This is a genomic window from Paenibacillus silvestris (assembly GCF_009882985.1).
Lineage (GTDB): Bacteria > Bacillota > Bacilli > Paenibacillales > NBRC-103111 > Paenibacillus_E > Paenibacillus_E silvestris.
This window is the reverse complement of sequence record NZ_WTUZ01000020.1, coordinates 228,656-343,998: the sequence shown is the minus strand read 5'-3', so window position 1 is coordinate 343,998 and position 115,343 is coordinate 228,656. Positions and strand designations below refer to the sequence as shown.

Here is a 115,343-nt window from a genome sequence, read left to right as displayed (position 1 = left end):
TTCAGCAGTTGGGTGTTCGTGAGGCCATCAACGAATAACAGAAGTGCTGGAATGTTCGGCTCAATTTCGAATTGGCGAACGACGACATCGGAGCAGTCCTGGAAAATTTCTTTGATGAAGGCATGATTATCATCAAGTAGCAGAGAGAGCGATGTTTTCTTCAACTCTTCGATGAATTGATAATCCAGTGAATCATCGAGTCCCTTTTGCTCGTCGCTGCCACTGGAATCCCCCTGCTTGTTTGAGGGGCGCTTGCGCAGGATGCTTTTCATCAATGGATTGGATGTTTTGACCATGCGAATGGCACCTCCTGCCAGAATGATCATAAGAATGCGTTTATTATTCTCTGCGAAATGAAGGATTTTATTACGAAAGTTGGAAAATTTTATTGTGTTGAGGACTTGAAGACAGATAAGTATAGAGAGGAAGCCCATGGCAAAAGCTAACGTGACAAGGAGATAGAAGGAAATTTTTCGCGCCAAGGAGAGGGGGGAAGCTCGTGATTTGGGTTGTTTGTGTATTGCTTCTTTTCATTTTTCAAACAGCGACCATATTAATCGGTGAGTACAAACGACCCTCCAAGACGGTGGCTTGGTTATTCGTTCTATTTATTTTTCCGATCATCGGCTTCCTCATGTACTATTTCTTAGCGAAGGAATACACCCAGCGCAAAACGGTTCGCCGCAAAGGGCGGCGTAGAAGTTCTGAAACCAGACACCAATGGTTAGGCATGGGCAGTCATAATCTGGAGAGAATGGAGGAGTCCCACTATCAACTCTTCGAGGATTCGCGTTTGTGCGGATTGCTTCACAATATTCCGGGCTCGGCTATTTCACCGAATAATCGGGTGGACGTGCTGCGAAATGCGGATATCACCTATGAATCGATGCTGGAGGCAATCGAGCGGGCAGAGAAGCATATTCATTTTGAATTTTATACTATTCGGCATGATGCAATAGGAAATAGATTTCAAGAGGCGCTCATTCGCAAAGCGATGCAGGGGGTGAAGGTGCGAGTCATTTATGACGGAATTGGTTCCTATTCGCTTTCGAACGCGTACATAAATAAATTCAAACAGGCGGGGATTGAGATCTATCCCTTTCTGAGACCACTGATTGCGTTTTTCGATAAACGAATAAATTACCGTAATCACCGCAAGATCATCGTTATCGATGGGCTGGTTGGATTTGTTGGAGGCATTAATATTGGGGATGAATATCTAGGGGGTGACCCCAAGCTTGGCTTCTGGCGGGATACGCATCTTAAGCTGCATGGCGACTCGGTGTATTATTTGCAGACGACTTTCATGACCGATTGGCTGTTCGTAAGCGGGGAGCGATTGACTGATAATTCGATGTTTCCTGAGCATCATGAATCGAAGACATCTTTGGTTCAGGTGATTTCAAGCGGCCCGGATGCCTACTGGGATGCGATTCAGGAAATGTTTTTTGCGGGGATTGTCGCGGCCAAGAAGCGGGTGTACATGACGACGCCCTATTTCATTCCCGATGCGAGCATTACGATGGCGCTCAAAACGGCCGTTCTCAGCGGTGTGGATGTCCGCATTATTCTTCCTTACAAAGCAGATTCCCGTATTGTCCAATATGCTTCCCGTTCCTATTTGCTGGAGCTTATGCAGGCTGGGGTTCAGTTCTACCTCTATCGCAAGGGATTCATGCATGCCAAGGTCATGATCGTCGATCATATGATGGCTACCGTAGGAACCGCAAATGTGGATATGCGCAGCTTCTTCAGCAATTTTGAATTGAATGCTGTTATGTTTAATCGGGACGTAATTGATCGGCTAGAAGCAGACTTTTGGACAGATTTAAAAGATAGCGAGGAACTGAAATTGACCGAATTTGAACAAAGATCAAGGCTGGAGAAGGGGAAAGAAGTGATTGCTCGGCTATTATCTCCCTTATTTTAAAGTAGCTCTATTTGGTACTACTAAATTAAACTAACTTAGCCGAGCTAAAATTGCGTCTAGATTTTGGAGGGGAACCCCTTCAATCAAGTCGCCGTATTTCCTTAATCGGTCAAGGACCGTATGTAAATTGAATTCACGAGGACTAGGACGCAGTTCAACCTCTTTCCATAACAGGGGAGTGGAGACGGATGCGTCTTTTTTGGCGCGGGGGGTATAGGGAGCGGATAGTGTTTTCCCATACCAATGCTGAAGGTAGTCGATGTAGATTTTATCCCCGCGGTTTTTCTTGAAGCGTTCGATCGTAAACAGATTCGGATAAATTTTAACGACATACGAAGCGATAAAATAACCGATTTTCCGCAGCTGCTCGAACGTGTAGCCAGGTTGAATTGGAATGTAAATTTGAACGCCTGTCGCGCCGGAGGTTTTGGCAATAGATTGAATATGCAGGGAGTCCAGCACTTCTCCGATGATGTGCGCGGCTTCCATAATGCGCGGCTCTTCCTCCAGAGTGGGGTCGATATCAATCAACCACTCTGCCGGCAGGGTATCCCCGATATGATGGAAAGAGGGATGGAACTCCAAGCAAGCAAGATTGCCCAGCCAAAGGAGTGTAGATAGGGAGTCCAAATTAACGTACTGAATGCCATCGAGGGGAGCCAGCTTCACGAAGCTAGGCACCGGATCGGGGGCGTTTTTCTGGTAAAAGGACTTTTGGTCATACCCGTTAGGGAAACGGATAGTTGTTAAATGCCGGTTGCTGCAGTAACGCAGCAGATAAGGAGCCAGCTCGGATAATTTGGAGAGATAATCTCCTTTGGTTATGCCTGCTTCAGGCCATAGAAGCTTATTGGGATTGGTGATTGTCAGCTCATGGCCTTCCACGAGCAGTGTCCCTTTGGTTGTGGCCGCCATGGGCATATCCCTCCTGCACTTTGTTTAGTCTGATTATTCCCTCTAGGACGAGTTCTCAAACTTTTAAGGTCATTTCGTGCTCAAAATGGTTGACAAAAGTCTATGAATAAATCATAATAATAAAAGTAAGTAACAAATAGTAAGTAACATATGAAGTGGAAGATAGTGCTAATTTGTTATTACATTGTTTTTTTGCAATCATACAAAACCACATGTAACGGAGGAGAATTTATATGAGTAACAACGCGGTAGGAAAAAGTGATGCTTTCTTGAAGGCTGTAAAAGACAGACGTACGTACTATGGACTAAGTAAAGATGCTGTCATTTCCAATGAGCGTATCCAAGAGATTGTAAATGAGGCTGTGAAATATACACCTTCGGCTTTTAACTCACAAAGTGCTAGAGTTGTTGTCTTGTTCGGTGATCAATCCGATAAGTTGTGGAGCATTACCAAAGAAACGTTGAGAAAAATTGTACCAGCAGGCAGCTTTGCGCCAACAGAAGAAAGAATTAACGGTTTCAGCAATGGTTCCGGCACGGTTCTATTCTTCGAGGATCAAACTGTTGTTGAAGGTCTTCAAGCTCAGTTCGCTGCTTATGCAGACAACTTCCCAATCTGGTCTAACCAATCTTCAGGCATGCTGCAGCACGTCATCTGGACGGCGCTTGAGCAAGAAGGTCTTGGAGCATCCTTACAGCATTACAACCCGCTGATTAACGACGAAGTTGCGCAAACATGGAATCTTCCAAGCGAGTGGAAGCTGATTGCGCAAATGCCATTCGGCAAACCAACCTTTGTTCCTGGTGACAAAGAGTTTCAACCTCTTGAAGATCGTGTGAAATTCTTCTAATCGCTAATCATTGCTAGATAGCCCCTTTCATTGTCAGATGACAGTGAAGGGGGTTTTTAAATTTTTTTTGAAAATAAGCAAACCGCCCTTGTCTATGCTTCGTTACCTTAAGTAGCAAAAATAAGGAGGAGTCATCGCGCATGGTTAATATGAAAAAAGTAATCGTATCATCCCTTGTATTATTGGGCTTAGCAGCAAGCGCTACGGCTTTATCAGCCGCGGCGGCGGAACCGCTGAACGTTAAATCCGAAACGGATATTGCGGGCGATTTGGGCATTCTGCAAGGAGACGGCAGCGGCTTGACCGCGGAATATTTGAATAAATCGACGACAAGACTGCAAGCGGCGGTTATGTCTTTAAGGTTAAAAGGTTTGGAATCCCAGGCGCTTGCCTTCAGTGGGACTGCGAACTTTAAAGATGCTAGCGGTGTTTCCAAGGAGAATCAAGCGGTTCTTGGCTATTTGAAAGCGAATCCAACTCTAGGCTGGCAGGGAACAGGTGTCGATACATTCGAACCTATGGCTAGCATCACAGCACAGCAGTATTACAAAGTTTTGCTGGAATCCCTGGGTTACGGGCAAGGCACTGATTTCCAGTATGATGATGTCCTTACTTTTGCAGCCAAAAACGGCTTGTCCAAGATTGCTAGCGTGAAGTCATTCAAGAACCTACATATTGCGACTGCTACTCTCGAGGCGTTAGAAACGCCAATCAAAGGGTCAACCAAAACGCTGGCGGCAGACCTAAGCGACAAAGGTAAAATTAGTGCGAGTAAGCTTAGTGTGCTCGAAACCCCGGCATTTAGCTTGAAGACGAGCGATGCTTTAGGCAGCTTTTTAACAGATACCAAAGGAATGACCTTATACTATTTTACCAAAGATGTAGCTGATGTTAATTCTTGCGTTGATGCTTGTTTGGCGAACTGGCCGATCGCAAATGCCAACAATTTCACAGTACCAGCGGAGTTCAGTGCGGCAGACTTCGGGGTTTTCACACGTGCTGACGGCAAAGATCAACTTACTTACAAAGGGTGGCCGCTGTACTACTTCACTAAGGATCAAAAAGCGGGCGACACGATTGGTGATAATGTGGGCAAGGTCTGGTTCGTTATTAAGCCTTCAAATGGCGGAATTGCCATTGGCACGAAGCCTGATCTTGGCAATTATTTGACAGACGCTAACGGCAAGGCTTTGTATTACTATGATAAAGACACGAAGGGCGTAAGCAATTGTTCAGGCAAATGCTTGGAGAAATGGCCGCTTTTCTACTCGAATGCGATTTCTGCTCCTACAGGTGTGAACTCAGCCGATTTCGGTACCTTGGTCCGCGCGGATGGCAGCCTGCAAACGACTTACAAAGGATTCCCGCTTTACTACTGGGTGGATGACAAGAAGATGGGCGATACAACAGGACAGGACGTTGGTCATGTCTGGTACGTGATTGATCCTGCGAAATTCAGTGGGACCAAAGCTGTGAATGCTTCTGTAAAAACAAGTAAATCCGAAGCGCTAGGTACCTACTTAGTCGATCAAAACGGTATGGCGCTGTACTTATTTACCAAAGATAAAGCTGACCCTAATTCCTGCGTAGGTCCTTGTTTGGTAAACTGGCCAATCTTCTACGACGAGAATCTGACGGTTTCGGCGGATCTTGCGGCAAGTGATTTCGGTGTGCTTACGCGAGCTGACGGCAAAAAGCAAAACACTTACAAAGGCTGGCCGCTTTACTACTGGGTGAAAGATCATCTCCCTGGTGAAACGACAGGACAAAATGTAGGCAAAGTCTGGTTCGTTCTGGATCCGGCCAAAACAGAAGCAAGATAACAAGACAGCTTTCATTCGAGATATCCCGCTCCGGCATGCTGGCAAGCTCAGCGCTGCCGGAGTTTTCTTTTTCTATAAATCTATTGCCAAGACAACATGACGGAGATAAGGTAGTAGTATTAACTTTATTTCGACTCGGAGTGTGCCGAATATGCGAAATCGAACGGATGCCGAACTCATGAAGTTGGTCTTGGGTAAGCACCATCCTGCGCTCGAAGAACTTTATGATCGTTATGCCAAACTTGTGTATTCCTTTGCGCTGAAATCTCTGAAGGAAGAACAGGCGGCTAGAGAAATTGTTCAGCTTGTTTTTACGCGTCTCTGGACGACGGAGAAGGGCTATGACGCAAGCAAAGGCGGATATGTAAATTGGATCATTACGGTTACGCGGAATATAACGATTGATTATTTAAGGAAGAAACGAAGACTTGAGCAAGTCGTCCAATTTGAACCTAGAGATTGGGAACAATCCCTTGTATCTGATGCGCCGGATCCCGAATCGGTTATCTCACGCAAATGGATTGGGGAGCAAATCCACGAGGCTTATGTACATTTGTCCGAGAGTCAGATTCAATTGATTGATATGATGTACTGGCAAGGCTATTCCTTAAGCGAGATTGCTACTCAAACAAACGAACCGGTTGGCACGATCAAGAGCCGTCTGCATCAATGTTTAAAAATACTTCGTAAACATCTGACATCACTAAGGGAGGGATGACGTTATGAAAGAACATGAAACTGTCGATTGCAGTTATTTGGTCAACTATTTGACTGGCGATTGCACAGAGCTAGAACGCGCGGCTTTCGAGCGGCATCTACGAACTTGTGCCAGCTGCCGCGAAGAATTAAGGGACCTGCAGGATGTTTGGCAGGCGTTGCCTTTTGAGATGGAAGAAGTGGAATTGCCGCCAGACTTGAAACAGCAAGTCATGCATGCCATCGTGCCTCCTAAGCTTAAGGCGATACAATACAAGAAGAAACGTTCGTTTAAGTGGATATATGGGTTGTCGGCCGCTATTATCTTAGGGCTGGCTGTAGGCATTTGGTGGAATAATCAACCGAAGAATTCGGCGCTTTCAGCGAATCCGGGTTTAAGTGAGCCTGCGGAAATCATGCATACGTTTCAATTAAAATCTGTGGAAAGTACAATGCCAGCAGCCTCAGGGACGGCATGGGTGCTTCAGAACGGCGATGTCCACAACGTGGTCATTAATTTGCAGGGTCTGCAGGAGACAAAAGGGGACACCGCGTACCAGGTTTGGTTCAATCGGAACGGAAAGCGGTATAACTGCGGAACGCTTCGCGTTGATGAGAAAGGCACTGGCGTGCTGACTTACAGCATTCCGGTGAAGGGCAAGGATTTCCAGATCGACTCCTTCGGCGTTACACTTGAACCCGATTCCAATGGGCTGACGCCTCGCGGGAAGAAGGTCTTGGGCACTTCCTAAACTGAACGAACACGCTGCGCAGTGAACTAGTCCACAGTGCAGCGTGTTCTTTTTTTGGTGCATGGGTGTCGAGGCCAAGGCCAGAGGGAACTATAGGGTGTTATTTCGCGGGAAATAACCCATTGAGCCAGAAGGGAGGATCTGTGGTCCCCTATTCTGCTATTTGGAACGGAATGAGGTCCTATTTCGCTGAAATAAGACCCTGTAGTTCATCTTCTGCCGCGGAATCTCCGTATTTGCACAAAATAGCGACCTGTAGTTCCGCTCCCTCTGCGCGGATACTCAGAATATCTTGACAAGAAGGGGCAAATTTCAGATGATGGCTTAAAATGCCAAGGTTAGCCTCAGCGGAATCTTCCCCAGTAAGGAGAATGAGATTATGTTGTTATCCATCTTCATATTTATTGTTGCAGGACTTGCTGAAATAGGCGGAGGCTATCTGGTCTGGCTGTGGCTGCGAGAGTCCAAGCCTATGTGGTACGGTATCGTAGGCAGTATCATCCTCATTGTATACGGAATCATTCCAACCTTGCAGAGCTTCCCCTCGTTCGGGCGGGTGTACGCAGCTTATGGCGGAGTATTCATCATCCTTGCTGTATTATGGGGATGGGTGATCGACAAAAAAACACCTGACCTTTACGACTGGACCGGAGCTGTCGTTTGTGTCATAGGTGTTTCTATCATGCTATGGGCACCTCGCGGTTAGTGTAGAGGAGGCGTTTGCCTGCATCAATGGACGAGCTTAGTTTTTCCAAGTTTGCGCTTCCAGCCCAGCAGCACCATCGCAATAAGTGCTCCTGCGAATCCGAGCCCCATATCTTTTTCGGCGTCATAAATATCTCCTTGTTTACCGACATACTCCTCGCCAGCTTGACCAGCCACATAGGCAGCCCCCATTTCTATGATTTCGAAAAAGGCACTGAACCCGAAAACGATCACCACCGGCATCGCATAGGACCACGAACCTTGCATCTTGCCTGCGCGGGTTAGCCATTCACGGGCAGGATAGGCCCAGAGCAGCCCGAACAGGAGATGCACAACCCGATCATAATAGCTTCGATGGGTATGGAAAGCAGTCTTCAGCCAAATGTCGAACGGGGTACCTTGATAGGTATAATGAGCGCCGTAAGTATGAAAGCACAAGAAGATAAAGATGAACATATAGGACAACTGAGAGAAACGAAATTTTTTATAGGTGAAAAAAAGGACAACTACGACAGAAATAAGCAGGATATTTTCCATCAGCCACTGCATGCGATCCGTTGGTCTGGCCGCCATAAACACCCAGTACACGGCAAATACGGCGATCATCACGTACAAAGGCCATTGCTTCTTACCCATAAAGTCCACATTCTCCTTTTTTACTACTCAAATAGCAGATAGGCTTATTCTTGTAGTGTGGACATAAATGCAAACGTCATGCGGTCACTAGGTAATAACCTTCAACCACAGATATAAACCAAGCAATGTAATGAGCAAAGTAGGGACTGTAAGGACGATGCCGATTCTAAAATAAGTGCCCCAAGTGATCGTTACTCCTTTTTTCGAAAGAACATGGAGCCAGAGCAGTGTCGCCAGCGATCCGATCGGTGTCATTTTCGGTCCCAAATCAGAGCCAATCACATTGGCATAAATGAGAGCTTCTCGGATCACACCGTCTGTCTCCGTGCCATGAATGGCTAGCGCGCCAATCAATACGGTCGGCAGATTATTCATAATCGAAGAGAGGATAGCTGACAGGAACCCCATGCCAATAGTGGCGGCCAACAGACCATGCCCCGAAATAACGTCAATTAATTCTCCCAACGCATCGGTTAATCCGGCGTTTTTTAAGCCATATACCACAACATACATGCCAATTGAAAAAATAACGATAGCCCACGGAGCGTCTTTGACGATCTGCTTCGTTTGGATGACTTTGCTGCTGCGGGCGAGCAGAATGAAAACGAGCGCAGCGATTCCTACAATGAAGGAAACGGGGATCTTAACGAATCCACTGGCCAAATAGGCGGCTAGCAGGACACCTAGAATGACCCAGGACAATCGGAAAAGCCGAAGATCTTTAATGGCGGCTGATGGCTGCTTGAGATGAGTCCCCTCATAATCCGTAGGAATATCTTTTCTGAAATACAAATACAGCACCAGCAGGCTTGCCCCTAATGAAAAAAGGCTAGTGACGAACATACGGCTTGCATAAGTAGTAAAGTCAATATTGAAAAAATCAGCCGAAACAATATTCACCAAGTTGCTGACAACGAATGGGATGGAAGTTGTATCCGCGATAAATCCGCTTGCCATGATGAAGGGGAGAATCATTTTATCCGGAAATTTCAAAGCCCGAACCATGGCGAGCACGATAGGCGTCAAGATGAGCGCAGCACCGTCATTGGCGAAGAAAGCCGATACGGCGGCTCCCAGCAGGATGACGTAGATGAACTTGCGTTTACCGTTGCCATTAGCCATACGCGCCATATGGAGGGCAGCCCATTCAAAGAACCCTATGTTATCTAGGATTAGGGAGATTAAGATAATGCCGACAAAAGCTAATGTTGCATTCCAAACGATCCCTGTTACAGTGGCAACATCCTGCAGGGAAACAACCTGAAAAAGCAGCGCCAATATAGCGCCTGCCGAAGCGGAGTATCCAATATTTAGGCCCCGCGGCTGCCAGATGACGAAGGTAATCGTAAGTAAAAAAATAAAGACGGCCAAATAAATCATGTGTTCCTCCCGACTCGGATTTCTTCAACATTTTCATAGTTCCTCTACGATTTGTCAATGCTTAAATCAAAGATTGGATAAAGGCTGACAAACCGTACCTTTCTATCGAAGTAGTGTGTTAAAATGATGTATCTTATTTCCGAGGTGCAGATGATGTCCAACGAACGATTACCTAAGGCAGTTTACGAGCAATTAGCTTTATTTCGATATCAGATCCGAAAGTTTATACATTTCAGTGAGTCAGCGGCAAGAGCGCATGGGCTGACACCCCAGAATCATCAGTTGATGCTAGCCATCATGGGGTTCCCAGGGCGGGATTACGCAACGCCGAAGGAGCTGGCTGAACGCTTGCAAGTTACGCCACACGCCTGTGTGGAGTTGATTAACCGCTGTGAACAGCTTCAATTGGTGTATCGGGTGCCGAATCCGGATGATGGCCGAAGCATATTTATTCGATTGTCGGAGTCCGGCATGCGGATATTGGAGGATCTTTCGGAGATTCATATGAATGAGTTAAAGAATATTGGGCTTTTGGAATTCCCTGAAGATGATGAATGATTTTATGTTATATAACATTACATTTAATTTTTATATAGTTTTATATTGTGAAAATTAGGCGTTTAAATGTTATGTAAATTAACATAAACACTTGATTTTTATCGCAGTACGATATATATTTTGTTATAAGTAAAGATAACTCGTTCGTGATCATGTCACTTTTCTTACATGTATACAAAATTTAACTCGTGCAACTTGCACGTTAGCGCTGGTGAACCAACATGACAACAAATAAAGTGAAAAGCGTCTGCCCCTATTGCGGTGTTGGCTGCGGAATAGTGCTTGAGGTGTCTGGCAACAAAGTGCTCAAAGTGACGGGTGATAAAGAACATCCGACCAATTATGGCCGTCTGTGCACCAAGGGCAACACATGCGCGCAAGCAATCGCAGAGTCAGGGCGGATGGAGTACGCATATAAACGTCTCGGGCGTAAGAAAGAGCCTGTCAAAGCTGGGATGGCTGACATCATCAAGGAAACAGCGAAGCGGTTGCGGTCTATTGTTGATAAGTACGGTCCGGACGCCATGTCTTTCTATGTGTCAGGCCAAATGTCGCTGGAAGCTCAATATTTGGTTAACAAGCTGGCCAAAGGCTATATCCGCACGAATAACATTGAATCCAACTCTCGCTTATGCATGGCTAGCGCAGGCAGCGGCTACAAGCTGTCGCTTGGAGCAGATGGCCCTCCTGGATCGTATCAGGATATGGAACGCGCGGATTTGTTTTTCGTTATTGGCGCCAATATGGCTGATTGCCATCCTATTCTTTTTCTTCGCATGATGGATCGGGTGAAAGCGGGAGCTAAGCTTATCGTGGTAGACCCCCGCCGTAACGCGACAGCAGATAAAGCGGGGCTTTATATGCAGATTAAGCCCGGGACAGATCTTGCGCTTTTGAACGGTCTTCTGCACTTGCTGGTTAAGAACGGCCATACGGATCCGGCTTTTATAGCGGAATTCACGTCTGGCTGGGAGAACATGCCGGCCTTCCTTGATGACTACACACCGGATAAAGTAGCTGAACTAACAGGCATCCCCGAAGCGGACATTCGCAAAGCCGCTTTATGGATTGGCGAGTCGCCGGAATGGATGACGTGCTGGACGATGGGGCTGAACCAGAGTACCCACGGAACTTGGCATACCAATGCGATCTGCAACCTGCATCTGGCAACAGGCGCAATATGCCGTCCAGGAAGCGGACCTTTCTCCCTTACGGGTCAACCCAATGCCATGGGGGGCCGGGAGATGGGATACATGGGACCTGGCTTGCCAGGGCAGCGATCTGTGCTGGCCCAGGCTGACAGGGACTTCATAGAAGACATGTGGGAAGTACCAAGGGGAACCTTAAGGACCGAAGTAGGCACAGGCACTGTGTCGATGTTCGAAAGCATGAAAGCCGGAGATATCAAAGCTTGCTGGATTATTTGTACGAATCCGGTGGCTACGGTACCTAACCGCAAGAAGGTGATTGCAGGCCTTGAGGCCGCCGAACTTGTCATCGCGCAGGATGCTTTCTATGAGACAGAGACGAATCCCTATGCGGACATCCTGCTTCCCGGCGCCTTATGGGCAGAGGCCGAGGGCGTTATGATCAACTCAGAGCGGAATTTGACGCTGATGGAGAAAGCTGTTGAGCCGCCCGGCGAAGCGATGCCAGATTGGCAAATCATCGCCAAGGTTGCATGCGAGATGGGGTATTCTGCTGCGTTCACGTACGCGTCCTCGGCGGAAGTGTATCAGGAGATTCAGCGAGCCTGGAATCCAAAGACCGGCTACGATATTCGGGGTGCCTCGTATGAGCGGCTGCGCCAAAAACCGATACAATGGCCGACCGCACCTGACAGTCAGAATGATCGCAACCCCATTCGTTATTTGAATGATGGAGTCAGCCAGCATCTGAAGGAACTTGAGGACGGGAAGCGTCCGCGTATTGTTTTTGCAACGGAGAGCGGCAAAGGGATTTTTCTGGCTCGTCCCTATCTGCCGCCTGCAGAAATGCCGGATGCCGATTTCAGTTTCGTATTGAATACAGGCCGCTTGCAGCATCAGTGGCACACCATGACGAAAACGGGGAAAGTCCCGACGCTGAATAAGCTCAATCCGGGTCCATTCATCGAAATTCATCCGGAGGATGCGGAGTTGCTTGGGGTCAAAGAGCAAGACAAAATTGAAATTCGCTCTCGTCGCGGATTTGCTATCCTGCCTGCGGTCATTACCGATCGGGTGAGGCCGGGGAATTGCTTCGCTCCTTTTCATTGGAATGATGTGTTCGGAGAGAAGCTCGCCATTAACGAGGTGACAAGCGATGCGGTTGATGGCATCTCTTATCAACCGGAACTGAAGTATTGCGCTGTTTCACTAGTTAAACAGAAGGAGGAAGTGAAAATGGCTACAATGGCACCTATAGATGCGCTCGCAACGATGCTCGGCATTCAATCATCCCCGGCAATGACGCTGGATAATCATGAGAAGATGTATCTTTCCGGATTCTTGACAAGTCTCCGAGCAGGAGATTCGCGTCCGGTGCCTGGTATTCCTGTTCTGCCTCCTACAGCGCCTTTGGAGGCATCCAAGCGATATTGGCTGGATGGCATGTTAGCTGGTATGTTCTCGCGCACGTATCTTCCTGAGACTGTGGCGTTACCCGATGTAGCACCGGAAACCCAGCATGAAACGAAGGTAGCTGAATCAACGCATTCTGATAAGGTGCCAGTGACGATACTGTGGGCTTCCCAAACCGGAAATGCAGAAGGTACTGCCATCCAATGCGCTCAACAATTGCAAGAAGCTGGCTACAACGTGCGTCTCATGAATATGAATGCCTACTCGATGGCTGATTTGAACGCGGAACGTTATGTATTCTTCCTGGTCAGCACATTCGGTGCTGGAGATCCGCCAGATAATGGCGAGAACTTCTGGAACGTGCTAAAGGGAGAGGCGATGACTCGTTTGCCTGAGCTGCGCTATTCTGTTCTGGCCTTCGGCGATTCCAATTATGATCTCTTTTGCGGTTTTGGGCGCAATTTGGATGCGCGACTGGAGCAATTGGGCGCTAAGCGCCTTAGCGGACGGGTTGATTGTGATACGGATTACGAAGAGCAAGCTGCTGCATGGATGAAAACCGTTGTGACGAAGTTAAGTGAGCCCATTACAGTTACCAAGGAATCTCAAGTTTCTTATGACCGCAATCATCCATTAACGACACGGATTGTTCTAAACCGGCTTTTGAACGGGGAGGGTTCCGAGAAAGAAACTCGCCACTATGTTTTTGATCTCACGGGCAGTGGGATGCCTTACGAAGCAGGAGATGCTCTGGGCGTATGGCCAACCAACGATCCTAAGATCGTCGCTGATATTTTGGAGGCCGTTAAGTTAGATCCATCGACACAGGTAACTGTCAAAGATAAAGGTCAGATGACAATAACCGAGGCGCTTCGCCGTCATTTTGAAATTGCCAGGGTCACTCCAGCCATCCTGGCGTTCATTCACGAGCGAGCGAATAACGAAGCGTTAGGCAGCTTGTTGACGAATAAAGCGGAATTGAAGACATGGCTTTGGGGTCGCCAATTGCTTGATGTGTTAGAAGTTTATCCGATAGTCAAAGCCGTCTCTGCGGAGGAGCTCCTACAAGTGTTGAAGCCACTGCAGCCCCGGCTGTATTCCATCTCCTCTAGTCCCAAAGCGGAACCTGATGAAGTTCACATCACGGTATCAACGGTTCGCTACGAAATGGAAGGCAAACCGCGGACTGGCGTTTGTTCAGGTTTCTTGGCAGATCGTGTCCAAGGTGAAGGGGAGGTTGGACTCTTTATCCAAAAGTCCCCTCACTTCAGACCGCCAGCCAATCCGGACGCTGGGATGATCATGATCGGACCGGGCACTGGCATCGGGCCTTTCCGGGGATTTCTTCAGGAGCGCCAAGCGACTGGGGCCAAAGGAAAGAACTGGCTCATTTTCGGAGAACAGCGCGCAGCGTGTGATTTCTACTTCAAAGAGGAGCTGGAGATCATGCTGCAAGAAGGAACGCTGCACCGGCTGGATACCGCTTTTTCCCGCGACCAAGAGGAGAAAATTTACGTCCAGCATCGTATGCTGGAGCACGGGGCAGAGTTGTGGGCATGGCTGAAAGACGGCGCGCACTTCTATATTTGCGGGGATGCCCTTTCCATGGCCAAAGAGGTTGATGCTACGCTGAAACAAATTATTCAGCAGCATAGCGGCATGAGTGCAAGTGAAACGGAGAGCTATGTGAAAGAAATGTCGTCTACGAAGCGATATGCGAAAGATGTCTATTAAGTTTCAAATAGAACGCGCCCTGTCTGGGATAGATTATATCCTTGGATGGGGCGTAGTTCGTTATGGAAAACCTCAGATTGCAGCACTTCTTTTACACTTTCAATCCATGCCAGATTCTCTGGTTTCTTCAGCATAACAAGATCAACGCGCTCCTGAATGAGCGGAATGAAGTCGACGCCACCGACCATGTAGGCCGCTTTCTCGATCCCCACACCAAAATCTCCTTCTCCGAGTGCCACTTTGCCTGCGACGCCCATATGATTCGATTCCTCATGCTCATAACCAATTAGATCCCGATAGGAAACGCCATGCAGACGAAGCTGTTCATCGAGCAAAACGCGGGCACCAGAACCCTTTTCACGATTAATCAGCCGAAGGCCCTTCTGTTTGAGGTCAGCCCAGCCGTGAATCTTACTGGGGTTTCCTTGCTGAACATAGAGACCTGCGGATCTTGAAACGAGATTGATGACAACATAAGAGGAGCCGATCAGTATTTTACGTACATAAGGAATGTTGTATTCTCCTGTATCGCCATCCAAGAGGTGTGTGCTTACGATATCAGTTTCCCCTCTATACATGGCGATTAAGCTTTCCAAGCTGCCGACATAAGATCGCAGAGGCCATTTGCCAGGGATTTTTCTCTCGATATGTTTGGCCAAAATGTCCAAGCTGACGTCCTGTCCGGTGATGACCAGCGTATTTTTGGATGCCGGAGATGAGGCTGTGGGTGTGGTCAGCGGCGGCAATTCCACGGTGTCCATTTTGTGGGTAGTGACCATATCGCCTTTGGCACGTGTTTTATAAGCTTCTAAGTCCGAGGCGTCTATACGCATTTGTTTTCCTACCCGATAGGCGGGGAGATCCCCTTTTTTAATGAGATCATAGACCGTTAGTTTCGAGATTTTTAAAAGTTTTGCGATTTCTTCCGTGGTATAGGAAATGTCGGCTGTCATGGTTACCCTCCGTGGCTCTCGGTTATTACGTTATCTTCTATCATAAGCGGATCTATGGTGGAAGACAATCGCAATCCCTTCTAGAAAAAAGAGTGATTATATAATAGAATAATACTAAACCATGCTATTTATATTTAAATAGATACATTAATTATAACGGAGGGGTTATTTTGTTCAAAAAAGGATTGTTTGGTTATGTTTTAATGTTTCTAATTATTGCTTCAATCGTGTTCACAGGTTGTGCCAGCAACAAAGAAACATCGACAGCAACACCAGCAGCGACTGCGCAAACAACGCAAGCTGCACCGTCAGCAACACCAGCATCAACACCGGCGGAGAAAGTGGAATTGACCATTTCTGCGGCTGCCAGTTTAACGGATGCCTTGAAAGAGATTCAAACCAGCTACGAAGGTAAAAACAAACAAATTAAACTTAACTTTAACTTTGGTGCTTCTGGGGCGCTTCAGCAGCAAATTGAGCAAGGGGCTCCAGCCGATGTATTCCTATCAGCGGCGACCAAAAATATGAAGGCACTTGTTGATAAACAGTTAATTGATGCTGCACAGCAAAAGAACCTGCTAATTAATGAATTGGTACTTGTCGTACCGGCTGATGGCAAAGTGGCTGTTCAGAAGGTAGAAGATTTAACAGCTGAGGGAATTAAACACGTTGCGATTGGTGAACCGCAAACAGTTCCGGCTGGAAGCTACGCCAAAGAGGCGCTTACGCAAACGAAGCTATGGGATGGGCTGCAAGCCAAAATCGTACAAGGCAAAGATGTTCGTCAAGTGCTGACCTATGTAGAATCAGGAAATGCAGAAGCTGGTTTCGTCTACAAGACAGATGCACTGACTTCCCAAAAAGTGAAAGTAGCTCTAAGTGTCGATTCCAAAACCTACACGCCAATCGAGTATCCGGCAGGTATTGTCAAAGCAACCAAGCACAGCAAAGAGGCTGCTGACTTCTATGCTTACCTTCAGACGAAAGAAGCGCAGGATGTCTTTGTGAAATACGGTTTCACGATTCCGAAATGATCGATTCTATCACTTGGCGTGAATTCCTCGATCCAATCCTGCTTTCTCTGAAAGTAGCGGCGGTTTCCAGTGTATTCGTCCTTCTCCTAGGCGGCCTGGCGGCCTGGAGAATGTCGCGGCGAAGCTTCCCTGGGAAGTCCTTCGTCGAAACGGCCATTCTGCTGCCATTGGTGCTGCCGCCGACCGTTGTCGGCTTCATCTTGCTGGTCGTTCTCGGCAAAAAGAGTTGGATCGGCGCAGGGATGGAAATGCTGTTTAATCAGTCCATTATTTTTACATGGGGCGCTGCCGTTATCGCTTCGATCGTGGTAGCTTTCCCTCTCGTGTATCAAACGATGAAAACAGGGTTTGCCTCTGTTAGCAGAGACATTGAGGATGCAGGAAGGTCATCGGGTGCGAAGGAGTGGCAAGTGCTGCGTTACATCACCCTGCCGCTTGCGTGGCGCTCGATAACCGCCGCTTATATCTTAGGTTTTGCCCGGGGGTTGGGCGAATTCGGCGCAACCCTCATGATTGCGGGGAACATACCGCATAAGACGCAGACGCTGCCTACCGCCATCTATATTGCGGTGGAATCAGGGAACCAGACGCTTGCGTGGTGCTGGGCGGGGGCGATCATTGTGATCTCATTTGGTTTAGTTTTGTTCGTTAATCGCAAAAGTGCTAATTAAAGAAGCTATAGATCGCTATCTCGTCAAATTTGCCGAAATAGTGCTCTATAGTTTCTTTTTTTAAGTCGTCTTAGGTGGTAGGAAACCTAGCGCCCGCAGTGGGCCATGATACATAATAGTACACATATATTTGGCTAGCTCGGCCGGGGTTTGTTGTCGGCCATGTCGGATCCATTCCAAGATGAAGCCGAAATGGGCGGAAGACACGTAGCCGATCAAGATGTCGGCAGGCACAAGCAGAACGTTTTGGACTTGAGACTCAATCAGCTTGTGGTACATGTGGGAATGGATGGTTTCCTTCATTAATACGGAGAAGGACAAATCCCCATTCTGGCCGAGCATAACCTCGAAGAAATCCGCCTGCGAATCAAAATATTCGTATAGGCGAATAAGGCCATCGTATACTTTCCCCTCTAAAGCTTGGTTAAACATATCCCTTGGCTCCAAATGTGCGACGATGCGCAGCAGTCCTTCCTGGACTTCAGCTTTGAAGTGCTCACGCAAATCTAGCACGTCTCTATAGTGTAAATAAAATGTGCCACGGTTAATATTTGCTTTGCGTGTTAGATCGCTGACCGTAATAGTTTCAAGCCCCTTTTCTTTAATAAGCGCCACAAAGGCTTCGCGAAGAGCTTGTTTAGTCTTTGCTTTTCTTCTGTCTATCTTCTCGGTCATGCCCGAATCTCCCCCTCGAAACCAATTATTCTTCACGATAATCGACACTGTTTTCCGAAGCTGTTCATTACACGACATTTCATTGAAGTATTGCGTATTGAACGTTTCTTAAACCTGATTATAATCAACATAGTGGTTATTATTCAACAAGCTGTTGATTATAAATTAGGAGGTCATTCCCATGTCTTTTTTCAAAATGAAGACTGCACGTATAGGTTTCGTGGTCGTTTTCGTCGTTATCATGGTATTTGGGCTTGCTTTAATGGGTTCTGTGCTAAGCGCTAAACCTCAAAATCTGCCCGTGGCACTCGTCGTCCTCGATCAGCCAGCTAAACTGCCTGATGGCAGCACATTAGCGGTCGGCGAGATGGTGAAAGAGAAGTTGAAGGGCATCGCTGAACTGCCGGTAAAATGGGTGGAGGTCAGCTCGGAAGCGGATCTTGCGGCCCAGCTTGACGAGCAGAAGGTGTACGGCGCTTTGGTGCTTCCAGCCGACTTAAGCTCGGGGATCGCTTCGTTGCAATCGCCGTCTCCGAAGCCAGCGACTGTCCGCATCGTGTTGAACGAAGGGACCAATACGCAGGCTGTGTCGGCTGTCCGGATGATTCTGCAGCAGGCAACGAACACGCTAAGCTCGCAGCTGGCGGGACAATTGCTTGGCCAGATCGGAGAGCGCACGCAGCAGATGCCAGTGTCCGCGGCAAGCGCACTCTTGCATCCGTTTCAAGTGACGGAGCAAGTCGTGCATCCTTCTGGCTCGAATAATGCGAATGGCGGCGCGCCGAATTTGCTTGTACAAATTTTGTGGCTGGCCTGCATGGTGACATCCGCGTTCATGTTCCTTACCGCTCGGGAACATGGCAAAGATAGACGCAGTCTTACTGGCACAATCACCTCTCAGCTGACAGCTGGTGTGGTGATCGTTACAATCGCCTCGGCGTTCATGTTATGGATGGCCCATGCCTGGTATGGCATGGCATTCGCCGAGCTTGGTTCAACCTGGCTGTACCTCTGGCTCATGGCGGCGACATTTTTCTTCGTGCAGACAGCGCTGCTGAACTGGATCGGACTGCCATCGATGCTGCTGCTCGTGCTGGTTTTCTTCTTCTCGATGCCGGTTATCGGCATGCCGCAGGAACTGTTGCCGCAAGTAACAGCTGACTGGCTGTACTCGTGGACGCCTTTCCGCTATGCGGCGGCGGGTCTGCGCAGCATCATGTATTTCGATGGTGAAGGAGCGCTTAGCCATAGCCTTTCTGTGCTTGTTGGGATGGCTGCTGTTGGCCTGATCTTGGCCGCGCTATCCGTGTTCAAGCCTCGCAAGGCGGCGGATCAGTCCGCGCGGCAGCCGGCTTCGCAGCTGTAGCTATTGTCATAGCCAAAGCCACGACTATAGCCACTTCCGCCACGCTCTCCCCACAAAGGAAGCGGCCCTAGCAGCCACATTCGAACCTACCACTCCAAGCCCTAGCTACAGCTGAAATAGCTGGAAAATCTACCGTTAATCTACGCTGCTTGGCGGCAGGGAATGAGATAGCGGTAGAAACTCCAGCTAAATCGTCGGTAGTAACTCGAAATCTGCTAGATTCGGCGAAATTAGAGGTAGAAAATCCAGTTACTTGGGGAAAAGTGGAACAATCGCAGAATATAGCTGGAGAAATCGGCGTTAATTAAAGCGATCCAGCACTCACCACTCAGGTGCCCATTCGAAATTCTTCAAATCTACCCACCAGCCTAAGGTTGATGGGTTTTTCTTTTTCCAGGGATGGAAATAATGAAGAATACCGATGAAACCAATGGAGGAATGTATGGAACTAACGCCTGTAATTCCTTTCGAGCCGATTAGCACAAACGCGCTGCCAGAGTCTAGCGATTGGGTGGCGCAAATTAAGTGGGACGGCGTTAGAATGCTCACGTATTTCGATGGCAGCGAAGTCCGTCTCATTAACCGGCGATTAAACGACCGAACGATGCAGTACCCGGAGATAGCCAATATTTCATCCTACTGCAAAGCCAAATCAGTCATTTTGGACGGGGAAATTATTGCACTCAAAGACGGAAAGCCATCCTTTCATGAAATCATGCGAAGAGACGGTGTGAGAACCTCCAAGAACATTCCGCAGCTTCTAAAAACAGTTCCTGTCGTCTATATGATTTTTGACATTCTATTTCATGATGGTCAATGGGTAGTGGATCAACCTCTGCAGCAGAGACAGCAGCTTCTATCCAGCGTGGTCTCAACGAGCGAAATGATTCAGCTTGTCCCCAATCATACGGACCCTGCCTCGCTATATGCGGTTATGGAGCAGCATGACATGGAAGGTATCGTGATCAAAGATTTAAACAGCAAATACCAACTTCATGGCAAAGATAAGCGGTGGATGAAGAAGAAAATTATCCATGATCTTGTCGCAGTCGTAGGCGGGGTAACGAAGAGAGGGAATTTAGTTAATGCTGTTATGCTGGGACTTTATGACGATGCCGGGGGACTGTGGTACATAGGTCATGCAGGAACCGGTAAGCTGACACAGAGTGATTGGAGATCGTTGACCGAAGTCACGGATCAAATGGTTCTGCAGAAAAGACCGTTTGTCAATACGCCTGAAAGGTCCAAAGAAGCCATCTGGATCCAGCCCCTCATCACGGTCAAAATCAATTATATGGCCTGGACGCGAGATAGAAATCTGCGCCAGCCTAGCATTCAAGCCATCGTCTCTGTATCTCCTGAGGAGTGCAGCTTTAAACAAATTTAGTGTGTTGTCTAAGTGGAAGCCGCAAAAAAGCCTGCTCGGTTTAACAGGGACCGGGCAGGCTTTTAAGTAATTTTCTACGCAATAGGCTCCTTCGCTTTCTTCGCACGAGGTTTGGCTTTCGGTTTCTTTTCCTCCGTAACGGTGGCATCAGACTCCAGCGTCACTTTGCTGTCACCGGAGGATGACTGGGTGGCATCCAAGCTCGCTTGCAGAGCAGCCATAAGGTCGATAACGCTCGTTTTTTGCAGGGCAGGCGCTGCTTGTACTTCTTCTCCTGCGATTTTGTGCTCGATAGCTTCTAACAGGCGTCCGCGATATTCGTCTTTATACTTCTCAGGTTCAAAAGGAGAAGATAATTGGCTAATCAGCATTTTTGCCATGTCCAACTCACGCTCGTTCACAGTCACTTTCTCAGGTAAATTAGGAACTTGTGAGATGGGCCGAATTTCGTCGGGATAAAAAATGGTCTCAAGCGCCAAGCAGTTCTCGATGACGCGAATAGCGGCCAGGGAGCTCTTGGAGCGGATGGAAACTTTGGCGATGCCGATTTTGCCGGTTTGGCGCATGGAGTCAAGCAGCAAATTATAAGCGCCAGCACCTGTATCCCCGGGCCCTAAGTAGTACGTTTTTTGAAAGTAAACAGGGTCGATATCTGTCAAGTTGACGAAGTCCAGAATTTTGATCTCTTTATTCGCTTCTCCTGAGATCGTTTCCAACTCTTCCTTCTCAAAAAGGACGAAACGCCCAGGTTCGTATTCATAGCCTTTCGTAATTTCATCCCACTCTACTTCCTTGTCGCAAGTCTGGCATTTGCGCACATATGCTAGCGGAGTAATGCAGGTTTTATGTATATATCGCATGGAGATATCCTTATCTTCCGTAGCCGAAAACATTTTCACAGGCACATGTACGAGTCCGAAAGAGATCGCGCCTTTCCAAACCGTATGCATCGCTTGATTCCTCCCCCAAATGAGCTTTATTTTACTAGTATTCTCTTGATTTCCTTCCTTTATACGGAAGTATTTTGAGAGAATGGTTTGCCTCCTGAGTGGGTACGTTAAAGAGGCAAGTTTAATGCTAAGCAGCTTGTCATAGGCAAAGCTAATGCTAAGGAGGGATTCAAGGATGGCACAGGATTCAAATGCATCCCAAGATACGAACGATCAGGGTCAAGAAGATCATTTTATGGATATTGACCGTATGATTAATGAGGGCTTGGGAGGCGGCAACGTCACCATGCATAACGGATTAATCGAATCCACGACAACGGATACGATGGATCATCCAGAATCCGTATTGGATGAGCCATGAACCTTCATCGCGCTCAAGAAATTTTAGCCGCAGATGAAAAGATTACGGTTGAACTTAACGGCGTTCCCGTCTGGATCGACAGTGTCGACTCAAGCAAAGCGCTCGTTAAGGTTCATGCCGAAGAAAATCCGGCCGATTCCCGATTAGTGACGGTTCAAGAGTTGGAAGAGGTTCACTGACGGAAATGGCAAGCCTGCCCCGATGCAATTCGGAGCGGGCTTTTTTTCATTTCAGGTTGCTGTTGCCTACTAGCGAAGTCTATAATAGGAGCAGCAAGCGCAATCGGAAGAAAGGGATGAGATCACTGACTCAATCCACATTTACGTACTACTCCCAGCATGAGGAAGACACGGATTCACTGGGTAAATTGTTGGCCGCCTATCTGGTTCCTGGCTCCGTTCTTACGCTGGATGGTGATTTGGGAGCAGGCAAAACGAGATTTTCACAAGGCTTTGCAAGGGCGATAGGCATTCAAGAATACGTCAATTCCCCTACATTTACAATTATCAAAGAATATGAGGGAGCTAAAATTCCTTTCTACCATATGGATATGTATCGCATTTCCCAAGAGGAGGCGGACGAGCTGGGGCTGGAGGATTACTTCTATGGAAGTGGCGTGACCTTGATTGAGTGGTCAAGCCTCATTGAAGATCTTCTGCCGCCGGAGCGACTTGCCATTACGATATCCCTTCAAGGGGATCAAACCAGAGTGTTTCACCTGACGCCATACGGAGATCCGTATGTGAGTTGGTGTAGGCAGATGAAGGAGAACGGACATTTACAATGACAGACCCGACTAATCACACAGGACGATGCTTAGCCATCGATACCTCATCTTCAGCCATGACCGTTGCGATTCTAGAGAACGGTAAGATGCTCGGCGAGGTGAGTTCATACGCGGAACGGAATCACTCCATCGGACTGCTTCCACACATTCAAGATTTGTTAGCTTCATTGCAGCTCAAACCGAAAGACCTGCAATCTGTTGCAGTAGGCCAAGGTCCCGGTTCGTATACGGGGGTGCGTATTGCTGTTTCTGTTGCCAAAACATTTGCTTGGTCGCTAAGTCTTGATCTAATCGGTGTTTCGAGCTTGGAAGCCATGGCGCTTGGCGGGGCGATGAAGCAGGAGGACAAGAACAATAAGGGACTTACGTGGGTCGTGCCGCTCTTGGATGGAAGGCGCAAACAGGCGTTCACAGCTGTTTACGCTTATTCGGGTGTTTCCCCGATGACAGATCAAGAAGAGCTAGCAGCGGATTGGCATGAAGTGCTGCCGGATGGCATTCGTGTCATCGGACCTTGGCTGGTGCAATTGCTCGCACAGGCTGCAAGTGCAGAGCCTGAACAAGCACCTGATAAGATTCTCTTTGTAGGTGAAATAGAGGGCTTTAGCGAAGAACTCACCCAATTTGTGCAAGATTGGAAGGGGAGCTTGGAGCAGCTTTCCTATGGGATCGAAGCGCAGTATGTTGGTCAGCTTGCTTACCCGCGATTAGCTCGGGGCGAGAGAGCAGATGTGCATACGTTTGTACCAAACTACACAAGACTTCCGGAGGCTGAAGCTAATTTGCTGGCAGGCATCCAGGTGAAGAAGGGAGGGAATTGATCGTGGAACAACATCAGCCGCAGACGACGGAAGAAACGTTGGTTTTTCGCTCCATGCAGATGGAAGACATTCCCTTTATCTGCGAAATCGAGCAGGAAGCCTTTACGACACCATGGACCAAAGGAGCTTTTGAAAATGAATTAACGAACAATCAGTTCGCTCATTATATGATCATGGATTCAGGCGGTGAGGTCGCTGGATACGGGGGCATGTGGCTCATTATGGAAGAGGCGCATGTAACGAATATTGCCGTCCGCGACTCCTTCAGAGGCCGCAAGCTCGGCGAGCGTCTCATGCGTGAGTTGATGAAAACTGCCGCTTTTCTTGGGGCGATTCGCATGACGCTTGAGGTGCGGGCTTCGAATTACGTAGCGCAAAATTTGTATGAAAAAGTCGGCTTCCGCTCCGTTGGTGTACGCAGAGGCTACTATACCGATAATCGTGAAGATGCGGTAATTATGTGGGCGGATTTGCCTAAGAGAAGAAAGGATAGTCTCGGAGATTGAGGCTTTCGGCAGGTGAAGAACGTGACTAAAATTGATCAACATAGTAAACCCGTCTATATTTTGGCTATTGAGACAAGCTGTGATGAAACCTCTGTAGCGATTGTCGAAAATGGTAAAATCATTCGCTCGAATGTGATTTCGAGCCAGATTGAGACGCATCAGCGTTATGGCGGCGTAGTCCCCGAGGTGGCTTCCCGGAAGCACGTGGAGTCGATTACGTGGATGCTCGAAGAAGCTGTTGAAAAAGCGTGTGTATCGCTTCAGGAGCTGTCAGCCATTGCTGTCACAGAGGGCCCTGGTCTGATTGGGGCCTTACTAGTTGGCGTTGTTGCAGGCAAAGCGCTTGCCTGCGCACTGGATCTGCCTCTCATCGGTGTTCATCATATTGCTGGACATATTTATGCGAATCAGCTCGTGCATGAGCTGGAATATCCGCTTATTTCGCTTGTCGTGTCCGGCGGGCATACAGAGCTTGTGCTTCTCGAGGAGCCAGGCAAGTTCCGCATCATTGGGCGAACACGCGACGACGCGGCTGGCGAAGCCTACGACAAAATTGCCAGAGCCATGGGGCTGCCCTACCCTGGCGGACCTCACGTGGATCGGCTTGCACAGGAAGCTGATTCCGAGATCAAGCTGCCGCGCTCGTGGCTCGAGGCAGACTCTTACGACTTCAGCTTCAGCGGTTTGAAATCTGCTGTGCTGAACGTCGTCAACCAAAGCAAAATGCGCGGCGAAGCCGTCCAAACCGCGCAAATCGCCAAGGGCTTCCAAGCATCCGTCATCGACGTGCTTGTCGAGAAAGCGGCCCGCGCCGTACGCGAATACGGCGCCAAACAGCTCTTGCTCGCGGGTGGTGTTGCGGCGAACAAAGGGCTGCGCAGCGCGCTTGCTGAGCGCTGCGAGGAGCTTAACGTGCCGCTGCTCGTGCCTCCGCACGTTCTATGCACGGACAACGCTGCGATGATAGGCGCAGCCGCTTTCCTCAAGTGGGACAAGCAGGAGTTCGACTCTATGGAACTCAAAGCTGAGCCGCAGCTCAAGCTAGAAGAATGGTAGTCTGAAAAAAATAAATGTTCAGATAACTGTATTGACTTTGTGAAATGCGCATATTATAATCACAATCAATACTTTAAAAACGCAACGAACGGGATTAGTACGGAACCTCAGTTTCGCTCAGAGAGCTGTGCGCTTGGTGAAAGCACAGACGAAACGTGACCAGAACTCGCCCGGGAGCGGTAAGACTGATAAGGATGCCAAGGATCCAGCACCCAAGTAGGTCTTGACGGTTGACCCCCGTGATCAGGTACATGAGTGGTTTCGAGTGTAACAGCTCGGATCAATTAGAGTGGTACCGCGGAAGGTTCAGACCTGTCGTCTCTTATATAGAGATGGCAGGTCTTTTTGGTTTTCACATATAGAACAAACGCAATGAACAAGAGTAGTAAGGGCTCACTTCTACGGTACAGAAAGCTGCGGGTTGATGCGACGCAGACCGTGAACGCCCCGAACTCGCTTGGAAGCGGTCATCCTGATCGGCAGTCTCACCTGCTGTTAGGGATGAACGGATGACCTCCGTGATCAGGTGACATAGCAACCGCTATGTCTGAGGTGGGCTTCGTTAGCGAAGCCAACAAGAGTGGTACCGCGCTGGGTGAAGACCCGTCGTCTCTTATGTGGAGATGACGGGTCTTTTTGTCGTCTCCGGGGCGAGTGAAACAGCTTTGATCGACAGCGGGGAAGGGAACTCCAGGGCGCTATTTCAACGAAAATAGCCTCTAAAGCAAGGAGAGGGAACTGTGATCCGCTATTTCCTTTTAGGTGGAAATTTAGCCCAAGGAGAGAGGATAAGGCCCTGTAGTTCCCCGTCATGAGCTGAACCTCATCTTTTCTTATGAATAGGGGAAAGAGGTTCCCTTATGTAAATTAACAGCATCGCCTGACTTTAAGAAATCATCAGCAACAGACCATCAATAAGAAACCATCAACAACAAACCACAGCCAACAAAGATTGGCTCACATTCGAGGAGGAATTGAACCATGGAAAATAACACAAACCGCCGCATTCGCATTTTTGATACAACACTTAGAGACGGTGAGCAAGCACCGGGCGCTTCACTTTATCCGGAAGAAAAGATTCGCATCGCGAGACAGCTGGCCAAAATGGGCGTAGACACGATCGAGCCTGGCTTTCCAATCTCGAGCCCCGGCGACTTTCATGCGGTGCAGCAGATTTCGCGTGAGCTGCAAGGCGTAGAAATTTGCGGATTTGCCCGTGCGATGAAAGCGGATATTGATTCAGCTATCAAAGCTACGCAAGATGCCGCATCGCGCCGCATTCACATGTTCCTGTCCTCGTCGGACATCCATCTGGATTTCCAGCTTCGCAAATCGCGTCAGCAGGTCGTTGAAATGGCGCGATCCATGGTCGCTTATGCGAAACAATTCGTGAACAACATTGAATTCTCACCGATGGATGCCACGCGGACCGGGGACGAATTCTTGTTCGAAGTGCTGGAGGCCGTCATCGCTGAAGGTGCTACCATTCTGAACATTCCAGATACAGTCGGCTATGCGCTGCCAGAAGAATACGGGGCGATGTTCCGCAGAGTGCGCCAAAGTGTAAGAGGCGGCGACACGGTTGAATACAGTGCACATTGCCACAATGACCTGGGCCTTGCCGTAGCGAATAGCCTTGCAGCTATTGCGGCTGGCGTCACACACGTGGAAGTAACGGTGAACGGCGTAGGAGAGCGCGCAGGCAACTGTTCCCTTGAAGAACTCGTGATGGCGATAGAGACGCGTAAGCAAACGATGGGTGTGGAAACAGGAATTGTGTCCAGCGAAATTTTTAACACGTCCAAAATGGTCAGCCGCATCATGGGCTTCCCGATTGCTTACAACAAACCGATTGTTGGAAGAAATGCGTTCCAGCATGAAGCGGGCATTCATCAGGATGGCTTGCTGAAAAACCGCAATACCTACGAAATTATGGACCCGGAAAAGCTGGGTATCCCACGCTCCATGATCATTCTGGGTAAGCATTCCGGCAGACATGCGCTGAAACATCGCGTAGGCCAATTTGGAATTGAGTTGACGGGAGAAGAGCTGGATAGCCTGTACATCAAGTTCAAGGAGAAAGCGGATGAGCAGAAAATGGTGACCGACGATCAACTTCTGGAGCTTGTTGGTTCCACAGTTGACGGGCAAATGGAGCCATTCACGCTGACGCATATGCAGGTCGTTTCCAGCAGTGATCGCAATCGTGTAGCTTCTGTCTCGGTTCGAAACAACCAGACAGGCGTCGAGAATGTCTACTCAGGCACAGGTGAGGGTCCAATCGAGGCAATCATTCAATGCCTGCGTCAAGCCATTCCGATGGAGGTGGATTTCGCCGATCTGGAACTGCATTCCCTATCCACAGGTGAAAAAGCAACCGGTGAAGCAGAGGTCACGATCTCGGTTGAGGGTCAAACCTTTAAGAATACTGGGATCGATCAAGATGTGCTTGTTGCTGTTGCCAAGGCTTTTATCTCAGCGTGCAACCAAGCTATTCGCATGCAAGGTCAGCCCGCAGATTCCACCGAAGTGACGACGGCGTCTTAAGGAATTGGACTCACCCGAATTGTAAGAAAACTTAGTTATATACACGACTTGTGAACAAAGTTATACACATGCCCTGTGGATAATGTGCATAACTTTAAAATTTCCCCATAGATCAATGATTGTAAAGGCGGAATTTGTCGAATAACTTTTTCACAAGTTTTTGTGGATAATGTGGATAAGATTGTGGAAAACAGCAGAAAAGCTTTAGGAGGGCGGATTTCGCCCTTCTTTTTTTTGTGGATAACACGAAGTACATGGAAAATAGGTGATTGGAGTCCCATTTTAAATTTTCGGAACAATCAAGCAGTGGATACTTTCTCCTATGGATGAAAATGCTAAAAGCAAAAACAGCAGGAGATTGCCCATGAAGATTAGAAAAATGCTGCGGATTGTGGGTATCTTAGGTTTTGTGTGGCAGTTGTCCACAATTTGGGGGACGGTAGGAGCTCATGAGGACACAACCATCCACAAATTTGAGGGGGTTGACCGAAATGACAGCATGAGCAGAGTGGAAAGAGTGGAAAGAACAAAACAAGTGACCGTGGTTTCGATACCCGGTCTTTCTTTTCTGGAGCTTCGACCCGACCAATTGTCGGCGCTGCCTCATTTTGAGCACATAACACAATTCGGTGCAGTCGGCGCTATGAATATTCGTACAACAAACCGTTCAATGCGGGATGTATATGCTTCTTTGGGAGCAGGCGAGCCCGCTGTTGGGATCGTGGAGGCGCTCACTTTTGAGGCAAGAGAGTCCAGGCATGGTGTTCGCGTTTCAGAGCTTATGAACCGGTATACGGGTCAATTGGGGGGAGGACAGACTAGTCTTCTAGAGGAAAACTCGCTAATTGTTCCTGAGCTGGCTATGCTCAAGCGCCTTAACAAGGAGCAAGCCTATGGCGTCGGTGCAATGGGAGACTTGCTGAAAACTTACGGTGTTCATCGTTCCGTGCTGGGAAGCAGTGATTTGGGAAGAGGTATGCACCTGGAACAAAAGCAACTACGTCGCTATGCTCCGCTAATGCTCATGGATTCCAATGGATTTGTGGATAAAGGAACACTTGGTGACGATGCAGCTATGGCTGTTGTGGATAGACCAGGCGGTATGAGCACCGATTATGCACATCTAACTTCGTTGTGGAAAAATAGGCAGCAGCTGAGCATCTCTGTAATCGAATTAGGTGATTTGTACAGATTGTACAGTGAGAGAGCGCATTACGATCAGGATCGATTCAATGAGCTCAAAGGATTAGTGCTGCGTGATATGGATCAATGGTTGGGGCAATTATTGGAGGGGATGAAGCCGGGCACAGACAGCTTGTGGATGTTCTCGCCAGAGGTCAACGCAGAAGCGGCGAAAAGCAAATTGTACTTATCCCCACTCCTTCATTACACGGCAAGCGGTAGCGGAGGGATCCTTGTTTCGGAATCTACCCGCAGGCTGGGGATCGTTACTTCACAGGATTTCACAAGTACACTGCTGAATGAGTTCAAAATCCCAGTCCCTAATGGGCTGATAGGAATCCCTCTAGCTGCTTCAGGGATGAGTCATGCACTAGATGAGCTCGTAAGGGATCAGAGCAGTATACAGATGATTTATCGCAGCAGGCCCTCGTTGCTGTATCCTTTTGCTACTTTTGAGATGATTGTCCTCCTGATCAGTTTGATCTATGCCTTGTGGATAAAAAGGAGGGGAAGGAAAGAAGTAGTTCCGGCCCAAGGTGTTCTGCGAATACTGTTGCTGTCACTTTTGACTGCACCTGCTGTTATGTTGATATTGGGGTGGATCGCAGTGCCAGCAACAACTCAATTCGGGATCAATGGAGCAATCATCATGCTCGTTGTTAGCCTCGTCGCAGGCAGTCTAATCCTAGCCTTCATTCTGACAGCATACAGCGAAACAACGGCAATGATTTGGTTAGGTGTGGGAACGGCAGCAATCATCGTGCTGGACACCTGTACAGGGGCGTACGCGATGAAATACTCCGTGCTTGGCTATGATCCGATGATCGGCGCACGCTACTACGGCATCGGCAACGAGTACATGGGCGTCCTCATCGGCGCCCTCGTCCTCGGCATAACGGCGGCTCTGCAGCGCCGTTATGCCGCTCGCGGCACGCGGGCCTCGCGCACGGCGGCGCTCGCCGCTTGCGCTGCGTTCTTGCTCGTGACGGTGTGCCTGACGGCACCGTCACTTGGCGCGAACGCGGGCGGCGCACTGAGCGCCGCGGTCGCCTTCGGCGTAGCCGGCGTGCAGTGCTTCGCCGGCGAACGCTGGCGCGAGCTGCGCCTTGGCAGGGCTTCTGCCCTGCTGGCAGCGCTGCTCGCGCTCGGGGTTGGGGCGCTGTGGCTGCTCAACAGCGCCGATTCTCCCGCGGCGTTCGCGCGGGAGAGCCATGTCGGGCGCGCGTTTCACGCGCTGCGCGCCGGGCAGTTCGATCAGATCGGACATCTGATCGTGCGGAAGCTGCGGATGAACGTGCACTTGCTTCGTGCATCCGTCTGGAGCAAAGTGCTCATCACGAGCCTCTTCGTGATGGCTGTGTTAGTGCTGCGCCCTCGCGGCCGTCTGCGCGTGTGGCAGCACAAAAACCCGTACTGGATGTACGGGTTTTCGGCGAATATGATCGGAGCCATAGCAGCGCTGCTGCTGAATGACTCCGGCATTGTTGCCGCTGCGACGATGATCGTTTTCGTCGCGGTTCCTTTGCTGCTGCTGCGCCTAGGGGAGCTGGCAGTCGAGCAGGGTGCTTAACTTGCGGCGCAGCTTGTTCAGCGGCCTTGCACCTTTAACGATGTTAAACATCGTTAAAGGTAAGTCCCAGGCATTCACCAACGTTTTAACGCTGAAAAGCAACGTTATAACGATGGTGGGCTTGAATTTGCGGCGGTGCGGACGCCGTTAGAGCTGTTTTTCAGCGTTAATTGGCGCTGAACTTAGGGGTCAGCTATGTTAACGTTGTTTAACAACGTTAATTAAGTGTAATGAAGGAGGTAACTGCTCCTGAGCAGCCCCAAAAGGCCCTCTCACGCAGCTTCCTAGCAGAAGCCTAAGCGCGAGAGGGCCTTTATGGCTTTCTCAGAGCGAGAAACCCAAGCTTTCGCCCAAGATAACTAGCTGAACAGCCCCAAAAGGCCCTCTCACACAGCTTCCTAGCAGAAGCCTGAGCGCGAGAGAGCCTTTATGGCTTTCTCAGAGCAAGAAACCCAAGCATTCGCCCAAGATAACTAGCTGAGCAGCCCCAAAAGGTCCTCTCACGCAGCTTCCTAGCAGAAGCCTGATCGCGAGAGGGCCTTTATGGCTTTCTCAGAGCGAGAAACCCAAGCTTTCTCCCAAGATAACTAGCTGAGCAGCCCCAAAAGGCCCTCTCACGCAGCTTCCTAGCAGAAGCCTGAGCGCGGGAGAGCCTTTAATCAATCAAGCGAGCAAAATCTCCCACTCCTCATAACAAGCCGCAAGCGCACTCTTCCGCTTATCGACCTCAGCCGTCTTCTCTTGAACGAGGACGTAGTTGTTGTACACATCAGGATCGGCGAGCTCCGCCTCTAGGCCGGAGACTTCGTCCTCCAACCGCGCGATGTCTAGCTCAAGCTGCTCCAGCTTGCGCTGGCGGCTGCGTTCTTCGCGCTTAGCCAGCTTGTCAGCTTCATACCCGCCACCGCTGATGACGGGTTCATTTTTGCCAACGCTGCTGGCGGATTTTTTCTCCGCTTCTTTGGCGAGACGTTTGGCTTCCATTTCGGCAAGCTCCGCTTTTTTCTCCAGGTAATCGTCGTAGTTGCCGAGGTAAGCCGTGAGCCCGTCTTTTTGCAAATCGAGCATGCTTTCAGCCATTTTATTCAGGAAGTAACGGTCATGGGAGATGAAAAGGAGGGTACCCTCGTAATCCATCAACGCTGATTCCAGCACTTCTTTACTATATAGATCCAAATGGTTGGTAGGCTCATCCAGGATGAGTACATTCGCTTTTTGGAGCATCAGCTTGGCCAAAGCCACGCGTGCTTTTTCGCCGCCGCTTAAGGCAGAGACTTTCTTGAACACCTCTTCGCCGCTGAACAGAAAGTTCCCGAGCACGGTGCGAATTCGGGCTTCTTCCAGATGCGGATACGTGTTCCACACTTCCTCCAGCACACTGTTGGATGGGGTTAGGCCTGTCTGTTCTTGATCGTAATAGCCAATTGTGACGCCTGTTCCCCATTTGAAGGTGCCTGCATCTTGTTTGTGCTGACCAATTAAGGTTTTCAGCAGCGTCGACTTGCCGACCCCGTTAGGACCGATAAGAGCAGCCGTTTCCGAGCGGCGCAGCTGGAAGGAGACGCCGTCGAGCAGGCGGTTTTTCCCATCATAGGAAAGCGATAAATGATCAACCTGAAGGACTTCTTTACCGGAAGATTGTTCGATTTCAAAAGAAAACGAAGCTCGCTTCAAATCACCCATCGGCTTATCCAGACGATCCATTTTCTCGAGCTGCTTGCGGCGGCTCTGCGCTCTTTTGGTCGTAGAAGCACGCACGATGTTACGCTGTACAAAATCCTCCAGCTTCGCGATTTCTCCCTGCTGCTTCTCGAACTGCTTCATTTCAATCTCATAGTTGGCTTCTTTGATTTCGATAAATCGGGAGTAGTTGCCCGTGTACCGTTTGGAAGCATGGCGTTCAATTTCGTAAATGGACGTGGCTAAGGCATCAAGGAAAAAGCGGTCATGGGAGACGACCAGAATCGCACCCGGATAACCTCGCAAGTAGCCTTCCAGCCAAGTCAGCGTCTGGATGTCCAAATGGTTCGTAGGCTCATCCAGCATGAGCAGATCGGGCTCTTCGAGCAGCATTTTGGCCAGAGCTAATCTTGTTTTCTGACCACCGCTTAGCGTTTGAACGAGAGTGTCAGGGGAAAACTGGCCGAAGCCCATCCCGTGAAGGATCCCGCGAATTTTGGCTTCGATTTCGTACCCACCTTGCTCACGGAAATATTCGGAGCGTCCCGCGTAACGATTCATCGTGGATTCGTACTTTTTTTCATCCTCAATAAGTAAAGGGTCTGCCATCTGTGCTTCCAGCTCACGCAGCTCTCGCTCTGTCTCCAGCAAGGAGCTAAACACGCTGAGCAGCTCGTTCCATATGGACTTGTCCGTTTGCAGACCGCTATTTTGTTTTAAATAACCGATTTTCGTTTCTTTCGCTTTAAAGAGATCGCCGCTGTCATAAGACATTTCGCCGGCAATAATTTGGAGCAATGTTGACTTCCCGGCACCGTTCACGCCGACTAGGCCAATACGTTCCTTGTCTTCGATTTGGAGCGTTATATTGGAGAGTACAGAACGTACCCCGTAGCTTTTGGAAATGTTAGAAACTTGTAATAACATCTTCTGCTGCCTCCTGCTTATTAATGAAAGAACCTGTGGAAGTCCTTATCCGAACGACCTATAATCCCATCAATTCACTAGTATACACCATGCGTGAGTACGTCGTATGCTTAATTTTGCATAGAGAGGAAGGGGGATAGGGAGATGGCGGATTTGCCTTTGCGGCTTGCCAGGTATTTAGGTATATTTGTGCTGCTTATTGTTGTGCTTGGGCTGCCAATTCAGAGCTGGGATAAAGGCCTATTATCCAATGTTCCCGTTATGCCTGCCGCTAATTTAGAAGCGCCTGCTTCTTTCACCGTCATGACTTTTAATATGCACCACGGAGAAGGGATGGATGGCAAAGTCGATATCATTAGGATTGCCGAGCTTCTGGGGCATGAAAAAGCCGACATTATCGCCCTTCAAGAAGTGGACCGTTATCGCCTGCGCAGCGGATTCGTAGATCAAGCTAGAGAACTTGCGGAAATGCTCGGCATGCATATGGTTTATAGTCCTAGTCTAACCTATAAGGTAGGTCAATATGGCATAGCTATTTTGAGTCGTTATCCGATCGCTGACAGCAGCTGGGCGCTTCTTCCGGGAAGTTTGGAAAGTAGGAGCCTTCTAATGACTACCGTGCTGATTGGTTCCGAGCCAGTCCATATTGCAACGACTCATTTGGGGCTTTCTGGGGAAGATCGGCAGCTTCAGCTCACGCGTATATCAGAGCTTTTGGCAGATAAGAAAGGACCGCTCGTCGCCCTCGGCGATTTTAATATGGAAGAGGATGCATTCCCAGTCCAAATGAACAAAATGCCACTCGTGGACGTCCCGTTAGGGAAAGACTCGCAGGGCACTTTTGCAGGCGGTCAACGGATCGATTATGTGTTCACAAATGTGCCAAACACCGGTTCAGCTTGGACGGTACCGACGATATTCTCGGACCATTTTCCCGTCATAGCGCGGTTTAGGTTGGGGTCTGCAGTACGAGTATAGTTTTTTTCCTTGTTTATGTTAAAATGGGGGAAACCACTCCTTGTTAGGGAAGGGCTGAGCCAGTATGAACATTCGTGAACGGAAAATTGAACTACGTAAGGAAATGGAAGAACTACGTTCGTCCATTACAGCAGAAGAACGGGAAGAGAAGCAGCAGCGCATTCATGAGCGAATGACGAAGCTCTGTTCAGATAGACTTCTTGGCACGGAGCAGCAGGAAGCGTCCATTCCGCCTACGATAATGACTTATATGCCATTCCGGTCCGAGCTGGACGTTGCCCCTCTGATGGAATGGTGCTGGCAGCAGGGAATTCGTGTGCTTGTGCCGAAGGTTGTAGCAGATACGAAAACAATGAATTTGCATATCATACATGCCTACGACGATTTGGAGAGCGGGGCATGGGGCATTAGAGAGCCTCATAGCCATGTGCCGATCGAGCACGATTTGTCCACAATTTCGATGATCTTGGTGCCAGGGCTTGCCTTTGACATGGATTTCGGAAGGCTTGGGTATGGCGGCGGTTTTTATGACAGATTCATGCAGCTCTTTGCGGCTCGAGGTCTGAAGAGACCTTTTGCGGTTGCTGCTGCTTTCGATAAGCAGTTGATTCCTGCGGTTCCCTCCTCCTGGCATGATTTCCGGGTTGATGGTATTGTCACCGAAAGCAAAATGGTTTTTAGATCAGAAACATAATAAGGGAGGTGAGTGACTTGCCCGATTCCTCTCCGCTAACGCATTTCAACGAACAGGGACGAGCTCGTATGGTTGATATTTCGGACAAACCGGAAACGAAGCGAACAGCGACAGCCCGTTCGACTTTACTGATGAAAAGTGAGACACTTGCCTTAATTAAACAGGGTAAAATGAAAAAAGGCGACGTCCTCGCTGTCGCGCAGGTGGCTGGCATCATGGCCGCTAAGAAAACGTCAGATTGGATTCCTATGTGCCATCCGATCGCTTTATCGGGCATAGACATTCAATTTGCTGATAATGGCAACAACGAACTCTACATAGAAGCAACTGTCCGGACGACGGGACCAACAGGCGTGGAGATGGAGGCTTTAACGGCCGTATCTGCCGCCGCGTTAACCGTCTATGACATGTGCAAAGCCGCAGAGAAGGATATGATCATTAGCTCCACGATGCTAGTCACGAAAACAGGCGGTAAAAATGGGGATTTTCACAGAGAAGATAGTTGAGTGAGACGCGACTAAGACCACTGGGGTTTGCGCATAGATGAAGTCGACGATCATTCAGTAGTAGGGGTTATCTCATTCAGTTAACAAGGGAGAGGTGACGAAGGATGCACTGGAAAGTTGCGATTTTGACAGCCAGTGACCGCGGTTACCGAGGAGAACGAGAAGACACCAGCGCTCAGGTAATCCGCGAGCTCATTGAAGAAGAGATTCAAGGCGAGATCATCGAGTACCGTGTTGTACCGGACGAGATGGACGAAATTATGGCTTCATTAATAGAAATGACGGACTATTATCAGGCTGATCTGATCCTTACAACAGGAGGGACAGGTCTGGCTCCGCGAGATGTGACACCGGAAGCAACGCTGAATGTCATTGACCGGGTTGCCCCGGGCTTTGCTGAAGCGATGCGGATGATTTCCATGCAAAAAACGAAGAAAGCCATGCTTTCTAGAGCCGTATCGGGTATTCGCGGCCGCACATTGATTATTAATTTGCCAGGCAGCCCCAAAGGCGTGCAGGAGAATCTGATGGCGATCATCGATCAGCTCCCGCATGCGCTGGGCATTCTGACAGGCAAAGAAGGTGACCACGGGTGAGTAGACAGGAATCTATGCTGCGTGAAGTGAAGGTTGAGGATGCCATTGGGATGATTCTGCCTCATGATCTTACGCAGATTTTGCCAGGCGAGTTCAAGGGCCGTTTATTCCGCAAAGGTCACCAGGTGACGGAGGCCGATATTCCTGCACTGCTCAGCATTGGCAAAGAGCATATCTATGTGATGGAGCTGCAGCCGGGCTACCTGCATGAGGATGAAGCCGCGCAGCGGATGGCGAGAGCGATAGCGGGCAGCGAGCTCGTATTCACTGAGCCGCATGAGGGCAAAGTGAACGTGAAATCACCGATTCGCGGCTTAGTCCGAATCGATAAAACCTTCGTCGATCACGTGAACGCAATCGACGAGGTCGTGATGTCGACCATTCGCAGCGGCGTGGTCGTAGAGGCTGGCGCTTCGCTTGTTGGCACGCGGGTGATCCCGCTGATTGTTGACGAAGCGAAGGTTGTAGAGGTCGAGCGTATTGCTGCCGCTCGTCGTGCGGAGGGCTTCACCTTGCTTGAGGTGAAGCCGTTTCGTAAGCTGCGCGTTGGCGTCGTGACGACGGGCAGCGAGGTGTACAAGGGCCGAATTAAGGATAAATTCGGCCCAGTGGTGAAGGAGAAGCTCGCGCAGCTCGGCTCCGAGGTGGTGGATCAACGCTTCGCGACAGACGATAGCGAAGCGATTGTTGGTGAGATCCACGCGCTGCTTGCGCAGAACGTGGATCTGGTGTTGGTCACGGGCGGCATGTCCGTGGACCCGGACGACCGCACGCCAGGCGCGATCAAGCAAGCCGGCGCCCGCGTGGTCAGCTACGGCACGCCGATGCTGCCGGGCTCGATGCTGATGATGGCCTATCTAGGCGATGTGCCGATCATGGGCTTGCCGGGTTGCGTCATGCATGACCCGTACACGTCCTTTGATGTGCTGCTGCCGCGTATTTGCGCAGGCGAGACGATTGTGCGCAGCGACATTACGGAGATGGGGTATGGCGGGTTTTATCAGTGTTAGTTAGTTAATTAACTGGAATTAGTCCAGTTAATTGGCGTTTTTCATGGTGTTTAGGAGAAATAGAGGGAATTTCTGGGGCTAATTTGATGGTTTTGACTGCTCTCAGAGGATTCGAGTGAAGTTAACGGGAGGAATTCCAGTTAATGCCGTTAATCGAGTATCTGAGGACAAATTAGCGGGATATTTTCATGTTAATGTGTCGTGTCGTTTTCAGCTGATCACTTTTGTTCGTAAAGCAATACATGATGGAGATGAAAGACATGTTTCAAAACATCGGTTTTACCGAGTTATTATTGATCGCGGTCGTCGCGTTAGTTTTATTCGGGCCTAACAAGCTGCCCGAGATTGGCCGTGTGCTGGGGCGCACAATCAGGGATTTCAAGAAGGGTGCCTATGAGCTCATGAACGATGAGCCGAAAGCTGCACCTGCCTCTTCTGCGCCTGCGCCTGTGGTGGTTCAGCAAGCTCCTCCGGAGGCTAGTCCTGTGGCAGAGGAACAAGCGCCAGCTGTCGCGTTTGCAGCGAGCGGTCCAGCAATGGACGAGGCTGACGCACCACCGTCGGCAGTGTCTCCAGCGGCGCCTGCAGCCGCGCAGCAGCCTGCAGAGAAGTCAGCTGTCGCATTTGTTTCGAGCGCGCCTGGGCCTGACTTGGCAGACTTGGCGGAGGAATCCGTCACACAGCCTGCAATCTCTAAACCAGCACCGGCGGCTGTGCAACCAAGTTCTCCGCGGCGTCTACCGGACTAGTCCATTTTTCTTTTTAGCATAACAAGTGGTTCAGTCTTTCAGGCTCGATTCACTAGATCAGGTTGGTGAAATATGTCAACGAACGAAGAAATGTCACTCGTAGAGCACCTTGGTGAGCTGCGTAAACGGATCATGTGGATATTGCTGGTCTTGGTCATTGGGATGGTGGGTGGATTAATTTCTGCTAAGCCAATCATTCGATACCTCAAAAATATCCCCCCGGCAGATTCGATTAGCTGGAATGTTTTCTCCCCATGGGACGCTTTGCGACTGTATATGAATTTTGGCTTAGCCGTTGGTATCCTTATTACCTTGCCGGTTACGCTTTATCATATATGGGCTTTTGTTAAGCCAGGACTGCGCGAGACGGAGCAGAAAGCTTCGATCATTTATATTCCTTATGCGTTTGTGCTTTTTCTAGCAGGTCTTTCGTTCGGTTATTGGGTTGTTTTTCCGATGGCTTTCTACTTTACTTCTTCCATTAGCAAAAGTCTCGATATCACCGAGATGTATGGTGCGGCTGAATATTTTACATTCATGTTCAACATCATTCTGCCACTTGCCATTGTGTTTGAGATGCCGATTGTTGTTATGTTTTTGACGAAAATCAGGCTTCTTAATCCGAAACGGCTGCATAAGTTCAGAAGGTATGCGTACATGCTGCTTGTTATTTTAGCAACTGTGATTACGCCTCCGGATGCCATTTCGGCGATCCTTGTGGCTTTGCCGCTTATTGTTTTATATGAATTTAGCGTATTTATGTCGGGCTTTATTTACCGCAAGCAGCTGCTGAAGGATGCAGAATGGGAACGGGAATTCGGTGCCAAATAAGAAAACAGTCTGTCACTTTTGTGCAGGCTGTTTTTCTTTGAGAGAGGGAATATTTGTTTTTCATTTGGGTAGAATGAGGGGGGTGTTCGAAAGTACGAAAAATGTGTAAAAGGACTTGCAAATTACTCCCAGAATGAGTATCATAAGAGTTGTTGTTAGCACTAAACACATTCGAGTGCTAATAACCTTGAAAAACACTATTACCAATTTTCTAAAGGAGGCTATTTTTCCATGATCAGACCGTTAGGTGATCGAGTAATCATTGAAGCCGTTGCGAAAGAGGAGACTACAGCAAGTGGTATCGTGCTGCCAGATACAGCGAAAGAAAAACCACAAGAAGGTAAAGTTGTAGCCGTAGGCGCAGGCGCGTTGAAAGATGGCGTTCGTGTTCCGCTTGAAGTAAGCGAAGGCGACCGTATCATTTTCTCCAAATACGCAGGAACTGAAGTGAAATACGAAGGCCGCGAACTGTTGATCTTGCGCGAAAGCGACATTCTCGCTGTATTAGCCTAATTTAGCAGGATATAGATCGGCACTACGTTTTACTTAGGTTTTCCGTTTTATTACTTACTATGTATCGTTTAAATAAGAGGAGGTTTCCTATTCATGGCAAAAGATATTAAGTTCAGTGAAGACGCACGCCGCGCGATGCTTCGTGGGGTAGATGCTTTGGCTAACGCTGTAAAAGTAACTCTAGGTCCAAAAGGCCGTAACGTTGTACTTGAGAAAAAATTCGGTAGCCCGCTCATCACAAATGACGGTGTAACTATCGCGAAAGAAATCGAGCTTGAAGATGCTTTCGAAAACATGGGAGCTCAACTTGTTAAAGAAGTTGCTACCAAAACAAATGATGTTGCCGGTGACGGTACAACAACAGCTACAGTTCTTGCACAAGCTATGATCCGTGAAGGTCTGAAAAACGTTACTGCAGGCGCTAACCCAATGGTTATCCGCAAAGGTATCGAGAAAGCTGTTAAAGCAGCTGTGGAAGAGCTTCAAAACATCGCTAAGCCTATTGAAGGCAAACAATCCATCGCACAAGTTGCGGCAATCTCTGCTGCTGACGAAGAAGTAGGCGAACTTATCGCTGAAGCTATGGAAAAAGTAGGTAAAGACGGCGTTATCACAGTTGAAGAATCCAAAGGTTTCTTGACTGAGCTTGAAGTTGTAGAAGGTATGCAATTCGACCGTGGTTACACGTCCCCTTACATGATCACTGACACGGATAAAATGGAAGCTGTCCTTGACAACCCATACATCCTGATCACTGACAAAAAAATCTCGAACATCCAAGAAATCTTGCCTGTTCTTGAAAAAGTTGTTCAATCCGGTAAACAACTTCTGATCATCGCTGAAGATGTTGAAGGTGAAGCACAAGCAACGCTTGTTGTGAACAGACTTCGTGGAACATTCACTTGCGTAGCTGTTAAAGCTCCTGGTTTCGGTGACCGTCGTAAAGCTATGCTTGGCGATATCGCTGCTTTGACTGGTGGACAAGTGATTACAGAAGAACTTGGTTTGGATCTGAAATCCACGCGTCCTGAGCAATTGGGTAGCGCGCGTCAAATCCGTGTAACGAAAGAGAACACAATCATCGTTGACGGTGCTGGCGACAGCAAAGACATCGCTGCACGTGTAACTCAAATTCGCTCACAATTGGAAGAAACAACTTCCGATTTCGATAAAGAAAAACTGCAAGAGCGTTTGGCTAAACTTTCCGGCGGTGTAGCGGTAATCAAAGTTGGCGCAGCGACTGAAACAGAACTGAAAGAGCGCAAACTTCGCATTGAAGATGCTTTGAACGCGACTCGTGCAGCTGTTGAAGAAGGTATCGTTTCCGGTGGTGGTACAGCTCTCGTGAACGTATACAACGCAGTAGCTAAAGTAGTAGCAACTGGTGACGAGCAAACAGGTGTTAACATCATCCTGCGCTCCCTAGAAGAGCCAGTTCGCACAATCGCAGCTAACGCTGGTCAAGAAGGCTCCGTTATCGTTGAGCGCTTGAAAAACGAAAAAGTAGGCATCGGCTACAACGCAGCAACTGGACAATGGGTAAACATGTTCGAAGCTGGTATCGTTGACCCTGCGAAAGTAACGCGTTCCGCTCTTCAAAACGCAGCTTCCGTAGCAGCTATGTTCTTGACAACAGAAGCGGTTATCGCTGATAAACCAGAAAAAGACAAACCAGGCATGCCTGATATGGGCGGCATGGGTGGAATGGGCGGCATGATGTAATTGGCTGACAAGCCTTTGCATCAAAGCTAGCTCGAAGAGGCTCCTCAGATTCATCTGAGGAGCCTCTTTTTTTTATGATCGACACTCATTTGTAGTGCCGATCATTTTTTAACGGACACATTGGCCGCAATTTTTGCTTTTCGGCTGCTTTTCAGGAGTTAAAAGACAGGAGAGACGTTATTCGCTTATGATTGGAGCATAAATGGGCATCGCAAGTCCAATAGCGGCTGTTGAGTCCGTTACATGCTAAATTGAGCCTAAAAGTGGCGAATAGCGGCATCTCAGTCCGTTAGGCTCGTCGGGCCAAACCGTTCTATCCAGCATCGCGTTGCACCACATGGTGCTGCAGTCTCTGCACTGCAATCTCTGCACTGCAATCCCTGCACTGCAATCCCTGCACTGCAATCCCTGCACTGCAATCTCTGCACTACAATACCCGCACCACCCGCTCACAACTCCCAAGCCGCAATCACCTTGTTCTTCCCCGTCCGCTTCGCCGTAATCTCAGCAGTATCCGCCTGCTCAATAAGCTGCTCAATGGAGCTAGGCTGGCACAGCTCCAAGGAGGAGACCCCCACACTGACGGTGATCGTATAAGGGCGCCCGTAGGCGAACTCTCTCTCTATCTCGCCCCGTAGCTGATGGGCAATCTTAAGGGCTTCTTTGCCGTCCGTTTTCGGTAAAATAAGAATAAGCTCCTCGCCGCCATATCGGCCCGCAATGTCGCTCTTCCTCAAATTGAACCGGAAAATATCAGCGATTTCCCGCAGCACTCTGTCCCCTTCGGGATGTCCGAATTCGTTGACTCTCCGGAAATTATCGACATCGATCATGATGACGGAGAGGTCCAGGTGATAGCGGCTGGCAAGCTCGAATTCTTCTCTCAGCTTCTCCATGAAATAACCCCGCAGGTAGAAGCCAGTTAGATTATCAATGACCATTTCGCGATGCAGAAGGACGTTGATGATATGCGGTTTGATGAAGGACAGGAAGTGTTCCATGTGCTGCTGCTTGGTTTTGGTCATGCCATCGACATGAACCTGCAAGGTGATCGCCTGATCGCCACGCTGGAATAAGGTGAAGACGAGCACGCAGTGATCTTCTCTTCGCGTCTGGTAGGCAATCAATTCGTCATGATCACGCAATCCCGAGGCGGTGACGAAAACCTTTTGCTTATAATGCAGCAGCTTGTAATTAATTGAAAGTTGAATGACCGGAAAGTAGTCGAACAAGGCCTTGGTCAGTCTCTGCATGGTCGTGGACAGATCCAGCGTTTCAGTCACTTGCTCGCTCAGCTCGATGATAATTTGTAAATCTAAGGAAAGAAGCAGCCATTGTTCGCGGTCGGCCATCATTTTCTGGACATACTCATCCTGCAAAATTGCGGGAACCGCTGGCGCATACGCAGGTGCAATCGCCTCTTCCATGGAGGCTGTCAGATAGGGATGCCAGGTTTCCTTTTGAATCATATGATAGCCGTTTAACGCCCGGCGCAAATACAGCATAGCCTGTTGGATATCGCCCTCGGCCATAGACCTCTCCGCAGAAAGTCTGTAATAATCTGGCCAAAAGACGTCATAAGCGTATCTTTTCAAGTAAGCTTCAAATTGGTCGAACCACTGGGTTACTCTCTCCGAATGCAGCTTGAGTAGAAGAGTCAGAAGTTCCCGATAAGCCCAGCCAGCGTAAAGGCCAGCATTATTTTTTGAAATAAATTGCTCAAAGAGCTGACATGCACATAGGGTGTTACCCAATCTTGTTTGGCGTAGTGCCTCTAGGAAAACAACATGGTTTTCATTCTCAAGCGTGTAGGGAATTTGAATAGGTTGATGCTGGCGAAAGGCAGCATAGCCCTGATAAACGGCCAATAAAGACTGGCCCCAATCGGTAATTTGCTGCTCAATTAGGCTGGTCTCTAACTGCTGGAATAACGCCCAATCCTCCCACTCCAGAGCGAATAAGAGCTGATTGGTCAAATAGCTCTCCGCCAAATCCTTGCGGCGCAGCTTGTCGACTTGCAGAACGCGTTCTTTATGGTACAAATAACTGGCGATATCGCCTTGATTCAAGGAAAGTTCCATCGCATTCAGATGGCCAACTTGCTCTTTAATGGTGTATCCGGAACGTTTGGCGCCTTCAATTCCACGATAGACATACGTATTGATGATCTTATTGTTGCTTTGATACGAATACACGTCATAAAGGCGCAGCATCAGATCGGTATGCGGTGAGGAATCGAGGAGCGGTTCAAGCTTCGCTGCAATCGACAGCGCCCATTCTTCTGCTTCTGGAAAATGGATTAACATATTAATCGTATAGTAATTCGTGATTTCTGCAAAATGGCGCAACGCAAGCATATGGCGATTCGGATAAACAACTTCGCTATAGAAGTTATGCAAGGTATGCATTTCTTCATCCTGCAGTGGAAAACAAAGATTGCTCGTATTAAGCAGAAATGCTGCGCGTACCCGATCCGTAAGCGGCTGCTTCTCATCATAAATAAAAGGGAAGAGCTCCTCGCGCAGCTGATAAACGTCTATATTATTTTGAATGATTCGTATAGACAGCCAACCAAAGCGATCTGAAATGGTTCCTGTTCGTTCATAGATGGTTAAAGCCAATTGTTCAGATAGCGCGAACTGGTTCAGCAAATTGTACATGCGGCTAAGCAGCCGATCCAGGAAAATGAGGTAGGGCCTCCCCAGTTTCTCGTATAAATATTTGATGCGCTCTAATATTTCGGCCTTTTGGCTGTAGGAGAGCAGTGTGCGAATCTGTCTGTAATATTTTAAAAGCAAATAGTATTCAACCTTGTATGCCCCTGCTTGACATGACAGCGTGATTAGCTGAGGCAATGCAAATGGGCGGTATCTGTACAGATATTTCAGTGCTGTTTGGTAATAGGACGCAAGTTGGTCCTCAGATAGCTGCTGCAGGACCAGCCCGCTAATATCATTGGAAATAAAGAGACTGTCATTGCGGCTGACATGCATAAGGCCAAACTCGGCAAGTCTAGTCACTGAAAGCAGAATATTGCCTGTATCCAGACGATTTGCGGTAAATAGAGATATTGCATGGACGGGCATAGGCAGGCAGCACAACAACCTCATAAGCTCTAGGTCCTTCTTATCCAGCAGGGCGATACGTTTCGCAATCAAGCGAAGGGGATTTAAGTGCTCATGATCTAGTTGAAATCTGGCTGTTTGCTCCCAACCGTTACAGGTGACTTGAATACTGTGGGTCTGGGTGAGTTCCTCCAAAATAATGCGGCAGTGGCTTGCGCTAATTTGATGTTCGTGCAGCCAGTTTTTTAACTGATTGACTAAAGCTTCGTCTGCTCGTCCAAATTGTGAAGCCAGCAACTGTTCATAAATGGCAGGGTCCGAGTGATGAATGTTAAGTACTTGGAAAGGTACCTCTGCGAATTGAGTAGGGACACGGCTTCCGCTGAAAATGAAATTCAGGCACTTCATCTCATGGCCATGTTCCCTCCAGAAATTGAGAAGAATGAGCTGGGAATCTTCATCAAAATGCTCGCAGTTTTCAAAGGTAAACACAAAGTTCTGAATGGGAAACAGTGGAATAACCGACATGAGAAATTGATGGAGCCACTCTGTCAGCAGATACAGGATGTCGTCGCCTTCGTAATGTTTCTTGAGCAGTTGATCAAATTTCCGGGCAAGGTTCCGCAGCATGGTAATGGACTCTGGCAGAATGTCGTAAGCTCTGTGCAGCGTTCTTGAGACTACTTCACGCAGTGTGGAATAGGGCAGTTCTTGCGAGACGATTTTGAAGTAATACCCTTTTTCAATGACCTCATTAATGTGCTGCGCGTATAAATCGAAACGAATAGCCTCATCTTCGCAGATGAGACCTAACAGTCGATCCTCATTCGATTTCAAAAAATCACGGAACCGCTCCTGCTGTTCATGCGAAATAGGGGAAGCGGCCGGGTGCAGCAATTTTGAGCTTATTTGGGTATTCGTAGCAGGCTGTGGTTCCGCTGGCAGATGCATATAGTCAAGTAGGACTGTGGCAATCTCGTCAGCAAATAGAAAGGTTTCAAGCTTAGCATGGAGCCGATCAGAGAGAGATTGCAAAGCAGCAGGTACAAGGCCGTTGTACATCGACTCCATCAAGAGGTGAATAGATTCAAAATCGGCAACTCGCGATAAAAGAAATCTTCGCGCATAGCGCGGAAATAAGCTGTATGGATAGTCGGTCAGCAAGTGATTGATAAACTCAATGGCGGAGGGGAATGGTTGGACATCAATAAGAATAGCTAGTGTTTTGGGATGAAAAAATAGCATGTCTGGCGACAAAAAGCCCATATAAAACTGTTTATTGTGTAATATTGAAAGCGCTTTACATAAGGGGATGAGAAGCTTCGTTTTAGATTCATCGGTTAGTTGCTCATTCTGCAATTGAGAAAAGGGGACAAAACCATCTGGTAAAGATGGAAGCTGTACAATCAGATCTCCGTCTAGGAGCTCCCAACTTGTTGGTTGACGGAAATAGTCGCCTTGAGCTGCTTCCGACCAAGAGATCAGACGGTTCTCAATTTGTTTATAAGGGAAGTAAGACCATAGCTTATGATTGAAATGCATTTCTGAAAAATCAAAAGTGTGAGAGTAAGTTAGATGTCGAGTTTCTGAGAAATTGCTTTGGGTTGTAGTATTCATCTTACTCCCTCTCCTTCTAAAGTATAGGGTTTCTGCATGTAGGGGGTCGGATATTTCGATCAATTAGGACTGATCTCTCAATTGTAACAAAAATAAAGTCGAAATGGGAGAAGAATTGCTGAAAATTTGCAGTGAAGTATCGCTGACTTTTAGGTGAAAAAGTAAGGGAGCCTGTCATTTTTCACTCTGCTTGGACATCTACCTGCTTGACCAGTAAATAAAGAGCCTAATTATTGAGAAACTAGGCATTGGTACATTCCTTGGACTAGGCATAGACGTATACTATCTCAAACCTAAAGAGGAGTTGACTTAATCAATGGCGTATCAACCGAATCAAACTAGCCAAGGAAAACAATTTCAGTGTCCCCCAGCTGACCCTATAATGACAAGTCCAGAAAGAATCGTAAGGGATTTCTATCACCCGCAAAAAGTTCAAGTTATTCACCCTATCCAAATCGTAAATAGACATCATTGTGTACCTGTGTATGAGCATGTGTGTACGTATGAAGAGACAGATGAGTATTGCGGTACTCACCCTCATCCGCACCAAGGCATGCTGCGCGACAAATAATGGTGGCACCCTAGTGAGAATCTGCGAAGATTCCAGCTAGGGTTTTTTTATCGATGGACGCCTTTTCCTGTATAATGAATAGATAGCTTTTTTGAGTGAGGGAGGTTCAGGCATGCATGAATTAGATGCTAAACCACAATTCGATCTGACGGCGCGCGGACCAGCTAGCACTCCAAAGGAGACAGGAACGTGCGCGGAATGGATCATCTATTTTGATAAGCAATATGCGAATGCAAAAGTATACAACGCTTTTAGCGTTGAGGAATTATATATGCGGGCATGGCGACAACTTAATCAGTTTGCTGACGATTGGGAGCTGACGATTAGGGGGATCTATGATATCCAAGTTGTCCTGTACCTAACTCAGCTGTGCGATGCTTTGGTTGATGCGAAGTCAGGTATGTATGACTTCTTTTATAATGCTGGTTACTTTTTCTCCAAAATTACGAAGCACAGCCACGAACAGCTGACAACCGTTATACGTAACATTGATATCGAACATGCACAGAGGAAGTACCCAGAGCATTTGAAGGAGATCGCGGCATACGTGGCCGTACAGGTTTCTAAGGAGGTAGCAGGGGATTCCAGAGGTAAATGGTTTGAGATCAGTAAACTGCTGTGGTCAGGTTTGTTGTATGATAAACAATTAGTAGCGGACGAGCTTATAAGATTAAGGAAGATTGCAGGCGATAGAGGGAGAAGTAAAACTGAACATGAAGCGGCTGTTATGGTGTTAGCTCATTTTGACATTTTGTCTGGTGAGGACGAAAATGCTTGGGATCGCGTCCTAACTGGACTTGATGTAATTGATCCAGGAGATTGGTTTGGGTATCTGAGATCTTTTGAGAAGGACGAGCAGTGGGATCGATTGTTGAAATGGCTCAGATGGCTTGGTCCTGCGATCCGCAAGGAAGTAATCTATCATGCAGTCGAGTATTTTGATTTGTGGGAAGAGGCGGCAGCGAGTAGTCCTGGCCTTGAAGAAGAATACAGGAAAGCCATGGTGGAACTTCTTCCGGGCAGTTATCTCAACTATTCTCGTTTCTTGCTGGAGAAAGAGGAGTATCAAGTATGGGCGGATTTGATGTTATTGTTAAGCATATCTCCCCTTCATATCGATTCTAATGAGCTGAAAATGGTTGAGAAAGCCGATGTTCGCGCACTGCTGCCGCTATATCATTATGCGATTGAAGAAATCCTTCAAGCTAAAAATCGTGAATCGTATAAACAAGCAGTCAAACTCCTCAAAAAGCTGGCGGCTGCCTATAAAAAGCTGAAACAAACGTCTAGATTTGAGGTGTATTTGGTGCAGCTTATCAAACAGTATGCACGGTACCGCGCATTTCAAGAGGAATTACGGAAAGGAAAGCTACTGTTATGATCAGCTTGTCACAGATACATATTCGAGTGCAAAAGCTCCCCACAGGGAGCTTCGCCTTCTATGGAGAGACAGAACAGGCCAATGAAGTACCAGGCTATGCGCTGCGAAAGCTGCTATTTGCTTGGCATGAAGGGTCCTTTTATGGCACACAGCTCGAAAGCATTCGAACCGGGTACGGTGAGTGCTTGGTTGTGACACCTTATATGGCCTTGAATTATTTGGCTGCACCACGCACTTTATTGCATGGGAAATTATCCTGGGATACAGATGTGCTTGCGATGAAAAAAGGAGCTGCACTGTTTAAAGAGGCGCTGGAAGCCGGCTGGTACATGCCTTCTTTCAGGCATTGGCTCCAAGGCGGCATGGGGTGGAAGCCGCAGCTGCCAGGTACGAGACTGGGAGAGCTTGAACAGCTATACAGTGGCCAGCAAGGAGAGGACTTCTGGCTTGATTGGTTTCATAGCGCAGCTTTGGAAATGGTGAAAGAAGCGCCTGAATCGGAGATGGCTAAGGCGTGGAACCGCCTATCGGAGGGAAATGCTCTTCTGCAAGAAGGGCCAACAGCCGAAGTGAGCTGGATGCAGGAGGATGATTGGCTGCTGGCGATTGGCTGGAAGCAGGAAGGCACACCCTACCGCATATGCGTGCAGCTCGTGGAGCCATATGCGGAAACCTATGTGGACGGGACGACGACGGCCAAAGATAACGGAGCTGACTGGCGCCTAAGATTTATCGCACAGGATCGTAAGGATGCCAATCATTTCGTGGAATTCAGTACGACAGGGAATAGTCTGGTGGGGAAAGTTCCTGAGGCGTGGCAGGATGGAATTGATGCTAGCATCCAGAATCAAACGAATCGGATGCTGCGTATTTTGCCACAGCTTGAAAGTGAGTTTCAGCAGGGGAAAATCGTAGAGCAGTTATCGGACGACCAGGCCTGGGAGTTTCTAACGGAATCGAGCTTGCTGCTCGCGGCTGCTGGCATCTCCGTTTTCCTGCCTTCGTGGTGGGGAGAGCTCAGCCGTACACGGCCCCAGCTGCGAGCGAAGGTGCGGAGCTCCGTGGGAACTTCGCGTAAACCGATGTTTGGCATGGATCACATTATCCAATATGACTGGCGAGTTGCAATGGGCGGTGTCGATCTATCTGAGGAAGAATTTCTTGAGATTACCGAGCAGAAGAAAAGGCTGATCTATATTCGCGGCAGATGGGTGCAGCTGAATCCTGCAGACATAGAGCAGATGAAAGCCGCGATGCGGCAGAGGGAGAAGAGGAAGGGATTCTCCTTCCGTGATGTTCTGGAGATGCAGTTTTCGGAGGACTCATCGGAGCAGGCATCTATCGTTTCTTCCACCGATGAGCGGAAGGAAGAGTTTAAGGTCCACCTTGAACTAAACGGTTCGCTCAGGACCTTGCTAAGGAAGCTCAATCAACGAGAATCGCTGCCGTTGGTTCAGGTTGATGGATTGGAAGCTGATCTAAGGCCTTATCAGGCGGAAGGGGTGTCGTGGCTCCTTTTTCTACGAGAGATTGGCCTAGGTGGTTGCCTGGCGGATGATATGGGACTTGGGAAGACGGTGCAGTTTATAGCTTATTTGCTGGCGGTGAAAGCTGCTGCCAAGAATGCTGAGCAATCAACAGCTCAAGTCCAAGCAGAGTTGAAATCTAGTGTGAGCAGAGTTCCTTCGCTGCTTGTTTGCCCAACCTCGGTGCTTGGCAACTGGCAAAAAGAGCTTGAACGCTTCGGGCCATCTCTTAACATACATCTCCATTACGGTGCACAGCGTACCAAGGGGGATGCGTTCGAAGCTTCTGTGGCAGGCGCAGACCTTGTAATAACCTCATACAACATTGCCCTGCTGGATGAGGAAGAATTATCGAGCTTGACCTGGAACACGCTTTGCTTGGACGAGGCCCAAAATATCAAAAACGCTTATACGAAACAATCCCAAGCCATTCGCGGACTGAATGCGCACCACCGTATCGCCTTGACGGGTACGCCTATGGAGAATCGGTTGACCGAGCTTTGGTCGATTTTTGACTTTATTAATCCAGGGTATCTCGGTACGCTGCGCCATTTCACTCATCATTACGTGGGACCTATTGAAAAAAGCACCGACGGCGCTCCGGGACTGACTTCACGCGTTCAGCGATTGATCCGCCCATTCTTGCTGAGGCGGGTCAAAAAGGATCCGGCGATTCAGTTGAGTCTGCCTGAAAAAGTGGAGTCCAAAGCTTATGTAGCTTTGACAACGGAGCAGGGGGCACTCTACGAGAACGTCGTGCAGACTTTGATGGAAAGAATCGATAGTCTCTCCGTTATGGAAAAGAAAGGGCTGATTCTGGCTTCCTTGATGAAATTGAAGCAGATTTGTGATCATCCTTCCTTGTTCCTGAAGGAAGGAGATCGCGCGGGGGCTGGGGCAGCCTCCGCTAGGGCGGTGCGCTCAGCGAAGCTGGAGCGCCTGCTTGAAATGATCGACGAACTAAGAAGCGAAGGAGGCGGCTGCCTCATCTTCACTCAGTTCGTCGAGATGGGCCACCTCCTGCAGCGCGTTATCGCGCAGGAGCGGGGGGAACCCGTGCTGTTTTTGCACGGGGCTGTGGCTAAGGCGAAGCGCGATGAGATGATCGCGCGCTTCCAGGACGACGCGCTCCCGGAGGCGGAGCGCTGCAGGATCTTCATCCTCTCGCTGAAAGCAGGAGGAACTGGTTTAAACCTCACCGCGGCCAACCATGTTTTCCACTACGACCGCTGGTGGAACCCCGCCGTGGAAAACCAGGCCACGGACCGGGCCTTCCGCATCGGGCAGAGCCGCGATGTGCAGGTGCACAAGTTCATCACGTTGGGTACGCTCGAAGAGCGTATCGATGAGATGATTGAACGCAAAAAAGGCCTCAGCGAACAAATTGTCGGCTCCGGTGAGAACTGGGTCACCGAGATGTCGACGAGTGAGCTGCGGGAGTTGTTTGCGCTCCGGCGGGAGTGGGTGGAGAAATAAAAATGATACACAAAAGAAGAGGCTATCTCTCAGGTCTAGTTAGACCTTTTGAGACAGCCTCTTCTTTTTTGCTATTTTGGAAAGTTTGTACCAATAATTGCTGCAATGTATTGCTGCTCAGCAGGATCTTTTGCAATTAATTTATCCTGTAGAGCTTGATCATTCTTGCCTTGTTTCTGTAAGGCTGCCAAGTACCATCTGATCAGAACACGATTCGTTTGATCATCTAGCTTGTCCGTGATATAGGGTTGAATCGTTGCAGCAGAACCAGCATAATCTCCACGCATGTAGCCGATTTGCCCGACATTCAAAGCCATATTTGGTGTAACCGCAAATTCACGGCCCTGTGCTTGCTCCTTAGGCAAGTTCTTCAGGGAGTCAACACGAGCAAGAACTTCTTTGTAGGTTGCAAGAGCATCATCCAGTCTTTTATTGTACTCTTGCGTGTTATTCTTTGTATTAGCTTGATTCGCAAGGTCAATATTCAAAGAAATACTTTTTTCATACATTTCCGTGTACCAAGGGTAGTTTGGAATTTGAGAATTAGACCAGTTTAGCGCATCTTCGTGTTTCCCTTTAAGCAGAAGCATATTAAGCTGCTGCATGGCCACAATGCGGTTATGCGGCTCTTTTTTCAATAATTGATTTAGTAGATCTTGAGCTTGAGTGAAAAAAGGTTCTGCTTTTTTCGGATCTTCTTTCTGCATCTGATTATAGACCTGAAGCAGAATGCCGATTCTGCTGACTTGGCCTGTTAATAAATAATCTGGATGAGCAGGATGTAGAGAGATCGCTTTGTCCAACGGCTTAATAATTTGACCATAATCTTGACTTGTTTTGATAACCTCAAGCGTTTGTCTATAAGAACCGTTCGCTGAGACGAGTTGAACAGAAATATAAAACATCACAATCGACAAAATTGCCAGCAGCGCCGGGAATGATTTGTGAATCACAGCAGAATCCGTTTTAAAACGAAGCGGTGCTGAAGAACTGTTACTAAGCAGCCCGCCAAGAGCAAGAAATAGAATGGCGCCTAAGTACACATAACTCAAATCGAAGTCAATCATACTGTGAACCAAGAGAGAAATCGTTACAATGAAAAATAGGAAGTGCAGATCTCGTTTCTCCTGAGAACTTCTGATGTAGCTTCGTATATAGAACACCATAACAGCAATTACGAAGCCTACAAAGGCAAGGAACCCAAGTGCTCCCGTCTCGACCAAGTATTGAAGGGCGAAGTTATGAGCCTGTCGGCTTGTGTATGGATTGTTTTGATATTTCTCATATAAAGAAGCCCATGCACCACCACCGGCACCAATAATCGGATAATCGGTCCAAAGTTTAACAGCGTCTTTGTAGAACGTTCCACGCTCTAGAACACTGTGTTGTTGGAAGTTAATATTCTCGACCCGCGTTTTTACATTGTCAGGAAGAATGTTTTTGAATCCAGTGTCGTTTAGGATTAGGATGGCTCCTAGAACACCAATAAGGATAGCCGCTATAGGTAGAATGAAAGTAGCATATTTCTTAGTATCAAATCGGGCTGTGACTCGCTCTAACCATGGAGCTACGAAGAGCTGAATAACGATAGCTAGCACAGTGAAAACTACAGAAGCAATGAGCAGAATTGACCAACCGTGCCATGATTCTGAAGCACTAGGCTGTTTCTGTAACCCGATTCCGATATCCGTTACTTTTTGTAGAATTAGGATAGACGTTAGGAAAGCTAGTCCAAACTGAAGGAGTGCTAGAATCTGTCTGCTGATTGAAAAGAAGAAAAGCATAATCAAGAAAACGACTGGAATAACTACGATCGCACCGCGAGACAGCGTCAGCCAGAATGAAACAAGGATTGGTACCAACAAGAACGCATGCGGTAGAATTGTTTGCCACTTGCGAGATTTCACAAGGAAGAACAACGCTCCGAGCGATAAGGTAATTAAGAAGGCCGCATAGGTATTCGCGTATTGGAAAACGGAAGTTAAACGCAGACCATTCGAGTCTGTCATGATCGCATCACGATACATATTTGGTGTGGCTACATCCATCAAGGCGAACCATCCAACTAGGCGTCCAGCAAAGCTTCCATTGCCCAACCAGTACAAAAGTCCGAAGAGAACGATGAAATATCCTGAGATCATAAGTAAAGTAGCAACAATCGACGTACCAAGCTTGTTTTTTGTCAGAAATACACCTAAAATGAAGAAAGTTGCATACAGCATTTGGATGTAGACCATATTCGTTGCCAAATAGTGCGAGGCCGAGTTCGACAAAGAAATGACATAAGTAAGAGGCATAATGAATACTAGAATCGTCATTACATCTTTGTGTTCCTTAAGCTTGAAGACAAAAAAAGCAAGGATTGCAATCAGCAGCATGATGATAGAGGACCATACCGAAGCCGAGTAGATCGAGCGCTCGAAATCATACGTTCCTCCATTGAACAACGCCCGCTGAAACGGCGCCCAGAACATGAATAAGCCCGTAAATGCAACCAAAATCCAAAAAATAACAGAGCTTTTCTCTGTTGTTATCGTTCCACCCGCTTTTGCACGCGACGCCGCGTAGGCATTCTTACTGGCACTCATTAAGACAGTCTCCTTCTTCGCTAAAGTTCGACTTTATTTTAGCATACTGGAAGAGGGTTTCCAAATGTAAATCGTATGCACTTTTTAATTTACAATGAATTTTAATAAAATAAGGTTTGGGTGATTTAATGAAAGAAATCTTGTTTTTTTTCAAAGATCTTTTTAATAATAGATTACTAGTTTGGGATTTATCAAAAAAAGATTTTCAAAATAAATTTACTGGATCATATTTGGGAATTATATGGGCTTTTATTCAACCTTTCATAATGATATTAATTTACTGGTTTGTTTTTCAAGTTGGATTTAAATCTACTTCTGTAAGTGATGTTCCATTTGTCATTTGGCTTTTATCTGGAATGATACCATGGATATATTTTACGGATAGTGTTTTTAATTCTACAAATTCTATAGTGGAGAGTAGTTATCTTGTAAAAAAAATAGTCTTTAATGTAAGGATTCTCCCTCTTGTTAAGGTAATATCTGCTGCTTATATTCATCTGTTTTTTATAATAGTTTTACTAGCCATGCTATTTATTTATGGTTTTAGCTTTAATTTAGCATACCTACAGATCTTTTATTACTTTATTGCTCTGTTTTTACTAGTACTTGGTATTGGATTGATTTCTTCATCATTAATAGTATTTATTAAAGATATAGGACAAATTATTAGTATGTTGTTACAATTTGGTTTTTGGTTAACCCCAATCTTTTGGTCAATGCAACAAATTCCTGAGCAGTATCAATTCCTGTTAAAGCTTAATCCTATGTATTATATAGCCAATGGTTATCGCGAAACCTTTCTTACCCATGTTTATTTTTGGGAGCATCCAGTTCTAACATTATATTTTTGGGTTGTAGTATTAGTATTTCTTAGCGCTGGAATTATATTGTTTTCAAAATTAAGATCACATTTTGCGGATGTACTGTAAAAGGAGATAAAAAATATATATGAATGAAAATGAAGAAAGTATAAAAGTGATTAACGTAACTAAAAATTATAAATTATATAATAAACCTATTGACCGCTTACAGGAATCTCTTAGTTTCTCGGGAAAAAGGTATCACAACCTTTTCACTGCTTTAGATAATGTTAGTTTTTCCGTTCAAAAAGGCGAGACGGTAGGGTTGTTGGGCAAAAATGGTTCTGGTAAGTCTACCTTACTTAAAATTATTACAGGCGTTCTATCTGCAACATCAGGAAATTGTAAAGTTAATGGGAAAATCTCCTCAATTCTAGAGCTTGGAGCAGGCTTTAATATGGAATATACAGGCATTGAAAATATATATATGAATGGAACAATCCAGGGATTGAATAAAAAAGAAATTGATCAACGCCTTGAGGGAATCCTAAGCTTTGCAGACATTGGAGATTTTATAAATCAGCCAGTTAAACTTTACTCAAGTGGTATGTTTGCAAGGCTTGCATTTGCTTTATCGATTAATGTTGATCCAGATATTCTAATCGTAGATGAGGCATTGGCTGTAGGTGATATTAAATTCCAAACTAAATGTTTCAATAAATTTAACGAACTTAGGCAAAATGGCGTGACTATATTATTTGTTAGCCATGATATAACCCTAATAAGAAACTTTTGTACAAAAGCAATTTGGCTAGATACTGGTAAAGTAAGAATGATCGGAGATACTGTGGAGGTAACTGCAGAGTATACCAAATTTATCAACATGGATCATTCAGTCACTAAAGAAAATGAAGGCTCTAGTAATTCGACGGATATCTTACAAATTCCTAAAACTATATTTGAACCAATAAGTAGATGGGGAGAGTATCCAAATTTAATAAATTACGTCGAACTTTTTAATAGCAAAAATGAGCCTACGAGTTTTTTTACCTTAAATGAAAAGATTTCATTAAAAGTAATCACATATGTTCCAGATGGTGTAGAATTAAAGAATCTGAGCATAGCTTTTTCTATAAAAAATACTCTAGGTATTGATTTAATTGTTTCTACAACATATGAAAATGATATAGTTATCACAAAAAATAAATGTTATATAGAAACAATATTTGTTTTTGAGAATTATCTTACAAATGGCGAATATGTGATTAATGTGGCTGTAGAAAATAGAGGTAATACGATTCCCGAATATTATGATTACATTGAAGGTGCAAAATATTTTAAAAGTTCTTCTAAGAAACAAGTATTTGGCATGTTTAATGTACCAGTAGAACAAAAAATTGTGTATTTAAGGGAGTAATCCAAATGAAAAATATTGATTTGAACTCTCAAGATTATTGGAATGAGAGATTTGTCAACGATTGGGATTCAAAAGGTGGAAGAAGTCAAACAAAATATTTCGTGAATCTTGCTTTAGATCTTATTCCCTCTCAAATTTTAAACGTTATTAAAAAAAACAGTTTGAGCGTACTAGATTGGGGATGTGCAGAAGGGGATGGAACAGCCGTATTGGCAAATAGATTGTCCTCATCAGAACTATATGGTCTAGATTTTGCTCATGAAGCAATTTTAAAAGCAAAAAGCCACTATAATAATATTTCTTTTATTGATGGTAAGCTAGAAGATCAAAATAAAGTGTATGATATTATTTTCACTTCAAATTGCTTGGAACATTATGAAGATCCGAGTGCTTGGATGCATTATTTGGCAAAATGGACGAAAGAATTACTAATAATATTAATCCCTTTTCAAGAGTATGTGAGAATTGACGAACACTTTTTCACTTTTGATTATTCAAATATTGGTTTGTCAATTAATAACTTTAAACTTTTATATCATAAAGTGATTCCTACAGAAGCAGAATTTTGGCCTGGTCAGCAGGTATTATTGATTTATGCTAATAAAGATTCTGATATTTACGATTCGTTAAATTTAGATATTTATCAACCATCTAAAAATGTTGAGAATTATTACTCCGATGCTATAGCGAGACTAAAAGCAGAGATTGAGAAGAGAAATGAAATAATCTCTTATATTAAACAAGAAAATGATACAAACTCTAAATGGATAAATGTATCAAAAGAAGAAGTGGAGAAGCGTGAGATCAGTATTACTTTCTTGAAAAATGAAATTGAAGAGAAAAACGAATGGATTACTAAGCTTACTGAAGAAGTGAAGAAACGTGAGATTAGTATTACTTTCCTGCAAAAAGAAATTGAAGAGAAAAACAATTGGATAGCTAGCCTTACTGAAGAAGTTCAGAAACGCGACCATAGTGTATCTTTTCTAAAGGAAGAAATACAAAACAAGGATGAATGGATAAATAAGCTCCAGGAAGAAGTATTACTAAGAGATGAAAGTGTAGCAAGCTTAAAAAAAGAAATTGAATCCTTAAAACAGATGAAATAAAAAATGCATAAGTTTAACAATTAATCTGGAAATGAGGAAGAAAAATAATGTTTGATCAAGTTGATAAGGGAAATAATGAGCTTAAAACAAAGCAATATATTATTGACAAGATACAACTCGCATATGAACAAAACACTCATTCTTTAATTCAACTAACGAGAGATATCGAACGAGCTCAAAATACAAAAGCTTGGAAAGTAATGTGTGTTTTGAGAAGGTTAAATGAACAGTTCATTAAGGGTGAAAAGAGTGAGAAAAGAAAATTTGTTAAATGGATATATAATAAAATATCAGGAAAACCTATAGTTAAAGATTTGGAATTATCCAAGTTTAATCCTTTTGAAAATGTTAAGGATATAGTGAAAATTGATAGTTTGGAACTAGAATATGAAGCAGATCAATTATTCCCAGTGTCCTCTGTTAGCAATTATGAGAACGAAATGTTGAATATTGATTACTATTATTTTGATGTCTTTAGATTTCCAGTAATCGAGTGGGACTTTAGATGGCAAAGACCACAACAAATCTCCGTTCAATTTGCGGAAAATGGCCACCGCGTGTTTTATTTTTCAATTGATACAGCAGATTTAAATAATCCTAATCTGACAAGAGAAGAAGTAGAAAAACAGGTCTCAATAAAAAAATTACACAATAATGTTTGGGGAGTTAAGTTGTGTTCTAATAATCGTCTAAACGCTTATCGAGATGTTATTGGTGATCCAATTGACTTAAAATATCTTAATTGGTCAATTGATCATATTAAAAATAAATTTAAGATATCAAATACTATTTCAATTTTAGATCTGCCATTTTGGTCTGATTTAGCGCATACTTTAACAAATAATAAAATAATCTATGACTGCATGGATGAACACGAAGGGTTTTCTACTAACTCAGCAGGTATGCTATCAAAAGAAGAAGTTTTGATTCGTTCATCTGACATGGTAGTGACATCATCATCTAAACTATTTGAAAAAGCAATATTGAAAAATAGTAATACTATCCTTATTAGAAATGCAGGAGAGTATGAACACTTTTCTTCTAAGACTGAACAGATCCCACTAGAATTATCCACACTAAAAGGTCCAATTATTGGATACTATGGGGCTATTTCTGATTGGTTTGATATTAAGTTAATAGAATATCTAGCCAAAAGAAATGCTGATTGGAATTTTATTTTAATTGGAGATACATTTGGGTGCGATATTACTGAGGTTTCAAACTTGAAAAATGTAATTTTAACTGGTGAGAAACCTTACACACAATTACCTCAATATTTAAATTGTTTTGATGTTTGTATTATCCCTTTCCTTGTAAATAATCTTACTCTTGCTACAAACCCCGTTAAAATATATGAGTATCTTGCTGCCGGAAAGCCTGTAGTTTCAGTTAAATTGCCGGAGTTAGAATTGATATCGAATGTTGTAGGTCTTGCATCTAATTATGAGGAATTTGAAAGTCTAATACAAGTTTCACTAAAAACTAACGATCAATCTTTGATTGATAAAAGGAAAACATTTGCATCTTTAAATACATGGTTAAATAGATATGAGGTATTCAAAGATGAGATTAATCAAAGGTTTTTCCCGAAAGTTAGCATTATTATTATTACGTACAATAATTGGCCGTATACAAAACAATGTTTACAAAGCTTACTTGGAAATAACGATTATCCAAATCTTGAAGTGATTATAGTTGATAATGCCTCTACTGATGAAACCAAGGCTCAATTGTCTCGGGTAAATGATCCCAGGGTCAGTGTACTTTATTCTTCAGTCAATTTAGGATTTGCAGGAGGAAATGCACTAGGATGTAAGAATTCTACTGGTGAGTTTATTATCTTACTAAATAATGATACTATCGTCACTCAAGGTTGGATCCAAAAATTAATAAAGCCATTAAGAGAGAATTTGGAAATTGGTTTAGCCGGTCCTGTTTCAAATTCTGTTGGTAATGATCAGATGTTAGATTTTTTTGTTGGTGATTCTTTATCAGGTGCGGATCCTGAATGGTTAGCTGAATTCTATGCTCAATACAAAGGTAGAATTAGATATACGAATTTATTAGGTTTTTTCTGTGTGGCATTCAGAAGAGATGTTTATAATAAAATTGGTGACTTGGATAGTAATTATAAAATTGGGATGTTTGAAGATGATGATTATTGTGAAAGAGTTAGGAATAATGGATATAAATTGGCTATTATAGAGGATGCATTTGTTTATCATCATGGTAGTGTGAGTTTCAAAAAACTTGAAGATAAGAAATATAGAGAAATTTGGGAATTTAATAAAAATTATTTTGAACAAAAGTGGTCTAAGACTTGGACATTTCCTAACCCCCCCGACAGCATATTTTCAGGTGTACATGATAGTTCTGAAATAGGCAAATACATTAAGGAACAAAACAAAAAGAATATACTTATTGTTGGAGACGGCATTTGGAATAACGATGAAAAAAGATCGAAAAAAATAACGAAACATCTTGGTGGCGATGACGAACTATTAATAGTGAATTTTGTTACTAGTTATCACAACACTAATATTTCAGGAATTCGAAAATATGGGCCTAATATTTATTTTACAAATCGGATTGATTTTTTTGAAAGTGTTGTCTTTGATGCGATTATATACTGTGGCAGTACTTTATTAGATCAAATGAAAGCGCATCGTGTCATTCTTGATGAATTATCATATTCTAATTCAGAAACTTATATGAAATTAAAAACATACAATAAACAAGTAACAATGTTCAACAGTGAAGATATTAACGGAATTTTGAATTAAAGGGAGTGCAGAGTAGTGAAGTTCGGTAAATTATTTAGGTTAATACGCCATCCTAAAACTTTAATAAGAAAATTGTTGCATCGGTTACCTAAGGTTTACCGAAACAAGCTCCTGCGCTTTCCTAATGAGAAAATGATAGAGTCCCAAATGAAGAATATGTTGGCAAGGAAATTAAAAAATCCGATAATAATTTTCCCTTCGCCATCATGTCCTTGGGGTTATTTATTTCAAAGACCCCAACAATTAGCGAGAGCATTTGCGAACTTAGAATACACCGTAATCTATTTAGTTGATACAAGTTTTGTAGGAGCCCCAGATTGGGGTGTTCGGGGATTATTTCAAATAGAGAAAAACCTATATTTGTATAACGATGGATTTGATGGCGAATTTCTAAAGAAATCCCTAGGAAATGAAAAAATATTAATTTGGCAATACTGGCCTCATCAGAGGAGCAATATCAAAGAACATATTTATAATACGAATTCTATTCAGATATATGATTGTATTGATCATATTAATACATTTGATAATTATAATGAAATCCAAACCGATTTTGAAATTTCTTTAATGAAATCAGATTATATTCTTGCAACTGCAAATGGAATTGCAAAAGACTTACTTCAACTAGGTTATAAATCTCTGTTAGTACCAAATGGAGTTAATATTGATGACTTCTTGCATATTAAAACAACTGTATGGGAAGATCTGGATGAGTTAAGACAAAAGTCTAAAGTTATTGTCGGTTATTATGGAGCAATTGCCAATTGGTTTGACTTTACTACAATTAGATATGCTGCTGAAATGAAACCTGATTGGACATTTCTAATCGTTGGTGAAGTCTATCCTGATGTGGAAAAATATGTTCAGGAGTTAGCTGGAAATTGCAGGAATGTTTTATTCAGATCAAGAGTTACATATGAATATATTCCACAGCTACTTTCTTACTTTGACATAGCAGTATTACCATTCAAAATCAATGAGATTACTTTGAATACTTCTCCAGTTAAAATATTTGAATACTTAGCTGGTGGTAAGCCTGTCGTTAGTTCAAATTTACCTGAAGTGAGTAAAATATCTTCAGTTTTAATAAGTAATAATAAGATTGAATTCTATGAGAAACTACTTGAGGCTGAAAGTCTAAAAAATAATGAACTATTTAGAATGAGTCTAATAAAAGAGGCAGAAGAGAATACTTGGGAAAAAAGGTTAAATAAAGTGTTGTCTCGAGTGGAGGAGTTACTTTGAGCAACAAGAGAATTGTACTTTTTGATAGGTTAGATTCAGAAATTAATCCAGGTGGCGATACTGTTCAGATTAAGGCAATAGCTGATTTTTTAAGAAATAAAAATCATAGAGTAGTGATAGCTAAAAATTACGAAATGGATTTTACATTGTATGATATTGCAATAGGATTCAATCTAACGTTACCATTTGAAGCTTATCTACAATCTCAAATTGCTAAGCAGAATAATCTTCCATTTATTTTTTTTCCGGTTTTTTGGGATTTAAGCAAATTGAAAATGGTTGATATAATTTCATTTAGAAAAATATTACTAAATATATTTCCTAAAAGATTCATTTTTTATTTGAAGAGTAGATATTTTCTTAGAAAATATGATTGGCTTATCAAATCATTAGATATAAAAATCAATTTTGACAAAAAAAATAGCATGATTAACGAGATACTAAACGAGTGTTCGCTAATATGTCCAAATTCTATTGCTGAGCTTGAGCATTTAATAGATAATTTTTCAGTTGATAATCTACAAGAAAAGTCAATGGTAGTTAAAAATGGTATCGAAACTGCCCAACTTTTATCTTCTTTGCAAGATGAAGAAGAAAAATATTCATTTCTGCCACAAAGATTTATTTGTTGTGTTGGCGGAATAGGCCCAAGAAAAAACCAATTAAGTCTAGTGAAAGCTGCGAATAAAACAAGCATACCTTTAATTATTATTGGCAAAGCCGCTAAACATGATGAAGCATATGAAAGTTATATAAAAAAAATTGCTAAACCTAATATTATTTTTCTTAACCACTTAGAACGTCAAGAAATTCCTAAAATATTAAAAAAGGCACATGGTCATATACAACCAAGTTATATTGAAACACCAGGTCTTTCTTCTCTGGAAGCTGGGTTGTTAGGATGTAATATTGGTGTCGCAAATACCGCGCCAGTTAAAGAATATTTCGGTGATTATGCGAATTATTGCGACCCATACAATGTGGGTTCCATAAAAGATTGTCTTGAACTTTTGTATAATAATGAAAAGAATAATGCGTTAAGTCATTTTATTGCTGAGAAATATGATTGGTGTAATGTACTTGATAAATTTAATACTGCATTAAAAGAAGTTAATGCGGATCGATTTTGTAGCAGATGAACTTTTACTTCATACGTTTTAATAGGAATAGAATAACATTTAATTACGTTGCTTAAATATGATGCAGGAGAAAGATAATGGATTCTAAAAGAATAGCATGGATAGATATCTTTAAAGGAATAGCAATTATTAGTATGGTTATAGGGCACTCATGGTCCCCGTGGACCCCATTTATTTATTTGTTTCATATGCCAGCTTTTCTTTTTATTTCGGGATATACAACAAACTATGACAAATATACATTAACAAAATTTATTTATAAAAGGGTCCAAGGTCTATTAGTACCATATATTTCAATCAATATATTCTTTATTCTAGTGAGAATGGTTCTAAAATATTTTAAGGTAGATTCATTTTTTTATAATGATAGTATTTCTTTTTTTCCTGCAATTAAACAATTTATTCTTCATCTCAGTACAGTTGATTTTGCAGGCGCTACATGGTTTTTAATAGTTTTATTTTTATCAAGTATACTTTCCAAAATAATTTATGATTTTTCTAAGTTAATAAAATATAAGTTTACTATACTCTTATTTACTATGTTATTACTATATTATTTAGCATATCTTTTATTTTCAAATAGAATAATACTACCTTATATGTTTGACTTAATGTTAGTTGGAAGCTTTTATTTTACTCTTGGTTCTATTTTCAAGGAAAAAGAGATTTTTGAAAAAGAAATTAATCATAAGATTGCTATACCTGCAAGTTTATTAATAATGTATTTGTTTGGGCAATTTATACATCCCCAAATGAATTGGCCCACCAGAAGTTTCAGTTCACCTGTGGTAAATTTCGTTACTTCAATCTCGGGTATTTACTTACTTTATATAATTTCGAATGCAATTAAGAAATTTGAATTTTTGGGCAATATATTTGTTTATATTGGCAGGAGAACATTAGCAATATTAATTCTTCATTTTATGGTATTTAGGATTACGTTCGTCATATTCTTTTTACTTGGTCTGTTAGATTTGGGATATTTAAAAGAATTAACACCTCGAGCTAATAATCATTTTTGGCACTTTATCACAATTTCTTCAATTGCATTCATATTGCTGCTAGAAAGAATTTTAGCTAGAAGTAACATAATAAGTTTCTTGTTTCTTGGTAAAAATGCAAACTATAAGAAGAGGATAATTGAATGAAGAATAAAAATACATTAATGAATTGGGAAAAAATAATATTTTTTTTAATTTTAATAGTAACTTTTATATCTAATTATTGGATAGTATCTGTAAGAAACGGGTTTATATTTGATGATTATAGTTGGCTTAACACCGTGAAGTTTAGTGATTATTCTGATATTTTCAACTTTATACCTCAGTCAAAATATAATGATCGTCCAATAGGCACAATTTTTATTAAATTACTATTTGATAGTTTTGGTATGGATTACATTAAACATCATATTTGGTTGCTACTGTTGCATACAATTAACACCATGTTATTATTTTCATTTATTAAAAATGTATTAAAGGCACTAAATGTTAAAGCAATATTTCTTCCCTTAATTATTATTGTGATATTTGGGATTTTTCCTAGGAGTTTGATGGCAGTTCAATGGGAAGCTGCGATCTTTGATTTGTTAGGTGCAACTTTTATTTTACTTGTTCTTAATGTCTATGTTTTAAAAAATTTAATTGTTCAATATAGAGTGTTTCACACAATAATTATAGTTATATTATATTATTTAGCTCTGAGAACAAAAGAAATGGCATTAACATTACCAATTATTTTGTTGATTTACGAAATCATGAAATTATCTATTCTTCATAAATTAAGTTTGAAAGTCATGCTTCGATCTATGAAACAGCACAAATTGTTGATTGTGTTATTTTTGATTATGATCAGTTATTTTTTGTTATTGAATCACTTACCATCGGCAGATAATATGACAGAGGATGTAACTAGTCCTTATTATCTTTCTTTTAATCCTATTGATATATTTATGAGCTTATTAAAATATTTAACTCTATTTTTAAACTATTCCACTGCGGATTTTACATTTACTAAATTCAACAAATTAGTGATAGCTCTTATAGCGGTTTATATGTTTTTGATTTTTATATCTTTGCATTGTTTAATTAAGAAAAAAAATTATACATTAATTTTAGTATGCTTTGCAGTTGCTGCTGCATTCGCACCAGTACTTCCAATGAAAAATATGCAACATGTACTTTATTTGTACATTCCTTCTATGTTTCTGAGTATATTTTTTGGTATTTTACTAAATTATATAGTATCAAGACTTAAATTATCATCTCTTAAAATTTCGTTCATTTTAGTGTTAATATCTTGTGGCTATTTATTAACATTTTCAGAAGGAATATCCGGCTTTAGGGAGTATTGGATGAGTGTTTCTGACAATAATAGAATATCTATTGCTCAACTAAATCAAATTAAAAAACCCGAAAAAGGAGCTACTATATATATTGAAAACATCAAAGATTCTCATAATGTTTTTTATTATGGTCCTGGCTTTGTGAATAATATTATATTTAATGATTCCACTATTAAAACAATATTGAATCCTACGAATATAGATAAACAAAAAAGCCACATAGTGTTAGACTACGATAATGGCTTTGTTACAGAAATAGAAAGAAGAGAGATAAATCAAGAATTGATTATAGAGGAGACTTATCCTAATAAAATTATTGCGGGAGTAGCTTTTAATAAACAGCAAAGCGGAAATTCAGCACTTGCTGTAAAAGGATTAAATATATCAATTGGTACTAAGATTGTAGCTAATGATATTGTGCTTGATACAATAGTATCAAATGACAATGTAGCAACTGCTGTAATTCCCAATAGCATGTTTGAAAATAAAGGTGTTATAAAAATTCAATTGAAAAGTGGTAACCAAATGTCAAAAGAGAAGTTAGTAACAGTTGATTAAAGGGGAGTTCCAAAAATGTTAGATAAAAAAATTACTGTGCTGATTCCAGTTTATAATGAAGAAGAATCTTTAATAATGTTATATGAACGACTTACAAAGGTAATAAACAGATTAAATTATAGATTTGAGTTACTTTTTGTTAATGATGGTAGCAAAGATAGTTCACTTGATATTATCAAAAGCCTTGCGAGAAACGATGGGAAGGTTTCTTATGTTAATTTATCAAGAAACTTTGGGAAAGAAATAGCAATGGCGGCAGGTATTGATCATGCTACTGGAGACGCACTTGTAATTTTAGATGCTGACTTGCAAGATCCTCCTGAATTAATAGAACAAATGATTGAGGAATGGGAGAAAGGTTATGATGATATTTATGCAAAAAGACGATCCCGTAGAGGCGAGACCTTTTTTAAAAAATACACATCGTATATTTACTATAAAGTTCTGCAAAAGAGTACACGGGTACCCATTCAAGTAGATACTGGAGATTTTCGTCTGTTGAGTAAGAGAGCAATAGAAGCTTTAAAAACGATTAAAGAGAGCCAGAGATATACTAAAGGTTTATTTAGTTGGATTGGACTTAATAAAAAAGAAATACTATTTGATCGGGATCCTCGAATCGCTGGAGAGACTAAGTGGAACTATTTAAAATTATTTGAATTGGCAATTGAAGGAATTACATCTTTTACAATAGCACCATTAAGATTAGCTTCTATTTTGGGAATTTGTACATTTATTTTTTCAATGTTGTACATGATATTCCTTTTAATCAGAACAGTTATTTATGGTGATCCTGTAGCTGGATATCCTTCATTAGTAATAATAATTTTGTTTTTAGGTGGAATACAACTGCTTAGTTTGGGGATTATTGGCGAATATATAGGAAGAATTTTTAATGAGACTAAAAAAAGACCTATGTATTTTGTTGAAGAATACAACTTTGATAAAGAATCTATTAGAGAAAATAGCAAGTCAAAATATGTTAAAGTCTAAAAATGGATAAATACTTTTTTTGTTATGCATTTCCAATAACATCAAATTAGGAGATATATTATGAAAGGCATTATTCTCGCAGGAGGAACTGGGTCGCGTCTCTTTCCTCTAACAAAAGTAACAAACAAACATTTGCTCCCTGTCGGTAAGTACCCAATGATCTTTCACTCAGTTGCTAAGCTTAAGGAAGCCGACATCAACGACATACTAATCGTTACAGGTAAAGATCACATGGGTGATGTGGTTAACCTTCTAGGAAGTGGTCGAGAAATGGGGGTAACCTTTACTTATAAAGTTCAGGATGAAGCTGGTGGTATTGCTCAAGCGTTAGATCTCGCTGAACACTTTGTAGTGGATGATCAAATGGTCGTGATCCTTGGAGATAATGTATTTGAAGAGAGTATAGTTCCATTTGTTAATAACTTTAGGGTTCAACGCAAAGGCGCTAAGATTCTCATTCAAGAGGTACAAGATCCTCAAAGATATGGTGTGCCAGAATTGCAGGGAGAGAATATCATCTCGATTGAGGAAAAGCCAAAACATCCAAAAAGTAATTTTGCAGTAACAGGAATCTACATGTATGATAGCTCCGTCTTCGATATTGTTAAGACCCTTAAGCCGTCAGGTCGTGGTGAACTTGAAATAACTGATGTTAATAACGCGTACATTGAAAAAAACGAGCTAACATATGATATCCTTCAAGGCTGGTGGACGGATGCCGGTACACATGCTTCTCTAGCTAAAGCGAATGAGTTGGCTAAAAATATGTTTTTCGGCGAAGAGTTTGGAAAACTTAAATTATAAGAGGTGGCCACGACGTGATTATTATTTCCACGAAGTTAGAAGGATTAATTATTGTAGAACCCGATGTCCATGGGGATAATCGGGGTTTTTTTATGGAGAGTTACAGTCGTGCGAAGTTTAATGAACTTGGAATTAAACATGAATTTATACAGGATAATCACTCATTATCGGTGGAAACCGGCGTCTTACGGGGGCTTCACTATCAACTTAATCCTAAAGCTCAAACAAAGCTCGTCCGAGTAGCATCTGGAGCTATTTATGATGTGGCTGTAGACATTCGTAAAGACTCACCTACATTTGGGCAGTGGGTTGGAGTTATTTTAAGCGAAGCAAACAAGCGCCAACTGCTTGTTCCACAAGGATTTGCTCACGGCTTTTGTACGATTGTCCCCAATACACAAGTGCTCTATAAAGTGGACGAGTATTATTCTCCTGAACATGATAAGGGCATACTTTGGAGCGATCCAGCGATAGGTATAGACTGGCCTACTTCTAAACCAATCCTTTCTGATAAAGATCAAAAGCATCCGCTGCTTAGAGATGCGGAAATTAATTTTTAAGATGGGGGTCTTACACGGATGAAAATACTCGTAACCGGCGGAGCTGGGTTCATCGGCAGCAACTTCGTTCATTATATGTTAGAACGTTATCCTAGCTATCAAATTATTAATCTAGATGCATTAACTTATGCAGGAAATCTGGAGAATCTCAGATCCATCCAAGAGAACAGCAATTATACCTTCGTAAAAGGCGACATCACAGATTCGACGCTTGTGAATAGCCTATTCGAAAAAGGGGTAGATACTGTTGTTCATTGCGCCGCGGAATCACATGTGGATCGAAGCATTCTAGAACCTGATGTTTTCGTGAAAACAAACGTTCTCGGTACGCAAGTATTACTTGAAGCTGCTCGGAAATATGACGTTAAAAAATTCGTCCATGTTTCCACGGATGAAGTTTACGGCACTCTTGGAGAAACAGGTCTTTTCACAGAAGAAACGGCATTGTCTCCTAATAGTCCATACTCCGCAAGTAAAGCAGGTTCGGATCTTCTAGTGCGTTCATATCATGAGACATTTGGCCTTCCAGTAAACATTACTCGTTGTTCTAATAACTATGGACCCTACCAATTCCCAGAAAAGTTAATCCCATTAATGATTGCTAACGCCTTGAATGATAAGTCTCTTCCTGTTTACGGAGATGGCCTTAACATCCGCGATTGGTTATATGTAGAGGACCACTGCAGTGCGATCGATCTCGTTTTGCATAAAGGTATTGACGGTGAAGTTTACAACATCGGTGGGAATAACGAACGAACAAATATTCAAATCGTACAAACGATTCTTCGTGAATTAGGGAAACCTGAGTCATTAATTCAGTATGTTAAAGATCGTCCTGGACATGATCGTCGATATGGTATTGATGCAACGAAGATAACGAAAGAGCTAGGTTGGGAGCCAAAGCATAATTTTGAGACAGGTATTCATGAAACGATTCGTTGGTACCTAGATAATCAGGACTGGTGGAAACGAATTCAGTCAGGTGAGTATCAACAATATTTCGCTCAGCAGTACGGCGAACGCCTAGGAGTTTAGAGATGAAGATTTTAGTGTCAGGGGCTAATGGCCAATTAGGGCAAGATGTCGTAAAAATTTTAGGCACTAATCATGAGGTTCATGGTTTAGGAAGAGAGCAGCTTGATATTACAAATGAGCATCAATGTCTTGAGATTCTGGAATCCCTCAAGCCGGATGTTGTTATTCATAGTGCTGCATATACAGCAGTTGATCTAGCTGAAACGGAAGAAGACTTGGCATATAAAATCAATGCATTTGGGACAAGGAATCTTGCTATTGCTGCTGAAAAATTCGGGGCTAAGTTCTGTTATATCAGCACTGACTACGTTTTTGATGGGACTGGTACAAAACCATATCGAGAATATGATAATACGAGTCCCCAAAGTATTTATGGAAAGTCGAAGAGGGCAGGCGAACAACTAGTCCAAACTCTTTCTACAAAATACTTTATCGTAAGGACATCATGGGTATATGGTGTGTATGGGGCAAACTTTGTGAAAACCATGCTTAAGCTAGCTCAGGATCGCGACAGTTTAAAGGTGGTAAATGATCAGTTTGGATCACCAACCTATACGGTTGACCTTGCGAACTTTTTGGAACAGCTCGTTCAAACTGAGCGTTATGGTATATATCATGCTTCAAACACTGGAGTTTGTTCGTGGTTTGATTTTGCTAGCGCTATTTTCGAGGAAAGCGGGAAGCAGATAAATGTAATTCCATGCTCTACAGAAGAGTTCCCTCGACCTGCACCGAGACCGCGATTCTCGGCGATGGAGCATATGGCCATTCGGGCCAATGGATTTGAAGATTTGAGACCATGGCGTGAGGGACTTCAAGCTTTCTTAGAGGAACTTGGAGTGAGTAATGTACACCGTTAGTATCCATATAGTGACCTACAATAGCTCGGAACACATAGATGACTGCCTAGATGCAGTTATCATGCAATCTTATCCTATAAGTCAAATCATTATTATAGATAATGCATCAAAAGACAACACGCTTGAGAAGCTGCAAAAGTGGACCTCTAAGATTCAACTTGTAAAAAACGCTAAGAACAACGGCTTCGCCGGCGGACACAACCAAGCAATAAAAATGACTGACACAGACTATTGCCTGATTTTGAACCCAGACGTAGTTCTTGATAAAGACTATGTGCTTAAAACAATAGAAGCATTAGAGAACACACCTCGTGCAGGCAGCACCACAGGGAAACTGCTTTTCAAAGCCGATCCAAAGCGCATTGACAGCACAGGGCTTATCATCAACAAGGCTCGAAGAGCATTTGACCGGGGCGCACATCAACTAAGCGATCAATATGAGCAAGCTGAAGAGGTATTCGGCGTCTCAGGTGCCGCGGCCATGTACTCTCGCAAGATGATCAACGATATAAGTTTAGATGGCGAATTTTTCGATGAAGACTTTTTTGCTTATAAAGAAGATGTAGATGTTGCGTGGAGAGCACAGCTGCTTGGTTGGAAGGCTCTGTATGAGCCCTCTGCAGTGGCATTCCATGAACGAGGTTGGAAAGAAGGCGGTAGGAGCAGTAAGCCGCTTTTTGTCAGGAGATTGTCCTACATTAATCGTTATAAAATGATGGTGAAGAACGATACCGTCTCCAATATGAGTAAACACATTGCTCCTCTATTCATATACGAATGTCTTAGTTTTGCTTATGCTCTTGTAAGGGAACCCAAGTTGCTAGCTGCGTGGGCTGACTTCTTCCGTAAGTTTTCGGATCTCCGCAAGAAAAGACATACGATTCTCAGCAAACAAAGAGTATTACCAAGCCAACTGAATAAATGGTTTGAAAAATAAGATTAGCACAAGCTAGTCTTATTTTTTTAGGCTTATTTTAATATACGCATGTTATAATAGGGATATATCGAAATTACAACAAGTGAGGTTTCCCCTTGGATTTATCAATAATCATCGTTAACTACAAAACACATGACCTAACCCTAGCCTGTATAAAATCAGTATTTTCGTCAGTTACAGCATACAAATACGAGATTATTTTAATCGACAATGCCTCGAAAGACGGTATCATTAAGTCCGTTAACGAGCAGTTCCCGCAAGTCATCTGCATCGCAAATAAGGACAACGTAGGCTTCTCAAGGGCTAACAACCAAGGTATTCGTATCGCGAAAGGGAGATACGTGCTGCTCCTGAACTCGGATACCATCGTCCAACAAGACACGCTGGAAACGATGCTAAGTTTCATGGACGAGAACCCCATTGTAGGCGCCAGTGGCTGCAAAATCGTACTACCAGACGGTTCGCTGGACAAAGCATGTAAGCGTGGCTTCCCGACGCCGTCAGCGTCCTTTTATTATGCCTTCGGGTTTTCGAAGCTTTTTCCCAAAATCCCACGCTTCAATCAATACCAATTAGGATACTTGAATCCCGACGAGGAATACGGTATCGATTCCCTAGTAGGTGCCTTCATGTTAATTCGCCGAGAGGCTATTGAACAAGTTGGGATGCTCGATGAGGAATTTTTTATGTATGGTGAGGATATAGATTGGTGTTATAGAATTAAAGAGGCAGGTTGGGTAAATTATTATTACCCGAAGACTCAAATTATCCATTACAAGGGCGCGAGCAGTCGAAGGAAGCCTTACAAAATTATTTATGAGTTTCATCGTGCGATGATTTTATTTCATAATAAACACTATCGCCAGAAGTACTCCTGGCTGACAAATATGGCGGTTTACATAGGTGTAGGCTTGAAGTTCGGGCTATCTTTAGCAAGAAATAAACTAAAACCAACGAGGTGATTTACATTGATTCGACAGAGTCAAGGTTTTTTGACCCAACTTTACGCACTGGCCGACTTTCTTTGTATTCAGCTCGTGTTCTTACTTTCCTGGTGGCTGAAATTTAAAAGTGGCTGGATTCCTTTCGATTCTCCGCTGCCGATTAAACATTATTTGATGTGGAGTGTCAGTTACGCGCTAATCGCGATCTTCATAAGTTATATGACTAATTTTTATACGCCGAAAAGAAAGAAGCAGTTTTCATTTGAGGTATTTAAAATTATTCAAGTACACATTTTCAGTTTGTTATTGCTATTAAGCCTTTTGTTCATTTTAAAAGAAGTAGACGTCTCGCGTTCTTATTTGTTGCTTTTCTTAGTGAACAATATCTTAGCCATTAGCTTTTATCGCTATATGATCAAAATTTCGCTGAAGCGAGTAAGACAGAAGGGCTATAATAAGCAATTCATTCTTATTCTTGGAGCGGGATCGCTCGGTAGACAGTTTTATACGAAGCTCAGACAGCATCCAGAGTTAGGGTATGAGGTTGTGGGATTCCTTGATGATTATCAAGAAAAGCATGAAATTCCTTATCAGAATTATAAGCCGATCATAGGGAAAATTAATGACCTTGAATCGATATTAAATTCAAGCATCGTGGACGAGGTGATTATCGCTCTCCCGTTAGATGCTCACCACAAGTTTGGCAGCATTATCAATGTTTGTGAGAAGGTCGGCGTCAAAACACTGATCATTCCGGACTTTTATGACTTCTTACCGTCGCGTCCTTATTTCGATAATTTTGCGGAGATGCCGCTCATTAATGTGCGTGATATTCCTCTGGATGAGTTCCGGAATCGGCTTTTCAAGCGGGCTTTTGATATCATATTCTCTCTTACCGCAATCATTCTTACAGCGCCAGTCATGGTTGCATCTGTTATTGCGATTAAGTTAACTTCTCAAGGGCCGATTATTTTCAAACAAGAGCGAGTTGGTTTAAACCGTAGGACATTTATGATGTATAAGTTTCGCAGTATGAATGTTTTGTCAGAGAGTGCTTCTAATACGGAATGGACGGTTGAAAATGACCCGCGGCGAACCAAGGTCGGAACGTTCCTCCGCAAAACGAGTTTGGATGAGCTGCCTCAGTTTTTTAATGTGCTTTTTGGGCATATGAGTGTAGTGGGTCCAAGGCCGGAACGTCCTTACTTCGTGGAACAATTTAAGGAAGAGGTTCCGAAGTATATGGTGAAGCATCACATTCGCCCTGGTATTACGGGGTGGGCGCAAAGCAACGGCTTGCGTGGAGACACCTCGATTGAAGAACGGATCAAACACGATATTTTTTACATTGAAAATTGGACTTTTTTATTCGATATCAAAATTATTTGGCGAACGATTATTAATGGTTTTATTAATAAAAATGCGTATTAAATAAATTTTTTCTCATCAACCGCATGATTCGTCAGCATCTTCCCCATACTAGGCATATACTTGATAGTGCGGGGAGGTTTTTTTATGATCGATCATGATGACGCTTACCAAGATGAACGCTTTTCAATTGGCAAAGGTTTGATTGTTGGTGTGGTGTTCGGTTCCCTGATCTGGGCAGGTATTATTACCGGTATTGTGTATATGTGGTGAAAATAAATATAAAAGACTGCTTGGGCTATAGCCTTAGGCAGTTTTTTTGTTTAGGAGGCAGGTTTTGAGGAGCGGGAAGGACTTACCTTTATGACGTCGCGAAGTCCAGCCACAAGCGGTTTCTCAGCTAACCTGTACGACATGTGACATAGCGGCACTACACACATAACAATTATTACATTTGTGAGCAGAGGGCCCAAATAATCGACGAGATGAGTAGCCACACTTAATTTCATTAATATGGAGATAAATATCAGATGGGTTAGTAAAATCGTGTAAGACGCATCCCCTAGTTTGCTGAGAGCAAGAACCCACCGTGGCAACTGAAGCCGCTCAGGTATAGAAGAAGCACCTAGCAGAACAAATATGGCTGGAATGACGTACAGCAGGTAATTGTGATAAGGAGCAAATTGAAATTTGTCATTGATCCATATAAGTAAAAATCCAAACACTCCGATAGAAATCAACCATTTGTAATGTTTACTTTTATGTTGCTCCGCCCATTTGGCCAATAAACAGCCTGTCATAAACTCTAAATTCACATCACTGAAGAGAAAGTTTAAATAGAAATGACGGTCGATATCGGCACTTATCAGCGGTATGCGCAGAAAATGGCATAAAGTTAAGGCAATCCATATGGAAGCGAAAATAAGTGCTGGCTTTCTCCCAAGAGCAAGGAGAAGGCTGAAAGCCAAGTAAAATAGCACAAAATAGCTTAACGACCAAGCCACCGGCAGAACAGGACCTTGCGTTTGTGGGAGCAGCAGGAACGATTTAATAATGGTATCCTTATGAGTCTCAAAACCGTATCCAAAGCTCGGGACAAAGAAATATACGGGCAGCACTACGAGAGTAATTAGCCAGTAAAAGGGATAGATACGTATAAGACGATTAGTTAGATAGGGGAGAACGGTCATTTGGGTTCCGATTTTGTGGCCATATGTATGAAAGAGCAGGAAGCCAGTTAATAAGAAAAAGAAATCTACTCCGCCTGATCTCCCGATGGCACTGACGCCCAGGAAGTCGTATTTATAATACTTAAAGGACATGGCAGAAATGTGGAAAAGTAGGACAAAGAAGGCTGCCGTTCCTCTTGAGGCTTGGAGAGCGATTTTTTGGTTGTTATTCAATGCAATTCCTCCGGGTCATGGAAAGTTCTTCAATAGAACATTTTGCCAGATGACTGTGAAATAAATATGTCTAGAACCTGAAGATGAGCTGAATTTAATTGATTAAACAGGTGAATTCATTTTTTTGAGGGATTCTTTTTGCTCTTCACCTAGGTTATAATTAAAGCACTTAAGTTTTATTGTTTGGAGGAGTTCTAGATGGCTGAAATGACGGATCGTGAGTTTTTAAGTGCCATGCTCGGTAGAATTAATGAAATTGGCGCGGATGTTAAAGCCATTAAAGACAGAGTTGACAATATGGACAGACGCATGGGTAATCTAGAAGACCGCATGGGTAGTATGGAAAACAGCATGGGCAGCATGGAAGATCGTATGGGTAATCTGGATAACAGAATCTCAAAAGTAGACGACACTCTACAGGAAATCAAACAAGTTCAAGTGCAGCAAGGTGAGCAAATTGCAGGAATTGCTGTAACGATGATGGAGCATGCAGCCAGTATTCGTACACTTAAATTAGTGAGATAAATGAGTAAGATTAGACGAATCTGGAGCTAGTCTTATTTTTTTTGCCTAAATCCGTCCAAGCTGGTAGCTTGGCTGCATAATCGTCCAAGTCCCCTCATATGCATGTACTATGTTGATGTTAATCATGAGTGAGGGGATGATCGAATGCGCCGGGTCACATGGATGGTAGCAGTGGTGATGTGCTTAGCATTGGTTCTCGCAGGATGCGGGATAGGCAAGAAAGATGCAGGATCTATCGTAAAGGATTTGGATCATGTGATCAGCAAAGCGGATAGCTATCAGGCTTCAGGCAGCATGATTTTGCACACGGGGTCACAGCCGCAGGAATATCAGGTGGAGGTGGCGTTCTCGCCGGAGCATTTCTACCGGATTTCGCTGACCAATGCATCGAAGGATGTAACGCAAATTGTGCTGCGTAATGAAGAGGGCGTGTTTGTTTTAACGCCGCATCTGAAGAAAAGCTTCCGTTTCCAAAGCGATTGGCCGGAGAATCAAGGACAAGTATACTTGTTCCAATCTCTAGCTAGAAGCATTATCGCGGACAAGGATCGCCAGTTTACAACGGACAATGATACGTACGTGTTCGACGTGGCGGCGAATTATCAGAATGAGCAGCTGTCTCGCCAGAAAATTTGGCTGAATAAAAAGACACTGGCACCAACGCAGGTTCAAGTCTCGGATACGAACCAAAATGTGATGGTGCAGGTGAATTTCACGAAGTTCGAGTTCGATGCGAAGTTTGATAAGGATTTCTTCCAAATGGAGCGCAACATGACGAGCTGGAACATGCAGACATTGCCGACGATGTCCGATGTTAAGGTCACGGATGCTGATCATCCAGCGGCCAGTGTAACGGACAAAAACTTGTCCGCAACAGGCGGGCAATCCGATCAAACTTCCACAGGTACAAAAACGGATGCAACGAAGCCAAATGCCGCTGCAAGCAAACCGCAAAGTATCGGTATTATTGAGCCGAGTTATCTGCCTAAGGATGTCGTGAAGCAGGATATTACGGATATGAAGCTCGGTGAAGACGCGGCTGTTCTTTTGAGATACAAAGGGAAGTACAACTTCAGTATGGTTGAGGTTAGACCTCAGGCGAAGTCGGTGTCTTTGCAGCCAGGTGATATTGTGGATCTGGGCTTCACGATTGGCGTTCTCACAGGGGAAGATAAGAAGACTCTTACTTGGACGAATGACGGCGTAGAGTTCAGATTAACGACAGGCGATTTGCCGACGAATGAAATGATTAAAGTGGCGATGGCAACGGAAGGCCAATCCGGCAAGTAATCAATAAAGATCTGCTCTTAGGAGCAGGTCTTTTTGTCATTTTTTATGCAGAAAAGCTTAAGCTTGACATCCAGAATACAGCTTTTGCACCGATTATCAGAGAAATTTAATGTGGAAAAGTGTGCCAATAGTGAGATGAACGCAAGGAAAAATCATATATTTCGCATAAGAGCAAGATGTACGGCAAATGTACAGGGGCAGTAGCCTTCAGCCGATTTCCAGTTGGAGATGGACATGCGAACAAACATACTCATGAAAAGCGTCGTTCGGATATGACGCGATTTTGCCTTATTTAAGCCCAAAGGACGGTTGACAGTGTTTCGTGACTCGGTTTAACATAGGTTTATCGGTCCTAACGGGTTCGGAATTACTGGAGGGGGAGTCCTGCTGCTCGCATGGAGCGGGCCTTCCCTTGTCCTTTGCATTTGGAAAAAGAGGTGAACGCTGGTGGATGCTTTTTATCGTCCCACGTGGGTTGAAATTTCGTTAGATGCTCTGCGAAGCAACATTGAAGGTTTTCAGAAGATACTGCCGGCAGGAATGAAGCAGATGGCAGTCGTTAAAGCGGATGCGTACGGACACGGGGCTGTAGAAGTATCCAAAGAGGTTTTAGCCGCAGGTGTGGATTACTTGGGTGTGGCGTTTTTTGATGAAGCGCTGGAGCTAAGGAATGCAGGGATTACTGCACCTATTCTGGTGCTCGGCTATACGCCGCCAGAGGGAGTCGAGCGGGCACGAGAGCTTGATGTTACCATAGCGGTCTATAGTTATGATGTCCTCAAGGAATTGCAGGCACAGCAGCAGAAGAAGAAGCTGAAAATCCACATTAAGCTGGATACCGGCATGGGTCGGCTTGGCTTGCATACGGAAGCGGATGCAATTCCATTCATCGAGCAAGCGTTGACGCTGCCGAATGTGGAGGTTGAAGGGTTATTCACGCATTACGCGAATGCGGATGAAGTGGATAAAAGCTATACGCTGGAGCAGTATCGCCGTTTTGAGCGGATTGTGAGCTATTTTACCGATAAAGGTGTAAAGTTTCCATATATACATGCGGGCAACAGCGCAGCGGCTATTGATTTGCCTGGTCTCACGTATTCGATGGTTCGGCTCGGTATTTCAATGTATGGGCTATATCCTTCCAGGGATGTGGATCAAACGAAAATTGCGTTGAAGCCTGTGCTTAGTCTCAAAACGGGTATTGTCCATCTCAAAACATTGCCGCCAGACTCCGGAGTCAGCTATGGAACGATCTATCATACAAAAGGCGAAGAGCAGATCGGCACGCTGCCAATTGGGTATGCGGATGGGTATTCACGAATGCTTTCGGGTAAAGCTGAGGTTCTGGTTCGGGGTAAAAGGGTGCCGGTAGTCGGTCGAATATGTATGGACCAATGTATGATCAACGTGTCCGACGTTAAGGATGTCCAGTCTCTCGATGAGGTTGTGCTGATCGGGGAGCAGGATGGACAACGAATTACAGCTGAAGATATCGCTGATCAGCTAGATACAGTTAATTACGAAGTGATTTGCATGATTTCACATCGGGTCGCACGTGTGTATGTGCGCGGCGGCGAGCGAGTGGATGCCATTAATCCGCTGATGCGTCATCGTTACTAGATCTTGGGTCTCATCTAATTCATGAATTTACCATTTAAAAATGTTCCTTCCTTTAGAGGGATTTTAGAGTAGGCTATCGAATACGTAGTGAAGAATCTTATATCCATAGGTGTAACATATTTGATATACTGGGTGCATATATCTATTGTATAATTTGGTTTTCAAGTTGACATACTGGTAATATTGTCTTTGTATCGTTTCTGGGGGTGCGAGAGTGTGAGCAATGCGCATAATACGAAAAGGATCATGATTAGCTTGCCTGACAATCTGTTGCAAGAAGTGGACGGTATTGTCGAGAAGGAGAACTCCAATCGCAGCGAATTTATTCGCCAGGCAATGAAGCTGTATTTAATTGAACGCAAAAAGCGCAGTCTACGCGAATCCATGCAGCGTGGGTATATGGAGATGGCGAAAATTAATCTCAGCATGGCATCTGAAGCTTTTCAAGCGGAGGAAGAAGCGGACGGAACGCTTGATCGCTTAGTAAGCGGGGTGTAAGAAGTGATTGTGAAACGTGGCGATGTTTTTTTCGCAGATCTTTCGCCGGTAGTAGGGTCGGAGCAGGGAGGAGTTCGTCCTGTTCTAGTGATCCAAAATGATATCGGCAACCGCTTTAGCCCAACCGTGATTGTTGCAGCGATTACAGCTCAAATCCAGAAGGCAAAGCTACCCACGCATGTGGAAATCGACGCGGAGACGCATGGATTCGATCGAGACTCGGTCATTCTGCTCGAACAAATCAGAACGATTGACAAGCAACGGCTTACGGACAAAATTACGCATTTGGATGAAGAGACGATGCGAAAGGTTGACGACGCTTTGCAAATTAGTGTGGGACTGATAGAATTTTGAATAGGATCTGGAACGGACGGGGGTAAGTGGTTCCCTCGTTTTTTGGTTTGCATACATACTTGAATCCAGGTAGAAGTGGGGAATGACTGTGATGATATTGGAAACGATGATGAACAAATGGTTCCACGCAGCAAGCGAAACATCCGGTAACACCGGTGTGGAAAGCACAGCAGAAGAGCAGCCAGGAAGCAAGGGAGCTAAGAACAAATACGAGGAAGAGCCTAAGGAGAAAGTCGTCCTCTCGGAAGAAAAGAAAGCGGAGATCCAAGAGCGAATCTTAAAGCAGATTTCTGCTGAGCTGCAATTGCCCACAGGTAAAGTGAAAACGACGATGGGACTTCTGGATGAGGGGAATACCATTCCTTTTATCGCGCGGTACCGGAAAGAAATGACGGGTGAGCTGGATGAAAACCAGCTGCGAGACATCGAGGAGCGTTTGCAGTATTTACGCAACCTTGAGGATCGCAAGCTGGAGGTCGTGCGTTTGATCGATGAGCAGGGGAAGCTGACGAGTGATCTGCGCAAATCGATTGAAGGCGCTGCAAAGCTGCAAGAAATCGAAGATCTCTATAGACCGTATCGTCAAAAACGGAAAACGAGAGCAAGTGTAGCCAAAGAGCGTGGCCTAGAGCCGCTAGCCGATTGGATCTGGAAGCAGCCTAGACAAGGCTCGCTGGAGCAAGAAGCGGAGCGATACATAAACGCGGACAAGCAGGTAGCAAGCGCTGCAGACGCCATCCAAGGCGCGATGGACATCTTAGCGGAGAACATGGCAGACGATGCTAAGATTAGAGCCTGGGTGCGTAGATACACACAGGATCAAGGGATTTTACATACAGAAGCAAAAGATGCAAAGGCTGAGTCCGTCTATGAGATGTACTATGCTTATCAGGAGCCAGTGAAACGTCTCCCACCTCACCGTATCCTTGCTATCAATCGCGGAGAGCGCGAGGAAATTCTCAAGGTTAACTTGGTCGTTGCGGTAGATAAAATTCATGATTATATAGCTAGGCAGACTATTAAAGGACAATCGATAGTACAAGATGTGCTTCGTGCGATTGTCGAAGATGCTTACAAGCGTCTAATCGCACCGTCCATCGAGCGCGAAGTGCGCGGGGAAATGACAGAGATGGGCGAGGAGCAAGCGATTAAGATTTTCGCAGAAAATCTGCGTAATCTGCTGCTCCAAGCACCCGTCAAAGGGCACGTAGTGCTCGGTGTCGATCCCGCTTACCGGACAGGCTGTAAGCTGGCTGTCATCGACGACACCGGGAAAATGCTTGAAATCGCCGTGACGTACCCAACACCTCCTAATAATAAGGTGGCGGAAGCGAAGGCGAAGTTCAAGCAATTGATCAGCAAGCACGGCGTCGAGCTGATCGTCATTGGGAATGGAACGGCTTCCCGTGAAACGGAGCAGTTTGTGGCGGAGCTGATTGCGGAGATCAAGGAGCAGAAGCTCAAGTACTTGATCGTCAGCGAAGCGGGGGCGAGCGTGTACTCCGCGTCGAAGCTGGCGCAGACGGAGTTCCCTGAGCTCGACGTCGCCGAGCGCAGCGCGATCTCGATTGCGCGGAGGCTGCAAGACCCGCTCGCGGAGCTTGTTAAGATCGAGCCGAAGGCCATCGGCGTCGGGCAGTATCAGCATGACGTTTCGCAGAAGCGTCTGGATGAGAACTTGAAGGCCGTCGTAGAGTCGGCCGTGAACCATGTCGGCGTGGACCTGAACACGGCGTCCCCGTCTTTGCTCTCGTACGTGTCGGGTGTGAACGCGACGCTGGCCAAAAACATCGTCAAGTATCGCGAGGAGCACGGCAAGTTCAATTCCCGACAGGAGCTGTCGAAGGTTCCGCGCCTTGGCGCGAAAACCTTCGAGCAGTGTGTCGGGTTCATGCGGATTCCCGGCGGCGGGAACCCGCTGGACAACACCCCGATCCATCCGGAGTCTTACGACGTGGTGGATCGGCTGTTCAAGGAGCTGCGCATAGAACTGGCGCAACTGGGCTCGCAGCAGCTTCTATCGCTGCTGCAAACGCTGGAGCCGGAGGAGATGGCTCCGAAGCTGGGCGTTGGTGTCCCGACGCTGCGGGACATCTTAGACAGCCTGCAGCGTCCTGGGCGGGATCCGCGGGAAGAAGTCCCCGCGCCGATCTTCCGCACGGACGTGCTTCAGCTGGAGGACCTTGTGCCGGGCATGGAATTGACCGGCACGGTGCGCAATGTTATCGACTTCGGCGCTTTCGTCGATATCGGCATTAAGAACGATGGGCTGGTGCACATCTCCCAGCTCAAGAATGGCTTCGTGAAACATCCAATGGATGTTGTTTCCGTTGGAGACATCGTTCAGGTATGGGTGCTGAACGTGGATCAGAAAAAAGGTCGCGTTGGCTTGACCATGAAAAAGCCGCAGCAATAAGCAATTAGATAGCAGTTGGCGGCGATGAGCTGCCGGCTGCTTTTTTTTTGATTTTTTCTCTATCATCCTCTCATCATTCTAATGTCTTTGTTAATGTCCACATCATCCTCTCCAATCAGAAATTGAAATTAATCCTCATTGGGAGGCTGTCCCACCTCCTTCATGGAATATACAACGGAGTTTTGTTGGCCAACGACCGCAATGAGCATGTCTTCATGCACTAAACGGGTCAGCCATTCGGCCGCTACGCGATAAGGGACATTACATTCGGCAGCGATGTCCTGGATGCGAATCAGGCCATTACAGCGACTCGCAACGCCTAGAATAACCTGCTTCCTTAACTCCCACAGAAATGGTGTATAAGAGGTTGGGTTGTTAGGTACGGAATAAGATGATTTCCTTTCATGCAGCAAATACACGTTGTTTGCTTGAATTTTTTTCGTTCTGCGACGCAAAACCATAGATCTTCAGCTCCCTTTATACATGTTTAGATAACAAAAAAACACACCGACCCGCAGATTATTCTGCTGAATCGAGTGTGCTTCACTCGGACGGACTATTACATTTATTTACAGTATAGTGGGCTCATTTCAAATATGCAACATATTTTTCATTTATGCTTGCTGCTTCTATGTACCGGTTATGGCAAAAAAGCCAGCACCTGTCTCAAACAAGTACTAGCCCTTTTATCAGAATTTACGTTTGCCCGGTCCGTCCGTCGATTGGGTGTCAGGCCACTCCTCTTGTGAGCGGCGGGTGCGGTAAAAGTACCAGCTATCATTCAGCAATCGGATTTGTCTGCGGTTTTTGTTCTGGAAGGCCCGCATTAATTGATTACAGAGCCATTGCGGCATATGCCCATCCCCTTCTTCGCCATGTACTTATAGCATATGAAGGAAAGGGGAGTAGGGTGCAGGTCCTTATGACATTAAGCTTCAAATTCCTCTTCGTACCACTGTTCGAGCTGTGCTTGAAGGGCGCGGATTTCAGTTAGCAGCGAAACCAGCGGATAGGCTTTCTCCTGAATCCCGGCAAAGGATTGTTCCAAACGATTGATATACTCTAGTCCTTGGATAAGCGTATACGTCGTGCCGATTAGCTCCAAATCATCACATTCTGCAATCACTCTAGGAAGCTGAGGGACATCATCTGCAGTCAGTTTATCTAATTCTTTGTGCAATCTTTGATTCAGTGCTGTGAGTTGATAGGAATAAGAAGATGGCATCGCAACAAATTCTACTTGCTGGTCGAGCTTGAGAATGGCGTATCGCATTTGTGGCATTTGATTGTTCAAATCCTCTCTGTATAAAGCTTTCGATCTTTCTTTTCTACTTGACAGTATAGCCGTACATACGGTACAAATTCAAGTGAGAACTTGTCTAAGCATTGCTTACGATTTAAGTTTCTAATGAAAACTCTAAGGAGCGTAGGGGATGGAGGATCAGGAACTTCAGGAGTGGATTGAGCAGATTTCTTTGGCGTCGTTCGGAAGGCCGTTTGTTCATCAAGCGCGTTTTAACCGAAGATTGCGGTCGACGGGAGGACGCTATTTTACCAAATCCCATGATATTGAAATCTCTTGGATGCAGTGGGAGACGTTTGGCCGTGATGAAATTGAGAAGATCATTAAACATGAACTTTGCCATTATCATTTACATATATTAAAAAGAGGTTATAAGCACCGCGATCATGATTTTAAGTCGCTGCTCGCGCAGGTTGGAGGTTCCCGCTTCTGTCAATCGCTGCCTCAGGCACGTCAGAAAAGAGCGTATAAATACCGCCTGGAGTGCGTTAATTGCAAAACGGAGTATTTCCGAAAGAGAAAAGTGGATGTTCGCAAGTATGCCTGCGGAAAGTGTAAGGGAAAATTGAAATCGTATACACTTGACTTACCAACGTCTTCATAATAAAATAAAAGTTATTCATTCCCTGATAGCTCAGTTGGTAGAGCACTCGACTGTTAATCGAGTTGTCACAGGTTCGAGTCCTGTTCGGGGAGCCATATCTTTGGAGAGATACCCAAGTGGCTATAAGGGGACCCTCTGCTAAGGGGTTAGACTGCGTAAGTGGTGCGAGGGTTCGAATCCCTCTCTCTCCGTATGGTTTTGGAAATAAGCTCAGATGGCGTTTGCGCCGTTTGGGCTTATTTTTTTGCCGAACATGTAGGGATTATCCGGTTACATGTCTTATGTCTCGTGTCTCGTGCCTCGCTTCGCAAGCTGATAAAGGAACATCAGCAGAAATTAGACATATAGCTTGTGGAAGGAAACTGTGGGACGCTATTTCGGGCTTTATGGGGTGAAATAGCACCATTTTGCTGAAATAAGATCCTGCAGTTCCTCCCGGCACCCAAACCCTTGCTATTCTCCCAAATAACGTCCCACAGTTCCGCTAAGGGGTCGAGGAGGCATGTCTAGTCGTATTGGCAAAGTATGACTCCGTTGATCTTAATAGTCAGAACCAATGTTTGCGTTTAAAAAAGTACCACATCAAGAAGCCGATGCCAATCATCAAAATCCAGACGTACAAGTAGCCATAGTCCCAGCCTAGCTCGGGAATGATTTTGAAATTCATGCCGTAGACACCAACAATGAAGGTAAGCGGCAGAAAAATCGTACTGAAAATCGTCAGTGTTTTCATAATTTCGTTCATGCGATCGGATTTCATGCTCATCTGAAGCTCAAGGAGCCCAGTCAGCGATTCACGAAAAATGTCCAAAGAATCTACGACACGTGAGATATGGTCCATAATATCCAGGAAGTAGACATCATCTTCTTCGCGTGTGTAGGGGAAAGAGTGGTGAGCAATAGCCGCCAGAGTAATTCGTTCATCGACAATGACTCGGCGCAGCTGATGCATAATCCTTTTCAGTTGGAAAATATCCTGTGCAATGCGAATCGCAGGGTTCTGATACACGGCCTGTTCCATACTGTCCAGACGATCGTCCAGATGTTCCACGATGACGGTATAATCGTCAACACAGCGATCCAGAATGGCATGCAGGATTGCGCCAGGATGACTGAATCGTTCAGGCACTTCTTGGCACATGTGGAAGAGCTGATCGATGAAAGGAAGCTTATCTTTGTAAACGGTAATAACAAAATTAGAGCCGATCACGATCGCAATTTCCTGGGGCTCCAACTCCTCAGATACCGCGAAAAAGGTTAGGAAGATATGATTTTTATACGTATCCATCTTCGGTCGTTGGTTTAGCTTGATGGCATCCTCGACGAGGAGCGGGTGGCACTTGAATAGATCACCAAGGACATGCTTGACTTCCTCCGGTGTGGGGTTCTCCATTTGGACCCAAACGACTTCATTCGGGGCTGGAATGCGAACCTTTTCCTCGTGGACGGTTGCTTGAGTAGATTCATATATGAGCATGGATGACAAACCAAACACCTCGGTAGGTTGAATTGGTTTCAGCATACCATATTTGTCCGGAAGCGATCCAGATTTTGCACTTGTCAATTGAGATATGATCCTTTATAATAACAATTGTCGTCAAAATGGGCTGCACAAGCTTAGTGACTTTCGTGGCCCGTTGGTCAAGTGGTTAAGACACCTCCCTTTCACGGAGGTAACAGGGGTTCGAGTCCCCTACGGGTCAGTTATTTTTATCCTCTTATGCGGTCGTGGTGGAACGGCAGACACACCATCTTGAGGGGGTGGCGCTCACAAGGCGTGAGGGTTCAAATCCCTCCGACCGCATCCCAAGAAAAAATCTGAAATTCCTTGATAGTTAAGGAATTTCAGATTTTTTTGTTTTTGTATTAACATGTGGGAAATGAGCCTCCGGTAGAAGTTAACGTCGCAAAACAAGCTTAACGCTGGCGTGGGAGCTACTGCAAAAAGTACAGCAAATAATCTCACTTTTGCCGTAGGTTATTCCTTGCCTTTTACCCGACATATGCAGAAATCGGCAATTTAGCTGTACTTTTTGCAGGATATGAGTCCAAATCGCTGGCTTCCGCCGAATTTGCTGTACTTTTTGCATGATTTGCATTTATGGTGCCCTATCCAAATTGTGCCCCCGCCACAACATCTCCCTCTCCTTTCATGTATAAAGTATTTTGAATAAACACATAATTCCGACTAAAAACACATGTGAATTTTTTGTAAGTGCCAATATAATGAAAACTATCATGGGCCCATGATAATAAAGTTTATAGAGAGGGGCTACTTCATTTGAAAGCACTTTCGAATAACTCCGGTATTTTTCGCAAACGGAGCGCGATTACGATGGTTGGAGCTTTGATGTCTGTTGTTATGTTAGCCGGCTGTGGTAATTCTTCAAATGGTCCTAAAGCAACGTCCACTTCAAGTACTTCGGCCACTGAGCCCATTCATATTCTTCTGTCCCATTCCGAATTCGCCTATGCGAAACAAGCCAAAGAAGACGATATCTACAAGAAAGAACTGAACCGTTTATCAGGTTTCAATGTTAAGTATGATTTCTTGGGACATAGCGATTATGCCCAGCAGTTATCCCTTCGCTTTGCATCTGGTGATCTAGCCGACTTGATCCGCACAGACAGTGTAGTATCTACCATTCACAGCGGTGCTGTCGATCAAGGTGTTTTTCTCGAACTCGGTCCCCTCATTGATAAATACGCGCCTACACTAAAAAAGAAAATACCTGCAGAATTCTGGAAAAGTCCTCGTATTTCTAAGGACGGTAAAATTTATGGCATCCCAGTTACCCGTGGGGTACCAGCGGATCGTTCTATTTTCATCCGCCAGGACTGGCTTGATAAGCTGAAAATGGATGCGCCTAAGACGCTTGATGAGTACTTAGCCTTCTTCGAAGCGGTTAAAAAAGAAGATATGAACGGCAACGGCGATCCCAATGATGAGTATGGCTTAGGCATGTTCAACAATATTATTTGGACGGATATTTTCACACCTGCCTTCGGTGTTCATACGAACAAGTGGAGTCTCAAGAATGGCCAACTCGTTCCTGACATCATCGATCCAAGAATGAAGGAAGCGATCGCTTTCTATAAGCAGCTATATGATAAAGGCTACATTAATCCCAATTTGTTCGTGAAAAAAGAAGATGAGCAGAATGCTTCCATTGCTAAAGGGGAAGTTGGTGTTTGGGGCGCTGCTGTTTACCAATACTTGGCTGGGTACGGCAAGGATAATGCAGCCAAAACGTTTCTTAACCAACCGACGGCCTCTGTTAGCATGATTGCACCTCCACAAGGCCCACGTGGTGATAAGGGAATGGCGCTGCAATCGGATGAGATTTATTTCGTATGGGTGATTCCGGCCAAGACCAAAAATCCAGAGAACATCATTAAGTACCTGGAGTGGGCTTACAGCAGTCCTGACGCTGATCAATTTTTTGCGTATGGCATAAAAGGGCAAAACTTCTCGGAAGAAAACGGACAGATTAAGTACGATATTAATCAGCCGGTCAATGTTGAGAAGAATGCTTTCCAAATGTATCAGGTTTCTCTGAACCCGCGTGAAATTGGATTTGCAGCTCCACTTGTGCTTAAGGCTCTGCCCGAGTCTGATAAAATCACAAAGGGTTATGCCACGTCCAAAGATAGTCTTATCCCGAATGAAGCTAAATACATGCCTCGCTTGGAGTCACTCGCAAGCCATCCGGAATTAAATATTGGCGCTGCCCAAGGCACGCTATTCCTGGATATGTTTGCTAAGGTACTTACGGGACGTGAACCGCTTGATTCCGCGTTCGACAACTTCGTGGTTGAATGGAAGAAACGAGGCGGCGATGCTGCTATTAAAGAAGCGACAGAATGGTATAACAAGTTTAATAACAAATAATGATTGAACCCAGCTAAGCGTGGATCGAGTGTAGGTCTGACTTGGATCTCATGTTGCTCGATCCACATCATTTCAACAAAGGGGGAGAACGCCCTGTTTGCACAGATCCGACTCAAAGAATCCTGGGTGCTTATTCTCATGGCAATCCCCGGTTTAGTCTACTTTTTCACTTTCAAATACATCCCTCTGGTTGGCAATATCATTGCTTTTCAGAATTACAATCTATTTCAAGGGTTTACTCACAGCAAATGGGTGGGGCTGGATCATTTTCTGACGTTGTTCCGATATGATGATTTCTGGATTATTATGCGCAACTCATTAAAACTCGGGCTTTACTCCATTATATTTGGTTTTCCCGCACCATTGATTCTAGCCTTATTGTTGAACGAATTACGGGCTATGTGGTTGAAACGTCCACTTCAGACGATGCTGTATTTACCGCATTTCCTTTCATGGGTCATTGTAGGCGGGATCTTTACTAATCTTCTTGATGCTAAGGGCTGGATGAATCAGCTGCTTCATCATTTTGGCCTCGGGCCCTTTGACTTTTTGGGGAATTCCACAACGTTCCTTGGAACGATAATATCTATTAGCATTTGGAAAGAAATTGGATGGGGAACTATCATCTATTTGGCTGCGCTTGCCGGAATTAATCCGAGCTTGTATGAGGCTGCTACGGTAGATGGAGCTAGTCGGATTCGGCAAATATGGTCGATTACGCTGCCATCGCTTATGCCGGCAATCATTGTTCTACTGCTTCTTAGAGTAGGGAATCTATTAGATGCCAATATTGAGCAAATGCTAATGTTCCTAAATCCGCTTGTGCGGGATGTTGGTGAAGTATTTGACACGTATATTTATAGAGTTGGTTTACTAGACAGTCAGTATAGTTATTCCACCGCTATCGGAGTGTTTAAATCAGTAATTGGCTTGATCCTGTTGACTTTGGTTAACACATTAAGCAAAAAGACGACGGGTGAAAGTGTTTATTAGACAAACAGGAGGGGATTGACCTGAGAATCGCTCGTTCCTTTCAATGGTTTTCAGTTGTAAATATAGCTGTCTTAGTTGTAACCAGTTTGAGCATGATTGCGCCTTTAATTCATTTATTGGCGGTGTCGCTAAGCCTCCCAGAATATGCGAATGCCAAATTGGTAGGGCTTTGGCCCAAAGGCATGCAGTTTGATGTCTATGGATCTATTTTTGCGTTAGATGAGATTTGGAAAGCCATGGGAGTAAGCATTTATATTACTGTCATCGGAACGCTTGTGACGCTGCTGCTTTGTTCGCTCTTAGCCTACACGCTTACGAGGCCAATGATGCCAGGGCGGCAAATCATCATGAAGCTGATTGTCGTTACGTTCGTTTTTCCTGTACCGTTGATTCCGAGTTACTTGCTAGTCAAGCAGCTGGGGATGATTAATTCGCTATGGTCACTTATTATTCCTGGGGCTATGAGCGCATTCTATGTACTTATCATTCGTACTTTTTTTAAAGCACTTCCCGGGGAATTGTTTGAAGCAGCCAAAATGGATGGTTGTGGGGAACTGAGCATTTACGCTCGCATTGTATTGCCATTATCGATGCCCGTACTCGCTACCATCACCTTATTTCATACGGTCAGCCAATGGAATTCCTATTTCTCAGCTACGATTTACATTCGTTCGCGAGACTTGTATCCACTTCAGGTTCTGCTGCGTAATCTCATTGTAGACAATGGTGCCAATACCGGAATGAGTGATTTCCAAATGAGTACGCAGTTTACGCCAGAAATGATGAAAGCGGGCATTGTACTGGTCGCTACCTTGCCGATTCTAATCGTATATCCGCTTCTTCAAAAGCATTTCGTTAAAGGCGCTATGCTGGGCTCGGTCAAAGAATAGATAAGGGTATCTTGATTTCGTAAAATAAGTTATTTTTATAGTAGACAACTTAGAAGCACAGACGGAAGAAAAAGGGGAATGCGAATGCGAATCAAGACGATGACGATTAAGTTAAAGCTGGTTCTGCTCTTCTTCGGATTCTTCTGTTTGCCGTTTTTAATCCTTGGCAAGTTCTGGTACGACCGTTCCATGGAAACCATCGAGGATAATGCCATTAACAATAATCAACAGCTTATGCGTCAAATTAATTATAACCTTGATGTCTATTTCTCTGACATTAAGAAGGCAACGCTCCCTTTGCTTGCCCATCCTCTCGTACAGCAGTTTGTCAAAATTGACTCTAATAATCAATATGACTATTACGATTTAAGCTCTCGTATCCGAGCAGACCTCATTCCTAACATGGTATATAATCGAGATGATATTTATGGACTGTCCATTATTTCACTTAAAGGTCCTTATTATAGCAATATAGCTTTCTCAGATCGTGTAGACATGTATAGAAAAGAATTCGCTGACAACTCCAAGGATAATTTTCGGATTTTGGGCATCAGTATGACGGGTGACGGTACGGAGGTTATTACGCTCTTTCGAAGAATCATCGATAATGAAACGTATGTAACAGCAGGTTATCTAATCATTGATTTATCCTTGAACCGAACGACCGACATTATTAACCAAGCTCAACTTGGTAAAACAGGGATTATCTCCATCGTGAACACAGACGATAAGTACTTGTACCATCCTGATTCGCAAAAGTGGCAGCAGCTACTGCCTGATAGGTATAAGAGCCGCTTCGAAAACATAAAGACACCTTATTTTACGAACGGAGTAGGAGCAAGCAAATCCATTGTCGTGTACAACCGCTCAGCATCAACAGGGTTAACGATTGTATCGGAAGTTCCACTGCGGGAACTGATGGAGGATTTGATTTATTTTCGAAATCTAACCCTAGGTTTTGTCTTACTGCTCATCGTTCTGGCCTTTGTGACTATCCTCAGCTTTTCGCTATCCATCACGCGTGCGCTCTCGCACTTAATGAATTTAATGAAAAAAGTGGAGATGGGCGATCTGAGTATACGCGCTCCGCTGCGTAAGGATGAAATCGGAAGTTTGAACAGAGGGTTTAATCTGATGTTAGAAGATTTGAATCGGCTGATTCATATGATTCATACTTCTCATCAGAAGGAAAAAGAAATGGCTATTCATCAAAGAGAATCTAAACTGCAGATGCTTCAAGCGAGAATTAATCCTCATTTTCTGTATAACACGCTGGGAGTTATCAATGCCTACGCCATCATTGCTAAGGTGAAACCGATTAGTCAGATGACGGTATGGTTGTCTGATATATTCCGTTACAGCATCGATAATCCAGAGGACACGGTATCCCTTGCTGAAGAGATTCAGCACATGTTCAACTATATTCACATTCAGAAGGAACGCTATCAGAGCCTGGAAGTTGATGTAGATTTGGACCTGAATTGTTTGAGGGAAATTCATACACTTCGTCTCACTGTACAGCCAATTGTGGAGAATGCCTTCATTCATGGCTATGAGGACTATTCGATTAAACCTACGTATATTGGTCTCCGAGCTAGCTTCGATGATGCTGGTATAAAACTTCTGATTATCGACAAAGGCAGGGGGATGCCGCCAGATCTGGCTGAGACGTACAACCAAGCCTTCTCCTTCATGTCGGAGGAACAAATGCTGCAAGCGAGCGCTCCATTTGGAGGGATCGGCATGTGGAATGTCCACAGCAGGCTGAGACTGGAGTTCGGTGAGCCTTACGGCCTTTCCATCGTAGCCTCAGAGAGCTTTGGCACAATTGTCGAGATTAGAATGCCTTATCGGAAGGAGCAATCTGTATGATGACCGTCGTCGTTGCCGAAGATGAACCGATCGTAAGAATGGGGCTGATTGCTCTGATGGAGTCAGAAGCCGAAGGATTCAAGATCGTAGGGGAAGCAGAAGATGGGCAGCAGGCCCTGGAACTGGCAAGACTGCACGTGCCGGACATCATTATTACGGATATTCGTATGCCTGTGATGGACGGATTGACCTTCATGTTGGCTCTGAAGCAGGAAGGCATTTCATCTGCGGTTATCGTAGTTTCCGGTTATGGGGAGTTTGAATACGCTCAGCAGGCTCTGCGTGCTGGTGCAGCGGATTATTTATTGAAGCCGATTAATGAAGATCTCCTGCTGCCAACGTTAAATGCTTTACGGGAGAAGTTGCAGCTAGAGAAAGCACGTATTGTTCATGATAATAAGGAACAGCTATGGTCCTTCAAAACAAGTGCCAAGCAGCTGGCTAACGATTTATGGAATCTTCGGGAACTGGAGATTGAGAAAGAGTTGAACTCGTTGCAGCATGAGCTTATGAAGAACAAGCTGTCTACCTATGACATGGAGAGAAAACTTACAGGTTACATCGCTTTGTTGGAAGATGAATTCCGCTCTGCTGCGGGGCAAGAATTACCGTTTCCACGAGGTTTCGATAAGATGACGCATCACTTCGATACATTCATCGGTCATATATATGCCGCCATGAAGACAATTCGAGGAACTAGAAACTGGGGATACGGCAAGGTGATCCAAGCGGGAATTGCCTATGTGGACAAGCATTATGGCGATCCTGATCTTACGTTAACGAAAATTGCTCAACAGCTTGAAGTAAAGCCGGCCAATTTCAGCCATATGTTTAAAACAGAGCTTGGCGTTCCGTTCAGCCAGTATCTGATCCGCTTGAGAATGGACCAAGCTGCCAAGCAGCTCTCTGAATCAGCTAACAAAGTGTATGAAGTTAGCGCAGCTGTTGGATTTTCGGATTATGTTCATTTCTCCAAAATGTTCAAACGGCATATGGGCTTTACCCCGACAGAGTATCGCCAAAGCAAGTGGAAATCATAGCGGTGCAGTAGCGGGTTTCCATAGGTTTCATACCACCGCTGATCGCATCGGCAGTAGAGAAAAACCTCCAAATTCACTTATGAAAGTGGAAAATGGAGGTTTTGTTGCGTATGGGAATCATGGTAACAGTGATGCTCTCAATGATTTAAAGGGAATTCCTCCCGCTAATTGTTCCCTAAAATAGGAATTAGGGTACTTAACTGGAAAAACTCCATCTAATCCTGCGCTAGAAACGTAAATGATGCTAATGTGTAGAGAATAACAGGAGGATTTCCAGTTATTTGGGTTTAGGGCGATCAGACGAAGAGAATAACGGGAGAATTTCCCGCTAATTTAAAGGGGCCGGAGTCAGTGACCGCCGCTCTACAGCCAATGCCCGGCTCTGCGCTCCCGCCTCAATGCACGTCCCTACGCTTCAGCCAATGCCGGGCTCTGCGCTCGTCCCGTTCAGCCCAATCCGCGCCAATCCGGCTGCGCCCGCTCTTTCCATCGCAAGCGAATAGCTGCATACTCGTCCGCTGTCAGATTTCCCTGCGCAAGCCACTGCGCATTTTGCTGCCATCTGCCCTGTTTGGCCGTACCTACAATAGCTGTATGCACACCGGGTACGGATAAAGTGAAGCGCAGTGCATGTCCGATCGCATCACTGGAACCCACCTGCAGGAAGTCGTAATCCAGCTGCTGGAGCCTGCTCCAGTACTCTTGATGCCGATCATTCGCAATGTTCTCAGGGGCGATCCATACTGCGTTTGCAATAGGGCGTTTGGCAACAACGCCAATACCTCGCCGGCCCGCTTCTGGCAGCGTCAGCTCGATAGCTTCTTGGTCGGCGATACTGACGGAGGTTTGCAGGGACTGAAAGGCTCCGCATTGAACGGCATATTTGGCGGCAGCATGATCTCCGCTGTATCCCGCGAATCGAATCTTTCCTTTTTCTTTGGCTCTAAGGAGGACATCGATCACATCGCCTTGACGGAGAATGGCTTCCGAGCAGTTATGCAGATGCACTACATCAAGGTAATCTGTTTGTAAGCGTGCGAGGCTCCGGTCAATCGTCTCTTCCAGCAGCGAAGGCTCCCAGTCCGGCCGGTCGTAACCAGCCACTTTCCCATGGCCGCACTTCGTGAACAAGTAGTAATCATTCCGGCGATGTTTGACGGCCTGGCCAATCAATGTTTCACTATCCCCATAACATTCACCTGTATCGATCAAATTGAGTCCTTCATCCAGCGCACTTTCTAATAAATAGGCAATTTCCTTAACTTCCGCACCGATAAAACCGATCTCTGCAGCTCCGAATCCCAGAGCGCTGACTTGCATGCCGGTCTCGCCATATTCACGTCTTTCCATATCGCTATCACTCCCTAGCCAATCGGATGATCTTGTCAATTTATTATCACATAGACAAGGCGCATCGGACTGTAGAAAATCCCGACTTGTTTTAGCACGGTTTTCATAACAAAAGTGGTCGGATTTTTGAATAGTCACTATGGCTATTCGTCGACTATGCTGAGAAGGATACACGATGGAGGCGAATAACATGATGCCTGGAGATCACGTTCCAGATTGGCAAAATCTAAGCATTTTAGAGAGAAATACAGAGCTGCCGCATGCGGATTTGATGCCATTTGGCGATTGGGAGGGGGCTCTCGCGAACGAGAGAGAACGTTCGCCCTTTGTGCAGTCGCTGAATGGTGAATGGGCTTTTCAGTATGGGGAATCCGTGGCTGAAGTGCCTGCTGATTTCTATATGGAAAGCTTTGAATCGAGCGATTGGCCAACCATACCGGTCCCGTCCAACTGGCAGTTACATGGGTATGGGAGACCCCATTACAGCAGCTGCCCATATCCTTTCCCGATCAATCCGCCTTATGTGCCGAATCAGAATCCGGTTGGCTGCTACAGAACCCAGTTTCATTTCCATGAAACAGAGAAGCAGCAGCGGGTGCATCTTGTTTTTGAAGGCGTGGATTCAGCCTTTCACGTTTGGATAAATGGGCACTTCGTCGGCTACAGCCAAGGGAGTCACTTTCATTCTGAATTTTATGTAAGCCCTTACTTGCGTGAGGGACAGAATGTGATTGCCGTGCGAGTTTATCAATGGTGCGATGGCAGTTATTTAGAGAGCCAGGATAAATGGAGGATGAGCGGGATTTTCCGCGACGTTTACTTGCTGTCTTCCCCCCAAGTATCGGTGAGGGACGCTAGAGTCAGGACTCGTCTGCATGAGGGTTATGGGAAAGCGAGCTTAGAGGTTCGAGCCCAGTTGTCCGGCGTAACGGATGCGCCATTCTTGAAATCGGATTTCTTTCAACTTCGGATGACTTTGTTGGACGGGGAGCGTCATATTGTCTGTGATCGCTACCTTCATGTGCGGCAGGATGAACCCGTAGCGGAGCTAGTTCAAGAGGTGCTGTCACCCCGTCTATGGACGGCGGAGTCGCCTTACTTATATACGTTATTACTCACGATGTACGATAAAAAGCAGCAAATGATAGAGGTCAAAAAAATACACGTCGGTTTCAGGGACATTAGAATTGAGGAGGGACAACTGCTGGTTAATGGCAGCCCGATTATTATTAAGGGCGTTAATCGTAACGAATTCGATCCTGAGCTGGGTTATGTGACAACGATGGAATCGATGCTGCGCGATATTACTTTGATGAAGCAGCACAATATCAATTCGGTGCGATTATCGCATTATCCGAATGATACCAGATGGTTGGAGTTGTGTGATCGATTTGGTTTGTATGTCATTGACGAAACGGATCTTGAGACGCACGGGTTTCATTTCTATGGGAATGAGGGGCATCTGGCGCAGCTGCCTGAGTGGGAAGAGGCGTTCATCCAGCGGGCGAAACGGATGGTTGAAAGGGACAAAAATCACCCTTCCATTATCATGTGGTCGCTTGGCAATGAATCCGGTTATGGGGCCAATCACGATGCCATGGCGGCTTGGATCAGGGAGGCCGACCCGACTCGCCCCATTCATTATGAACGTGCTTACGATGCACCTGTTGTAGATGTGGTCAGCTCCATGTATCCTGCGGTGGAAACGGTTATTGAAGAAGGCTGCAAGGACGATAAGCGGCCATATCTCATGTGTGAATTCGGGCATGCCATGGGTAACTCCGTGGGGAATCTGCAGGAGTATTGGGAGGCGATCTACACGTATCCTCGTCTGCTTGGAGGTCTTATCTGGGAATGGGCGGATCAAGGCATTAAGCAGCAAGCAGGAGAAGATGAAGCCTGGTATGCGTACGGCGGCGATTTTGGGGAAGAACCGCACAGCGGCCATTTCTGCCTGGATGGGCTGCTTTTCCCGGATCGTGCAATCAAAGCATCCTTGTTAGAGTACAAGAAAGCAATTGAGCCGGTGAAAATCGAGGTTATAGATGTCGCCTTAGGCAAACTGAGCGTACAGAATAGATATGACTTTGTGTCCTTATCCCATTTGAAGGGATCATGGAGCTTGTGGCGAGACGGTGTCATGGTGGAGAAAGGGGAGCTTGCGAGGCTGCATACCCCTGCTGGATGTTCTGAGGATATCCACATCCCCATCGACGTACATGGGCTGAAGAACAAGGGTGAATACTGGCTTCACATCCGCTTTGTGCTGCGTGATTCGGTCATTTGGGCGGAAAAGGGTCATGAAATTGCCTGGGCTGATATCCCGGTGTTAACGATCGCCGAGATCCATGATCCGCGTCAGGCTGTTCAGGAGTCAAGCCCATTGTCGATCCGAGAAAGCTCCCGCCAAATCACGCTTACAGGCCAAGATTTCTATATGACGTTCAATAGGGATCAAGGCGCAATGACAACGTGGATGCACCAAGGGGTTTCCTTATTGACGGCAGGCCCTAAACTCCAACTGTGGCGGGCTCCGGTTGATAACGATGTCCACCTTGCCAAAGAGTGGGTGAAAGCTGGCTATAACCGACTTGTCACCGATGTGCGCGAGGTTGGGATTGACAGGACGGAAGACGGAGGCTGCAGAATCACGGTAGAATCGGTCGTTGGGCCGCGAGGCGGGAAGATCGTTTGTGATTCCCGCGTGGTCTATGCCATCGCTGCTGATGGTGAAGTCACATTGGCTGTGCAAATGGACCCGAGAGAGGAGCTTCCACCGCTCCCTAGGTTCGGGGTGGAGCTTGTGATGCCTGACAGCTTCAACCAGTTGGCATGGTATGGCCGTGGGCCGCATGAGTGTTATGCGGATCGCAAGGAGAGCGGTAAGCTGGGCGTATACAGCGGATCGGTCCAGGATCAGTTCGTGCCGTATATTAAGCCGCAGGAGAATGGCAATAAATCGGATGTACGGTGGTCATCCCTCGTGAATCAAGAGGGAGTGGGGCTGCTGTTCACGGGAGAGTCGACCTTTGACACCAGTGTTCATCACTACACGACGGAAGATATGACGACTACCAAACATGTTCATCATTTGACGAGAGTCGATCAAACCATTGTCAAATTGGACGCGAGACAAAGCGGCCTAGGCAATCATAGCTGCGGCTATGCCCCTACGCTTGACACTTATTTGATTAAAGCTGAGCCGATGAATTTTACGATCCGTATAAGACCTGTCTCACTTTCAACAACACCATAAATGGAGGGTTACCTAATGACGACACGAGTTGGACTTTGTAAAACCGAATATATGCTGAATCCGATTGGTCTTGATGTCCGGAAGCCGCGGCTTTTCTGGCAATTACAGGCGGATAGCCAAGGAGTGGTGCAGAGCGCTTATCACATTATGGTTGCTTCTACTAGGGAAAAGCTAGAGAGTGATCAAGCGGATGTGTGGGATAGCGGCAAGGTGAGCTCGAACGCATCGACGCATGTGCAATATGAAGGTCAGCCGCTTCAATCGGAAGGGGCCTATTATTGGAAAGTGCGCGTCTGGGACGGAGCGGGTGCAGTCACGGCATGGAGTGAGACAGCGTTCTGGATGATGGGCATATTGTCGCGAGGCGAATGGAAGGCGCAGTGGATCGGACGCAAATCCGAGCAGGGAGCCCTTATGCAGCCATCTCCATTTTTCCGGAAGTCGTTCGAGGTCAAGAAAAAGGTGAAGCGGGCCATTGCTTATGCTACAGCACTTGGCGTCTATGATTTGTATGTGAATGGCGAGCGGATTGGCGATCGTTTTGCCCCGGGATGGACGGATTATAATACGCGTGTACAGGTTCAGGCGGTCGATGTGACAGACAAACTGAAGACAGGCGATAACACGTTGGGTGTTATTTTAGGAGATGGCTGGTACGCGGGGACTGTGGGATTTCTCGGTGATAAAGTTTACGGGGAGAGACCGTTTTTCCTCATGCAGGTAAGCTTGGATTACGAAGATGGTACGAAGGAAAGAGTGATAACGGACCGTTCGTGGACGACGACCAGAGGGCCGATTCAATACTCCGATATGATCAAAGGGGAAGCCTACGATGCAAGAGAGGAATTGACCGGATGGAACAAGCCGGGTTATGCGGACTCAGCGTGGGAAGCGCCAGATGTGCGCTCAGGATATAACGGACTTCTCGTGGCAGCGATTGAGCCGCCGATCCGCATTACCAAGACGATGAAACCGATCAGCATGAAGAAGACAGCGGCTGGCACGTATATCTATGATATGGGCCAAAACATGGTCGGTTGGACGGCTGTGAATGTTCAAGGCGAGCGTGGAACGATGATAACATTAAGTCATGCCGAGATTCTGAATCCGGATGGCACACTATATGTGGATAACTTGCGAGAGGCCTGCCAGCAGGATCACTATATTCTAAAAGGTGAGGAACTGGAAAGCTACGAGCCTCACTTTACGTTCCACGGCTTCCGATATGTGGAATTGATTGGCTATCCGGGGGAACCTGATCTGGATACGATAACAGGGAAAGTTGTCCATTCCGATACACCTGTTACGGGGAAGCTGGAGACATCCGACGCGATGGTGAACCAGCTGTATTCTAACATTACATGGGGGCAGCGCGGGAACTTCCTGTCCGTGCCGACGGATTGTCCGCAGCGGGATGAGCGGCTTGGCTGGACAGGGGATGCGCAGATTTTTGCCCGTACAGCGGCTTACAATATGGACGTCTCCCGATTTTTCAGCAAATATGTGTGGGACATGGTGGATTGCCAGCAGCCTTCAGGCGCTTTTACCGATGTTGCTCCAGATGCGGGGTGGATTCGCCATAAAAACTGGAATACCCGGTTGAACTGGTTCGCCCCGGACAACTCGGGTTGGGGAGATGCCGGTGTCATTATCCCATGGACGATCTATCTGATGTACGGCGACGTCCGTGTCCTTGAGACGCACTACGAGGCGATGGTCAAGTGGGTGCATTATTTGAAAAACACCACCGACGAGCTGGTGCGCCCGGGGTACGCCAATTACGCGGATTGGCTGTCCATCGGGGCTGACACGCCGAACGAAGTGCTCGCAACAGCTTATTTCGCCTACAGCACGAAGCTGCTTGCGCAAATTGCTGATGTATTGGGCAGAGTAGACGAAGCTGCCCACTATCAAGCCTTATTTGGCGATATCGCTGCGGCGTTTCGCAAGGCCTTTGTCGCTGAGGATGGTCGTATTCACGGTGATACACAGACGGTTTACGTATTAGCGCTGCAGTTCGGGCTGCTGACGGAAGAGCAGAGCAGGCAGGCGCGTGAACGTCTTGTGGCGGACATTCAGGGGCGTGGTGACCGCTTATCAACGGGATTCCTGGGCGTAGGCTACTTATTGCCAGCACTGACGGACAATGGCAGCTTGGATGTTGCCTATAAGCTTCTGACGCAAGAAGCATTCCCATCCTGGATGTATTCGATCAAACACGGTGCAACTACGATCTGGGAGCGCTGGGATGGCTGGACGGAGGAGCAGGGCTTTCAGACACCGTCAATGAATTCCTTCAATCACTATTCCCTTGGCTCCGTTGGCGAGTGGATGTTCCGGTACATGGCTGGCATCGAAGCAGATCCTGCGGCGCCTGGCTTTCAGCATGTCATCATAAGACCGAAACCGGGCGGGAACTTGAACTGGGTGAAGGCAAGCTATGAATCTCTCTACGGCTGCATTACGGTAGAGTGGCGTTTATCCGAAGAAGGAGATTTCCATCTGCAAGTGGATGTCCCTGCCAATACAACGGCAACCATTCAATTGCCAGGTCCAGCTGCATCGGAGCACAAGGTAGGTTCAGGAAGTTATGTGTTTGAAAGTGTTTCTATGCTAAACTAAAAGCGAGTTCCTAAGATACAGACCGGGATCGGATAGAGGGTGAGCGTTCGTGCTGCCTTCCATCTGGCTCCGGCTGTTTTCGCATAGAAAGAAAGGCGGGTCATCAAGATGCGTTGGGTGGAAGGCTTAAGGAAGAAACTAGAGACCCTATTTCCGAGAATTCGTACGATGCTGCTATTGAGCTATTTTGTCATTATTCTCTTCTGCATTGCTTTAATTGGAACCGCTTCATTCTATATCTCCTACAATTCTATGGCGGAACGCGTAGAAACCGCGAGCTCGCAAATCGTCCGGCAGATCGAGTTTAACATGGATAATGATTTTCATAATAAAAGAAATCTGCTCCTCGCTCCCTATTACAATCAGGAATATATTGACAACATTAATGCTTATCCGACAATGGATAGCCAGAATAAATTTCTATTTCGCCAGAAGCTTGGGGATCTGTTTTTGAAAAGCTTTAACATTACGCCGATTCCTGACTTTATCCGTTTTCAGATCTATTACAGCGATGGAGAGCTGCTCAATTCCTCCGACAATACCTCCTTCGGCAGCCCAAGTCAGGTGCTGAATGCCGAGTGGTTTAAGCAAACCATTGCCAAAGACGGGCTTGTGAATTTCTTCAGCTCCCCTTCCGTCAGCGGGCAGGAGGAGAGTTCTACAGCTTACTCAACCTCGCTGCTTATTCGCGATTTCTCGAATCCGACTGGATTCATTGTGGTGCGCGCCGACTATAATTACGGTCTATTTAAAGGGATTGGCCAGCGTGCTGACCTGACAAAGAATAGCCGTTTTCTGATATTAAATGATATTAATAATCCGATATTCGATTCGGCAGACGGGCATGCAGCTGATATGGATGCGCAGGCGTTATCCGAAATCAAAGGGGATGGCGGTAAGTTTTGGACAGGCAGCGGTGATCAGACCATGCTTATTTCGTATACCCGATCCCAATATTCCAATTGGAAAACCGTGCTCATCATGCCCAAAAAGGAAATATTCAGCTCGCTCGATTCCATCAAAACGACAGCCATCTGGACAGCTTTGGTCGCTTTTCTAGTGACTGCGATTCTATCGCTGTTATTCGGAAGAAGTATTACGAATCCGATTCTGGATCTATACAAAACCGTTAATCACATTAAACGTGGTGATTTCTCCGTGCGGGTGGATATCAAGAGGAAAGATGAAATTGGCCGAATCGCGATGAATTTCAACGCCATGCAGGATGAATTGCAGAAGCAGATTGAAACCAAGTATGTCTATCAAATTAAGCTGCAGCAGATGGAGCTGGCCATGCTCTATTCCCAGATTAATCCGCATTTTCTGTACAACACGCTAGATAGTATTAAAGCGATGGCCGATTACCACGACGTGGAGGAGGTTGGCCAGATGGCGCAATCTTTGGCTGATATGTTCCGCTATAACACGAAAAATACCGACGAAGTCGTCACGCTGCAGGAAGAGCTCGTGCAGATTGATGCGTATATCAATATTCAGAGTATTCGTTTCGAGGGCAAGATTGACTATCGCGTAGACATCGAAGATGAGCTGTACAATTTTCCAATGTTAAAAATGACCCTGCAGCCACTCGTTGAAAACGCGGTTTTCCACGGGATTGAACGCAAAAGAGGAAAAGGAACGATTCATCTCAAGGCCTGGAGGGAAGGGGAATGGACGTATATTCAAGTCAAAGACGATGGTGTCGGCATTTCGGAGAAACGACTGGAGCAGATTCTGACGTCGCTCAGACAACCGCTCTATCAGGAGGAATATAAGCTGTCTGCGGCAAGCGGCGGTATTGGCGTCCAGAATGTCTATGCCAGGTATACGATTCGTTACGGCGAGCAATTTCAATTCAGCATTGAAAGCAGAAAAGGGATAGGGACGGAAGTGACCTTGAAACTAGCCCATCAACTTGGTTGAAAGCAGGATGTAGGAATATTCAACATAGAAAGTCGTTATCGTGCATGGGGTACAAGTAAGCGGTTGCAATATAATCAATTCTGTAAGCAACATTAAAGGAGGGGTACAGAAATGAGGAAAATGAAAACGGTAACACTGTCTGCATCCATTGCGGCAGTTATGGCATTAACAGCTTGTGGAACTAGTGGCGGTAACTCGGGAAGCAGCACACCGGCAGCTGCAACGCCTGGGGCTACAACAGCCGCATCAACACCAGCACCAGCGAAGAAGGATCCTGTCACACTGACGTTTGCGATCGCCAATACGGTGGATGCCACGCCTTTTAATAAAATATTTAAAGAGTTCGAAACGAAAACAGGCAATAAAGTCGAATTGCAGGCGCTGCCTGGCGGGGACTTCGACAACATGATGAAAACACGCTTTTCTACAGGTGACTTCCCGGATCTCTTCCTCATGCAGCCAGGACCTAAGCAGTACGTCAAGCTGAGAGCCTCTGAAACGCTTCGCGAGTGGTCAGGAGATCAGGCTGTATGGGATCGTATTATCCCGACGATGAAAGAGTTTCAAGCTGATGCGAACAAGAAAATATATGGTGTCCCTTTCGGCGCTACGGGCATGATGGGCATCTATTATAACAAAGATGTATTCACCAAAGCGGGCATTCAACCTCCCAAGAATTATGCGGATATGATCGAGGGCGCTAAGAAAATCAAGGCCGCAGGCGTCACGCCTTTCTATGAGGGAGTCAAAGACGGCTGGCCGCCGCAAGTGTTCTACTTCACAGGTTGGGTATCGAATGTAGACCCGGCTATCGGGGATGCAGGCGTTCAAAATCTAGAGAAGAATGCACTCAAACTGGCTGATATTCCGGCACTCAAAGACCTTTTCGCGAAACAAAAGGAATTGAAGGATCTTGGACTGATCCAGTCCAATCCGCTGGCAGGCACATTCGATGAGCTGCAAAATTTGATGGGTGAAGGCAAAGTCGGTATGGCCTTCATGCTAGACGGCATTATTCCGCAATTGGAGAAGAAATTCGGGAAAGAGTTCGTGACGAGCAAAATTGGCTTCTTCCCATTCCCTTCCGCAGCGGATGCAGGTACAGCGATGATTACGCCGCCGAACCAATTGATGATCCCGACGAAAGCGAAAAATGCTGATGTGGCTGCTGAGTTGGTCAAATTTATGATTTCGCCGGAGATGGTGGATCTGTACTACCAAACAAGCCCAGGCATCCCGATTTTCCAAGGCGCTAAGAGCAGCTTGTACCCTGTGCAGCAAACGGTCAAGGATCTGATTGATGCGAATAAAGCGAAAATCAACGTGCAGAATCGTCTGACACCAACGTTCGCTGATTTCCAAAAAACATTGCAAACGTTCTTCATCGACGGAGATGTCGACAAAGCGCTCAAAGAATTCTCTGCGAACTATGAGAAAGACGGCAAAGCCAAGCTGCTTGATGGCTTCAAATAAGCGGATCTAAGACTGTCCGGTCGGAACTTGCTTCCGGCCGGAACACTTTAACATGAAGGAGGGGAGACGAGATGGGAAAGATGAAATACCCGCTTTATTTTTCATTCCCGGCTCTCGCCGTATTTCTATTGTTTTTCATCACCCCAACGATCATTGGGTTTTATTACAGCTTTACGGACTGGAATATTAATGCGGAGCAGATTCGCTTCAATGGGCTTGATAACTATATCGAGTTGTTCAAAGAACCCCGGTTGAAAACGGCTTTGATTAATACGTTGATTTTTGCGGCAGTTGTGACTTTGATGCAGAACTTTTTGGGACTAGGGTTAGCCTTAATTTTGAATGAAGCACTTAAACTGCGAAATCTGCTGCGCATGATCTTCTTTCTGCCTTACGTGATTGCGCCGATTGTAATAGGCTATATTTTCCGAGCGATTTATCATCCTGAGCATGGCATTGTGAACACCGTACTCGATAAGGTCGGGCTTCATTTTATGATGCAAGACTGGTTGAATGATCCTAAGTATGCCTTGTTCTCAATTATTGTGACGGACCTGTGGCGTGTTGCCGGATTCTCGATGGTCGTGTATCTGGCTGGTCTGCAGTTTATTCCGAAGGATCTAATTGAGAGTTCATCCATGGACGGGGCGCAATATTGGCAGCGTTTTCGCTCCATCATATTCCCACTGTTAGCTCCGGCACTTACCGTCAACGTCCTTCTCTCCATGATCGGCTCCATGAAGGTGTTCGAAATGGTCATGGTGCTCACAGAAGGTGGACCAGGTTATACCACAGAAGTATTTTATACCTATATTCGCGGTATGTTCAGCACAGGTTTATTCGGTTACGCGACGGCGGTTAACGTTGTTTTATTCGTTCTAGTCACCATTGTTGGGGTTCCCGTACTGATAGCGATGAAGAAGAGAGAGGTCGAGATGTGATGAGAAAAAAGTGGACACTCTGGATTCTGGAAATCGTCGCTATTGGCTTGGCCTGTCTGATTCTGATTCCCTTTCTGATGATTCTGGTCAATTCGTTCAAAGGTATCCGGGAATCGGCGCTATTCGGCTTATCGCTGCCTTCCGAATGGCATTTTACCAATTATAAAGAAGTCTTTCAGCAGGCAAACATTTGGCGTGGTTTCAAAAATAGTATTCTCATTTCCGTCTTAGTTGTCGTCTGTGTGAATTTGTTTGCCTCGATGGCTGCCTTCATCATTCAGCGAAGAGACGATCGCTTTCTGCAAGGAGCTTATTACATGTTCATTATGGGGCTGATTGTTCCGGTCTCCATTGTGCCTACAATTAAGCTGCTGGGTGATCTTCATATTAAAGGGACGTATTTCAGTCTGATTATGTATTATACGGCGGTGCTGCTGCCTTTTGCTGTGTTTTTGCTCGTGGGCTTCATGAAGTCGATTCCGAGAGAGTTGGATGAAGCGGCTCTGCTGGAAGGCTGCGGCTATTTCCGATTGTATTGGCAGATGATTCTACCGCTGCTGCTTACGGTGCTTGTAACCGTATCCATTGTCGTCATGGTTTCAGTTTGGAACGATTTCTTCGGACCTTTCTATCTAATGACAGACAGTACGAAGTGGACGATTGTCCTGCAAATCTTTAATTTTGTAACGATGTACAGCACGAATTGGGGCGTTGTTTTTGCCTTCATGGTGCTTGTAATTTCACCAATTCTAATCATTTACTTACTGCTGCAAAGGTACATTATTGACGGACTGACGGCAGGTTCTATGAAAGGCTGAGTTAAACGAAATCTAAAGCTTTGAGGAGGTACAGGAAATGCGGAGAGTCATCATTGTAGACGATGAAAAGTGGATACGAAGAGGATTAATTCAGTCTATTTCCTGGAACGAATGGGGCTTGGAGCTTGTTGGCGAAGCAAGTGACGGGGGAGAAGGCTATGAAATGGCTTTGGACAAAAAGCCGGACCTGCTCTTCCTGGATATGCGAATGCCTGGCCTCGATGGTAAGCAGCTGCTTGGCCTGTTGTGCCGAGAACTGCCGGACTTGCTGACGATTGTGATTAGCGGGTATTCGGATTTCGAATATACGAAGGAAGCCATTCGCCACAAAGCCTTTGACTATTTGCTCAAGCCGGTGAAAAAGGAAGAGCTTGCTGCGGTCGTAGAAAAGGCGCTCATGGAGCTCGATGGGCGCGAAGCGGAGAAGCGCAAAGCATCCCGCGTCCAAGGGGAGGATTGGCTGCGGCAACTGCTGCTGCATGCCGAAGAAGGGGAGGAAGTCTCCGTTCCTTCCAACTGGCAAGCTGGTGAATACGCGCTGATGCTCGGCCACACGGATACCTTTCAAGAGCATTGCGATCATGCTCGTCTGCTGCCAGCTATTCATGAGCAATTAAGCCGCATGAAGCCCTTCCTTTTCGGGGGACGATGGGAATACGAGCTCACGACGTTGCAGGATAGCAGCCGAGAGATTGCGATTGCCCTCTGTGGAGCTCGGCTGGAGCCCAAGGATTTCGGCCGGGTGCACACAAGTGTGCTTGCTGCCTTAAAGCAGGCTGGAAGTGTTAGCTTCAGCTTCGGTATGAGCACTAGGAAGCTAGAGGCTGCTAAGCTAGGCGAGGCGTATAACGAAGCGAAGAAGGCTTTAGCCGGAAAACGGCTGTCAGCGATGAACGCTTTGCTTTCTGCAGAGAACAATGCAGTGCATTTATCTGGTATTTATCCGCAGGACAAAGAGAACTCGTTCTTATGGGTGCTCCAATCCGGCAATAAGATGGCTGTGGAACAAGAATTTGAGCGCTTGTTTGCGGCATTCGTAAGCGACGATACGACAGTGGGGCATTTGCAGTGGAGCGCAGATTTACTCCTGCATGCGGTGGAGAAGCAGCTTCAGGCGAAAGATGTCCGTCTAGAGGAAGTTTGCGGCAAAAACACGCTGATGTACTCAGAGCTGATTCACCAACGCCATGATGTGGAGGCCATGAAAAAGATTTTCAAAGAGGACTTGCTGCCTGCTGTGCTCTGTTTCTACGGGCAATCCGGGGAAAAACAGGGAGAGAAGGTCGTGAGTGAGCTGAAAAAATGGATGGAGAGCAATTACGATCAGTCTCTCTCCTTGCATCAAATCGCCAGCAGCTATTATTTAAATGCTGACTATTTAAGTCGGATTTTCAAAAAGATGACCGGGAAGAACTTCGTCGATTATTTAACCGATATCCGTCTGCATAAGGCCAAAGAGCTCATGAATAAATCGAAATACAAAAACTATGAAGTCGCGCAAAAGGTGGGTTATGAGGATTACCGGTATTTCAGCCAAATTTTCAAAAGAAAAATCGGCATGACCATCGGTGAATACCGCAAAGCCATCGGTCAAGCGGACCAATAAGGAGAGAACAGGTATGTCAAAACCATTAATTCCCGATACGCTTATGCTTGAAGAACGCGCCGCACACGCCATCAATGCCATGATCGGCATGGCGGATCGCGACCATAACTATATTCCGTTTTTTGCTGCAGATTTGATGCACAAGCCTGCCTTCATGACGCACGGGGACTGGGACTATGGTTCCTCACACGGACGTATGATCGATGGATTGATTCTTGCTCGCCATATGTCGGGAGAAGAGTTTGGCAAAGAGGTCGAGGAGCGTTACCGTGCGAATCTGCTGTCTTTTTTCAAAGAAGACGGGATGAGCTACAGACAGATTAATCCAACTCGCAATTGGGAGCCAAATGCAAACCTGATTGATCAACGGGCGGTTATTTTATCTTTGACGACTTGGTTCATGGAAACAGGGGACCCGAAGGTCAAAGAAGCAGCCGACCGCCACGTGGCGGCACTCAAGCGGATCGCGATTAAAGAGCGCGATGTCTGGTATTATCCGGCTTCGGAATACAAAGAAACCGGCTGGCCGTCGAGCAACGCGATTCAGCTGCGTTTGGCGCCCGATCCGGCAGCCTTCTGCGGCCGATTGGTCATGCCTTTGCTGAAATATCATGAGCTGACGGGCAATCAGGACGCTTTTGAACTATGTCAATTTTTTACGGCATTAATTATGGAGCGCAGCGGTGTATTCAATCCAGATGGCAGCTTCAACGACTCGCTTGCTTATCGGAGCGGACATTTCCACACGCGGATTGGCACGCTTGACGCTATTGCGAGGTTCGGTGTCTTCACAGGCGATGCGGCGATGCTTGCATGGGTCAAGAAATCCTACGACTGGGCGCTGACCAAATGTACGAACTTCGGCTGGACGCCAGGCGATCTGCACGAGCAAGCTTATGAGCATGAAACATGCTCCTTGGTTGATTTAATCGCGACGGGCATTACCTTGGCACAAAGCGGCTATGTGGAATATTGGGGAACCGTGGAACGATTCTTGCGCAACCATCTGGCGGAGTCACAGCTGCTGGATCTGGATTGGGTAGAGGAAGCTGACGATAAATCGGCTGACATTCCGGCGAACAAAAGCTTCTATAAAGTAGCGGAGCGGACACGGGGCTCTTTTGCAGGCTATTCGGCGCCTAATGATTTCGTTTGTGATGTGAATGAAGGACGCGGTCATACGAATGATTTGCAGATTTGCTGCTTAGGCTCAGGAACACGAGGGCTCTTCATGGGCTGGAGTAACACGATCACGGAGAAAAAAGGGGCGATCAGCGTCAATTTCCTTTTGAACCGCGGCTCCAAATGGCTGGATGTCAGCTCCTACCTGCCTCATGAGGGTAAAGTCGTGCTCGATATTCACACAGATATTCCACGTCTGCAGATCCGAATCCCAGAGTGGGCTGGTTTCACGAAAATCAAGTTTGTACGCGAACGTAATGGGGAAGTGATCGAAGGTAAAGGCAGCGAAGCGAGCAGTTGGGTGAACAAGCACTTCCTCTTGCTTGGCTCTGCCGTTGCAGGTGAGAAAATTACGGTGACCTTCCCGCTAAGCTTCCGCAAAACGTTGGAGAATGCGGTAGGTCAAACCTTTGAGACGGAGTGGCGCGGGGATGATGTTGTCAACATCACGCCGAAAGGCACGAAGAAACCTTTGTACAGCGGGCGTCAGGTGTTTGAGGAGGCTCCGATGAAGGCTGGGGAGTATCGTCGATTGGATAAGGAATTTGTCTGGTAAGTGTAAGAATAGAGGAAGAAACACATTCCGCTTTCGCAGTGAAAGCGACTAGGAGGAGTTCGATGCAAACCGTTGTAGCGATTTATACAGGTCAGGGCTTGGCTGATCCTTTGAAAAAGGTATTTCAAGAGATGCTGCCGGATATCCGGCTCGTGAATATTATCGATGACAGTCTGATTGGCGATGTTGTGCGTGCGGGGCATATTCCAGAAGTTGTGTCCCGTCATTTGGTGCAGTATTATCGGCACGCGGAAGAACTCGGTGCGGATGTGATCCTGAACACATGCTCCTCCGTAGGTGATGTGGCGGATGAGGCGGTAGGGACCATTGGCATCCCCATTGTCAGAATCGATGAATGGATGGCTGCCAAAGCGGTAGCCGGCTATGCGCGTATTGCTGTGCTGGCAACGCTGCCATCTACCTTGGAGCCAACGTTGCGGCTCATTCAGCGTAAGGCAGAGGAAGCTGGCAAAGAGGTGCAGCTTGTGAGCGGGCTCGCGGAAGGTGCCTTTGATGCTTTGATCAGCGGCAAGCCGGAGGAGCATGACCGTTTATTGTTGGAAACGGCAAAACGGGCCACAGATGCCGCCGATGTACTGGTACTGGCGCAAGGCTCCATGGCACGCATGGAGCAGGCGTTGGCAGAGGCGACAGGCAAGCCTGTGCTTTCGTCCCCAAGATCCGGCGTAGAGCATGTGAAGGCTATTCTTGATGCAGTCAAAGAAACGAAGACAGGCTCTTAAGGCGCGGGTGGCATAGAGAAAGGAGAGTAACCATATGGAGCAAGATCGTGTAACAGCCGTCTATCTGGTGGAAACGGCGTATTCGTTGGAGAGGGCTGCCGCATCCATCGCTGGCGAGCAGTCCACGGGGACGTTCACAGCTGTCCCTGGAGAGACGGATGCCGTGAAAGAGCGGCATGGCGCAAGAGTGGAGCGTATCGAACCCTTGGAGGATACGGATACTCCCTCTCTGCCGGGAGCGAAGACACCGCCGGGTCATGACGGCAAATACCGTCGTGGACGAGTGACGGTATCGTTTCCTCTTCATAATTTCGGACCGTCTATACCGAATTTAATGTCTGCTGTTGCGGGCAATTTATATGAGCTTCAGGAATTGTCAGGACTTAGACTCTTGGATTTGGAGCTGCCGGAAGCATTCACGCTGCGGTACCCTGGACCGAAATTCGGGATAGAGGGGACGCGGAAGCTGACGGGTGTGTATGATCGGCCGATCCTTGGGACGATTGTGAAGCCCAGCGTAGGGTTATCGATGGGCGAATTGTCGGCTCTGGTGGAGAAGCTGGCGAGAGCGGGTATGGACTTCATCAAAGACGACGAATTGAATGCGAATCCGCCATATGCGCCATTAGCTGACAAAGTGAAGGCTGTCATGGCGGCAGTCGAGCGAGCTGCGGATGCTACGGGCAAGAAGCTGATGTATGCTTTTAACATCACAGGGGATCATGATGAACTGCGCCAGAACCATGACCTGGTTGTCAAAGCGGGCGGCACTTGCGTGATGGTCAGCATACTCAGCATCGGACTATCCGGGCTGACGTATTTGAATCAATTCAGCGAAGTTCCCATTCATGGGCATCGCAATCAATGGGGTATGCTGACGCGTTCGCCGCTGCTCGGAATTGAATTTACGGCTTATCAGAAGCTTTGCCGATTAGCTGGGGCAGATCATCTGCACGTTAATGGTTTAAATAGTAAGTTCTATGAGACCAACGAGTCGGTGGTTCGATCCATTGCTGCTTGCACGGCACCACTGCTCGGCGGCTACCAAACGATGCCTGTCGTTTCCTCCGCCCAGTGGGCGGGGACAGCTCCAGCTACCTATGCCGCAACAGGGACGGTAGATGTGATGCATTTGGCCGGTGGGGGCATGCTGGCTCATCCGGATGGCCCAGCTGCCGGCTTTGAGAGCATGAAGCTTGGCTGGGAAGCAGCGGTTCAGGGAATACCGCTGGACGTTTATGCGGCGCAGCATCCTTCTCTGCAGCGGGCGATCGAGAAATACGGGAAGGGGTGAAGGTGGATGGATGACACCCCTAAAGAGCTTGAACCTGCCTTGGGGCAAGCCTCTGGACCAACCGCAAAGCATAATAAGCGAGCCTCCAGGAGGCCGCTCTGTTATTACGGCGATGATTTCACAGGTTCTACGGACGTGCTGGAATCGCTGTTTCAGGCAGGACTCAAAACGGTCCTGTTTCTGGAGCCCCCGACGCCTGAGCTGCTGCAGGAGCAGTTTCAAGACGTCGACTGCTTTGGCGTTGCCGGTGTGGGCCGGTCCTTAACTCCCGAGGAGATGGAGCGGGAACTGCGTCCGATTTTTATGACGCTTAAAGCGGCTGGGGCCGCAGTCGTGCATTATAAAATATGCTCGACCTTCGATTCCTCACCCGGCACAGGCAGCATCGGCAAAGCGGCAGAAATCGGACGCGAGGTATTCGGCGGCCGGTACATTCCGCTGCTTGTCGGAGTCCCGTATTTGGGCCGATATACGCTGTTCGGCAACCATTTCGCGGCCGGCGGAGCTGGAGGAACCGTACATCGGCTCGATCGTCATCCGACGATGTCCCAGCATCCGGTTACGCCTATGGCGGAGGCGGATCTACGGAGGCATCTGGCACAGCAGACTGCGATGAAGTCATCGTTGCTGGATATAAAGGCGTTAGAGGGTTCGTATGCGGAGGTGCGGGAGCGCTTAGAGACGATTATTCGTCAAGAGCAGCCGGATCTGCTGCTGTTTGACGTCTTGGATGAGCAGCGATTGGAAGCGGCGGGAAGAATGATTTGGGAAGAAGCAGATGAGCATGATGGGTTATTCGTCATTGGATCTTCGGGCGTAGAGTACGCACTCGGAGCTGTTTGGCGGAAAGATGCGGGGAGTGCGGATACGGAAGCAGAGGCAGAAGCGAAAGCTGAAGACCATATAGGAGATTTACAAGCTGGGGCTTCGCAGACTGGGCCACTCTTAGTCGTTTCAGGCAGCTGCTCGCCTGTAACGGAAGGTCAGATCGGGCAAGCCCTAAGAGCCGGTTTTGTGGGCATTCGCGTTCCAATGGAAGAGCTGCTTAGCCCTGGAACGCGGGAAGCGGCAAAGGCTGCTTTACTGCGAGAAGCGCGGCAATGGCTGACGAGCGGCAGGAGCGTCATTGTTTACTCGGCCACGGGGCCAAACGATGAAAGCATTGGACGGATGCGAGAGGTAATGTCTGCTCAGGGGATTAGATCTGAAGACAGCAGCCGTCTGCTTGGCAATGCGCTGGGAGAGCTGACAAAAGAGCTCGTTAGCCAACTCGGTATTTCACGTGTTTTGATAGCGGGAGGAGATACCTCGGGGTATGTGACGAGAGAGCTTGGTGTGTACGCGTTAGAGTGCATTTCTGTGCTGGACCCGGGTGGACCGCTTTGCCGGGCTTATGCGAATGAGCCTCCGTTTGACGGTCTGGAGCTTGTGCTCAAGGGCGGACAGGTTGGTGGAGTGGATTTTTTCGAGCGGGTCGCTGGTTACAAATATGGGGCTGACCCCTGTTAGTTGATTTTCACCAGTAGGACGATAAGATGATGCAAAAAGTACAGTAAATTTACGGTAAGAAGCGGTTTTTACTAATAATCATGCATTTTCTACATCAAAAGTATGGATGAGTGCCTATAACGGGGCCAGATCCCTAAATTTGATGTATGTTTTACATGAATAGAGTCAGAATTCGTAAAAAGGGTTAATCTTACTGTATGTTTTACATGATTTTCGGCGGTAGCATGATGCCTATTCATTTGTTTTAGATCCCCGTCAACTGTTTACCTATATATTTCACCAAAGACTATTTTCTGCAGCCTTGCAGGAGTAGTCTTTTATTGTTTTCTCAGCTTTGGGTTGTCCTCTAAATCGGCTATAATAAAAGTTGAAATTCATAATAGGGAGAATAACGAACATGACTCAATATAAAAGAAATAAATTAGTTGAAGTGAGCGGGAAGCTGGCTAAAGTCGCCATGGGCAGCGCTTTTGCTGATGTTGTCATTAAAAATGGTACCTTGGTCAATGTATATTCAGGGGAATTAATTGCGCAGATGGATGTCGCCGTGGTAGAGGGACGTGTGGCATTCGTTGGGCAAGCAGACCACACCATTGGTGATCAAACGGTTGTAATTGATGCAGCAGGAAAATACATAGCTCCTGGATTCCTTGACGGTCACATGCATGTTGAAAGTACCATGCTTAATGTCACTGAGTTTGCCAAGGCGGCGCTGCCCAAAGGGACAACTGGGATTTTCATGGACCCGCATGAGATTGCCAATGTGTTTGGGTCCGAAGGGGTTAGGCTGATGCATGAAGAGGGGCAGCAACTGCCGCTCAAAGTATTCACAACCTTCCCGTCCTGCGTGCCTGCGACGACAGATTTGGAAGATGCGGGTGCAAGCTTGGAAGTGAAAGATATTGAAGAGGGACTGCAGTGGGATAATGTGGTCGGGCTTGGTGAAGTGATGAATTTCCCTGGTGTCGTTTATGGGGACCCCAAAATGTGCGGCGAAATTGAAGCGACAATTAACAGCGGCAAGGCCGTCACGGGGCATTTCCCGAGCGAGGATGACCGTATGCTGCAAGCCTATATCGCTTCCGGCGTGACCTCCGATCACGAAACGGTTACGCGCGAGCAAGGGCTGCACAAAGTCCGCATGGGCATGCATCTGATGATTCGCGAAGGCTCCGCGTGGCACGATGTCAAAGAGGTCATCAAGGTGGTCACCGAAGATAAAGTGAACACGTCTAACATTTCCCTCGTCACGGATGACGTCAGCCCGCAAACATTGGTAGAGAAAGGGCATCTCAATCATGTGGTACGCCGGGCCATTGAAGAGGGCGTTGATCCTGTCACCGCGATTCAAATGGTTACCATTAATGTGGCGCGCTATTTTAACCTCGATAAAGATCTAGGTAGTATTACTCCAGGTAAGTGCGCAGACATTTTATTACTCGATGATTTGCAAAAAGTGGAACCAGTAACGGTCATTACGGATGGGAAAGTCATTTTTGATCAGGGTAAGCTTGTCGCAGAATTTCCTACCTACGTGTATCCTGCGCATATTCGCAGCTCCATGAATGTGAAGGAAGAACTCACAGCAGAAGACTTTCAGCTTAAGAGTCGGGGTAAAGAAGAGCGAACGAGCGTCAATGTCATACAGGTGATTGAAAATAGTGCAAGAACAGCGAAGATGACAGCTACGCTAAGTGTCGAGCAAGGAATCATTCAGCCTGATATCCAGCAGGATGTTGTCCGTCTAGCTTGTATCGAGCGGCACCGCGGCACAGGTGAAATTTCGCTTGGATTCTCAAGCGGCTTTCAATTGAAATCCGGCGCAGTAGCTTCAACTGTAGCGCATGACAGCCACAATTTAATTGTTATGGGCATTGATGAAAAGGATATGGCTCTCGCTGCTAATGAACTAGTTAAATTGGGAGGCGGCACAATAGTTGTTGAGAACGGCCGCGTGCTGGCTCAAGTACCGTTAACGATTGCTGGCCTTATGTCCGATAAGTCTTTGCTTGAAGTTGTTGAAGAGGTTGCTCAGCTGGAAGGAGCATGGAAACAGATTGGCTGTCCGTTAAACGCGCCGTTTATGACATTCTCATTGATAGCGCTGCCTGTTATCCCTGAGATTCGGATTTCAAACCGTGGGATTGTTGACGTGACACAGTTTAAGTTGATTGATGTGGAACTGGTTTAAGGACTAGAGGAGGCTGCCCCAATGAGAGGGGCGGCCTTTTATTTTGTTTAGAGGGAGGGAACTACAGGACGCTATTCCCCAGAAAATGTGCTGTTCCCACCAGTAGGGGGAACTACGGTCCGCTATTTTGCCGATTTTACCGGGAAAACCTGCCATCGAGGCCGAATAAGCGACTGTAGTTCCGCTCAGAGCGGAAATAGCTCGTTTTCCACGGAATAGCGGACTCCAGTTCCCTTAGCAGTGCACTGGATTTTTGTGAATGGGGTTGGTGAGGAGAACACCAGTTCCCACAGTGGTTGCCGCCGAGGAGGATTCCAGTCCCTAAGCAATTATTCCTGCCTCTATGTATAAAATTTTGCCACAAGTGATGCTTTCGGTCGGTTGACATTTTATTTTTCTTAGCATATTTTAATCTGTTTCGACATAATGCAACATTAATTGCTATGTACAGACTAAAATTTATCGCACTATAATAAGTATCAGATTTAAGACAAACAGCATGTACGAGTACTGACTAATTGATAAAGGCAAATCATTGGAAACAATGAGACGCAAAGCCATGGCCTAACACATACATTTTTGTATGATATGGTTGACAGGTTACCGAGTAGGAAGGATACAAGATCATCCTTTATTCGGGATGGTCTTTTTATTATTCGTCCAAACATCATCCAAGGAGGCAATTTGCTTGAAAGAGAAAAACCGTGTTATGCAATTCATTGTCATCGGGACACTCGTCCTAAGTTTGTTGGTCCATGCCATTAACCGCTTTGTTCATCACTCGCTCATGGAACACGAAGTCATGCATTCAGCTTTCTCACACGGTTTTTTAGATCAAATGTTTTTCTGGACACCCATCGCGCTTGTTATCACCGGAGCTGTGCTGTCTCGTCTCCACGCTGAACATGCTTGGATCCCGCTTGTTCATACGTTGTCCTTAACGTTATGCTCCATGTCGATTATTGCTGGGGGCAAAGGCATGGTGGAGTATCACTTTTCTATTTTCATGGTGTTAGCTATCTTGATGTATTATAACAACATTGCCTTGCTGCTGAGCAGTACGGTTCTTTTTGCCGCCCAGCATCTGCTTGGTTTCTTCTTTTTTCCTGAATTGGTTTACGGTTCAAAAGTGTATGAGTTTACAATGGTGGCCATTCATTTAGTTTTCGTCATTCTGTTCATTGGCGCGGTCATGTACCAAATTATCGCTAACCGCCATGCCACGCAGCGTTTCGAGAAGGAACAGAATCAAAAGCTGCAGCAAACTGTGAAATCAATTATCGAAAGCCTCGCACATACTTCTCAGGAGGTTCAACGGAATTCTAGCGGTTTGAGTGCTCAGTCGAACGAGCTTAATCGCTTGACCATGGAGGTCGTTCACACGATGCATCAGGTGGAGCAGGCTGCCAATGATCAAGAAAACGGCGTAGAAGTTAGCCGGAAAGCGATAGGCGGAATGCTCACAGATATTTGCCACATTGCAGAAAACTCGGCAAGCGCATCTGAGCTATCCGACCATGCAGCGCACGAGGCTGAGAAGGGAAATGAATCCATTCAGTTGGCTGTTCAGCAGATGCAATCTATGCATCAAGCCATTCATACAACGGCCGAGAAAGTGAAAGTGCTTGGAGAACGCTCACAAGAGATCAATCAAATCGTCAATTTGATAACAGATGTAGCTTCACGCACGAACTTGCTAGCCCTCAACGCTGCCATCGAAGCGGCGCGCGCAGGAGAACACGGTAAAGGATTTACCATTGTATCAACAGAAGTGCGTAAATTAGCCGAGCAAACGAGCGAGTCCGCTAAGCAAATTGCAGAGCTAATTGAAGATATTCAAATGAACAATCAAGCCTCCATTCATTCCATGGATCAAGTCATTGGTACCTTCGCTCATGGCAATGAGGCTGTTGTCTCTGCTGGACACGCATTTGAACGCATCAGGGGCTCGATCCATTCCGTTGCTTCGCAAATGCGCGATATTAGCGGAACATCACAGCAAATGTCAGCGAACACGCAGCAATTTAGCGCTTCGATGGAGGCAATTTCTTTACTATCCAGCCAACTAACCGATAATGTGAAATCAGTGAGTAAACGAACAGATGAACAGGATACGCTGATCAATAAAGCGTCAGATTTAGCTGACAAATTGGAAGAACATAGCCATACACTGAACGAGATCATGATGAAGACGAAGCATACATTTTCTCTACAGTAACTTGCCAACAGTAATGAAGAAATGAGGATCACATATGCATCACCCGATAACGGAAAGTTATAATTTCGTCCTAGTTCTCCTTTCATTCACCATTGCTTTGCTTGCCTCTTATACAGCGCTTAATTTGGCGCGCAAAGTGTCATCTTCGGAGGGCTGGTATCAGAAGAGCTGGATGATTTGCAGTGCCATCGTCATGGGGGTAGGCATATGGTCCATGCATTTTATCGCCATGCTGGCTTATGAATTGCCGGAAGGAGTTACTTACGACATCTCCCTTGTAAGTATTTCCATTATCGTAGCCGTCATTGGCGCGCTCATTGGGGTGTTCGTCACGTTCCAAGGGAACTTCACCAGGACGAAGCTCATCATAAGCGGAACAACGATGGGATTTGCTATTAGCGGCATGCATTATATCGGAATGTCTGCCCTGCAGCACGTAACGATTCGTTATCAGCCTGTACCGTTCATGCTGTCCATTATTATTGCTATATTTGCTTCAATAACTGCGTTGTATCTATTTATAAAAAGGAGTCAAAGAATTGCCATCAGCGGTTTAATTATGGGGATAGCCATCACAGGAATGCACTATACGGGTATGGCAGCGGCAATCATGACCATGCAGGATGCCTCGCATCATGCAAGTGGAAATGGCGTGAGCATGGACTTTTTCGTAGTCGCCATGTATGTTGCTTTCGGAACCATCCTTATTTTCGCTTTTAGCTTTATTAGCTCCCTGTCATCCGATAGAAGGTTAGCCGAACAAATTGCGCTCAAAGCTTCCATTTTAGAGTCAGCTATTGATGGTATTCTGATGTTTAAAGCTCAGGGTCGCATCATAGAATTCAACCCAGCCGCCGAAGGGATTTTTGGTTACACAAGGAAAGAAGCTCTTCATTTAACGATCTTCGATCTCCTGTTTCTATTCGATCAAGATGGGCAGGATGCAGCAGATTTGTATAAACAGTTAACGCAGAAGGTTGACTCCATCATTGGTAAACGCTTTGAAATCATGGCTTACCGATCCAATCATCTGAAATTTCCAGCTGAGGTCGTCATAACGAATCTATTTTATGCTGGAAAGCTTGTTTATACAGCCTATCTGCGTGATTTGACGGAGATCCGTAAGTCGGAGGAACTCATTCAGAAGTTGGCTTACTATGATCATTTGACGGGTCTGCCGAATCGCAACCAGTTCAATCAGCTTATTGAAGATATCCTCAATCGTGCT

Annotated in this window: 91 protein-coding genes, 4 tRNA genes, 1 riboswitch and 2 other annotated features (2 of these 98 running past the window's edge); of the genes, 79 read left to right on the top strand and 16 right to left on the bottom strand. The window is 45.7% G+C overall.

The window, feature by feature from the left end; genetic code table 11:
- Positions 1–272 carry the beginning of a spore germination protein gene (locus GQF01_RS16905; protein WP_161408231.1) on the bottom strand. The gene continues 1,390 nt to the left of window position 1, outside the view, so the window shows 272 of its 1,662 coding nt (coding positions 1–272); the start codon lies at positions 270–272; its stop codon lies off the left edge, out of view.
- Positions 273–499: 227 nt separating this feature from the next.
- On the opposite strand from GQF01_RS16905, the gene cls reads away from it, so the two are divergent.
- On the top strand, positions 500–1,930 hold the full coding sequence (cls, locus tag GQF01_RS16900) for a cardiolipin synthase (RefSeq protein ID WP_161407900.1): 1,431 nt from the start codon (positions 500–502) through the stop codon (positions 1,928–1,930).
- A gap of 30 nt (positions 1,931–1,960) precedes the next feature.
- Here the strand turns inward: cls and ligD are convergent, their stop codons facing one another.
- Positions 1,961–2,845, bottom strand: a complete 885-nt coding sequence (gene ligD / locus GQF01_RS16895) for a non-homologous end-joining DNA ligase (protein ID WP_161407899.1) — start codon at positions 2,843–2,845, stop codon at positions 1,961–1,963.
- A 233-nt stretch (positions 2,846–3,078) separates the two neighbouring features.
- Between ligD and GQF01_RS16890 the strand changes: the two genes are divergently transcribed.
- The 5 genes from GQF01_RS16890 (at position 3,079) to GQF01_RS16870 (ending at position 7,673) form a co-directional block, all read left to right on the top strand.
- Complete coding sequence (locus GQF01_RS16890) at positions 3,079–3,696, top strand: nitroreductase family protein (protein ID WP_161407898.1); 618 nt, start codon at positions 3,079–3,081, stop codon at positions 3,694–3,696.
- A gap of 140 nt (positions 3,697–3,836) precedes the next feature.
- The gene (locus tag GQF01_RS16885; protein WP_161407897.1) at positions 3,837–5,519 is read left to right on the top strand and encodes a hypothetical protein; all 1,683 of its coding nucleotides are present in this window, start codon (positions 3,837–3,839) and stop codon (positions 5,517–5,519) included.
- Between the two features lie 151 nt (positions 5,520–5,670).
- Positions 5,671–6,237: a sigma-70 family RNA polymerase sigma factor gene (locus GQF01_RS16880; RefSeq protein WP_161407896.1), complete on the top strand. Its 567-nt coding sequence runs from the start codon at positions 5,671–5,673 to the stop codon at positions 6,235–6,237.
- A gap of 4 nt (positions 6,238–6,241) precedes the next feature.
- Entirely contained in the window at positions 6,242–6,967 is a 726-nt protein-coding gene (locus GQF01_RS16875; protein ID WP_161408230.1) for an anti-sigma factor, read from the top strand.
- Between the two features lie 379 nt (positions 6,968–7,346).
- On the top strand, positions 7,347–7,673 hold the full coding sequence (locus tag GQF01_RS16870) for a YnfA family protein (protein WP_161407895.1): 327 nt from the start codon (positions 7,347–7,349) through the stop codon (positions 7,671–7,673).
- A 23-nt stretch (positions 7,674–7,696) separates the two neighbouring features.
- On the opposite strand, the gene GQF01_RS16865 is transcribed toward GQF01_RS16870, so the two are convergent.
- Together GQF01_RS16865 and GQF01_RS16860 are read right to left on the bottom strand one after the other, a co-directional pair.
- Positions 7,697–8,308: a DUF2238 domain-containing protein gene (locus GQF01_RS16865; protein ID WP_161407894.1), complete on the bottom strand. Its 612-nt coding sequence runs from the start codon at positions 8,306–8,308 to the stop codon at positions 7,697–7,699.
- Positions 8,309–8,395: 87 nt separating this feature from the next.
- Entirely contained in the window at positions 8,396–9,688 is a 1,293-nt protein-coding gene (locus GQF01_RS16860) for an arsenic transporter (RefSeq protein ID WP_161407893.1), read from the bottom strand.
- Between the two features lie 123 nt (positions 9,689–9,811).
- On the opposite strand from GQF01_RS16860, the gene GQF01_RS16855 reads away from it, so the two are divergent.
- Both GQF01_RS16855 and GQF01_RS16850 read left to right on the top strand, forming a co-directional pair.
- Positions 9,812–10,246, top strand: a complete 435-nt coding sequence (locus tag GQF01_RS16855; protein ID WP_235959827.1) for a MarR family winged helix-turn-helix transcriptional regulator — start codon at positions 9,812–9,814, stop codon at positions 10,244–10,246.
- Positions 10,247–10,467: 221 nt separating this feature from the next.
- Positions 10,468–14,541 (top strand): bifunctional nitrate reductase/sulfite reductase flavoprotein subunit alpha, encoded by a 4,074-nt coding sequence (locus GQF01_RS16850; RefSeq protein ID WP_161407892.1) that lies wholly within the window; start codon positions 10,468–10,470, stop codon positions 14,539–14,541.
- Here GQF01_RS16850 and GQF01_RS16845 read toward each other — a convergent pair.
- Complete coding sequence (locus tag GQF01_RS16845; protein WP_161407891.1) at positions 14,538–15,494, bottom strand: substrate-binding domain-containing protein; 957 nt, start codon at positions 15,492–15,494, stop codon at positions 14,538–14,540. The two genes, GQF01_RS16850 and GQF01_RS16845, sit on opposite strands and share 4 nt — an antisense overlap.
- Before the next feature lie 203 nt (positions 15,495–15,697).
- Between GQF01_RS16845 and modA the strand changes: the two genes are divergently transcribed.
- Together modA and modB are read left to right on the top strand one after the other, a co-directional pair.
- On the top strand, positions 15,698–16,528 hold the full coding sequence (gene modA, locus GQF01_RS16840; RefSeq protein WP_161408228.1) for a molybdate ABC transporter substrate-binding protein: 831 nt from the start codon (positions 15,698–15,700) through the stop codon (positions 16,526–16,528).
- The gene (modB, locus tag GQF01_RS16835; RefSeq protein ID WP_407945412.1) at positions 16,528–17,199 is read left to right on the top strand and encodes a molybdate ABC transporter permease subunit; all 672 of its coding nucleotides are present in this window, start codon (positions 16,528–16,530) and stop codon (positions 17,197–17,199) included. The genes modA and modB overlap by 1 nt, the downstream gene beginning before the upstream one ends.
- Positions 17,200–17,259: 60 nt before the next feature.
- Here modB and GQF01_RS16830 read toward each other — a convergent pair whose 3' ends face one another.
- Positions 17,260–17,874 (bottom strand): TetR/AcrR family transcriptional regulator, encoded by a 615-nt coding sequence (locus GQF01_RS16830; RefSeq protein ID WP_161407889.1) that lies wholly within the window; start codon positions 17,872–17,874, stop codon positions 17,260–17,262.
- Positions 17,875–18,055: 181 nt separating this feature from the next.
- Between GQF01_RS16830 and GQF01_RS16825 the strand changes: the two genes are divergently transcribed.
- Entirely contained in the window at positions 18,056–19,240 is a 1,185-nt protein-coding gene (locus GQF01_RS16825; protein WP_161407888.1) for a YhgE/Pip domain-containing protein, read from the top strand.
- Positions 19,241–19,682: 442 nt separating this feature from the next.
- Positions 19,683–20,627 (top strand): ATP-dependent DNA ligase, encoded by a 945-nt coding sequence (locus tag GQF01_RS16820; RefSeq protein WP_161408227.1) that lies wholly within the window; start codon positions 19,683–19,685, stop codon positions 20,625–20,627.
- Between the two features lie 74 nt (positions 20,628–20,701).
- Here the strand turns inward: GQF01_RS16820 and ku are convergent, their stop codons facing one another.
- Positions 20,702–21,577 carry a non-homologous end joining protein Ku gene (ku, locus tag GQF01_RS16815; RefSeq protein ID WP_161407887.1) on the bottom strand — a complete coding sequence of 292 codons (876 nt, stop codon included), beginning with the start codon at positions 21,575–21,577 and terminating at the stop codon, positions 20,702–20,704.
- Positions 21,578–21,752: 175 nt separating this feature from the next.
- Between ku and GQF01_RS16810 the strand changes: the two genes are divergently transcribed.
- The 8 genes from GQF01_RS16810 (at position 21,753) to GQF01_RS16775 (ending at position 30,407) form a co-directional block, all read left to right on the top strand.
- Positions 21,753–21,938, top strand: a complete 186-nt coding sequence (locus GQF01_RS16810) for a hypothetical protein (protein WP_161407886.1) — start codon at positions 21,753–21,755, stop codon at positions 21,936–21,938.
- The gene (locus GQF01_RS16805; protein ID WP_161407885.1) at positions 21,935–22,117 is read left to right on the top strand and encodes an H-type small acid-soluble spore protein; all 183 of its coding nucleotides are present in this window, start codon (positions 21,935–21,937) and stop codon (positions 22,115–22,117) included. The genes GQF01_RS16810 and GQF01_RS16805 overlap by 4 nt, the downstream gene beginning before the upstream one ends.
- Positions 22,118–22,233: 116 nt before the next feature.
- Positions 22,234–22,725 carry a tRNA (adenosine(37)-N6)-threonylcarbamoyltransferase complex ATPase subunit type 1 TsaE gene (tsaE, locus tag GQF01_RS16800; RefSeq protein ID WP_161407884.1) on the top strand — a complete coding sequence of 164 codons (492 nt, stop codon included), beginning with the start codon at positions 22,234–22,236 and terminating at the stop codon, positions 22,723–22,725.
- On the top strand, positions 22,722–23,546 hold the full coding sequence (gene tsaB / locus GQF01_RS16795) for a tRNA (adenosine(37)-N6)-threonylcarbamoyltransferase complex dimerization subunit type 1 TsaB (protein WP_161407883.1): 825 nt from the start codon (positions 22,722–22,724) through the stop codon (positions 23,544–23,546). Before tsaE ends, tsaB begins: the two co-directional genes overlap by 4 nt.
- 53 nt (positions 23,547–23,599) lie before the next feature.
- Positions 23,600–24,052, top strand: coding sequence for a ribosomal protein S18-alanine N-acetyltransferase (gene rimI, locus GQF01_RS16790; RefSeq protein ID WP_161408226.1), 453 nt, complete (start codon positions 23,600–23,602; stop codon positions 24,050–24,052).
- 12 nt (positions 24,053–24,064) lie between these two features.
- A complete protein-coding gene (gene tsaD / locus GQF01_RS16785; RefSeq protein ID WP_161407882.1) occupies positions 24,065–25,108 on the top strand; it encodes a tRNA (adenosine(37)-N6)-threonylcarbamoyltransferase complex transferase subunit TsaD in 1,044 nt (347 codons plus the stop codon).
- A 75-nt stretch (positions 25,109–25,183) separates the two neighbouring features.
- Positions 25,184–25,434 (top strand) — a binding site (T-box leader).
- 37 nt (positions 25,435–25,471) lie between these two features.
- Positions 25,472–25,725 (top strand) — a binding site (T-box leader).
- A gap of 364 nt (positions 25,726–26,089) precedes the next feature.
- On the top strand, positions 26,090–27,655 hold the full coding sequence (locus GQF01_RS16780; protein ID WP_161407881.1) for a 2-isopropylmalate synthase: 1,566 nt from the start codon (positions 26,090–26,092) through the stop codon (positions 27,653–27,655).
- Between the two features lie 364 nt (positions 27,656–28,019).
- The gene (locus tag GQF01_RS16775) at positions 28,020–30,407 is read left to right on the top strand and encodes a hypothetical protein (protein ID WP_161407880.1); all 2,388 of its coding nucleotides are present in this window, start codon (positions 28,020–28,022) and stop codon (positions 30,405–30,407) included.
- A gap of 663 nt (positions 30,408–31,070) precedes the next feature.
- Here GQF01_RS16775 and GQF01_RS16770 read toward each other — a convergent pair.
- Positions 31,071–33,014: an ABC-F family ATP-binding cassette domain-containing protein gene (locus tag GQF01_RS16770; protein ID WP_161407879.1), complete on the bottom strand. Its 1,944-nt coding sequence runs from the start codon at positions 33,012–33,014 to the stop codon at positions 31,071–31,073.
- 144 nt (positions 33,015–33,158) lie between these two features.
- Here GQF01_RS16770 and GQF01_RS16765 point away from each other — a divergent pair, with 144 nt between their 5' ends.
- The 9 genes from GQF01_RS16765 (at position 33,159) to groL (ending at position 40,613) form a co-directional block, all read left to right on the top strand.
- A complete protein-coding gene (locus tag GQF01_RS16765) occupies positions 33,159–33,992 on the top strand; it encodes an endonuclease/exonuclease/phosphatase family protein (protein ID WP_161407878.1) in 834 nt (277 codons plus the stop codon).
- Between the two features lie 64 nt (positions 33,993–34,056).
- Complete coding sequence (locus GQF01_RS16760; protein ID WP_161407877.1) at positions 34,057–34,686, top strand: 5-formyltetrahydrofolate cyclo-ligase; 630 nt, start codon at positions 34,057–34,059, stop codon at positions 34,684–34,686.
- Positions 34,687–34,703: 17 nt separating this feature from the next.
- Positions 34,704–35,192 (top strand): cyclic pyranopterin monophosphate synthase MoaC, encoded by a 489-nt coding sequence (gene moaC, locus GQF01_RS16755; protein ID WP_268894367.1) that lies wholly within the window; start codon positions 34,704–34,706, stop codon positions 35,190–35,192.
- Between the two features lie 104 nt (positions 35,193–35,296).
- Positions 35,297–35,788, top strand: a complete 492-nt coding sequence (locus GQF01_RS16750; protein WP_056608535.1) for a MogA/MoaB family molybdenum cofactor biosynthesis protein — start codon at positions 35,297–35,299, stop codon at positions 35,786–35,788.
- Between the two features lie 14 nt (positions 35,789–35,802).
- Positions 35,803–36,798: a molybdopterin-binding protein gene (locus GQF01_RS16745; RefSeq protein ID WP_161407876.1), complete on the top strand. Its 996-nt coding sequence runs from the start codon at positions 35,803–35,805 to the stop codon at positions 36,796–36,798.
- A gap of 260 nt (positions 36,799–37,058) precedes the next feature.
- Positions 37,059–37,547: a twin-arginine translocase TatA/TatE family subunit gene (locus GQF01_RS36860; RefSeq protein ID WP_161407875.1), complete on the top strand. Its 489-nt coding sequence runs from the start codon at positions 37,059–37,061 to the stop codon at positions 37,545–37,547.
- 72 nt (positions 37,548–37,619) lie between these two features.
- Positions 37,620–38,378 carry a twin-arginine translocase subunit TatC gene (tatC, locus tag GQF01_RS16735; protein WP_161407874.1) on the top strand — a complete coding sequence of 253 codons (759 nt, stop codon included), beginning with the start codon at positions 37,620–37,622 and terminating at the stop codon, positions 38,376–38,378.
- A 231-nt stretch (positions 38,379–38,609) separates the two neighbouring features.
- The gene (gene groES / locus GQF01_RS16730; protein WP_028553854.1) at positions 38,610–38,891 is read left to right on the top strand and encodes a co-chaperone GroES; all 282 of its coding nucleotides are present in this window, start codon (positions 38,610–38,612) and stop codon (positions 38,889–38,891) included.
- 93 nt (positions 38,892–38,984) lie between these two features.
- Entirely contained in the window at positions 38,985–40,613 is a 1,629-nt protein-coding gene (gene groL / locus GQF01_RS16725) for a chaperonin GroEL (protein WP_161407873.1), read from the top strand.
- Positions 40,614–41,062: 449 nt separating this feature from the next.
- Here groL and GQF01_RS16720 read toward each other — a convergent pair whose 3' ends face one another.
- The gene (locus GQF01_RS16720) at positions 41,063–45,295 is read right to left on the bottom strand and encodes a GGDEF domain-containing protein (protein WP_161407872.1); all 4,233 of its coding nucleotides are present in this window, start codon (positions 45,293–45,295) and stop codon (positions 41,063–41,065) included.
- A 382-nt stretch (positions 45,296–45,677) separates the two neighbouring features.
- Here GQF01_RS16720 and GQF01_RS16715 point away from each other — a divergent pair, with 382 nt between their 5' ends.
- From GQF01_RS16715 to GQF01_RS16705, 3 genes are all read left to right on the top strand, one after another.
- Positions 45,678–45,866 carry a hypothetical protein gene (locus GQF01_RS16715; protein ID WP_157317857.1) on the top strand — a complete coding sequence of 63 codons (189 nt, stop codon included), beginning with the start codon at positions 45,678–45,680 and terminating at the stop codon, positions 45,864–45,866.
- A 112-nt stretch (positions 45,867–45,978) separates the two neighbouring features.
- On the top strand, positions 45,979–47,247 hold the full coding sequence (locus tag GQF01_RS16710; RefSeq protein WP_161407871.1) for a hypothetical protein: 1,269 nt from the start codon (positions 45,979–45,981) through the stop codon (positions 47,245–47,247).
- On the top strand, positions 47,244–50,249 hold the full coding sequence (locus GQF01_RS16705) for a DEAD/DEAH box helicase (protein ID WP_161407870.1): 3,006 nt from the start codon (positions 47,244–47,246) through the stop codon (positions 50,247–50,249). The genes GQF01_RS16710 and GQF01_RS16705 overlap by 4 nt, the downstream gene beginning before the upstream one ends.
- A 71-nt stretch (positions 50,250–50,320) precedes the next feature.
- Here GQF01_RS16705 and GQF01_RS16700 read toward each other — a convergent pair whose 3' ends face one another.
- Complete coding sequence (locus GQF01_RS16700; protein ID WP_161407869.1) at positions 50,321–52,837, bottom strand: O-antigen ligase family protein; 2,517 nt, start codon at positions 52,835–52,837, stop codon at positions 50,321–50,323.
- Positions 52,838–52,965: 128 nt separating this feature from the next.
- Here GQF01_RS16700 and GQF01_RS16695 point away from each other — a divergent pair, with 128 nt between their 5' ends.
- The 17 genes from GQF01_RS16695 (at position 52,966) to GQF01_RS36650 (ending at position 72,006) form a co-directional block, all read left to right on the top strand.
- Complete coding sequence (locus GQF01_RS16695; RefSeq protein WP_161407868.1) at positions 52,966–53,766, top strand: ABC transporter permease; 801 nt, start codon at positions 52,966–52,968, stop codon at positions 53,764–53,766.
- Between the two features lie 19 nt (positions 53,767–53,785).
- Positions 53,786–55,054, top strand: a complete 1,269-nt coding sequence (locus GQF01_RS16690) for an ABC transporter ATP-binding protein (RefSeq protein ID WP_161407867.1) — start codon at positions 53,786–53,788, stop codon at positions 55,052–55,054.
- 5 nt (positions 55,055–55,059) lie between these two features.
- On the top strand, positions 55,060–56,163 hold the full coding sequence (locus tag GQF01_RS16685; protein ID WP_161407866.1) for a class I SAM-dependent methyltransferase: 1,104 nt from the start codon (positions 55,060–55,062) through the stop codon (positions 56,161–56,163).
- A 47-nt stretch (positions 56,164–56,210) separates the two neighbouring features.
- Entirely contained in the window at positions 56,211–58,946 is a 2,736-nt protein-coding gene (locus GQF01_RS16680; RefSeq protein WP_161407865.1) for a glycosyltransferase, read from the top strand.
- Between the two features lie 15 nt (positions 58,947–58,961).
- The gene (locus tag GQF01_RS36855) at positions 58,962–60,191 is read left to right on the top strand and encodes a glycosyltransferase (RefSeq protein ID WP_161407864.1); all 1,230 of its coding nucleotides are present in this window, start codon (positions 58,962–58,964) and stop codon (positions 60,189–60,191) included.
- The gene (locus GQF01_RS16670; RefSeq protein ID WP_161407863.1) at positions 60,188–61,330 is read left to right on the top strand and encodes a glycosyltransferase; all 1,143 of its coding nucleotides are present in this window, start codon (positions 60,188–60,190) and stop codon (positions 61,328–61,330) included. Before GQF01_RS36855 ends, GQF01_RS16670 begins: the two co-directional genes overlap by 4 nt.
- Positions 61,331–61,407: 77 nt before the next feature.
- Positions 61,408–62,478: an acyltransferase family protein gene (locus GQF01_RS16665; RefSeq protein ID WP_161407862.1), complete on the top strand. Its 1,071-nt coding sequence runs from the start codon at positions 61,408–61,410 to the stop codon at positions 62,476–62,478.
- Positions 62,475–64,232, top strand: coding sequence for a hypothetical protein (locus tag GQF01_RS16660; protein ID WP_161407861.1), 1,758 nt, complete (start codon positions 62,475–62,477; stop codon positions 64,230–64,232). Before GQF01_RS16665 ends, GQF01_RS16660 begins: the two co-directional genes overlap by 4 nt.
- Before the next feature lie 15 nt (positions 64,233–64,247).
- Positions 64,248–65,225 carry a glycosyltransferase family 2 protein gene (locus tag GQF01_RS16655; RefSeq protein ID WP_161407860.1) on the top strand — a complete coding sequence of 326 codons (978 nt, stop codon included), beginning with the start codon at positions 64,248–64,250 and terminating at the stop codon, positions 65,223–65,225.
- Positions 65,226–65,285: 60 nt separating this feature from the next.
- Positions 65,286–66,029 (top strand): sugar phosphate nucleotidyltransferase, encoded by a 744-nt coding sequence (locus GQF01_RS16650; protein ID WP_161407859.1) that lies wholly within the window; start codon positions 65,286–65,288, stop codon positions 66,027–66,029.
- 14 nt (positions 66,030–66,043) lie between these two features.
- Positions 66,044–66,589, top strand: coding sequence for a dTDP-4-dehydrorhamnose 3,5-epimerase (gene rfbC / locus GQF01_RS16645; protein WP_161407858.1), 546 nt, complete (start codon positions 66,044–66,046; stop codon positions 66,587–66,589).
- Between the two features lie 18 nt (positions 66,590–66,607).
- A complete protein-coding gene (rfbB, locus tag GQF01_RS16640; RefSeq protein ID WP_161407857.1) occupies positions 66,608–67,624 on the top strand; it encodes a dTDP-glucose 4,6-dehydratase in 1,017 nt (338 codons plus the stop codon).
- A gap of 2 nt (positions 67,625–67,626) precedes the next feature.
- Positions 67,627–68,484, top strand: a complete 858-nt coding sequence (rfbD, locus tag GQF01_RS16635; RefSeq protein ID WP_161407856.1) for a dTDP-4-dehydrorhamnose reductase — start codon at positions 67,627–67,629, stop codon at positions 68,482–68,484.
- Positions 68,471–69,421, top strand: a complete 951-nt coding sequence (locus tag GQF01_RS16630; protein WP_161407855.1) for a glycosyltransferase family 2 protein — start codon at positions 68,471–68,473, stop codon at positions 69,419–69,421. Before rfbD ends, GQF01_RS16630 begins: the two co-directional genes overlap by 14 nt.
- A gap of 95 nt (positions 69,422–69,516) precedes the next feature.
- Positions 69,517–70,383, top strand: a complete 867-nt coding sequence (locus GQF01_RS16625) for a glycosyltransferase family 2 protein (RefSeq protein ID WP_161407854.1) — start codon at positions 69,517–69,519, stop codon at positions 70,381–70,383.
- 6 nt (positions 70,384–70,389) lie between these two features.
- Positions 70,390–71,796, top strand: a complete 1,407-nt coding sequence (locus GQF01_RS16620) for an undecaprenyl-phosphate glucose phosphotransferase (protein WP_161407853.1) — start codon at positions 70,390–70,392, stop codon at positions 71,794–71,796.
- An 84-nt stretch (positions 71,797–71,880) separates the two neighbouring features.
- Entirely contained in the window at positions 71,881–72,006 is a 126-nt protein-coding gene (locus GQF01_RS36650; protein ID WP_268894366.1) for a hypothetical protein, read from the top strand.
- Between the two features lie 50 nt (positions 72,007–72,056).
- Here GQF01_RS36650 and GQF01_RS16615 read toward each other — a convergent pair whose 3' ends face one another.
- A complete protein-coding gene (locus GQF01_RS16615) occupies positions 72,057–73,136 on the bottom strand; it encodes an acyltransferase family protein (RefSeq protein WP_161407852.1) in 1,080 nt (359 codons plus the stop codon).
- Positions 73,137–73,334: 198 nt separating this feature from the next.
- Here GQF01_RS16615 and GQF01_RS16610 point away from each other — a divergent pair, with 198 nt between their 5' ends.
- The 6 genes from GQF01_RS16610 to GQF01_RS16585 all read left to right on the top strand — a co-directional run bounded on the left by GQF01_RS16610 (position 73,335) and on the right by GQF01_RS16585 (position 79,839).
- On the top strand, positions 73,335–73,661 hold the full coding sequence (locus GQF01_RS16610; protein ID WP_161407851.1) for a hypothetical protein: 327 nt from the start codon (positions 73,335–73,337) through the stop codon (positions 73,659–73,661).
- Positions 73,662–73,805: 144 nt separating this feature from the next.
- On the top strand, positions 73,806–74,951 hold the full coding sequence (locus GQF01_RS16605; protein WP_161407850.1) for an outer membrane lipoprotein-sorting protein: 1,146 nt from the start codon (positions 73,806–73,808) through the stop codon (positions 74,949–74,951).
- Positions 74,952–75,398: 447 nt separating this feature from the next.
- Entirely contained in the window at positions 75,399–76,571 is a 1,173-nt protein-coding gene (gene alr, locus GQF01_RS16600) for an alanine racemase (RefSeq protein ID WP_161407849.1), read from the top strand.
- Between the two features lie 216 nt (positions 76,572–76,787).
- Positions 76,788–77,069, top strand: a complete 282-nt coding sequence (locus tag GQF01_RS16595) for a CopG family ribbon-helix-helix protein (protein ID WP_028553892.1) — start codon at positions 76,788–76,790, stop codon at positions 77,067–77,069.
- Positions 77,070–77,072: 3 nt separating this feature from the next.
- Positions 77,073–77,423 (top strand): type II toxin-antitoxin system PemK/MazF family toxin, encoded by a 351-nt coding sequence (locus tag GQF01_RS16590; protein ID WP_028553893.1) that lies wholly within the window; start codon positions 77,073–77,075, stop codon positions 77,421–77,423.
- Positions 77,424–77,505: 82 nt separating this feature from the next.
- The gene (locus GQF01_RS16585; protein WP_235959825.1) at positions 77,506–79,839 is read left to right on the top strand and encodes a Tex family protein; all 2,334 of its coding nucleotides are present in this window, start codon (positions 77,506–77,508) and stop codon (positions 79,837–79,839) included.
- A 128-nt stretch (positions 79,840–79,967) separates the two neighbouring features.
- On the opposite strand, the gene GQF01_RS16580 is transcribed toward GQF01_RS16585, so the two are convergent.
- The 3 genes from GQF01_RS16580 to GQF01_RS16570 all read right to left on the bottom strand — a co-directional run bounded on the left by GQF01_RS16580 (position 79,968) and on the right by GQF01_RS16570 (position 81,121).
- Complete coding sequence (locus GQF01_RS16580) at positions 79,968–80,300, bottom strand: hypothetical protein (RefSeq protein WP_161407848.1); 333 nt, start codon at positions 80,298–80,300, stop codon at positions 79,968–79,970.
- Positions 80,301–80,528: 228 nt separating this feature from the next.
- Positions 80,529–80,693 carry a cortex morphogenetic protein CmpA gene (gene cmpA, locus GQF01_RS16575; RefSeq protein WP_090818813.1) on the bottom strand — a complete coding sequence of 55 codons (165 nt, stop codon included), beginning with the start codon at positions 80,691–80,693 and terminating at the stop codon, positions 80,529–80,531.
- Between the two features lie 74 nt (positions 80,694–80,767).
- Complete coding sequence (locus tag GQF01_RS16570) at positions 80,768–81,121, bottom strand: hydrolase/acyltransferase (protein ID WP_161407847.1); 354 nt, start codon at positions 81,119–81,121, stop codon at positions 80,768–80,770.
- Between the two features lie 151 nt (positions 81,122–81,272).
- Between GQF01_RS16570 and GQF01_RS16565 the strand changes: the two genes are divergently transcribed.
- From GQF01_RS16565 to GQF01_RS16555, 3 genes are all read left to right on the top strand, one after another.
- A complete protein-coding gene (locus GQF01_RS16565) occupies positions 81,273–81,746 on the top strand; it encodes a SprT family protein (RefSeq protein ID WP_161407846.1) in 474 nt (157 codons plus the stop codon).
- Positions 81,747–81,765: 19 nt separating this feature from the next.
- Positions 81,766–81,841, top strand: a tRNA-Asn gene (locus GQF01_RS16560).
- A gap of 7 nt (positions 81,842–81,848) precedes the next feature.
- Positions 81,849–81,937 (top strand) — tRNA-Ser (locus tag GQF01_RS16555).
- A 356-nt stretch (positions 81,938–82,293) separates the two neighbouring features.
- Here the strand turns inward: GQF01_RS16555 and corA are convergent.
- Positions 82,294–83,310, bottom strand: coding sequence for a magnesium/cobalt transporter CorA (gene corA, locus GQF01_RS16550; RefSeq protein ID WP_235959818.1), 1,017 nt, complete (start codon positions 83,308–83,310; stop codon positions 82,294–82,296).
- Between the two features lie 67 nt (positions 83,311–83,377).
- Here corA and GQF01_RS16545 point away from each other — a divergent pair.
- The 7 genes from GQF01_RS16545 (at position 83,378) to GQF01_RS16515 (ending at position 90,433) form a co-directional block, all read left to right on the top strand.
- A tRNA-Glu gene (locus GQF01_RS16545) sits at positions 83,378–83,449 on the top strand.
- A gap of 19 nt (positions 83,450–83,468) precedes the next feature.
- Positions 83,469–83,550: transfer RNA gene (locus GQF01_RS16540), tRNA-Leu, on the top strand.
- Positions 83,551–84,027: 477 nt separating this feature from the next.
- Positions 84,028–85,638: an extracellular solute-binding protein gene (locus GQF01_RS16535; RefSeq protein ID WP_161407845.1), complete on the top strand. Its 1,611-nt coding sequence runs from the start codon at positions 84,028–84,030 to the stop codon at positions 85,636–85,638.
- A 138-nt stretch (positions 85,639–85,776) separates the two neighbouring features.
- Positions 85,777–86,631, top strand: coding sequence for an ABC transporter permease (locus GQF01_RS16530; RefSeq protein ID WP_161407844.1), 855 nt, complete (start codon positions 85,777–85,779; stop codon positions 86,629–86,631).
- Between the two features lie 92 nt (positions 86,632–86,723).
- A complete protein-coding gene (locus tag GQF01_RS16525; RefSeq protein WP_161407843.1) occupies positions 86,724–87,521 on the top strand; it encodes a carbohydrate ABC transporter permease in 798 nt (265 codons plus the stop codon).
- A gap of 99 nt (positions 87,522–87,620) precedes the next feature.
- On the top strand, positions 87,621–89,393 hold the full coding sequence (locus GQF01_RS16520) for a sensor histidine kinase (RefSeq protein WP_161407842.1): 1,773 nt from the start codon (positions 87,621–87,623) through the stop codon (positions 89,391–89,393).
- A complete protein-coding gene (locus GQF01_RS16515) occupies positions 89,390–90,433 on the top strand; it encodes a response regulator transcription factor (protein WP_161407841.1) in 1,044 nt (347 codons plus the stop codon). The genes GQF01_RS16520 and GQF01_RS16515 overlap by 4 nt, the downstream gene beginning before the upstream one ends.
- A 447-nt stretch (positions 90,434–90,880) precedes the next feature.
- Here GQF01_RS16515 and GQF01_RS16510 read toward each other — a convergent pair whose 3' ends face one another.
- Positions 90,881–91,783 (bottom strand): aldo/keto reductase, encoded by a 903-nt coding sequence (locus tag GQF01_RS16510; protein ID WP_161407840.1) that lies wholly within the window; start codon positions 91,781–91,783, stop codon positions 90,881–90,883.
- 175 nt (positions 91,784–91,958) lie between these two features.
- Here GQF01_RS16510 and GQF01_RS16505 point away from each other — a divergent pair, with 175 nt between their 5' ends.
- From GQF01_RS16505 to GQF01_RS16440, 14 genes are all read left to right on the top strand, one after another.
- Positions 91,959–95,039, top strand: coding sequence for a glycoside hydrolase family 2 TIM barrel-domain containing protein (locus GQF01_RS16505; RefSeq protein ID WP_161407839.1), 3,081 nt, complete (start codon positions 91,959–91,961; stop codon positions 95,037–95,039).
- 15 nt (positions 95,040–95,054) lie between these two features.
- Positions 95,055–97,661: a glycoside hydrolase family 78 protein gene (locus GQF01_RS16500; protein WP_161407838.1), complete on the top strand. Its 2,607-nt coding sequence runs from the start codon at positions 95,055–95,057 to the stop codon at positions 97,659–97,661.
- Positions 97,662–97,769: 108 nt separating this feature from the next.
- Positions 97,770–99,584, top strand: coding sequence for a sensor histidine kinase (locus tag GQF01_RS16495; RefSeq protein ID WP_161407837.1), 1,815 nt, complete (start codon positions 97,770–97,772; stop codon positions 99,582–99,584).
- 111 nt (positions 99,585–99,695) lie between these two features.
- Positions 99,696–101,057 (top strand): ABC transporter substrate-binding protein, encoded by a 1,362-nt coding sequence (locus GQF01_RS16490; RefSeq protein ID WP_161407836.1) that lies wholly within the window; start codon positions 99,696–99,698, stop codon positions 101,055–101,057.
- Between the two features lie 71 nt (positions 101,058–101,128).
- Entirely contained in the window at positions 101,129–101,998 is an 870-nt protein-coding gene (locus GQF01_RS16485) for a carbohydrate ABC transporter permease (RefSeq protein WP_161407835.1), read from the top strand.
- A complete protein-coding gene (locus GQF01_RS16480; protein ID WP_161407834.1) occupies positions 101,998–102,816 on the top strand; it encodes a carbohydrate ABC transporter permease in 819 nt (272 codons plus the stop codon). The genes GQF01_RS16485 and GQF01_RS16480 overlap by 1 nt, the downstream gene beginning before the upstream one ends.
- Before the next feature lie 37 nt (positions 102,817–102,853).
- A complete protein-coding gene (locus tag GQF01_RS16475; protein ID WP_161407833.1) occupies positions 102,854–104,422 on the top strand; it encodes a response regulator transcription factor in 1,569 nt (522 codons plus the stop codon).
- A 13-nt stretch (positions 104,423–104,435) separates the two neighbouring features.
- Positions 104,436–106,160, top strand: coding sequence for a glycoside hydrolase family protein (locus tag GQF01_RS16470; protein ID WP_161407832.1), 1,725 nt, complete (start codon positions 104,436–104,438; stop codon positions 106,158–106,160).
- A 62-nt stretch (positions 106,161–106,222) separates the two neighbouring features.
- Positions 106,223–106,903 (top strand): aspartate/glutamate racemase family protein, encoded by a 681-nt coding sequence (locus GQF01_RS16465; RefSeq protein WP_161407831.1) that lies wholly within the window; start codon positions 106,223–106,225, stop codon positions 106,901–106,903.
- 34 nt (positions 106,904–106,937) lie between these two features.
- A complete protein-coding gene (locus tag GQF01_RS16460) occupies positions 106,938–108,197 on the top strand; it encodes a ribulose-bisphosphate carboxylase large subunit family protein (protein ID WP_161407830.1) in 1,260 nt (419 codons plus the stop codon).
- 6 nt (positions 108,198–108,203) lie between these two features.
- Positions 108,204–109,706 carry a four-carbon acid sugar kinase family protein gene (locus GQF01_RS16455; protein WP_161407829.1) on the top strand — a complete coding sequence of 501 codons (1,503 nt, stop codon included), beginning with the start codon at positions 108,204–108,206 and terminating at the stop codon, positions 109,704–109,706.
- A gap of 397 nt (positions 109,707–110,103) precedes the next feature.
- A complete protein-coding gene (ade, locus tag GQF01_RS16450) occupies positions 110,104–111,897 on the top strand; it encodes an adenine deaminase (protein WP_161407828.1) in 1,794 nt (597 codons plus the stop codon).
- 516 nt (positions 111,898–112,413) lie between these two features.
- A riboswitch (cyclic di-GMP riboswitch) is annotated at positions 112,414–112,505 on the top strand.
- 80 nt (positions 112,506–112,585) lie between these two features.
- Positions 112,586–114,115: a methyl-accepting chemotaxis protein gene (locus GQF01_RS16445; protein WP_202556412.1), complete on the top strand. Its 1,530-nt coding sequence runs from the start codon at positions 112,586–112,588 to the stop codon at positions 114,113–114,115.
- A 34-nt stretch (positions 114,116–114,149) separates the two neighbouring features.
- Positions 114,150–115,343, top strand: partial view of an EAL domain-containing protein gene (locus GQF01_RS16440; protein ID WP_161407827.1) — the start only. 1,218 nt of this gene lie beyond the right edge of the window; 1,194 of the gene's 2,412 nt are visible here — the first part of the coding sequence; it begins with the start codon at positions 114,150–114,152; its stop codon lies off the right edge, out of view.

Excerpts from the sequence above, each read along its gene's own strand:
- ligD (WP_161407899.1), bottom strand. The coding sequence starts at position 2,845 with ATGGCGGCCACAACCAAAGGGACACTGCTCGTGGAAGGCCATGAGCTG.
- GQF01_RS16890 (WP_161407898.1), top strand. The coding sequence starts at position 3,079 with ATGAGTAACAACGCGGTAGGAAAAAGTGATGCTTTCTTGAAGGCTGTA.
- GQF01_RS16885 (WP_161407897.1), top strand. The coding sequence starts at position 3,837 with ATGGTTAATATGAAAAAAGTAATCGTATCATCCCTTGTATTATTGGGC.
- GQF01_RS16880 (WP_161407896.1), top strand. The coding sequence starts at position 5,671 with ATGCGAAATCGAACGGATGCCGAACTCATGAAGTTGGTCTTGGGTAAG.
- GQF01_RS16875 (WP_161408230.1), top strand. The coding sequence starts at position 6,242 with ATGAAAGAACATGAAACTGTCGATTGCAGTTATTTGGTCAACTATTTG.
- GQF01_RS16870 (WP_161407895.1), top strand. The coding sequence starts at position 7,347 with ATGTTGTTATCCATCTTCATATTTATTGTTGCAGGACTTGCTGAAATA.
- GQF01_RS16865 (WP_161407894.1), bottom strand. The coding sequence starts at position 8,308 with ATGGGTAAGAAGCAATGGCCTTTGTACGTGATGATCGCCGTATTTGCC.
- GQF01_RS16860 (WP_161407893.1), bottom strand. The coding sequence starts at position 9,688 with ATGATTTATTTGGCCGTCTTTATTTTTTTACTTACGATTACCTTCGTC.
- GQF01_RS16855 (WP_235959827.1), top strand. The coding sequence starts at position 9,812 with ATGATGTATCTTATTTCCGAGGTGCAGATGATGTCCAACGAACGATTA.
- GQF01_RS16850 (WP_161407892.1), top strand. The coding sequence starts at position 10,468 with ATGACAACAAATAAAGTGAAAAGCGTCTGCCCCTATTGCGGTGTTGGC.
- GQF01_RS16845 (WP_161407891.1), bottom strand. The coding sequence starts at position 15,494 with ATGACAGCCGACATTTCCTATACCACGGAAGAAATCGCAAAACTTTTA.
- modA (WP_161408228.1), top strand. The coding sequence starts at position 15,698 with ATGTTTCTAATTATTGCTTCAATCGTGTTCACAGGTTGTGCCAGCAAC.
- GQF01_RS16830 (WP_161407889.1), bottom strand. The coding sequence starts at position 17,874 with ATGACCGAGAAGATAGACAGAAGAAAAGCAAAGACTAAACAAGCTCTT.
- GQF01_RS16825 (WP_161407888.1), top strand. The coding sequence starts at position 18,056 with ATGTCTTTTTTCAAAATGAAGACTGCACGTATAGGTTTCGTGGTCGTT.
- GQF01_RS16820 (WP_161408227.1), top strand. The coding sequence starts at position 19,683 with ATGGAACTAACGCCTGTAATTCCTTTCGAGCCGATTAGCACAAACGCG.
- ku (WP_161407887.1), bottom strand. The coding sequence starts at position 21,577 with ATGCATACGGTTTGGAAAGGCGCGATCTCTTTCGGACTCGTACATGTG.
- GQF01_RS16810 (WP_161407886.1), top strand. The coding sequence starts at position 21,753 with ATGGCACAGGATTCAAATGCATCCCAAGATACGAACGATCAGGGTCAA.
- GQF01_RS16805 (WP_161407885.1), top strand. The coding sequence starts at position 21,935 with ATGAACCTTCATCGCGCTCAAGAAATTTTAGCCGCAGATGAAAAGATT.
- tsaE (WP_161407884.1), top strand. The coding sequence starts at position 22,234 with ATGAGATCACTGACTCAATCCACATTTACGTACTACTCCCAGCATGAG.
- tsaB (WP_161407883.1), top strand. The coding sequence starts at position 22,722 with ATGACAGACCCGACTAATCACACAGGACGATGCTTAGCCATCGATACC.
- rimI (WP_161408226.1), top strand. The coding sequence starts at position 23,600 with ATGCAGATGGAAGACATTCCCTTTATCTGCGAAATCGAGCAGGAAGCC.
- GQF01_RS16780 (WP_161407881.1), top strand. The coding sequence starts at position 26,090 with ATGGAAAATAACACAAACCGCCGCATTCGCATTTTTGATACAACACTT.
- GQF01_RS16775 (WP_161407880.1), top strand. The coding sequence starts at position 28,020 with ATGAAGATTAGAAAAATGCTGCGGATTGTGGGTATCTTAGGTTTTGTG.
- GQF01_RS16770 (WP_161407879.1), bottom strand. The coding sequence starts at position 33,014 with ATGTTATTACAAGTTTCTAACATTTCCAAAAGCTACGGGGTACGTTCT.
- GQF01_RS16765 (WP_161407878.1), top strand. The coding sequence starts at position 33,159 with ATGGCGGATTTGCCTTTGCGGCTTGCCAGGTATTTAGGTATATTTGTG.
- GQF01_RS16760 (WP_161407877.1), top strand. The coding sequence starts at position 34,057 with ATGAACATTCGTGAACGGAAAATTGAACTACGTAAGGAAATGGAAGAA.
- GQF01_RS16750 (WP_056608535.1), top strand. The coding sequence starts at position 35,297 with ATGCACTGGAAAGTTGCGATTTTGACAGCCAGTGACCGCGGTTACCGA.
- GQF01_RS16745 (WP_161407876.1), top strand. The coding sequence starts at position 35,803 with ATGCTGCGTGAAGTGAAGGTTGAGGATGCCATTGGGATGATTCTGCCT.
- GQF01_RS36860 (WP_161407875.1), top strand. The coding sequence starts at position 37,059 with ATGTTTCAAAACATCGGTTTTACCGAGTTATTATTGATCGCGGTCGTC.
- tatC (WP_161407874.1), top strand. The coding sequence starts at position 37,620 with ATGTCAACGAACGAAGAAATGTCACTCGTAGAGCACCTTGGTGAGCTG.
- groES (WP_028553854.1), top strand. The coding sequence starts at position 38,610 with ATGATCAGACCGTTAGGTGATCGAGTAATCATTGAAGCCGTTGCGAAA.
- groL (WP_161407873.1), top strand. The coding sequence starts at position 38,985 with ATGGCAAAAGATATTAAGTTCAGTGAAGACGCACGCCGCGCGATGCTT.
- GQF01_RS16720 (WP_161407872.1), bottom strand. The coding sequence starts at position 45,295 with ATGAATACTACAACCCAAAGCAATTTCTCAGAAACTCGACATCTAACT.
- GQF01_RS16715 (WP_157317857.1), top strand. The coding sequence starts at position 45,678 with ATGACAAGTCCAGAAAGAATCGTAAGGGATTTCTATCACCCGCAAAAA.
- GQF01_RS16710 (WP_161407871.1), top strand. The coding sequence starts at position 45,979 with ATGCATGAATTAGATGCTAAACCACAATTCGATCTGACGGCGCGCGGA.
- GQF01_RS16705 (WP_161407870.1), top strand. The coding sequence starts at position 47,244 with ATGATCAGCTTGTCACAGATACATATTCGAGTGCAAAAGCTCCCCACA.
- GQF01_RS16700 (WP_161407869.1), bottom strand. The coding sequence starts at position 52,837 with ATGAGTGCCAGTAAGAATGCCTACGCGGCGTCGCGTGCAAAAGCGGGT.
- GQF01_RS16695 (WP_161407868.1), top strand. The coding sequence starts at position 52,966 with ATGAAAGAAATCTTGTTTTTTTTCAAAGATCTTTTTAATAATAGATTA.
- GQF01_RS16690 (WP_161407867.1), top strand. The coding sequence starts at position 53,786 with ATGAATGAAAATGAAGAAAGTATAAAAGTGATTAACGTAACTAAAAAT.
- GQF01_RS16685 (WP_161407866.1), top strand. The coding sequence starts at position 55,060 with ATGAAAAATATTGATTTGAACTCTCAAGATTATTGGAATGAGAGATTT.
- GQF01_RS16680 (WP_161407865.1), top strand. The coding sequence starts at position 56,211 with ATGTTTGATCAAGTTGATAAGGGAAATAATGAGCTTAAAACAAAGCAA.
- GQF01_RS16665 (WP_161407862.1), top strand. The coding sequence starts at position 61,408 with ATGGATTCTAAAAGAATAGCATGGATAGATATCTTTAAAGGAATAGCA.
- GQF01_RS16660 (WP_161407861.1), top strand. The coding sequence starts at position 62,475 with ATGAAGAATAAAAATACATTAATGAATTGGGAAAAAATAATATTTTTT.
- GQF01_RS16655 (WP_161407860.1), top strand. The coding sequence starts at position 64,248 with ATGTTAGATAAAAAAATTACTGTGCTGATTCCAGTTTATAATGAAGAA.
- GQF01_RS16650 (WP_161407859.1), top strand. The coding sequence starts at position 65,286 with ATGAAAGGCATTATTCTCGCAGGAGGAACTGGGTCGCGTCTCTTTCCT.
- rfbB (WP_161407857.1), top strand. The coding sequence starts at position 66,608 with ATGAAAATACTCGTAACCGGCGGAGCTGGGTTCATCGGCAGCAACTTC.
- rfbD (WP_161407856.1), top strand. The coding sequence starts at position 67,627 with ATGAAGATTTTAGTGTCAGGGGCTAATGGCCAATTAGGGCAAGATGTC.
- GQF01_RS16630 (WP_161407855.1), top strand. The coding sequence starts at position 68,471 with ATGTACACCGTTAGTATCCATATAGTGACCTACAATAGCTCGGAACAC.
- GQF01_RS36650 (WP_268894366.1), top strand. The coding sequence starts at position 71,881 with ATGATCGATCATGATGACGCTTACCAAGATGAACGCTTTTCAATTGGC.
- GQF01_RS16610 (WP_161407851.1), top strand. The coding sequence starts at position 73,335 with ATGGCTGAAATGACGGATCGTGAGTTTTTAAGTGCCATGCTCGGTAGA.
- GQF01_RS16605 (WP_161407850.1), top strand. The coding sequence starts at position 73,806 with ATGCGCCGGGTCACATGGATGGTAGCAGTGGTGATGTGCTTAGCATTG.
- GQF01_RS16585 (WP_235959825.1), top strand. The coding sequence starts at position 77,506 with ATGACTGTGATGATATTGGAAACGATGATGAACAAATGGTTCCACGCA.
- GQF01_RS16580 (WP_161407848.1), bottom strand. The coding sequence starts at position 80,300 with ATGGTTTTGCGTCGCAGAACGAAAAAAATTCAAGCAAACAACGTGTAT.
- cmpA (WP_090818813.1), bottom strand. The coding sequence starts at position 80,693 with ATGCCGCAATGGCTCTGTAATCAATTAATGCGGGCCTTCCAGAACAAA.
- GQF01_RS16570 (WP_161407847.1), bottom strand. The coding sequence starts at position 81,121 with ATGCCACAAATGCGATACGCCATTCTCAAGCTCGACCAGCAAGTAGAA.
- GQF01_RS16565 (WP_161407846.1), top strand. The coding sequence starts at position 81,273 with ATGGAGGATCAGGAACTTCAGGAGTGGATTGAGCAGATTTCTTTGGCG.
- GQF01_RS16530 (WP_161407844.1), top strand. The coding sequence starts at position 85,777 with ATGGCAATCCCCGGTTTAGTCTACTTTTTCACTTTCAAATACATCCCT.
- GQF01_RS16525 (WP_161407843.1), top strand. The coding sequence starts at position 86,724 with ATGATTGCGCCTTTAATTCATTTATTGGCGGTGTCGCTAAGCCTCCCA.
- GQF01_RS16520 (WP_161407842.1), top strand. The coding sequence starts at position 87,621 with ATGACGATTAAGTTAAAGCTGGTTCTGCTCTTCTTCGGATTCTTCTGT.
- GQF01_RS16515 (WP_161407841.1), top strand. The coding sequence starts at position 89,390 with ATGATGACCGTCGTCGTTGCCGAAGATGAACCGATCGTAAGAATGGGG.
- GQF01_RS16510 (WP_161407840.1), bottom strand. The coding sequence starts at position 91,783 with ATGGAAAGACGTGAATATGGCGAGACCGGCATGCAAGTCAGCGCTCTG.
- GQF01_RS16505 (WP_161407839.1), top strand. The coding sequence starts at position 91,959 with ATGGAGGCGAATAACATGATGCCTGGAGATCACGTTCCAGATTGGCAA.
- GQF01_RS16500 (WP_161407838.1), top strand. The coding sequence starts at position 95,055 with ATGACGACACGAGTTGGACTTTGTAAAACCGAATATATGCTGAATCCG.
- GQF01_RS16495 (WP_161407837.1), top strand. The coding sequence starts at position 97,770 with ATGCGTTGGGTGGAAGGCTTAAGGAAGAAACTAGAGACCCTATTTCCG.
- GQF01_RS16490 (WP_161407836.1), top strand. The coding sequence starts at position 99,696 with ATGAGGAAAATGAAAACGGTAACACTGTCTGCATCCATTGCGGCAGTT.
- GQF01_RS16485 (WP_161407835.1), top strand. The coding sequence starts at position 101,129 with ATGGGAAAGATGAAATACCCGCTTTATTTTTCATTCCCGGCTCTCGCC.
- GQF01_RS16480 (WP_161407834.1), top strand. The coding sequence starts at position 101,998 with ATGAGAAAAAAGTGGACACTCTGGATTCTGGAAATCGTCGCTATTGGC.
- GQF01_RS16475 (WP_161407833.1), top strand. The coding sequence starts at position 102,854 with ATGCGGAGAGTCATCATTGTAGACGATGAAAAGTGGATACGAAGAGGA.
- GQF01_RS16470 (WP_161407832.1), top strand. The coding sequence starts at position 104,436 with ATGTCAAAACCATTAATTCCCGATACGCTTATGCTTGAAGAACGCGCC.
- GQF01_RS16465 (WP_161407831.1), top strand. The coding sequence starts at position 106,223 with ATGCAAACCGTTGTAGCGATTTATACAGGTCAGGGCTTGGCTGATCCT.
- GQF01_RS16460 (WP_161407830.1), top strand. The coding sequence starts at position 106,938 with ATGGAGCAAGATCGTGTAACAGCCGTCTATCTGGTGGAAACGGCGTAT.
- GQF01_RS16455 (WP_161407829.1), top strand. The coding sequence starts at position 108,204 with ATGGATGACACCCCTAAAGAGCTTGAACCTGCCTTGGGGCAAGCCTCT.
- ade (WP_161407828.1), top strand. The coding sequence starts at position 110,104 with ATGACTCAATATAAAAGAAATAAATTAGTTGAAGTGAGCGGGAAGCTG.